This window comes from Blautia sp. TM10-2, from assembly GCF_003480845.1.
GTDB classification, from domain to species: Bacteria; Bacillota; Clostridia; order Lachnospirales; family Lachnospiraceae; genus Fusicatenibacter; species Fusicatenibacter saccharivorans.
The window spans coordinates 1-113,209 of record NZ_QUJZ01000001.1 but is presented as its reverse complement, the minus strand read 5'-3'; the positions used below and the strand labels follow the sequence as shown (position 1 = coordinate 113,209).

General features: G+C 45.7%; 134 protein-coding genes, 2 tRNA genes, 1 other RNA gene, 1 riboswitch and 2 other annotated features (1 of these 140 cut by a window edge). Of the genes, 132 read left to right on the top strand and 5 right to left on the bottom strand.

The annotated features are described in order from the left end of the window. The 15 genes from DXD92_RS00670 to pgeF all read left to right on the top strand — a co-directional run. Positions 1 to 890: the 3' portion of a 1-deoxy-D-xylulose-5-phosphate reductoisomerase gene (locus tag DXD92_RS00670; RefSeq protein ID WP_117760369.1), read on the top strand. Its footprint begins 265 nt before the window's first position; only the last 890 of its 1,155 coding nucleotides appear in the window; the start codon falls outside the window, past its left edge; its stop codon occupies positions 888 to 890. A gap of 6 nt (positions 891 to 896) precedes the next feature. After that, on the top strand, positions 897 to 2,189 hold the full coding sequence (gene rseP / locus DXD92_RS00665) for an RIP metalloprotease RseP (RefSeq protein WP_022461502.1): 1,293 nt from the start codon (positions 897 to 899) through the stop codon (positions 2,187 to 2,189). Between the two features lie 73 nt (positions 2,190 to 2,262). Next, positions 2,263 to 3,516, top strand: a complete 1,254-nt coding sequence (locus DXD92_RS00660) for a peptidoglycan-binding protein (protein WP_117804040.1) — start codon at positions 2,263 to 2,265, stop codon at positions 3,514 to 3,516. A 160-nt stretch (positions 3,517 to 3,676) separates the two neighbouring features. After that, positions 3,677 to 4,021 (top strand): YlxM family DNA-binding protein, encoded by a 345-nt coding sequence (gene ylxM, locus DXD92_RS00655; protein WP_330377042.1) that lies wholly within the window; start codon positions 3,677 to 3,679, stop codon positions 4,019 to 4,021. A 2-nt stretch (positions 4,022 to 4,023) separates the two neighbouring features. Continuing rightward, on the top strand, positions 4,024 to 5,373 hold the full coding sequence (gene ffh, locus DXD92_RS00650) for a signal recognition particle protein (protein ID WP_118639899.1): 1,350 nt from the start codon (positions 4,024 to 4,026) through the stop codon (positions 5,371 to 5,373). 54 nt (positions 5,374 to 5,427) lie between these two features. Next, complete coding sequence (gene rpsP, locus DXD92_RS00645; protein WP_022461506.1) at positions 5,428 to 5,673, top strand: 30S ribosomal protein S16; 246 nt, start codon at positions 5,428 to 5,430, stop codon at positions 5,671 to 5,673. 21 nt (positions 5,674 to 5,694) lie between these two features. After that, complete coding sequence (locus DXD92_RS00640; RefSeq protein WP_022461507.1) at positions 5,695 to 5,925, top strand: KH domain-containing protein; 231 nt, start codon at positions 5,695 to 5,697, stop codon at positions 5,923 to 5,925. Between the two features lie 176 nt (positions 5,926 to 6,101). Continuing rightward, the gene (gene rimM / locus DXD92_RS00635; protein ID WP_022461508.1) at positions 6,102 to 6,608 is read left to right on the top strand and encodes a ribosome maturation factor RimM; all 507 of its coding nucleotides are present in this window, start codon (positions 6,102 to 6,104) and stop codon (positions 6,606 to 6,608) included. Between the two features lie 18 nt (positions 6,609 to 6,626). Beyond that, positions 6,627 to 7,751, top strand: a complete 1,125-nt coding sequence (gene trmD / locus DXD92_RS00630; protein WP_117760368.1) for a tRNA (guanosine(37)-N1)-methyltransferase TrmD — start codon at positions 6,627 to 6,629, stop codon at positions 7,749 to 7,751. Between the two features lie 88 nt (positions 7,752 to 7,839). Then, on the top strand, positions 7,840 to 8,187 hold the full coding sequence (gene rplS, locus DXD92_RS00625) for a 50S ribosomal protein L19 (RefSeq protein WP_022461510.1): 348 nt from the start codon (positions 7,840 to 7,842) through the stop codon (positions 8,185 to 8,187). 81 nt (positions 8,188 to 8,268) lie between these two features. Further along, entirely contained in the window at positions 8,269 to 8,829 is a 561-nt protein-coding gene (lepB, locus tag DXD92_RS00620; protein ID WP_243038274.1) for a signal peptidase I, read from the top strand. 24 nt (positions 8,830 to 8,853) lie between these two features. Next, on the top strand, positions 8,854 to 9,696 hold the full coding sequence (gene ylqF / locus DXD92_RS00615; protein ID WP_055226467.1) for a ribosome biogenesis GTPase YlqF: 843 nt from the start codon (positions 8,854 to 8,856) through the stop codon (positions 9,694 to 9,696). A 36-nt stretch (positions 9,697 to 9,732) separates the two neighbouring features. Beyond that, entirely contained in the window at positions 9,733 to 10,500 is a 768-nt protein-coding gene (locus tag DXD92_RS00610; protein WP_055266587.1) for a ribonuclease HII, read from the top strand. 35 nt (positions 10,501 to 10,535) lie between these two features. After that, a complete protein-coding gene (locus DXD92_RS00605; RefSeq protein WP_022461514.1) occupies positions 10,536 to 10,898 on the top strand; it encodes a YraN family protein in 363 nt (120 codons plus the stop codon). Between the two features lie 13 nt (positions 10,899 to 10,911). Next, on the top strand, positions 10,912 to 11,766 hold the full coding sequence (gene pgeF, locus DXD92_RS00600; RefSeq protein WP_243104812.1) for a peptidoglycan editing factor PgeF: 855 nt from the start codon (positions 10,912 to 10,914) through the stop codon (positions 11,764 to 11,766). 98 nt (positions 11,767 to 11,864) lie between these two features. Here the strand turns inward: pgeF and DXD92_RS00595 are convergent, their stop codons facing one another. Further along, on the bottom strand, positions 11,865 to 13,028 hold the full coding sequence (locus DXD92_RS00595; RefSeq protein WP_055226464.1) for a ribose-phosphate pyrophosphokinase: 1,164 nt from the start codon (positions 13,026 to 13,028) through the stop codon (positions 11,865 to 11,867). A 223-nt stretch (positions 13,029 to 13,251) separates the two neighbouring features. On the opposite strand from DXD92_RS00595, the gene DXD92_RS00590 reads away from it, so the two are divergent. The 8 genes from DXD92_RS00590 to DXD92_RS00555 all read left to right on the top strand — a co-directional run bounded on the left by DXD92_RS00590 (position 13,252) and on the right by DXD92_RS00555 (position 21,832). After that, complete coding sequence (locus tag DXD92_RS00590) at positions 13,252 to 14,646, top strand: DUF512 domain-containing protein (protein ID WP_117509054.1); 1,395 nt, start codon at positions 13,252 to 13,254, stop codon at positions 14,644 to 14,646. After that, positions 14,600 to 15,928 carry a ribosome biogenesis GTPase Der gene (gene der / locus DXD92_RS00585; RefSeq protein WP_022461518.1) on the top strand — a complete coding sequence of 443 codons (1,329 nt, stop codon included), beginning with the start codon at positions 14,600 to 14,602 and terminating at the stop codon, positions 15,926 to 15,928. The genes DXD92_RS00590 and der overlap by 47 nt, the downstream gene beginning before the upstream one ends. Before the next feature lie 6 nt (positions 15,929 to 15,934). Then, positions 15,935 to 16,582: a glycerol-3-phosphate 1-O-acyltransferase PlsY gene (gene plsY / locus DXD92_RS00580; protein ID WP_117509053.1), complete on the top strand. Its 648-nt coding sequence runs from the start codon at positions 15,935 to 15,937 to the stop codon at positions 16,580 to 16,582. Positions 16,583 to 16,585: 3 nt separating this feature from the next. Next, the gene (locus tag DXD92_RS00575) at positions 16,586 to 17,599 is read left to right on the top strand and encodes an NAD(P)H-dependent glycerol-3-phosphate dehydrogenase (protein WP_118639897.1); all 1,014 of its coding nucleotides are present in this window, start codon (positions 16,586 to 16,588) and stop codon (positions 17,597 to 17,599) included. A gap of 188 nt (positions 17,600 to 17,787) precedes the next feature. Continuing rightward, complete coding sequence (locus tag DXD92_RS00570) at positions 17,788 to 19,311, top strand: 4Fe-4S dicluster domain-containing protein (protein ID WP_022461521.1); 1,524 nt, start codon at positions 17,788 to 17,790, stop codon at positions 19,309 to 19,311. Between the two features lie 25 nt (positions 19,312 to 19,336). After that, positions 19,337 to 20,419: an ABC transporter substrate-binding protein gene (locus DXD92_RS00565; protein WP_242998333.1), complete on the top strand. Its 1,083-nt coding sequence runs from the start codon at positions 19,337 to 19,339 to the stop codon at positions 20,417 to 20,419. Beyond that, on the top strand, positions 20,397 to 21,179 hold the full coding sequence (locus tag DXD92_RS00560) for an ABC transporter permease (RefSeq protein WP_118639896.1): 783 nt from the start codon (positions 20,397 to 20,399) through the stop codon (positions 21,177 to 21,179). The genes DXD92_RS00565 and DXD92_RS00560 overlap by 23 nt, the downstream gene beginning before the upstream one ends. Then, positions 21,176 to 21,832, top strand: a complete 657-nt coding sequence (locus DXD92_RS00555) for an ATP-binding cassette domain-containing protein (protein WP_070100780.1) — start codon at positions 21,176 to 21,178, stop codon at positions 21,830 to 21,832. Before DXD92_RS00560 ends, DXD92_RS00555 begins: the two co-directional genes overlap by 4 nt. Positions 21,833 to 21,880: 48 nt before the next feature. On the opposite strand, the gene DXD92_RS00550 is transcribed toward DXD92_RS00555, so the two are convergent. Then, positions 21,881 to 22,702, bottom strand: coding sequence for an aldo/keto reductase (locus tag DXD92_RS00550; RefSeq protein ID WP_117509050.1), 822 nt, complete (start codon positions 22,700 to 22,702; stop codon positions 21,881 to 21,883). Between the two features lie 364 nt (positions 22,703 to 23,066). On the opposite strand from DXD92_RS00550, the gene DXD92_RS00545 reads away from it, so the two are divergent. The 29 genes from DXD92_RS00545 to ilvC all read left to right on the top strand — a co-directional run bounded on the left by DXD92_RS00545 (position 23,067) and on the right by ilvC (position 58,655). Continuing rightward, complete coding sequence (locus tag DXD92_RS00545; RefSeq protein WP_055218122.1) at positions 23,067 to 23,417, top strand: hypothetical protein; 351 nt, start codon at positions 23,067 to 23,069, stop codon at positions 23,415 to 23,417. A 14-nt stretch (positions 23,418 to 23,431) separates the two neighbouring features. Then, positions 23,432 to 23,614, top strand: a complete 183-nt coding sequence (locus tag DXD92_RS00540; RefSeq protein WP_022462432.1) for a CooT family nickel-binding protein — start codon at positions 23,432 to 23,434, stop codon at positions 23,612 to 23,614. A 135-nt stretch (positions 23,615 to 23,749) separates the two neighbouring features. Further along, complete coding sequence (locus DXD92_RS00535; RefSeq protein ID WP_118639895.1) at positions 23,750 to 24,682, top strand: methylenetetrahydrofolate reductase; 933 nt, start codon at positions 23,750 to 23,752, stop codon at positions 24,680 to 24,682. 38 nt (positions 24,683 to 24,720) lie between these two features. Further along, the gene (locus tag DXD92_RS00530) at positions 24,721 to 25,491 is read left to right on the top strand and encodes an ATP-binding protein (protein ID WP_022462430.1); all 771 of its coding nucleotides are present in this window, start codon (positions 24,721 to 24,723) and stop codon (positions 25,489 to 25,491) included. A 126-nt stretch (positions 25,492 to 25,617) separates the two neighbouring features. Beyond that, positions 25,618 to 27,510, top strand: a complete 1,893-nt coding sequence (gene cooS / locus DXD92_RS00525; protein ID WP_055226451.1) for an anaerobic carbon-monoxide dehydrogenase catalytic subunit — start codon at positions 25,618 to 25,620, stop codon at positions 27,508 to 27,510. A gap of 62 nt (positions 27,511 to 27,572) precedes the next feature. Continuing rightward, complete coding sequence (locus DXD92_RS00520; RefSeq protein ID WP_117509047.1) at positions 27,573 to 28,361, top strand: ATP-binding protein; 789 nt, start codon at positions 27,573 to 27,575, stop codon at positions 28,359 to 28,361. A 15-nt stretch (positions 28,362 to 28,376) separates the two neighbouring features. Continuing rightward, positions 28,377 to 30,506: an acetyl-CoA decarbonylase/synthase complex subunit alpha/beta gene (gene acsB, locus DXD92_RS00515; protein ID WP_118639894.1), complete on the top strand. Its 2,130-nt coding sequence runs from the start codon at positions 28,377 to 28,379 to the stop codon at positions 30,504 to 30,506. A 297-nt stretch (positions 30,507 to 30,803) separates the two neighbouring features. Continuing rightward, positions 30,804 to 31,745 carry an acetyl-CoA decarbonylase/synthase complex subunit delta gene (acsD, locus tag DXD92_RS00510; RefSeq protein ID WP_117509163.1) on the top strand — a complete coding sequence of 314 codons (942 nt, stop codon included), beginning with the start codon at positions 30,804 to 30,806 and terminating at the stop codon, positions 31,743 to 31,745. A 37-nt stretch (positions 31,746 to 31,782) separates the two neighbouring features. Further along, the gene (acsC, locus tag DXD92_RS00505) at positions 31,783 to 33,138 is read left to right on the top strand and encodes an acetyl-CoA decarbonylase/synthase complex subunit gamma (protein WP_118639893.1); all 1,356 of its coding nucleotides are present in this window, start codon (positions 31,783 to 31,785) and stop codon (positions 33,136 to 33,138) included. Positions 33,139 to 33,232: 94 nt separating this feature from the next. Next, a complete protein-coding gene (gene acsE, locus DXD92_RS00500; RefSeq protein WP_022462424.1) occupies positions 33,233 to 34,018 on the top strand; it encodes a carbon monoxide dehydrogenase/acetyl-CoA synthase methytransferase subunit in 786 nt (261 codons plus the stop codon). A 139-nt stretch (positions 34,019 to 34,157) separates the two neighbouring features. Then, positions 34,158 to 36,083 (top strand): corrinoid activation/regeneration protein AcsV, encoded by a 1,926-nt coding sequence (gene acsV / locus DXD92_RS00495; RefSeq protein WP_117509044.1) that lies wholly within the window; start codon positions 34,158 to 34,160, stop codon positions 36,081 to 36,083. Positions 36,084 to 36,177: 94 nt separating this feature from the next. Next, the gene (locus DXD92_RS00490) at positions 36,178 to 36,849 is read left to right on the top strand and encodes a DUF3786 domain-containing protein (protein WP_117509043.1); all 672 of its coding nucleotides are present in this window, start codon (positions 36,178 to 36,180) and stop codon (positions 36,847 to 36,849) included. Between the two features lie 61 nt (positions 36,850 to 36,910). Continuing rightward, positions 36,911 to 37,543 carry a cyclodeaminase/cyclohydrolase family protein gene (locus DXD92_RS00485; protein WP_117509042.1) on the top strand — a complete coding sequence of 211 codons (633 nt, stop codon included), beginning with the start codon at positions 36,911 to 36,913 and terminating at the stop codon, positions 37,541 to 37,543. Between the two features lie 87 nt (positions 37,544 to 37,630). Continuing rightward, complete coding sequence (locus tag DXD92_RS00480) at positions 37,631 to 38,482, top strand: bifunctional 5,10-methylenetetrahydrofolate dehydrogenase/5,10-methenyltetrahydrofolate cyclohydrolase (protein WP_117509041.1); 852 nt, start codon at positions 37,631 to 37,633, stop codon at positions 38,480 to 38,482. 171 nt (positions 38,483 to 38,653) lie between these two features. Further along, the gene (gene spoIVA / locus DXD92_RS00475) at positions 38,654 to 40,123 is read left to right on the top strand and encodes a stage IV sporulation protein A (protein WP_022461834.1); all 1,470 of its coding nucleotides are present in this window, start codon (positions 38,654 to 38,656) and stop codon (positions 40,121 to 40,123) included. Positions 40,124 to 40,227: 104 nt separating this feature from the next. Continuing rightward, positions 40,228 to 40,422: non-coding RNA, 6S RNA (gene ssrS / locus DXD92_RS00470), on the top strand. Positions 40,423 to 40,492: 70 nt separating this feature from the next. Beyond that, a complete protein-coding gene (locus DXD92_RS00465; RefSeq protein WP_055218365.1) occupies positions 40,493 to 41,536 on the top strand; it encodes an aldose epimerase family protein in 1,044 nt (347 codons plus the stop codon). Positions 41,537 to 42,111: 575 nt separating this feature from the next. Then, a riboswitch (cobalamin riboswitch) is annotated at positions 42,112 to 42,312 on the bottom strand. Between the two features lie 101 nt (positions 42,313 to 42,413). Next, positions 42,414 to 43,853: a SpoIID/LytB domain-containing protein gene (locus tag DXD92_RS00460; protein ID WP_118639892.1), complete on the top strand. Its 1,440-nt coding sequence runs from the start codon at positions 42,414 to 42,416 to the stop codon at positions 43,851 to 43,853. Positions 43,854 to 43,931: 78 nt separating this feature from the next. After that, positions 43,932 to 44,909, top strand: a complete 978-nt coding sequence (locus DXD92_RS00455; RefSeq protein ID WP_022461831.1) for a LacI family DNA-binding transcriptional regulator — start codon at positions 43,932 to 43,934, stop codon at positions 44,907 to 44,909. 252 nt (positions 44,910 to 45,161) lie between these two features. Then, positions 45,162 to 47,006 (top strand): alpha-amylase family protein, encoded by a 1,845-nt coding sequence (locus DXD92_RS00445; RefSeq protein WP_118639891.1) that lies wholly within the window; start codon positions 45,162 to 45,164, stop codon positions 47,004 to 47,006. A 113-nt stretch (positions 47,007 to 47,119) separates the two neighbouring features. Continuing rightward, the gene (locus DXD92_RS00440) at positions 47,120 to 47,989 is read left to right on the top strand and encodes a YihY/virulence factor BrkB family protein (RefSeq protein WP_055226442.1); all 870 of its coding nucleotides are present in this window, start codon (positions 47,120 to 47,122) and stop codon (positions 47,987 to 47,989) included. 72 nt (positions 47,990 to 48,061) lie between these two features. Next, positions 48,062 to 48,314, top strand: a binding site (T-box leader). Between the two features lie 164 nt (positions 48,315 to 48,478). Continuing rightward, positions 48,479 to 49,525 (top strand): phenylalanine--tRNA ligase subunit alpha, encoded by a 1,047-nt coding sequence (gene pheS / locus DXD92_RS00435; RefSeq protein ID WP_022461828.1) that lies wholly within the window; start codon positions 48,479 to 48,481, stop codon positions 49,523 to 49,525. Positions 49,526 to 49,556: 31 nt separating this feature from the next. Further along, positions 49,557 to 52,001, top strand: a complete 2,445-nt coding sequence (gene pheT / locus DXD92_RS00430; RefSeq protein WP_118639890.1) for a phenylalanine--tRNA ligase subunit beta — start codon at positions 49,557 to 49,559, stop codon at positions 51,999 to 52,001. A gap of 5 nt (positions 52,002 to 52,006) precedes the next feature. After that, entirely contained in the window at positions 52,007 to 52,654 is a 648-nt protein-coding gene (locus DXD92_RS00425; RefSeq protein ID WP_022461826.1) for a histidine phosphatase family protein, read from the top strand. Positions 52,655 to 52,972: 318 nt separating this feature from the next. Further along, positions 52,973 to 53,998 (top strand): aldo/keto reductase, encoded by a 1,026-nt coding sequence (locus DXD92_RS00420; RefSeq protein ID WP_117804049.1) that lies wholly within the window; start codon positions 52,973 to 52,975, stop codon positions 53,996 to 53,998. Beyond that, on the top strand, positions 53,995 to 54,939 hold the full coding sequence (locus DXD92_RS00415; protein ID WP_118639889.1) for an AEC family transporter: 945 nt from the start codon (positions 53,995 to 53,997) through the stop codon (positions 54,937 to 54,939). The genes DXD92_RS00420 and DXD92_RS00415 overlap by 4 nt, the downstream gene beginning before the upstream one ends. A gap of 107 nt (positions 54,940 to 55,046) precedes the next feature. Continuing rightward, entirely contained in the window at positions 55,047 to 56,849 is a 1,803-nt protein-coding gene (locus DXD92_RS00410) for a glycoside hydrolase family 2 protein (protein WP_117804051.1), read from the top strand. 121 nt (positions 56,850 to 56,970) lie between these two features. After that, a complete protein-coding gene (gene ilvN / locus DXD92_RS00405) occupies positions 56,971 to 57,477 on the top strand; it encodes an acetolactate synthase small subunit (RefSeq protein ID WP_022462281.1) in 507 nt (168 codons plus the stop codon). Positions 57,478 to 57,635: 158 nt separating this feature from the next. After that, the gene (gene ilvC, locus DXD92_RS00400; RefSeq protein ID WP_022462282.1) at positions 57,636 to 58,655 is read left to right on the top strand and encodes a ketol-acid reductoisomerase; all 1,020 of its coding nucleotides are present in this window, start codon (positions 57,636 to 57,638) and stop codon (positions 58,653 to 58,655) included. A 157-nt stretch (positions 58,656 to 58,812) separates the two neighbouring features. Here ilvC and DXD92_RS00395 read toward each other — a convergent pair whose 3' ends face one another. Further along, on the bottom strand, positions 58,813 to 59,169 hold the full coding sequence (locus DXD92_RS00395; protein ID WP_022462283.1) for a sporulation initiation factor Spo0A C-terminal domain-containing protein: 357 nt from the start codon (positions 59,167 to 59,169) through the stop codon (positions 58,813 to 58,815). A 265-nt stretch (positions 59,170 to 59,434) separates the two neighbouring features. Between DXD92_RS00395 and DXD92_RS00390 the strand changes: the two genes are divergently transcribed. From DXD92_RS00390 to DXD92_RS00305, 18 genes are all read left to right on the top strand, one after another. Next, positions 59,435 to 59,508: transfer RNA gene (locus DXD92_RS00390), tRNA-Pro, on the top strand. Positions 59,509 to 59,603: 95 nt separating this feature from the next. Further along, positions 59,604 to 60,632 (top strand): LacI family DNA-binding transcriptional regulator, encoded by a 1,029-nt coding sequence (locus tag DXD92_RS00385; protein ID WP_117804052.1) that lies wholly within the window; start codon positions 59,604 to 59,606, stop codon positions 60,630 to 60,632. Between the two features lie 300 nt (positions 60,633 to 60,932). Continuing rightward, positions 60,933 to 61,394, top strand: a complete 462-nt coding sequence (locus tag DXD92_RS00380; RefSeq protein WP_158565809.1) for an extracellular solute-binding protein — start codon at positions 60,933 to 60,935, stop codon at positions 61,392 to 61,394. 125 nt (positions 61,395 to 61,519) lie between these two features. Then, positions 61,520 to 61,783, top strand: a binding site (T-box leader). Positions 61,784 to 61,883: 100 nt separating this feature from the next. Next, on the top strand, positions 61,884 to 63,545 hold the full coding sequence (locus tag DXD92_RS00375) for a 2-isopropylmalate synthase (protein ID WP_022462286.1): 1,662 nt from the start codon (positions 61,884 to 61,886) through the stop codon (positions 63,543 to 63,545). Between the two features lie 15 nt (positions 63,546 to 63,560). Then, a complete protein-coding gene (locus DXD92_RS00370; RefSeq protein WP_117804054.1) occupies positions 63,561 to 64,166 on the top strand; it encodes a hypothetical protein in 606 nt (201 codons plus the stop codon). 209 nt (positions 64,167 to 64,375) lie between these two features. Further along, entirely contained in the window at positions 64,376 to 65,860 is a 1,485-nt protein-coding gene (thrC, locus tag DXD92_RS00365) for a threonine synthase (protein ID WP_055266623.1), read from the top strand. A gap of 81 nt (positions 65,861 to 65,941) precedes the next feature. Next, positions 65,942 to 68,173, top strand: a complete 2,232-nt coding sequence (locus DXD92_RS00360) for a cell wall hydrolase (protein WP_117509029.1) — start codon at positions 65,942 to 65,944, stop codon at positions 68,171 to 68,173. Between the two features lie 35 nt (positions 68,174 to 68,208). Next, entirely contained in the window at positions 68,209 to 69,258 is a 1,050-nt protein-coding gene (gene cobT / locus DXD92_RS00355) for a nicotinate-nucleotide--dimethylbenzimidazole phosphoribosyltransferase (RefSeq protein ID WP_117760346.1), read from the top strand. A gap of 17 nt (positions 69,259 to 69,275) precedes the next feature. Beyond that, positions 69,276 to 69,797, top strand: coding sequence for a bifunctional adenosylcobinamide kinase/adenosylcobinamide-phosphate guanylyltransferase (locus DXD92_RS00350; protein ID WP_118639888.1), 522 nt, complete (start codon positions 69,276 to 69,278; stop codon positions 69,795 to 69,797). Between the two features lies 1 nt (position 69,798). Next, entirely contained in the window at positions 69,799 to 70,575 is a 777-nt protein-coding gene (locus DXD92_RS00345; RefSeq protein ID WP_055226435.1) for an adenosylcobinamide-GDP ribazoletransferase, read from the top strand. After that, positions 70,572 to 70,979, top strand: coding sequence for a bifunctional adenosylcobinamide kinase/adenosylcobinamide-phosphate guanylyltransferase (locus tag DXD92_RS00340; RefSeq protein WP_022462293.1), 408 nt, complete (start codon positions 70,572 to 70,574; stop codon positions 70,977 to 70,979). The genes DXD92_RS00345 and DXD92_RS00340 overlap by 4 nt, the downstream gene beginning before the upstream one ends. Then, the gene (locus DXD92_RS00335) at positions 70,972 to 71,568 is read left to right on the top strand and encodes a histidine phosphatase family protein (RefSeq protein WP_022462294.1); all 597 of its coding nucleotides are present in this window, start codon (positions 70,972 to 70,974) and stop codon (positions 71,566 to 71,568) included. The genes DXD92_RS00340 and DXD92_RS00335 overlap by 8 nt, the downstream gene beginning before the upstream one ends. 6 nt (positions 71,569 to 71,574) lie before the next feature. Beyond that, on the top strand, positions 71,575 to 72,444 hold the full coding sequence (locus DXD92_RS00330) for an amidohydrolase family protein (protein ID WP_243104811.1): 870 nt from the start codon (positions 71,575 to 71,577) through the stop codon (positions 72,442 to 72,444). 116 nt (positions 72,445 to 72,560) lie between these two features. Next, on the top strand, positions 72,561 to 73,130 hold the full coding sequence (locus DXD92_RS00325; protein ID WP_117760345.1) for a signal peptidase I: 570 nt from the start codon (positions 72,561 to 72,563) through the stop codon (positions 73,128 to 73,130). Positions 73,131 to 73,174: 44 nt separating this feature from the next. Beyond that, positions 73,175 to 73,879, top strand: a complete 705-nt coding sequence (locus DXD92_RS00320; protein WP_055266634.1) for a SipW-dependent-type signal peptide-containing protein — start codon at positions 73,175 to 73,177, stop codon at positions 73,877 to 73,879. A gap of 22 nt (positions 73,880 to 73,901) precedes the next feature. Further along, positions 73,902 to 74,435 (top strand): hypothetical protein, encoded by a 534-nt coding sequence (locus tag DXD92_RS00315; protein WP_022462298.1) that lies wholly within the window; start codon positions 73,902 to 73,904, stop codon positions 74,433 to 74,435. Continuing rightward, complete coding sequence (locus tag DXD92_RS00310) at positions 74,432 to 75,604, top strand: hypothetical protein (protein WP_117800985.1); 1,173 nt, start codon at positions 74,432 to 74,434, stop codon at positions 75,602 to 75,604. Before DXD92_RS00315 ends, DXD92_RS00310 begins: the two co-directional genes overlap by 4 nt. Further along, entirely contained in the window at positions 75,601 to 76,638 is a 1,038-nt protein-coding gene (locus tag DXD92_RS00305) for a hypothetical protein (protein WP_118639887.1), read from the top strand. The genes DXD92_RS00310 and DXD92_RS00305 overlap by 4 nt, the downstream gene beginning before the upstream one ends. Positions 76,639 to 76,685: 47 nt before the next feature. On the opposite strand, the gene DXD92_RS00300 is transcribed toward DXD92_RS00305, so the two are convergent. Then, the gene (locus DXD92_RS00300) at positions 76,686 to 78,260 is read right to left on the bottom strand and encodes a recombinase family protein (protein WP_118639886.1); all 1,575 of its coding nucleotides are present in this window, start codon (positions 78,258 to 78,260) and stop codon (positions 76,686 to 76,688) included. Continuing rightward, positions 78,254 to 78,754: a helix-turn-helix domain-containing protein gene (locus tag DXD92_RS00295; protein WP_158581748.1), complete on the bottom strand. Its 501-nt coding sequence runs from the start codon at positions 78,752 to 78,754 to the stop codon at positions 78,254 to 78,256. The genes DXD92_RS00300 and DXD92_RS00295 overlap by 7 nt, the downstream gene beginning before the upstream one ends. Before the next feature lie 182 nt (positions 78,755 to 78,936). On the opposite strand from DXD92_RS00295, the gene DXD92_RS00290 reads away from it, so the two are divergent. From DXD92_RS00290 to DXD92_RS00005, 62 genes are all read left to right on the top strand, one after another. Beyond that, positions 78,937 to 79,137 (top strand): helix-turn-helix domain-containing protein, encoded by a 201-nt coding sequence (locus tag DXD92_RS00290; protein WP_118639884.1) that lies wholly within the window; start codon positions 78,937 to 78,939, stop codon positions 79,135 to 79,137. A gap of 697 nt (positions 79,138 to 79,834) precedes the next feature. Next, the gene (locus DXD92_RS00280) at positions 79,835 to 80,092 is read left to right on the top strand and encodes a hypothetical protein (RefSeq protein ID WP_118639882.1); all 258 of its coding nucleotides are present in this window, start codon (positions 79,835 to 79,837) and stop codon (positions 80,090 to 80,092) included. 120 nt (positions 80,093 to 80,212) lie between these two features. After that, positions 80,213 to 80,437 (top strand): hypothetical protein, encoded by a 225-nt coding sequence (locus DXD92_RS00275; protein WP_118639881.1) that lies wholly within the window; start codon positions 80,213 to 80,215, stop codon positions 80,435 to 80,437. Between the two features lie 38 nt (positions 80,438 to 80,475). Then, positions 80,476 to 80,862: a hypothetical protein gene (locus DXD92_RS00270; RefSeq protein ID WP_118639880.1), complete on the top strand. Its 387-nt coding sequence runs from the start codon at positions 80,476 to 80,478 to the stop codon at positions 80,860 to 80,862. A gap of 94 nt (positions 80,863 to 80,956) precedes the next feature. Next, entirely contained in the window at positions 80,957 to 81,199 is a 243-nt protein-coding gene (locus DXD92_RS00265; RefSeq protein WP_118639879.1) for a hypothetical protein, read from the top strand. A gap of 101 nt (positions 81,200 to 81,300) precedes the next feature. After that, complete coding sequence (locus tag DXD92_RS00260; protein ID WP_118639878.1) at positions 81,301 to 81,483, top strand: hypothetical protein; 183 nt, start codon at positions 81,301 to 81,303, stop codon at positions 81,481 to 81,483. 88 nt (positions 81,484 to 81,571) lie between these two features. Next, positions 81,572 to 81,862, top strand: coding sequence for a hypothetical protein (locus DXD92_RS00255; protein WP_118639877.1), 291 nt, complete (start codon positions 81,572 to 81,574; stop codon positions 81,860 to 81,862). A gap of 530 nt (positions 81,863 to 82,392) precedes the next feature. Further along, positions 82,393 to 82,638 carry a hypothetical protein gene (locus DXD92_RS00245; protein WP_118639875.1) on the top strand — a complete coding sequence of 82 codons (246 nt, stop codon included), beginning with the start codon at positions 82,393 to 82,395 and terminating at the stop codon, positions 82,636 to 82,638. Positions 82,639 to 82,724: 86 nt separating this feature from the next. Next, positions 82,725 to 82,874, top strand: a complete 150-nt coding sequence (locus DXD92_RS18410; RefSeq protein ID WP_158581747.1) for a hypothetical protein — start codon at positions 82,725 to 82,727, stop codon at positions 82,872 to 82,874. A 99-nt stretch (positions 82,875 to 82,973) separates the two neighbouring features. After that, positions 82,974 to 83,201 (top strand): hypothetical protein, encoded by a 228-nt coding sequence (locus tag DXD92_RS00235; protein ID WP_118639873.1) that lies wholly within the window; start codon positions 82,974 to 82,976, stop codon positions 83,199 to 83,201. Positions 83,202 to 83,510: 309 nt separating this feature from the next. Further along, positions 83,511 to 83,762 carry a helix-turn-helix domain-containing protein gene (locus DXD92_RS00230; protein ID WP_199696564.1) on the top strand — a complete coding sequence of 84 codons (252 nt, stop codon included), beginning with the start codon at positions 83,511 to 83,513 and terminating at the stop codon, positions 83,760 to 83,762. Next, a complete protein-coding gene (locus DXD92_RS00225) occupies positions 83,759 to 83,941 on the top strand; it encodes a hypothetical protein (protein ID WP_118639872.1) in 183 nt (60 codons plus the stop codon). The genes DXD92_RS00230 and DXD92_RS00225 overlap by 4 nt, the downstream gene beginning before the upstream one ends. Beyond that, positions 83,922 to 84,698: a DUF6353 family protein gene (locus DXD92_RS00220; RefSeq protein ID WP_118639871.1), complete on the top strand. Its 777-nt coding sequence runs from the start codon at positions 83,922 to 83,924 to the stop codon at positions 84,696 to 84,698. The genes DXD92_RS00225 and DXD92_RS00220 overlap by 20 nt, the downstream gene beginning before the upstream one ends. A gap of 57 nt (positions 84,699 to 84,755) precedes the next feature. Beyond that, positions 84,756 to 84,947 (top strand): hypothetical protein, encoded by a 192-nt coding sequence (locus DXD92_RS00215; protein WP_118639870.1) that lies wholly within the window; start codon positions 84,756 to 84,758, stop codon positions 84,945 to 84,947. 55 nt (positions 84,948 to 85,002) lie between these two features. Next, positions 85,003 to 85,074: transfer RNA gene (locus DXD92_RS18405), tRNA-OTHER, on the top strand. A 101-nt stretch (positions 85,075 to 85,175) separates the two neighbouring features. Further along, positions 85,176 to 85,349 carry a hypothetical protein gene (locus tag DXD92_RS18400; RefSeq protein ID WP_158581746.1) on the top strand — a complete coding sequence of 58 codons (174 nt, stop codon included), beginning with the start codon at positions 85,176 to 85,178 and terminating at the stop codon, positions 85,347 to 85,349. A 62-nt stretch (positions 85,350 to 85,411) separates the two neighbouring features. Continuing rightward, positions 85,412 to 86,236: a DUF6353 family protein gene (locus DXD92_RS00210; protein ID WP_118639869.1), complete on the top strand. Its 825-nt coding sequence runs from the start codon at positions 85,412 to 85,414 to the stop codon at positions 86,234 to 86,236. Between the two features lie 67 nt (positions 86,237 to 86,303). Continuing rightward, positions 86,304 to 86,612, top strand: coding sequence for a hypothetical protein (locus DXD92_RS00205; protein ID WP_118639868.1), 309 nt, complete (start codon positions 86,304 to 86,306; stop codon positions 86,610 to 86,612). A gap of 104 nt (positions 86,613 to 86,716) precedes the next feature. Further along, positions 86,717 to 87,037, top strand: coding sequence for a hypothetical protein (locus DXD92_RS00200; RefSeq protein ID WP_118639867.1), 321 nt, complete (start codon positions 86,717 to 86,719; stop codon positions 87,035 to 87,037). 59 nt (positions 87,038 to 87,096) lie between these two features. Continuing rightward, positions 87,097 to 87,297 (top strand): hypothetical protein, encoded by a 201-nt coding sequence (locus tag DXD92_RS00195; protein WP_118639866.1) that lies wholly within the window; start codon positions 87,097 to 87,099, stop codon positions 87,295 to 87,297. A gap of 13 nt (positions 87,298 to 87,310) precedes the next feature. Further along, positions 87,311 to 87,919 (top strand): hypothetical protein, encoded by a 609-nt coding sequence (locus tag DXD92_RS00190; protein ID WP_118639865.1) that lies wholly within the window; start codon positions 87,311 to 87,313, stop codon positions 87,917 to 87,919. A gap of 9 nt (positions 87,920 to 87,928) precedes the next feature. After that, positions 87,929 to 88,303, top strand: coding sequence for a DUF3310 domain-containing protein (locus DXD92_RS00185; RefSeq protein WP_118639864.1), 375 nt, complete (start codon positions 87,929 to 87,931; stop codon positions 88,301 to 88,303). Between the two features lie 2 nt (positions 88,304 to 88,305). Next, positions 88,306 to 89,244 (top strand): DUF6353 family protein, encoded by a 939-nt coding sequence (locus DXD92_RS00180; protein WP_118639863.1) that lies wholly within the window; start codon positions 88,306 to 88,308, stop codon positions 89,242 to 89,244. 115 nt (positions 89,245 to 89,359) lie between these two features. After that, positions 89,360 to 89,587, top strand: coding sequence for a hypothetical protein (locus tag DXD92_RS00175; RefSeq protein WP_118639862.1), 228 nt, complete (start codon positions 89,360 to 89,362; stop codon positions 89,585 to 89,587). Positions 89,588 to 89,683: 96 nt separating this feature from the next. Next, positions 89,684 to 89,905, top strand: a complete 222-nt coding sequence (locus DXD92_RS00170; RefSeq protein WP_118639861.1) for a histidine kinase — start codon at positions 89,684 to 89,686, stop codon at positions 89,903 to 89,905. Further along, a complete protein-coding gene (locus DXD92_RS00165; RefSeq protein WP_118639860.1) occupies positions 89,902 to 90,156 on the top strand; it encodes a hypothetical protein in 255 nt (84 codons plus the stop codon). Before DXD92_RS00170 ends, DXD92_RS00165 begins: the two co-directional genes overlap by 4 nt. A gap of 17 nt (positions 90,157 to 90,173) precedes the next feature. Then, positions 90,174 to 90,728, top strand: coding sequence for a hypothetical protein (locus tag DXD92_RS00160; RefSeq protein ID WP_118639859.1), 555 nt, complete (start codon positions 90,174 to 90,176; stop codon positions 90,726 to 90,728). A 15-nt stretch (positions 90,729 to 90,743) separates the two neighbouring features. Further along, the gene (locus DXD92_RS00155; RefSeq protein ID WP_118639858.1) at positions 90,744 to 91,298 is read left to right on the top strand and encodes a hypothetical protein; all 555 of its coding nucleotides are present in this window, start codon (positions 90,744 to 90,746) and stop codon (positions 91,296 to 91,298) included. Continuing rightward, positions 91,295 to 91,834 (top strand): hypothetical protein, encoded by a 540-nt coding sequence (locus DXD92_RS00150; protein WP_118639857.1) that lies wholly within the window; start codon positions 91,295 to 91,297, stop codon positions 91,832 to 91,834. Before DXD92_RS00155 ends, DXD92_RS00150 begins: the two co-directional genes overlap by 4 nt. A gap of 11 nt (positions 91,835 to 91,845) precedes the next feature. After that, positions 91,846 to 92,103, top strand: a complete 258-nt coding sequence (locus DXD92_RS00145; RefSeq protein ID WP_118639856.1) for a hypothetical protein — start codon at positions 91,846 to 91,848, stop codon at positions 92,101 to 92,103. Then, positions 92,075 to 96,181 carry a DUF5906 domain-containing protein gene (locus tag DXD92_RS00140; RefSeq protein ID WP_330427555.1) on the top strand — a complete coding sequence of 1,369 codons (4,107 nt, stop codon included), beginning with the start codon at positions 92,075 to 92,077 and terminating at the stop codon, positions 96,179 to 96,181. The genes DXD92_RS00145 and DXD92_RS00140 overlap by 29 nt, the downstream gene beginning before the upstream one ends. Beyond that, complete coding sequence (locus DXD92_RS19590) at positions 96,154 to 96,435, top strand: DNA ligase LigA-related protein (RefSeq protein WP_118639854.1); 282 nt, start codon at positions 96,154 to 96,156, stop codon at positions 96,433 to 96,435. The genes DXD92_RS00140 and DXD92_RS19590 overlap by 28 nt, the downstream gene beginning before the upstream one ends. A 370-nt stretch (positions 96,436 to 96,805) precedes the next feature. Beyond that, positions 96,806 to 97,303, top strand: coding sequence for a hypothetical protein (locus DXD92_RS00130; RefSeq protein ID WP_118639853.1), 498 nt, complete (start codon positions 96,806 to 96,808; stop codon positions 97,301 to 97,303). 16 nt (positions 97,304 to 97,319) lie between these two features. Further along, complete coding sequence (locus DXD92_RS00125; protein ID WP_118639852.1) at positions 97,320 to 97,649, top strand: hypothetical protein; 330 nt, start codon at positions 97,320 to 97,322, stop codon at positions 97,647 to 97,649. A gap of 198 nt (positions 97,650 to 97,847) precedes the next feature. Next, positions 97,848 to 98,150 (top strand): hypothetical protein, encoded by a 303-nt coding sequence (locus tag DXD92_RS00120; RefSeq protein ID WP_118639851.1) that lies wholly within the window; start codon positions 97,848 to 97,850, stop codon positions 98,148 to 98,150. Beyond that, complete coding sequence (locus DXD92_RS00115; protein ID WP_118639850.1) at positions 98,150 to 100,369, top strand: hypothetical protein; 2,220 nt, start codon at positions 98,150 to 98,152, stop codon at positions 100,367 to 100,369. Before DXD92_RS00120 ends, DXD92_RS00115 begins: the two co-directional genes overlap by 1 nt. 308 nt (positions 100,370 to 100,677) lie before the next feature. Beyond that, a complete protein-coding gene (locus DXD92_RS00110) occupies positions 100,678 to 101,874 on the top strand; it encodes an RNA-directed DNA polymerase (RefSeq protein WP_118639849.1) in 1,197 nt (398 codons plus the stop codon). Continuing rightward, the gene (locus DXD92_RS00105) at positions 101,840 to 102,142 is read left to right on the top strand and encodes a hypothetical protein (protein ID WP_118639848.1); all 303 of its coding nucleotides are present in this window, start codon (positions 101,840 to 101,842) and stop codon (positions 102,140 to 102,142) included. The genes DXD92_RS00110 and DXD92_RS00105 overlap by 35 nt, the downstream gene beginning before the upstream one ends. Beyond that, positions 102,135 to 102,248, top strand: a complete 114-nt coding sequence (locus tag DXD92_RS19140) for a CD1375 family protein (RefSeq protein WP_279220629.1) — start codon at positions 102,135 to 102,137, stop codon at positions 102,246 to 102,248. The genes DXD92_RS00105 and DXD92_RS19140 overlap by 8 nt, the downstream gene beginning before the upstream one ends. Before the next feature lie 62 nt (positions 102,249 to 102,310). Further along, positions 102,311 to 102,559: a hypothetical protein gene (locus DXD92_RS00100; RefSeq protein ID WP_118639847.1), complete on the top strand. Its 249-nt coding sequence runs from the start codon at positions 102,311 to 102,313 to the stop codon at positions 102,557 to 102,559. Between the two features lie 97 nt (positions 102,560 to 102,656). Beyond that, positions 102,657 to 103,112, top strand: a complete 456-nt coding sequence (locus tag DXD92_RS00095; protein ID WP_118639846.1) for a DUF7659 family protein — start codon at positions 102,657 to 102,659, stop codon at positions 103,110 to 103,112. 289 nt (positions 103,113 to 103,401) lie between these two features. After that, positions 103,402 to 103,797 carry a hypothetical protein gene (locus tag DXD92_RS00090; RefSeq protein ID WP_147399278.1) on the top strand — a complete coding sequence of 132 codons (396 nt, stop codon included), beginning with the start codon at positions 103,402 to 103,404 and terminating at the stop codon, positions 103,795 to 103,797. Then, a complete protein-coding gene (locus DXD92_RS00085) occupies positions 103,757 to 104,047 on the top strand; it encodes a hypothetical protein (RefSeq protein WP_118639844.1) in 291 nt (96 codons plus the stop codon). Before DXD92_RS00090 ends, DXD92_RS00085 begins: the two co-directional genes overlap by 41 nt. Next, entirely contained in the window at positions 104,044 to 104,673 is a 630-nt protein-coding gene (locus DXD92_RS00080) for a hypothetical protein (RefSeq protein WP_118639843.1), read from the top strand. The genes DXD92_RS00085 and DXD92_RS00080 overlap by 4 nt, the downstream gene beginning before the upstream one ends. Further along, positions 104,660 to 105,115 carry a hypothetical protein gene (locus DXD92_RS00075; RefSeq protein WP_118639842.1) on the top strand — a complete coding sequence of 152 codons (456 nt, stop codon included), beginning with the start codon at positions 104,660 to 104,662 and terminating at the stop codon, positions 105,113 to 105,115. The genes DXD92_RS00080 and DXD92_RS00075 overlap by 14 nt, the downstream gene beginning before the upstream one ends. Then, a complete protein-coding gene (locus DXD92_RS00070; RefSeq protein ID WP_118639841.1) occupies positions 105,112 to 105,342 on the top strand; it encodes a hypothetical protein in 231 nt (76 codons plus the stop codon). Before DXD92_RS00075 ends, DXD92_RS00070 begins: the two co-directional genes overlap by 4 nt. 4 nt (positions 105,343 to 105,346) lie before the next feature. Next, a complete protein-coding gene (gene nrdG, locus DXD92_RS00065) occupies positions 105,347 to 105,838 on the top strand; it encodes an anaerobic ribonucleoside-triphosphate reductase activating protein (RefSeq protein WP_118639840.1) in 492 nt (163 codons plus the stop codon). Between the two features lie 35 nt (positions 105,839 to 105,873). Continuing rightward, positions 105,874 to 106,179 carry a hypothetical protein gene (locus DXD92_RS00060; RefSeq protein WP_118639839.1) on the top strand — a complete coding sequence of 102 codons (306 nt, stop codon included), beginning with the start codon at positions 105,874 to 105,876 and terminating at the stop codon, positions 106,177 to 106,179. Positions 106,180 to 106,242: 63 nt separating this feature from the next. After that, positions 106,243 to 106,365 carry a hypothetical protein gene (locus DXD92_RS19135; protein WP_279220628.1) on the top strand — a complete coding sequence of 41 codons (123 nt, stop codon included), beginning with the start codon at positions 106,243 to 106,245 and terminating at the stop codon, positions 106,363 to 106,365. A 78-nt stretch (positions 106,366 to 106,443) separates the two neighbouring features. Continuing rightward, complete coding sequence (locus tag DXD92_RS00055; protein WP_118639838.1) at positions 106,444 to 106,914, top strand: BRO-N domain-containing protein; 471 nt, start codon at positions 106,444 to 106,446, stop codon at positions 106,912 to 106,914. A gap of 19 nt (positions 106,915 to 106,933) precedes the next feature. Then, complete coding sequence (locus DXD92_RS00050; RefSeq protein WP_243104810.1) at positions 106,934 to 108,232, top strand: hypothetical protein; 1,299 nt, start codon at positions 106,934 to 106,936, stop codon at positions 108,230 to 108,232. Between the two features lie 86 nt (positions 108,233 to 108,318). Next, positions 108,319 to 108,879, top strand: a complete 561-nt coding sequence (locus tag DXD92_RS00045; protein WP_118639837.1) for a hypothetical protein — start codon at positions 108,319 to 108,321, stop codon at positions 108,877 to 108,879. A gap of 386 nt (positions 108,880 to 109,265) precedes the next feature. Next, positions 109,266 to 109,421 carry a hypothetical protein gene (locus tag DXD92_RS18395; RefSeq protein WP_158581745.1) on the top strand — a complete coding sequence of 52 codons (156 nt, stop codon included), beginning with the start codon at positions 109,266 to 109,268 and terminating at the stop codon, positions 109,419 to 109,421. Between the two features lie 199 nt (positions 109,422 to 109,620). Further along, the gene (locus tag DXD92_RS00040) at positions 109,621 to 109,809 is read left to right on the top strand and encodes a hypothetical protein (RefSeq protein WP_118639836.1); all 189 of its coding nucleotides are present in this window, start codon (positions 109,621 to 109,623) and stop codon (positions 109,807 to 109,809) included. 165 nt (positions 109,810 to 109,974) lie between these two features. Beyond that, on the top strand, positions 109,975 to 110,175 hold the full coding sequence (locus tag DXD92_RS18330; protein WP_147399277.1) for a hypothetical protein: 201 nt from the start codon (positions 109,975 to 109,977) through the stop codon (positions 110,173 to 110,175). A 12-nt stretch (positions 110,176 to 110,187) separates the two neighbouring features. Continuing rightward, positions 110,188 to 110,379, top strand: coding sequence for a hypothetical protein (locus DXD92_RS00030; RefSeq protein WP_118639834.1), 192 nt, complete (start codon positions 110,188 to 110,190; stop codon positions 110,377 to 110,379). A 231-nt stretch (positions 110,380 to 110,610) separates the two neighbouring features. Continuing rightward, positions 110,611 to 111,243, top strand: coding sequence for a hypothetical protein (locus DXD92_RS00025; protein WP_199696563.1), 633 nt, complete (start codon positions 110,611 to 110,613; stop codon positions 111,241 to 111,243). A gap of 5 nt (positions 111,244 to 111,248) precedes the next feature. Beyond that, positions 111,249 to 111,527 carry a hypothetical protein gene (locus DXD92_RS00020; protein ID WP_118639833.1) on the top strand — a complete coding sequence of 93 codons (279 nt, stop codon included), beginning with the start codon at positions 111,249 to 111,251 and terminating at the stop codon, positions 111,525 to 111,527. Beyond that, complete coding sequence (locus tag DXD92_RS00015) at positions 111,524 to 111,733, top strand: hypothetical protein (protein WP_118639832.1); 210 nt, start codon at positions 111,524 to 111,526, stop codon at positions 111,731 to 111,733. The genes DXD92_RS00020 and DXD92_RS00015 overlap by 4 nt, the downstream gene beginning before the upstream one ends. A gap of 17 nt (positions 111,734 to 111,750) precedes the next feature. Further along, positions 111,751 to 112,209 carry a hypothetical protein gene (locus DXD92_RS00010; RefSeq protein WP_118639831.1) on the top strand — a complete coding sequence of 153 codons (459 nt, stop codon included), beginning with the start codon at positions 111,751 to 111,753 and terminating at the stop codon, positions 112,207 to 112,209. 176 nt (positions 112,210 to 112,385) lie between these two features. Beyond that, positions 112,386 to 112,532: a hypothetical protein gene (locus tag DXD92_RS18390; protein WP_158581744.1), complete on the top strand. Its 147-nt coding sequence runs from the start codon at positions 112,386 to 112,388 to the stop codon at positions 112,530 to 112,532. 248 nt (positions 112,533 to 112,780) lie between these two features. Continuing rightward, entirely contained in the window at positions 112,781 to 113,188 is a 408-nt protein-coding gene (locus DXD92_RS00005; RefSeq protein ID WP_118639830.1) for a helix-turn-helix domain-containing protein, read from the top strand. Positions 113,189 to 113,209: the final 21 nt, after the last annotated feature.

Below are 113,209 nucleotides of genomic sequence, written 5' to 3'. Positions count from 1 at the left end.
CGGAGAGCGAAATCCTTGTGACAGCGATCGTCGGCATGATCGGCATTCGCCCGACGGTTGCGGCGATGAAGGCAGGAAAAGACATTGCACTGGCAAACAAAGAGACACTGGTAACGGCGGGACACATTATTATGCCGCTGGCAGAGGAATGCGGTGTGCAGATCCTTCCGGTGGACAGTGAGCACTCGGCGATTTTCCAGTGCCTGCACGGGGAAAACAGAAAAGAAATTGAAAAACTTCTGATTACTGCATCCGGCGGTCCGTTCCGCGGAAAAACAAGAGCGGAGCTCGAAAACGTAACGGTAGAGCAGGCGCTCCGTCATCCGAACTGGTCGATGGGGCACAAGATCACGATTGATTCCGCGACACTCGTTAACAAAGGACTGGAAGTCATGGAAGCAAAATGGCTGTTCGGTGTTGATCTCGACCACATCCAGGTTGTGGTACAGCCAAAGAGCATTATCCATTCCATGGTAGAATTTAAAGACGGCGCTGTCATGGCACAGCTTGGCACACCGGATATGAAACTGCCGATCCAGTACGCACTGTATTACCCGGAGCGCCGCTTCCTTGCAGGCGACCGCCTCGACTTTGCGGCGCTGACACAGATCACGTTTGAAGAACCGAATATGGATACCTTCCTCGGCCTTCCGATGGCAATGCAGGCGTCCCGGACGGGCGGCTCCATGCCGACGGTCTTCAATGCGGCAAATGAACGCGCCGTTGCACTGTTCCTCGCGAAGAAGATCCGTTTCCTCGAGATTTACGACGTGATCGCCGGTGCAATGGAAGCACACAAAACGATTGCCGATCCGACGCTGGAGCAGATTCTCGCGGCGGAGCAGGAGACGTATGAATGGATTGCGAACAGATATAAGATGGGAGAATAAGACAGCATGATTGTAAAAATCCTGATAGCCGTACTCATTTTCGGAATCACCGTCATTATCCATGAGCTGGGGCATTTTCTTTTGGCGAAAGCGAATGGTATTACCGTGACGGAATTTTCGATCGGCTTTGGCCCGACGGTGGTAAAGACAGAAAAAGGAGGAACGGTCTATTCCTTAAAACTTCTGCCTTTCGGCGGTGCGTGCCAGATGCTCGGCGAGGACGGTGAAGAGGAGGGGGAAGGAACCTTTAACAGCAAATCCGTGTGGGCAAGAATTTCCGTCGTTGCGGCGGGACCGGTGTTCAACATGATTCTGGCATTTTTCTGCGCAATCTTTGTGATCAGTTACGCGGGAAGTTCCCCGGCGCGCGTCACAGAAGTGGCAGACGGTTCGCCGGAGGCAGAGGCAGGCCTGGAAGCGGGAGATATCATCACTTCCTATGAAGGAAGACATATTTCCATCGGAAAAGAGCTGAACTCTGTGATGACGGTACGGGGTGTGCCGACGGATGAGATTACGCTGGAGGTTAAAAAGGCCGACGGGGAAAAGAAAACGATCACATATGAACCGACGGTGACAACGCGGTATATGATGGGCTTTAACTACGATGACTGTGACCGCGGCATGGAATTCACGTATGTGCAGCAGAATATGCCGCTTGCCGCTGCGGGTGTTGTCGCGGGCGACCTGCTCGTATCGATCAACGGAGCGCCGATCACCTGTGTGGCAGATTTTACTGCTTACCAGACAGAGCATCCTTTCGATGGAAGCGCTGTGACGCTGGAGTATGAGCACAGCGGAAAGACGAAAGAGATTACGGTGACACCGGTTGAAAATACGTATGCGAATGTACAGTTTTCGTATCAGCTCCGGGAGAAACAGTCCCCGATCGGCGTGCTGAAATACAGCGTGCTGGAGATCAAATACTGGGTGCGCACCGTCATTGACAGCGTCAGTATGCTGATCACCGGACAGTATTCTGTGAACGATCTTTCCGGCCCGGTCGGCGTGGTGGATGCGATCGGAACCGCCTATGATGATGTAAAATCGCAGGGCGTTTTGGTTACGGTGATGACGATGCTGAACATGGTGATTCTGCTGTCATCGAACCTTGGCGTCATGAACCTGCTGCCGCTCCCGGCACTCGACGGCGGACGGCTTGTTTTTCTGATCATAGAAGCCATCCGCAGAAAACCAATCCGGCGAGACCTGGAGGGTATGGTTCACTTCGCGGGCCTGGTGCTTCTGATGGCGTTGATGGTCTACGTCATGATCCACGACGTCCAGCGGATCCTGTAAATCGAAAAATGAAAAGCAACAAAGCCTCATATTCTGCATACCATAAAAGGAGTGCAGGATATGGGGCTTTTTTATGAAAAATTTGCGTATGCAGCAGGAAATGACTGACCGCGGGCGGCTGGAAATCCGGGTAAATACAAGAATCCAGGCGCGGCCTGTTTCCGGGGCGCGGGTGACGGTTTCGTATACGGGAGATCCGCAGAATGTGATCGAGGAGCTGATTACCGACGGGGACGGCAGAACGGAGACGCTGGATCTGGCGACGCCGCCGCTCGAGTACAGTCTGGAACCGAATGTGAATCAGCCGTATTCCGAATATACGGTGAAAGTGGAGGCGGAAGGGTATGAACCGGTTGAAGTGACGGGCTCCGAGCTTCTTTCAGGAGAACAGTCCGTCCAGCAGGTGGACCTCAAACTGGCAGAGGGCGCAGCGTTTGCGGATGTGACGATCCCGGACCATACGTTGTTCGGCGAATATCCGGCGAAAATTCCGGAAAGTGAGATCAAGCCGACGAGGGAGAGCGGTGAGATTGTGCTGTCCCGTGTCGTGATCCCGGAGTATATCATCGTCCACGACGGAGCGCCGACCGACAGCACGGCACGCGACTATTATGTGCGGTACCGCGACTACATCAAAAACGTGGCGTGCTCGGAAATCTATGCAACATGGCCGGATGCGGCGATCCGGGCGAATATCCTCGCAATCATGTCATTTACGCTGAACCGTGTCTATACAGAATGGTACCGCAACAAGGGATACGATTTTACGATCACTTCGTCGACGGCCTACGATCACAAATGGATTTACGGCAGGAATATTTTCGACAGCATTTCCCTTGTGGTCGATGAGATTTTTGCTGATTACCTGTCGCGCCCGAATGTGAAACAGCCGATTCTGACGCAGTACTGTGACGGAAACCGTGTGAGCTGCCCGAACTGGATGAGCCAGTGGGGGTCCAAAAACCTGGCGGACCAAGGGTATTCAACGATTCAGATTCTCCGCAATTATTATGGAGACAATATGTATATCAACACGGCGGAGGAGATTTCCGGCATCCCGTCCTCCTGGCCGGGGTATGACCTCACCATCGGCTCGTCCGGGAACAAGGTACTGCAGATACAGGAGCAGCTGAACGTGATTGCGGAGGTGTATTCATCGATTCCGACGGTCTATGAAAATGGCTATTTCGATGAAGAGACGCAGGACGCCGTCGAAGCGTTCCAGCGGCTGTTCGGCCTGCCGGTTTCCGGCATTGTGGATTATCCGACGTGGTACAAAATTCAGTCGATTTATGTGGCTGTGACGAGGATTGCGGAGCTGCAGTAGGTATACAAAAGTCTTTATAAGGGGCGTGTTTTCTGCGAAAAAACGCGGAAAATGCGCCTTTTCTGCGGCTTTTGAAACGGATCAGAAAAATTTTAAAACTGTCAAGAAAAAATACTTGACACCCAGCATCATTTCGTGTATGATAACCAAGGTGATCGCAATGGAAAAAATATTGGAACAGACATTACTGTATGATTTTTACGGCGAACTTCTGACTGAACATCAGCGTCAGGTATATGAGGACGTGGTGCTCAACGATTTTTCCCTGAGCGAGGTTGCGGCAGCGCGGGGCATTTCCCGCCAGGGAGTCCACGATCTGGTCAGACGCTGCAACAAGACACTGGAAGAGTATGAAGAAAAGCTTCATCTGGTACAACGCTTTGTGCAGATCCGGGAGAATGTAAACGAGATCCGAAAGCTGACAGATCCTTCTGGTGATACCCCGAAAGAAGATGTGATGCAGCGGATTGCAGCAATTGCATCGGATATATTAGAGGAGCTTTGAGCATGGCATTTGAAAGTTTAACCGAGAAACTCCAGAATGTTTTCAAAAATCTCAGAAGCAAGGGCCGCCTGACCGAGGCGGATGTAAAGACTGCGCTGAAGGAAGTAAAAATGGCACTTCTCGAGGCGGATGTCAGCTTCAAAGTAGTAAAACAGTTTATCAAATCCGTACAGGAGCAGGCAGTCGGACAGGACGTCATGAACGGACTGAATCCGGGTCAGATGGTCATTAAAATCGTAAATGACGAGCTGGTTAAGCTGATGGGTTCCGAGACAACGGAAATCGCACTGCGCCCGGCGAGCGAAGTTACCATTATTATGATGGCAGGTCTTCAGGGAGCCGGTAAAACAACCACAACCGCAAAGATTGCAGGAAAGTTAAAAGCCAAGGGAAGAAAACCTCTCCTTGCAGCCTGCGACGTATACCGCCCGGCAGCGATCAAACAGCTGCAGGTCAACGGAGAAAAGCAGGGCGTGGAAGTGTTCGCTATGGGAGATAAAAACCGTCCGGTGGATATCGCAAAGGCAGCGCTGGTGCATGCAAAGACAAACGGCTTTAACGTATTGATTCTGGATACCGCAGGCCGTCTGCACATCAATGAAGAGATGATGCAGGAGTTACAGGATATCAAAGCGGCTGTTCCTGTGGATCAGACCCTTTTGGTAGTAGACGCTATGACCGGACAGGACGCAGTCAATGTGGCCGAGATGTTCAGCAATAAAGTCGGCATCGACGGTGTAGTACTTACAAAATTAGATGGTGACACCAGAGGCGGTGCGGCACTTTCAATCCGTGCAGTTTCCGGCAAACCAATTCTCTATGTCGGCATGGGCGAAAAGCTTTCGGATCTGGAGCAGTTTTATCCGGACCGTATGGCGTCCCGTATCCTCGGCATGGGCGATGTGATGAGCCTGATTGAAAAAGCGCAGGCAAACATCGACGAAGAAAAAGCAAAAGCCATGGAACAGAAGATGAAGAAGGCGCAGTTCGACTTCAACGATTATCTGGATTCCATGGAGCAGATGCGCAATATGGGCGGCATCTCCAGCATCCTGAATATGCTTCCGGGCGTCGGCGCGAAAATGAAGGGTCAGGATCTTGAGAGCATGGTGGATGAAAAAGACATGGCAAGAAAGGAAGCTATTGTACTTTCTATGACGCCAAAGGAAAGAGAAAACCCGGATCTCATCAATCCGTCGAGAAAGCAGAGAATTGCAAAAGGCGCCGGTGTTGACATCGCGGAGGTAAACCGTTTCATCAAACAGTTTGAACAGTCAAGAAAAATGATGAAACAGATGACCGGAATGGTCGGTAAGGGTGGTAAAAGAGGAGGATTCAAACTTCCCTTTTAGCATAAAAGAAAAAATATAAATAAATACATGAATTTACAATGGAGGTAAAGAAAAATGGCAGTAAAAATGAGATTAAGAAGAATGGGACAGAAGAAAGCTCCTTTTTATAGAATCGTTGTAGCAGATTCCAGATCCCCAAGAGACGGACGTTTCATCGAGGAGATCGGAACTTACGATCCGAACCGCGAGCCGAGCGCAATCAGCTTCAACGAGGAGGCTGCTAAAAAATGGCTGGCTAACGGCGCACAGCCGACCGAAATCGTTGCCAAACTCTTAAAACAGGCTGGTATCGAGAAATAATTCATACGGGGGTATCTTGTAATGAAAGAACTTATCGAAGTAATTGCAAAATCTCTGGTTGATCATCCATCTGAGGTAGTTGTGACAGAAACCGTCAGCGGTGATGACCTTCTGCTGGAACTCAAAGTAGATCCGTCAGATATGGGAAAAGTCATCGGACGTCAGGGACGCATTGCGAAAGCAATCCGTACGGTTGTAAAAGCAGCTTCCTCAAAGAGCGACAGAAAAGTTGTCGTAGAAATTTTACAGTAAGTAAAAGATAGGAAAAGGAACCGACAGTTGTTGCCGGTTCCTTTCTTTACGCGGGCAACGAGACAAAGTCCGTGCTTGCACGGGACCTTGGCGACTGCCGCGATAACTTGAGAAACTCGCAAAGCGTGTTTCTCAAGTCGCAATACACAGTAGAACTGGTTGGAAAGGGTTTTTGAATGGAAGAATATTTGCAGATTGGCGTAATTACCACAACCCACGGCGTACGCGGTGAGGTAAAGGTATACCCGACGACAGATCCGGAGCGTTTTCTTTCTCTGGACCGCGTTTTTCTCGATACAGGAAAAGAAAAAAAAGAACTCCATGTAACTGGCGTGCGTTTTTTCAAACAGCTTGCCATTGTAAAATTCAAAGGAATTGACAACATCAACGATATCGAACGGTATAAAGGCTGCAGCCTCTATGTGACGAGAGAGGATGCCATTCCGCTGGAAGAGGACGAATACTATATCGCAGACCTGCAGGGAATGCAGATGTACACCGAGGACGGCGAACTGTTCGGCACGCTCCGCGATGTGATGGAGACCGGTGCGAACGACGTCTATATTGTAGATTCGAAAGAGCACGGAGAGGTTCTGATTCCGGCGATCCATGACTGCATTCTGGATGTGGACCTGGATGAGCAGAAGATGACGATTCACCTTCTTCCGGGCCTGATTGACTGATAAAGAGAGTAAAGAACGATGAAATATCATATTCTGACGCTGTTTCCCGAGATGATCGAGCAGGGGCTGCACACCAGCATCCTCGGAAGAGCCATCAACAACGGCTATATTTCCCTCGAGACGACGAATATCCGGGATTTTTCAGCAAATAAATTCAACCGCGTGGACGATTACCCGTACGGCGGCGGTGCGGGCATGGTCATGGAGGCGGAGCCGGTGTTCCGCGCCTACCAGTCGGTAGCCGAAAAGATCGGGAAAAAGCCGCGCACGGTCTATCTGACACCGCAGGGAAAAGTACTGAACCAGACGATGGTGGAAGAGCTGGCGCTTGAGGACGATCTTGTGCTGCTCTGCGGCCACTATGAGGGCATCGATGACCGCGTACTGCAGGAAGTGGTAACGGACTATATCTCGATCGGGGATTATGTTTTAACAGGCGGAGAACTCGGTGCAATGGTGCTGGTGGATGCGGTATCGCGGTTTGTGCCGGGTGTCTTAAGCAACGAGGAATCTTCGCAGTTTGAGTCACTGCAGGACAACCTGCTTGAGTATCCGCATTACACAAGACCGGAGACATGGCACGAGAAAAAAGTTCCGGAGGTGCTTCTTTCCGGTGACCACAAAAAGATCGAAGCATGGCGTCATGAGGCATCCCTGGTGCGGACAGCCGAGCGGCGGCCGGACCTTCTGGAAAATGCATTCCAGATTTCCTGCGCATGCAATGAAAAAGAGGAATCGTCTGCCTGGGCGCACGATCTTTTGGCAGGCATGACACGCTATGGTGTAAGCCTTGATCTCGGACGAAAGAAGATCCGGAAACAGAAAAATCTGTTTGATGACCATGATTTGCTGATTCTGCAGCTTCCGGGAACGCTTGAGGAGGGTATGAAAGCAAAGAGCGAGTATATCCGCAGCTTTGCCGGAAAAGAAACACCGCTGGTGTTTTTGTGCCCGGACGGATTCTCGGAAGAGGAAGAAAAACTCGAAGAGCAGCTGGAAAAAAACGGTTTCCGTCTGGTCGCACGGCTTACCGGCATACCGTCCGCGGACGGCCTGCAGCGGTTTTCTTTCGCGCTTCGCAGTCTGCTGTACAGCGGCGAATGGAAAGTGAAAAAAATACTTGCATCTGCGGATGCATTATAGTATAATATATTTTGTTGTGAGTAAAGAGATGGTCCGCTGTTGCAAAAAGGCATTAAGAACATCCAGGGTAAAAAAAGGAGATAAAGAAATGAACGACATTATTAAGAAAATCGAAGATGCACAGTTAAAAGCAGAAGCACCGGAGTTCCGCGTTGGTGATACCGTTAAAGTTTACGGTAAAATCAAAGAGGGTAACCGCGAGCGTATCCAGGTATTCGAAGGCGTTGTCCTGAAAAGACAGGGCGGCGGAAGCAAAGAGACCTTCACTGTTCGTAAGAGCTCTAACGGCGTAGGCGTTGAGAAAACATGGCCGGTACACTCTCCGAACGTTGAGAAAGTAGAAGTTATCAGACGTGGTAAAGTAAGACGTGCGAAACTGAACTACTTAAGAGACCGTGTTGGTAAAGCAGCGAAAGTGAAAGAGCTGGTAAAATAATAAGTCGTTAAAAGGATGGCCGGAGGAACATGAGCAATTGTGTTTCTCCGGTTTTGTCTTACGGAGAATTACACTATGGGTATGAATACCAGATATGTAAAAGAATATTTCTACAAGAAAAAGATCCGTTCCATGCTTGTATGGAATCTGGAAATCATCGCAGCGATTCTTCTTGCGGCGGCATTTTCCTGGTTTTTCTGCAGAAGTGTCGTGGTGCAGGAGGGCTCGATGGAGCCGACTCTCGTGCCGGGGGAGCGTGTGCTGATGGACTCCGCCTGGTACCGCTTAAGTTCTCCGAAACGCGGGGATATCATCGCGTTCCGGACGAGTGAGGACAAGAAGGCGAGCATCCACATCAAGCGTGTGATTGCGCTGCCGGGCGAGACGGTACAGATCAAAGACGGACAGATCCTCATCAACGGGGAAGTCTATAATGAAAAAGATGAATTTCCGGCCATCACAAACGCGGGACTTGCCTCCGAGCCGATCACGGTCGGGAAGGGACAGTACTTTGTGCTCGGCGACAACCGGAACAACAGCGAGGACAGCCGCCACAACGGCATGGGACTCGTGGATTCGGACCGCATTGTCGGAAAGCTCTGGTTTACGATTTCGCCGTGGAAGAAAATCGGTTTCGTGTAAACGCAGCATAGAAGGAGAAGAAACATGAATTATCAGTGGTACCCGGGTCATATGACGAAGGCCCGCAGACAGATGCAGGAAGACTTAAAGCTCATCGACCTGATGATTGAGCTGGTCGATGCGAGAGTTCCTGCAGCGAGCCGCAACCCGGATATAGATGAACTTGGAAAGAACAAAGCACGGCTGATCCTGCTGAACAAATCGGACCTTGCCGATGAGCGCGGAAACGATGCCTGGATGGAATATTTCAAGGGAAAGGGATATTCTGTTGTGAAGGTCAATTCCCGTTCCGGAGCCGGCATGAAAGCGATCAACAGCGCCGTACAGGAGGCCTGCAAAGAGAAAATCGAGCGCGACCGCAAACGCGGCATCCTGAACCGTCCGGTCCGCGCGATGGTTGTCGGTATTCCAAACGTCGGAAAATCGACATTTATCAATGCGTATGCGGGCAGAGCCTGTGCGAAGACCGGAAACAAACCGGGCGTCACGAAGGGAAAACAATGGATCCGTCTGAGCAAACAGCTGGAGCTTCTGGACACACCTGGTATCCTGTGGCCGAAGTTTGAGGACCAGCAGGTGGGACTGCATCTTGCGATGATCGGTTCCATCAACGATGAGATCCTGAACGTGGAGGAGCTGGCGCTGTCCGTCATCGATTATCTGACGGCAGAATACCCGGGAACGCTGGAGAAACGCTTTGGCTTTGAAGGCATGACGGATCGTGTGGAAATCCTGGGTGAGATTGCGCGTGTGCGCGGCTGCCTGAAAAAGGGAAATGAGCTCGATTACGAAAAAGCAGCACGGCTTCTGATGGATGATTTCCGGAGCGGAAAGCTCGGCAGAATCACGCTGGAAAAACCGGAATAAATGGATTTATCAAAATAAAAAATGCGGAGAACAACGATGACAGAGAAAAAACAATCGATATCCGCCATACGGGAAATTTTTGCGGCAGCTTCGGAGACGGAGCTGCCCGCCCTTTATCTGGAATATGAAGAGGATTCCCGTGCCGGCGTACAAAATCTGATTCAAAAATACCAGAAACAGGAGGAGGCCTTAAAAAAAGAGCGCGAGCGCACGGAACAGATGAAGATCTACGAGCACAAATATGAGGATCTTGGCTGGATCTGCGGCATCGACGAGGTCGGAAGAGGCCCTCTGGCGGGCCCTGTGGTCGCAGGTGCGGTCATTCTGCCGCGCGACAGTAAAATCCTGTATCTGAACGATTCCAAGCAGCTGACGGCCAAAAAACGCGACGAGCTGTACGATGTGATCATGCGCGAGGCAGTGGCCGTCGGCATCGGCTATGCCTCCCCGGCGCGGATCGACGAGATCAATATTTTACAGGCAACGTACGAGGCGATGCGGGAGGCGATCAGCAAGCTTTCCGTGAAGCCGGATGTACTCTTAAACGATGCGGTGAAAATCCCGCAGGTGGACATCCGCCAGGTGCCGATCATCAAGGGAGATGCCAAGAGTGTTTCGATTGCGGCGGCAAGTATTGTTGCGAAGGTGACAAGGGACCGCCTGATGGAAGAGTACGACAAGGTGCTTCCGGGCTACGGTTTTGCATCGAACAAGGGCTACGGTTCGGCAGAGCATATCGCTGCTTTAAAAGAAATCGGCCCGTCACCGATCCACCGGCAGTCGTTTATCGGCCATTTCGTGTAAAGGCACTGCATCAAAAAAAGGAGAGGGTATCGCATTTGAACCAGCGGGAAGTAGGAACGAGACAGGAGAGCCGTGCGGCAGAATATCTGGAAAGCCTGGGATATCACATCCTGGTGCGGAATTTCCGGTGCCGCTTCGGTGAGATCGACCTGATCGCAAAACAGGACGACACATACATTTTTATCGAAGTAAAATACCGCACCGGCCGGACAGCCGGAGACCCGACAAGCGCCGTGGATGGAAAGAAACAGAAGAAAATTTCAAAAACAGCAGATTACTACCGCATGCTCCACCAGATCCCGATGGATGTGCCCTGCCGTTTCGACGTCGTGGCAGAGACACCGGAGGAGATCCGCGTCTATGCGAACGCGTTTTATTATCAGGGGAGCGGCTGGTAGGAAGGGAGTTTTTATGATACCAATTCAATGGAAACAAAACGATAAAAAAACGATGCATGTCAACGAGGCGGAAAACGGCGTGGTCTATCTGACCTGGCCGGCGATTGAGAAAATTGAGGGCATCCGCCATGCATTTTCCACACGGATCGGCGGGGTGAGTAAGGAACATCTTTCCAGCATGAATCTCAGCTTTTCGCGCGGCGACGATCCGGCGAATGTGCGGGAGAATTACAGAAGATTCTGTGAGGCGGCGGGGTTTGAAGTGGAAAACATTGTTACCTCCGATCAGGCACACACAACGAAGGTCCGTTATGTGATGAAAGCAGACTGCGGCAGCGGCGTGACAAGAGACCGCGATTTTCATGATATTGACGGTATGATCACTGACGAGCCGGGCGTCGTACTTGCGACATTCTATGCGGACTGCGTGCCGCTCTACTTTGTCGACCCGGTACACCGTGCAATTGGACTTTCACATTCCGGCTGGCGTGGAACGGTCCACAAGATGGGACAGGCAACGCTCGATGCGATGCACGAACGGTTTGGAACAGAAGCAAAAGATGTGATCGCCGCCGTCGGCCCGTCGATCTGCCAGGACTGCTACGAGGTGAGCGGTGACGTGATCGAAGAGTTCCGGGCAGCATTCCCGGAAACACTGCATGAGAAACTGTTCTACGGAAAACCAGATGGAAAATACCAGTTAAATCTCTGGGAGGCGAATCATCAGATCCTTCTTGCAGCAGGAGTGCCGGAGAAGCAGATTCATCTGCCGAACCTCTGCACCTGCTGCAACCCGGATTTCCTGTATTCCCACCGTGCATCGAAGGGAAAAAGAGGAAACCTCGCGGCATTCCTTTCCCTGGTCTGAAAACAGGATCGAAAACAGAATAGAAAGCATCAAAAAACGGACCTGGAAAAAACAGATCCGTTTTTTTTGCTGTATGCATCCGGCGGACACAAAATCGATTATCTGTGTTTTGCCAGCAGCTTATTGATTTTCTCTGTCGTAGACTGTACTTTTGCAACGGATACGTCGTGGTTAAGCGTATCAATGATGCTTGCCATATATTTGCTCATTTCAGCCGGCTCATACCAAGGGCGGGAAACGAGTTCCGGTGTCCGGTAGGTCAGGTCGGTGGTGATGACCTTGCTGATATAGCCTTTCTCATAGTAAGCGTCGAATTTCTCAAGACCGTCGGTGAAGAGGCCGAATGTGGTGCAGACAAAGACATGTTCCGCGCCGCGTTCTTTGACCTGTTTTGCAACGTCGAGCATACTCTCACCGGAGGAGATCATATCGTCGATGATGACAACATCTTTTCCTGCTACGGAATCACCGAGAAACTCATGTGCCACGATCGGGTTCTTTCCGTTTACGATGGTGGAGTAATCTCTTCTCTTATAGAACATACCCATATCGACGCCGAGCACGTTGGAGAAGTATACGGCACGCGCCATCGCTCCCTCGTCCGGGCTGATGATCATCAGATGATCGTTGTCAATCGTCAGATCCGGAACAGAACGAAGAAGGGCTTTTAAAAACTGGTAGGTTGGCATGAAGTTGTCAAAGCCGCCGAGCGGAATTGCATTCATGACACGAGGATCGTGCGCGTCGAAGGTGATGAAGTTGGAAACGCCCATATTCATCAGCTCCTGCAGAGCAAGTGCGCAGTCGAGAGATTCACGTTTGGTGCGCTTATGCTGTCTTCCTTCATAAATGAAAGGCATGATTACGTTGATCCGGTGTGCTTTTCCCGTTGCAGCAGCGATGATACGTTTCAGATCCTGATAATGGTCATCCGGTGACATGTGGTTCTCGTAGCCGCATACCTTGTAGGTGATGCTGTAGTTGCAGACATCGACCAGAATGTAAAGATCGGCACCACGGACAGATTCGTTGATCTTTCCTTTTGCCTCACCAGAGCCGAAACGCGGGCACTCGCAGTCAATCAGGAAAGAATCCTCGGAATATCCGGAAAAGGGAACTCCGTTGCGGCGCTCGGAGAGCTCTTTACGGAACTGAACCAGATACGCATCGACTTTTTTTGCCATTTCCATGCTGCCCGGCAGAGCGGCGAGCTTTAACGGGGCGACCGGAATGGAATTTTCAAGTAAATCTAAATTAGCCATACAAACCTCCAGTAATCGACATTTTTTACAAACCATTTACTTCCTATTTATATCATCTTGGGAAAGGGCGCGTCAAGCAAAAAACGAAAGAATCCTTGCTTTTTGTGCAGGTTGTTGTTATTATAATGAATGAATGCCCGGAAGGTATGCAAAAAAAGCACGCTTTTTACTGGGCAAAGAGAAGTTATAAAGAAGTAAATGGAAAGGCCAAAACGTAAGATCTGTGAAAAACAAGACGAAACACATTATCAAGACAATAGAACCGGGCAGTATTGCTGAAGAACTGGAACTCGAACCGGGAGATGAACTGCTCCGCGTGAACGGGGAAATCATCGAGGACGTCTTCGATTACCACTTCCAGACCAACGACACGTATCTGGAACTCACGATCCGGAAAAAGGACGGCGAGGAATGGGACCTGGAAATCGAAAAAGAGTATGACGAGGAAATCGGCATCACATTCGAGAACGAGTTCATGGATCAGTACCGTTCCTGCAGCAACAACTGCATTTTCTGCTTCATCGATCAGATGCCGCCGGGAATGCGTCCCACCTTGTATTTTAAGGATGACGATTCGCGTCTGTCCTTCCTGCAGGGAAACTATATTACACTGACCAACATGAGCGACCACGATATCGACCGGATTATCCGCTACCATCTGGCACCGATCAATATTTCGTTCCAGACAACGAACCCGGAGCTCCGCTGCAAAATGCTGCACAACCGTTTTGCGGGCAATATCTTTCCGAAGGTTCAGCGCCTTTACGAGGCGGGAATCGAGATGAATGGACAGATTGTGCTCTGCAAGGGATACAACGACGGCGCAGAGCTGGAGCGCAGTATTTCGGATCTGTCAAAATATCTGCCGCATCTGAAAAGTGTTTCGGTTGTCCCGGTCGGACTTTCGAAGTACCGCGACGGACTGGCGCCTCTGGAACCGTTTACCAGGGAGGATGCAAAAGAAGTTCTTGCCACGATTCACAAATGGCAGAAAAAGCTGTATGAACAGTGGGGACTTCACTTTATCCATGCTGGTGATGAATGGTATCTGCTGGCGGGAGAGCCGATCCCGGAGGAGGAAAATTACGATGGCTATATCCAGCTGGAAAACGGAGTGGGAATGCTCCGGCTTCTGGAGGACGAGGTTGCGGAAGAACTTTCGAAACGAGAAGGGGACGACCGTCACCGCCATGTAACGATTGCGACCGGAAAAGCTGCGGCGCCGTCGTTGGAAAAACACATGCAGAAAATTCGTGAAAAATATCCGAATGTACAGGCGGAGGTTATCACGATTATCAACTATTTCTTTGGAGAATCCATTACCGTATCCGGTCTGATTACCGGAAAGGATCTGATGGAGCAGTTAGAGGGAAGAGATCTTGGCGACTGCCTGCTGCTTCCGTGCAACATGCTCCGTTCGGGAAAAAACGTCTTTCTCGATGATGTGACGGTGGAAGAGGTGGAAGAGCGCCTGAAAACACCGGTACAGATTATCGATGAGCCGGGCAGCGACCTGGTGAAAGCCGTTGTGGAGGAAAACCAGGAGACGATACACAGAAGGAGAACAATGTATGAGCAAGCCGATTGTAGCAATTGTGGGCCGGCCAAACGTGGGTAAATCCACCCTGTTTAATGTATTAGCCGGAGACAATATTTCGATTGTAAAAGACACACCGGGTGTAACCCGTGACCGTATTTATGCCGACGTGGAGTGGCTGAACCACAAATTTACGCTGGTAGACACCGGCGGTATTGAGCCGGAATCCAAAGATATCATTCTCTCCCAGATGAGAGACCAGGCGCAGATCGCCATTGATACCGCAAATGTCATCATCTTCATCACTGACGTCCGTCAGGGCCTTGTAGATGCCGATGCAAAAGTAGCTGATATGCTCAGAAGAAGCCGCAAGCCGGTTGTGCTGGTGGTCAACAAAGTCGACAACTTCGACCGTCAGATGATGGATGTTTATGAATTCTATAACCTCGGCATCGGAGAGCCGCACGCCATTTCCGCATCCGGAAAGCTCGGCATCGGCGATATGCTCGATGAGGTGACAGGATATTTTGATCCGGAGATGGAAAACGAGGAGGAGAGCGAGATTCCGCGCATCGCCATTGTCGGAAAACCGAATGTCGGAAAATCCTCCCTGGTCAACAAACTGCTGGGCTCGAACCGTGTCATCGTATCCGATATCGCCGGAACGACGCGCGATGCGATCGATACCACGATCATGCACAATGGAAATGAATATATTTTCATCGATACCGCAGGTCTTCGAAAGAAAAACAAGATCAAAGAGGAGCTGGAGCGGTACAGCATCATCCGTACAGTATCTGCCGTAGAGCGCGCAGATGTCGTCGTTCTCCTGATCGATGCAACCGAGGGTGTCACCGAGCAGGATGCCAAAATTGCCGGTATCGCCCATGAGCGTGGAAAAGGTATGATCATTGCGGTAAATAAATGGGATGCCTTGGAAAAAGATGACAAGACGATCTACCGCTTTACCGAAAAAGTAAGAAATACATTGGCTTACATGCCGTACGCAGAGCTTCTTTTCATCTCTGCGAAGACAGGACAGCGTCTTCCGAAGCTGTTCGAGACGATCGACATGGTTCTGCAGTACCAGAACCTGCGCGTACAGACCGGTGTCCTGAACGAGATTCTGACCGAGGCAATGGCAATGCAGCAGCCGCCGTCAGACCGTGGAAAACGACTGAAAATCTACTACATGACACAGGTTTCGGTCAAACCGCCGACATTTGTTATTTTCGTCAACGACAAAGAACTGATGCATTTCTCCTACGTTCGATATCTGGAGAATAAAATCAGAGAGTCGTTCGGCTTCCGCGGCACACCGCTGAAATTCATCATCAGAGAACGAAAAGAGAAGGAGCAGTAAAGAGTTATGGTACGGATCATATGCCTTTTGATCGGATACGCATTTGGCCTTTTTCAGACCTCATATATTTATGGAAGGACGAAGGGAATTGATATCCGGGAACACGGCAGCGGAAACGCAGGAACGACCAACGCGCTCCGGACTTTAGGGAAAAAAGCAGGCGCCATCACGCTTGCCGGCGACTGCATCAAATGCATTCTGGCGGTCCTGACGGTACGCCTGATCTTCGGTGCATCGCACCCGGAAATGCTGAAACTGCTGACGGTGTATGCTGCGGCCGGAACGATTCTCGGCCACAACTTCCCGTTTTACTTAGGCTTCCGCGGCGGAAAAGGAATCGCTGCGACCGCGGGTCTGATTATCTCGTTTGACTGGAGAATCACGCTGGTCTGTGCAGCGCTGTTTTTCCTGAATCTTGCAGTAACACACTATGTTTCCCTCGGTTCCATGATGGTTTACGTTGTCTTTTTTGCAATGGCCGTTATCATGGGACAGGCGGGCTGCTTTGCGCTAGAACCGCCGTATCTCTATGAGATGTACGTGGTGATCGCACTTCTTGCCGTGCTTGCCTTCTGGGAGCACCGTGCAAACATCAAGCGTCTCATCGCGGGAACAGAGCGGAAAACGTATTTATCCAAAAAGTCGGAGAAATAAAATATGGCAAAGATTAGCATCATCGGAGCAGGAAGCTGGGGAACTGCCCTCGGCCTCCTGCTCTGCAACAACGGGCATGACGTGACGATCTGCTCGGAAAATGAAAAGGAAATTGAGAGCTTAAAGGAACACAGAGAGCATCTGACGAAGCTTCCGGGCGTAAGACTGCCGGATGAAATGAAGTTCACCTGCGATGTGCGCGGCTCCCTTTCCGGACAGGACATCCTTGTGATGGCAAAAGCATCCCCGTACGTGCGAACCACATGTAAAAAGTATGCGGCGGATATTCCGGACGGCCAGCTCATCGTCAATGTGGCAAAAGGCGTGGAAGCCGATACCCTGATGACGATGTCTCAGATCATCGAGGAGGAAGTGCCGGGAGCGAATGTCGTTGTTCTCTCCGGACCGAGCCACGCAGAGGAAGTCGGCCGCGGCCTGCCGACCACGATCGTTGTCGGCGCGCATGACCGCGAGAGCGCACTGTATGTGCAGAATGTGTTCATGAGTCCGGTCTTCCGCGTTTACACAAGCCCGGACATCACGGGAATTGAACTTGGCGGAGCTCTGAAAAATGTCATCGCACTGGCAGCCGGAACGGCGGATGGTCTTGGCTACGGCGACAATACGAAAGCGGCTCTGATTACCCGCGGGATCGCGGAAATTGCACGGCTCGGCACGGCGATGGGTGCCCATGCGGAAACCTTCTACGGTCTTTCCGGTATCGGCGACCTGATTGTAACGTGTGCTTCCGTTCACAGCCGGAACCGGAAAGCCGGATACCTGATCGGCCAGGGCAGAACGATGCAGCAGGCGATGGATGAGGTTCAGATGATCGTCGAGGGCGTCTATTCCGCAAAAGCGGGTCTTACCCTGTCGAAAAAATTCGGAATCGAAACGCCGATCATTCAGGCAGTCAATCAGGTTCTGTTTGAAAACAAAAACCCGAAACAGGCTGTGGATGAACTGATGCAGCGTATGAAAAAAGACGAACTCGCCCCGGATCTCTGGGAGCGGTAAAAATAAGAAACCTGTCACTTCTGTGAAATGATACAGAGACGGCAGGTTCTTTTTTTGTGCAGACCGAAATTTTTCAGCAAAAATACGGGAAAAAGATGACAATACTTTCGAAATCAAGTATAGTAATAGAAAGCGGAATAATTTTAACTGAAAAGATGCGGAGGAAAATACAGCAGGAGGAAGAAAGAATGAGAGGAGTAGAAACAAGAATTCAGGAAATCCGCCATGCCATTTTTACGGAAGTTGCAAAAATGGCGTATGACGTGGACTCCCCGGTGGAAAAGACGATCGAGGAAATTCCTTACCGTGTAATTCCCGGTGAGGTCGGAAATTTTAGAAATGATGTGTTTCTGGAGCGGGCGATTGTAGGAGAGCGGCTTCGCCTTGCAATGGGACTTCCGTGCAGAAGCGCGGCAGAGCACGCCCCGATCTCGGACAATATCAAACTGGCGGACCAGGCGGAGACGTATTATACACCGCCGCTCATTAATGTCATCAAATTTGCATGCAACGCCTGTCATGAAAAACGGGTTCTGATCACGGAGGGATGTCAGGGGTGTCTTGCACATCCGTGCGTGGAAGTCTGTCCGAAAAAGGCCATTACGCTGGACCGCACCAATGGACGATCCTATATTGATCAGGATAAATGCGTCAAATGTGGTCAATGTGCCAAGGTATGCGGATACCAGGCTATTATCATTCAGGAGCGTCCGTGTGCGAGAGCCTGCGGAATGGATGCCATCGGTTCAGATGAGAACGGAAAAGCGGATATCGATTACGAGAAATGTGTATCCTGCGGCCAGTGTCTCGTCAACTGCCCGTTCGGCGCTATTTCGGACAAATCCCAGATCTTCCAGGTAATCCGTGCGATCCAGTCGGGAGAGCGCGTCTATGCAGCGCTGGCACCGGCGTTTGTCGGCCAGTTCGGACCGAAAGTAACGCCTGGAAAACTGCGTGCGGCGATGAAAAAGCTCGGTTTTGCGGATGTCTTTGAAGTTGCGATCGGAGCGGATCTCTGTGCGGCACAGGAGGCAGAGGATTTTGTGAACGAAGTTCCGGAGAAACTGCCGTTTATGGCGACATCCTGCTGTCCGGCCTGGTCTGTAATGGCGAAGAAACTGTTCCCGGATTACGCAAACTGTATCTCGATGGCACTGACTCCGATGACGCTGACGGCGCGTCTGATCAAGAAACACAATCCGAATGCGAAGGTTGTCTTTGTCGGACCGTGTGCGGCGAAAAAACTGGAGGCCATGCGCCGGTCTGTCCGCAGTGAGGTGGACTTCGTTCTGACGTTTGAAGAGATGTCGGGCATTTTCGATGCGCGCCAGGTAGATGTGAGTGCACTTGAGGAAGATCCGGACGGCGTCAGCGATGCATCGGTGGACGGAAGAAACTTTGCTGTCTCCGGCGGCGTTGCAAAATCTGTGGAAAATGTAATCCGTGAAAAATACCCGGACCGCGAAATCAAGATGGCAAATGCAGAAGGTCTGAAGGAATGCCGGAAACTGCTGACAATGGCGAAGGCCGGAAAGTACAACGGTTATCTTCTCGAAGGCATGGCCTGTCCGGGCGGATGCGTGGCAGGAGCCGGCACGATGCAGTCGATCAAAAAGTCACAGGCGGCAGTCAACAAATATGCGGCGCAGGCAAAACACAAGATTTCCAGCCAGACAGAATATGTAAAAGAACTGGACAAGCTGGTAGACTAAAAAGAACAGCAAGGTGGAGAAAAAAGTGAAAAAGAAAAGAAAGATGGGCTTTGCGGCAGCGATTCTTGCAATGGTACTTTTGTTTGCAGGATGCGGCCAGACAGAGACAAAGACGGAGAGCAGCGGGACAAAAAGCACAGGATCAGAAAGTACAGTATCAGAAAGTACGCAGACAGAGAGCAGCACAGCGGCATCGGAAACAGAAGATGAGACACTGGTCCATGTGCTTGCATTAAAAGGACCGACCAGCATGGGAATGGTAAAAATGATGAGCGATAACGACAGCAAAGAGTCACCTGCGGACACGTTTGAACTTGCCGCTGCCCCGGATGAGGTCAGCGCAAAACTGGTACAGGGAGAGGTGGATATCGCCGCGGTTCCGGCGAACCTTGCAAGCGTACTCTACAACAAGACAAACGGCGGCGTGCAGGTGCTCGCAGTCAATACGCTCGGTGTCCTTTATATCGTCGAGGACGGCGATACCGTACATTCCATTGCGGATCTGAAAGGCAGAACCATTTATGCGGGCGGCAAAGGTGCAACTCCGGAGTATGCTTTGAATTATATCCTCGAAAAGAACGGCCTCGTACCGGGTGAGGACGTAACGATCGAGTGGAAGAGCGAACACGCCGAGTGCGTGGCAGCACTTGCAGAAGATGCCGATGGAATCGCCATGCTGCCGCAGCCGTTTGTAACGACGGCACAGACGAAAAAAGAAACGCTGCGCACCGCACTTGACCTGACCGAAGAATGGAACAAAATCCAGGAGTCCGAAGGAACGGCGAGCACACTGGTGACAGGTGTTACCGTTGTGCGCACTGCCTTTGCCAAGGAGCATCCGGAAGCAGTTGCAGACTTCATGGAAGCTTACCAGGCATCCGTATCCTACGTAACCGAAAACACGGATGAGGCGGCAAAACTGATCGGGGATTATGACATTGTTCCGGAGGCAGTCGCAAAGAAAGCGCTTCCGGCATGCAACATTGTCTGCATCACCGGTGATGAGATGAAAGAGAAGCTTTCCGGTTATCTCGGTGTACTCAAAGACCAGAACCCGGAGGCAGTCGGAGGAGAACTTCCAGGAGATGACTTCTATTATTCCGAATAAAAACAAAAAAGAGAAACAGAGAAAAACGAAGCTCTGGCCGATCGTGTTCTGGCTTATGATCTGGCAGGCGGTAAGCGTTTTTGTCGGGCAGGAGATCCTTCTGGCATCTCCTGCTGCTGTTTTGAAACGCCTTTTTACGCTTGTAACAGAACAGGTCTTCTGGCAGTCCCTGCTGTTTTCCGGAGCACGCATCGGAGCCGGATTCCTTCTTGGTGCGGCGGCGGGAATTGCAGGAGCTGCACTTGCCGGTCGGTTTTCCATTGCAGAAGAACTCCTGACGCCGCTGGTTGCAGCAGTGAAAGCAGTGCCGGTCGTTTCTTTTGTGATTCTGATCCTGATCTGGGTTTCTTCGAAGAATCTTTCGGTTGTGATTTCGTTTCTGATGGTATTTCCGATCCTGTATACAAACACGCGGAACGGCCTACGGGAACTGGACACAGCGCTTTTGGAGATGACAGACGTTTTTCAGGTTCCGCGGCCGGTGCGGCTGCGCTGGGTGATCCTGCCGCAGCTGTACCCATATATCCGGACGGGATGTTCACTTTCCCTCGGCCTTTGCTGGAAGGCCGGAACGGCAGCAGAAGTAATCGGCATTCCGAACCGATCCATCGGAGAGCATCTGTATCAGGCAAAAATATATCTCGACACACCGGGACTCTTTGCCTGGACGGCAGCGATCGTGTACGTCAGCTTCTGTCTCGAAAAAGCTGTTTTAAAAGGAATGGATCTTGCAGAAAAAAGGATGCTGGTGATGAAATGAGAGAAGATACGATTGAAATCTGCCATCTGAAAAAAGCGTATGGAGAACACGTTATTTTTTCGAATCTTACGATGGAACTGAAAAAAGGAGCAGTGACCTGTCTGATGGCTCCTTCCGGGGCTGGAAAGACAACCCTGCTGCGGATTCTGGCAGGCCTGGAGCAGGCGGACGGCGGAAAAATCGGGGGACTGGAAGCCTTAAGAAAAAGTATGGTTTTTCAGGAACCGCGGCTGGCAGAAGAACTGACAGCTGCAGCCAATATCCAGCTCGCGGTAAGGCGCCGCATGTTTGGAAAAGAAAAAAGAAGCTCCCGTCATCTTGTGGAGGAGATGGAGGAACTCGGCCTTTCGGGCTGTGAAAACCAGGCTGTATCGGAACTGTCGGGCGGCATGCGCCAGCGGGTGGCGGTTCTGCGGGCCATGCGCATGGACGCAGATTTCCTCCTTTTGGATGAGCCGTTCCGGGGACTGGATGCGGGGACGAAAAAGAAAACGATGAACTATATCCGCAGAAAAGGAAAAGAAAAAACGATGCTTCTGGTCACGCATGATTTAGAAGAAGCCGAAGCAATGGGGGACTGGATCTGCACCTGCAGCAGACTGGATGGTATCCTCGAAATAAAGAGAAACAGAAAAAGCAGCACAGAAATCTGAAACGGAAAGAAACAGATTTTCTGTGCTGCTTTTGCTGTGAATCCGCAGTTACAGCAGGTCATCCGGTATGGAAGCAGAGCGGAGCTGTTCGTCCATCGTGTCGATGAGCGCCATGTCGGCTTCAGAAAGTTCGAAGTCGAAGACATCCGCGTTGGCAAAAATGCGGTCCGGCTGTGTCGATTTCGGGATGACACTGATGCCCTGCTGGACGAGGTAGCGGAGGCCGATCTGTGCTTCAGTGCGTACATACTTTTCTGCCAGCTGCTGCATAATCTCACGGTTCAGATAAAGACCTCTTGCGAGCGGCGCATACGCTTGAACGGCGATTCCATGTGAACGGCAGAAAGCGATGAGCGGTTTCCGGTTCCAGAGCGGATGGCATTCGATCTGGTTGACGGCCGGGATGACGCCGGAAAATTCAAAGAGGGCGGTAAGGTGCGGCTCCTCGAAGTTGCTGACGCCGATCGATTTTGCACGCCCGGATTCGCGGATTTTTTCGAGTGCGCGCCACGTCTCCGGGTAGCAGCCCGGCACCGGCCAGTGAATCAGGTAAAGATCAACGTAGTCGAGACGGAGACGGTCGAGGCTGCGGTTGAAGGCACCTTCGATATCACCGACCCGCTGCGCGGTATTCCATACCTTTGTGGTAATAAAAAAGTTTTCCCGCGGAATCCCGCTTGCGCGGATCCCGCGGCCGATGCTGTCCTCATTTTTATAGGAGGAGGCGGTATCGATCAGACGGTAGCCGTATTTTGCCGCGGTGACAATTGCTTTTTCTGCCTCTTTTTCTGTCGATTTGTAAGTGCCAAGCCCCAGAAGCGGCATCGCTCTGCCGTCGTTCAATGTAATGGTTGGAATAGAAAGTGCCATAAAAACCCTCCGTATCTTGAATCAAAAAAAAGATTTTGCCGTATTTCTCTCATAATTATGTTTAGTATAACATGAAAATTTAAAGAAATCAGACCAAATATATTAAAAAAGTTTAACACAATCGGGAAATGAAAAAAAATAACAAGCCATGCAAGAAAAAAGAAGGATGCCAGGACGGCCTGTACGGCGAATTGTACAGAAATTTTGTGGAGGCCGTATTGATTTTGTGCATGAAATAGAGTATAATAAATTTGAATTGATATTTATTTATCATTCCCTGTACAATCTGCAGGACGTTTCAGGAAAACAAAAGCGGACGAAACGGACGGCAGAGCAGAAAAACGGGGACAGAGGAGGCCATATTATGCATTTATTATATGACGAGAATGGAAATCCCATTCCGCACGGAGCTCACGACGAGCACCATCATCACCATGACCATCATCACGAGGGAGAAGACTGCGGACATGCCTGCAATGCATGCGGTTCCGAAGAAAAATGCAAGGACGAGAATCTTGCCCTTTTAACCTATATGCTGCAGCACAATGAACATCACGCAGCAGAACTCGACGAGATGGCCGACAAACTGGAAAAAGCCGGAATGGCGGACGCCGCAAAACAGATCAGGGAGGGAGTATCCGATTTCCAGAAAGGCAATATGCGCCTGTCCCTTGCACTGACACTTGTAAAAGAGCATTTGAAAGAAGTTAAGTAGAGGAGGCGTAAGCTATGTGCCTTGCAACGGTATACAAAAATCCGGAAAACACAGTTGTCTGTAAAAATGTGAGCCGCATCGATGTCGATGGAGAATACGTTCTGATCCGTGACATCATGGGTGAGGAGATCAGACTGCAGGGTAAGATCAAAATGGTAGATCTTGCAAACAGCATCGTAGAGCTGGACTGTGAATGATAATTGGTTGACGGAACCAGTTATTCTATAAAAGCGGTTTTAGGCCCCCGGGCTCTGCAAATCGGAACAAACAGAACAAGCGAACCGGGACTTAGAATAGGAATATATTATATTAAAGCGGAGGTAAATTGAATTATGAAACTTTCAGAAGAGATGAAAAACAAGACCCTTCTGTCTTTTGAACTGTTCCCGCCAAAGACAGAGAAGGGACTGCAGAATCTGCCGGGTACCATCGACCACCTGATGAAGTACAACCCGTCTTACATTTCCTGTACATACGGAGCAGGCGGCGGCAACGTCGGAGCAAACCGTGAAGTATGTCAGATGATCAAAAATGCCGGAACTACACCGGTTACCCATTTCACCGTTATCAAAAACACAAAAGAAGGAATCAAAGAGCAGCTGGATCAGTATCTGGTTGATGGCGTAGACCATATGCTGGCACTGCGCGGAGATATTCCGCTTGGTGAGACTACAACCTGTGGTGACTTTGACTATGCTACCGATCTTGTAAAATTCGTACGTGATACCTACGGCGACAAATTTGAAATCGCTGTTGCAGGTTCACCGGAAGGCCACATCTCCTGCAGAAGTCTGGAGTCTGATATCGCAGTTCTGAAACAGAAACAGGACAACGGAGCAGACTACATCATGACACAGCTCTGCTGGGATATGGAGCAGTTCAAATACTGGCTGGATGCAATCCGTAAAGCAGGAATCACCATGCCGGTAGACGTTGGAGTAATGCCGATCCTGGATCAGGCTGCTACTATTAACATGGCACTTTCCAGAAACGGCTGTGTGATGGACAGAGAGCTTTCCAGAATGATCTCCAGACACTGGCTGTTCCCGAACCCATTTGCAGCAAAAGATGCAGAAGGAAAACCGTTCGACGTATTCTACGACAAGAAAGTTGCAGAGTTCAAAGAAGAGGGTATCGAATATACCGTAAAACAGATTGATGCATACCGTGCACTCGGTGTCAACGGAATTCATCTGTATGCACTGAATAAATGGAAAGACGTATCTGAAATCATCGACAGATCCGGCCTTTGCACACTGGTTTAATGAATTAATTACTTGAATTTGGGAGGCATCCGATTTTTATGGCACATGTAATAGCTGTCGCCGGAAAAGGCGGCGTTGGAAAAACAACATTATGCGGCTTGCTGATCCAGTATCTCTGCGAGTCAGGAAAAGGTCCTGTTCTTGCGGTTGATGCGGACGCAAACTCGAACCTGAATGAGGTACTCGGTGTAGAAGTAGAAGCTACCCTTGGAGATATCCGGGAGGAGATTGCCCGTGCAGAGATGGCATCCAAAAACCCGATTCCGGCAGGTATGAGCAAGGCAGATTATGCGGAATTTAAATTTGCAGGCGCTCTGACTGAGGAAGATGATTTTGACCTGCTTGTGATGGGAAGAACACAGGGAAAAGGCTGCTACTGCTTCGTCAATGGACTTCTGCAGAATCAGCTTGCAAAGCTGTATCCGAATTATCCCTTCATGGTTGTGGATAACGAGGCAGGCATGGAGCATATCAGCCGTGGTATACTTCCGGGAATGGATACAGCTATTTTGGTCAGTGACTGCTCAAGAAGAGGAGTACAGGCCGCTGCGAGAATCGCGGAGCTGATCAAAGAATGCGATATGAAGCCGAAGCAGGTAGGACTAATCGTAAACCGTGCGCCGAATGGCGTGTTAAATGAGGGAACCCGTGAGGAGATTGAAAAACAGGGATTAACTCTCCTTGGCGTTGTTCCGCACGATGATCAGGTTTATGAATATGACTGTGACGGAAAACCAACCGTACGTCTGCCGGAAGACTCTCCGGTACGCGCGGCATTAAAGAAAATCGTAGAAAACCTTGATTTATAAAAACAGAGAATCTGCCCTCCGCTTTGTACACGCTGCAGACGGAGGGATATTTCAAAAGTAAAATATCCCCCATGGGAGGATGTTTTTACCATAAAAATATTAAAATACAATCTTGAGGAGGACAAGATGAGCGAATTCAAATTAACAAGCGTAGAAGAATTCGAACAGGCCACGAATGAGCTCCTGGAAAATGGTGCAAAGGTTGGCGCTGACGCATGGCAGTTTCGTGTAAAAAACCAGACCCCGCACTGTAAATTCGGTGAGCAGGGAACCTGCTGCCGTATCTGTACGATGGGACCTTGCCGTATTACACCAAAGGCACCGAGAGGAATCTGCGGATGCGATGTACACGGTATTGTAGGACGTAACTTCCTGCGCTTTACAGCAGGCGGTTCCGCAACACATTCCGATCATGGCCGTGAGATCTGCCACACACTGCATGAGGCTGATCCAAACGGAAACTACAAAGTAAAAGATCCGGAGAAACTGATCCGTATCGCAAAAGAGTGGGGCGTAGAGACAGAAGGAAAAGATATTTACGATCTGGCACATGAGATGTCCGAGCTGGCTCTTTTAGAGTATGGTAAACCGTTCGGAACACAGAGATTCCTGAAACGTGCTCCGCAGCATACACAGGATATCTGGGAGAGAGAAGAAATCGCACCGCGTGCGATTGACCGTGAGGTTGCATGTTCTCTTCATATGACTCATATGGGATGTTCTTCCCTTCCGGAAGCACTCGTTCGCCAGTCCCTTCGTTCCGGACTTTCCGATGGATGGGGCGGCTCCATGATGGGTACCGAGTTCTCTGACGTACTGTTCGGAACTCCAAAGCCGATCGAAACCGAGGCAAACCTTGGTGTTATGAAAGAAGATGAAGTAAATATCATCGTTCATGGCCATGATCCGTCACTTTCCGAGATGATCTGCGAATACGCAGACGATCCGGAGATGATCGCATATGCAAAAGAAATGGGAGCAAAGGGAATCAACGTGGCAGGTGTCTGCTGTACTTCCAATGAAGTAGCAATGCGCCGCGGCGTGCCGATGGCAGGTAACTTCCTGCAGCAGGAAAACGTGGTACTGACCGGTGCCTGCGAGGCCATCGTTGTTGACGTACAGTGTATTTTCCCGGCCCTTGGACCTTTAAGCAAATGTTTCCATACTAAATTCGTTACCACCAGCCCGATTGCGCAGATGCCGGATGCAGAATACATTCGTTTCAACGCAAAAACAGCAGGTGAGAATGCAAAAGCCATCGTAAAAATGGCAATTGAAAACTTTAAAAACCGGAAACCGGAGCTGGTACATATCCCGCATATGAAGCAGAAAGCAACCGTTGGATACTCTTTTGAGTCCATCATCAAGACTCTGGATAAAGTAACCAATTCCCAGGTTGACCAGACCGGAACTCTGATGCCGCTGTGGCAGTGTGTGGCATCCGGCGTTATCCGCGGTGCAGTTGCCATGGTAGGATGCAACAACCCGAAAGTCCGTCCGGACACCGCTCACATCGAGCTGATGAAGAAGCTGATCGCGCACGACGTTATCATCGTTGCTTCCGGATGCTCTGCACAGGCAGCAGCAAGAGCAGGTCTGATGGACAAACGTGCTAAAGATCTCTGCGGTGCAGGTCTGAAACGTGTCTGCGAGCTGGCTGATATCCCGCCGGTACTCCACATGGGATCCTGCGTTGATATCTCCCGTATGATGGTTCTTGTAGCAGAACTTGCTAAAATCGGTAATGTCAATATTTCCCAGCTTCCGGTTGTCGGATGTGCTCCGGAGTGGATGTCTGAGAAAGCAGTTTCCATCGGAAACTATGTTGTAGCAACCGGTATCGATACTTACCTTGGCGTAGAGCCGTATGTATCCGGATCCACTGAGGTAACAGGACTTCTGACCAACGGTGTCCGCGACTGGGTTGAGGCAGCTTACACAGTAGAAAAAGACATCGACAAGCTGGGCGATGCAATGCTCGCACGAATCGAAGAGAAACGTGCCGCACTCGGCGTATAAAAAGGACAGGGCGGTCCCTGACGTAAAAAGAGACCGCCCTTTTTGAAGTGAAAAGGTGTAAAATGAAAATAGCAGTAACTGGAAAGGGTGGCGTAGGAAAAACAACCATCGCAGCGACCCTTGCAAGACTTTATGCAGAAGAAGGCCATCCGGTTCTGGCTGCAGATGTCGATCCGGATGCCAATCTGGGCCTTGCGCTTGGATTTCCGGAAGAAATCCTCGATTCGATCATTCCGATTACCAAAATGAGAAAACTGATCGAAGAGCGCACCGAGGCAAGTGCAGACAACCGGTTTTACAAGATAAATCCGAGAGTAAGTGATATCCCCGATAAATACAGCAAAGAGTACAATGGAGTCAAACTCCTGACGCTTGGCACCGTGGAGACGGCCGGAAGCGGCTGTGTCTGCCCGGAGCATGTGATGCTGCGGAGAATCATCAACAGCCTGGTCCTTCACAGAGGGGATGTTGTCATCCTCGACATGGAAGCAGGCCTTGAGCATCTGGGAAGAGGAACGACGGAGGGCATGGATATGTTCATCGTAGTCATCGAGCCGGGTGCAAGAAGTATTCAGACCTATAAGAATGTCAAACGTCTGGCCGAAGAGCTTGGCGTTCATCAGGTTCATGTCGTGGCAAACAAAGTACGCGACGAAAAAGATGAGGCATTCATACAGGACCGTATCCCCCCGGAGGATCTTCTGGGCATGGTCCACTACAACCCGGAAATTATGGAAGCGGACAGGGAAGGTTCGTCTCCATATGATTACAGCGCGGCTGCAGTAGAAGAGATACGGAAAATAAAAACAAAAATCGATAAGTCAAACATGCCTGGCATGGAAAAAGTGTGATAGGAGGAAAAACACATGACATTATTCGAGAGAGTATTTGGCGGAAATGATGCAGTATACGGTCTTACCGAAGCTGCCGTTGACGCCGCAATCGCAGCAAACGGAGAGGAAAAAGCAGTCAGCTTCCCGGACACTGCTTACGCACTTCCGTGTTACTATGCTGTAACAGGAGTAAAGGTTACCAACTTAAAAGAGATGAAAGAGGCTCTTGGCGTGGTAAAATCTCTGATGACAAGAGAAAATCAGCTGAACGATGTATTTATGTCCGGTGTTGCAACTGCACTCTGCGCAGAGTTCATCGAGGCAATTAAATACATCGACGGTGCAAAACCATATGATGAGCCGTGCTACGGCCATTTAAGCGATGCCATCATCCGTGAGCTTGGTGTGCCGCTTGTAACAGGCGATATCCCGGGCGTAGCTGTTATCCTTGGAAGCGCTCCGACCGCACAGGAAGGCGTGGATCTGGTTAAGAGCTATCAGGCACAGGGTATTCTTGTAACACTGGTTGGCGGAATCATTGATCAGTGTCAGGAATTAGGATACAAGACCGGCGCAAACGTACGTGTCATCCCGCTTGGAAAAGACGTAACATCTGTAATCCACGTTGTATCCGTAGCAATCCGTGCAGCCCTGATCTTCGGTAACGTAACTGCAGGCGATGCAGGCGCACTGATGACCTACACCAAAGACCGTGTACCGGCATTCGTAAATGCTTTTGCTCCTCTGGATGATGTGATCGTTGCATGCGGCGCTGGTGCGATTGCACTTGGTTTCCCGGTTATCACAAACGATGACAAAGACGTTCCGGCTATTCCGAAGAGTCTCATTATCCAGAAGGACGTTTCCAAATTCAACGCAACTTCTCTGGAAGCCCGCGACATCAAGATTAAAATTACAAACATCGATATCCCGGTTGCATTCGCATCTGCATTTGAAGGCGAAATCATCCGCCGCGGTGATATGCAGGTTGAGTTTGACGGTTCCCGTGTAGACTGCTGCGAGCTGGTTCAGACAAAAGATGCTTCCGAAGTAGAAGATCACAAGATCGAGCTGATCGGACCGGACATCGACGAGTTCGAGGTAGGTTCCAAGCACAGCATTGCATACGTTGTTGAGGTTGCCGGAAAGAGCATGCAGCCGGATTTCGAGCCTGTATTTGAGCGTAAATTCCACAGCTACCTGAACTGCATCGAAGGTGTGATGCATACCGGACAGCGTGATATGATCCGTATCCGTGTCAGCAAAGAAGCTTTCAACGCAGGCTTCCGTGCAAAACACTTCGGAGAAGTTCTGTACGCACAGGTGAAGAACGAGTTCGAGGCTGTTGTTGACAAATGTCAGGTTAAGATCTACACCAATCCGGAAGACTGTACCAAGATCCGTCACGAAATTGCAATTCCGGTATTCGACAAACGTGATGAGCGTCTGTCTACCATGACAGATGAATCCGTACCGGTATACTACAGCTGTATCATGTGCCAGGCATTCTCCCCGAGCCATGTATGTGTTGTTACACCAGAGCGTCTCGGACTTTGCGGTGCTGTTTCATGGCTGGATGCAAAAGCTACCAACGAGCTGGATCCGAACGGACCTTGCCAGGTTATCACAAAAGAAAAAGTAATCGATGAGAGAATCGGTGAGTACGAGGATGTTAACGAGGCTGTTCGTAAACTTTCCCAGGGCGCTCTTGATGATGTATCTTTGTACTCCATCATGGAAAAACCAATGACATCCTGCGGATGCTTCGAGTGTATCTGTGGTATCGAGCCGTTCTCCAACGGTGTCTGCATCGCAAACCGTGAGTACGCAGGCATGACTCCTCTGGGAATGACCTTCTCCGAGCTGGCTTCCATGACAGGCGGCGGTGTTCAGACTCCTGGATTCATGGGACACGGCAAACACTTTATCGCTTCCAAGAAATTTATGAAAGCAGAAGGCGGCGTTGCCCGTATCGTATGGATGCCGAAAGAGCTGAAAGAGCAGGTTGCAGAGAAACTGAATGAAACAGCAAAAGAGCTGTACGGTATCGACAACTTTACCGATATGATCGGTGACGAGACCATCGCAGAAGATCCGGAGACACTGGTTGCATTCCTGACCGAGAAAGGTCATCCGGCACTTGGCATGGATCCAATGATGTAATTCGTATTTTACAGGCTTATCCTGTGAAAGAATAAGCAGACCGGCATGGCTTGGGAGGGGATTCCAAAGCGGAGGAGGAAGCCCTTTCCGGCACATGCCGGCAGCTGTAAAGTGATTTTCTGGAAAAAAACGGCTGACGAAGAGAAAACGGATACTTTTTGTCAGAAAATCTTGGAAAATATCCTGGTAAATCTTGCATTCTCCGGGAAAAAACGTTAAAATAATAACAGGTGTGTCCATGAAGCGGAATCATGGAGATATGCCTGTATGGAATTTATTTTTAAGGAGGCTTTTTTTATGCCGTTTAATCGCAAACCACAAAAGTTTAATGCAGCAATTAAATCCGTTGTAATCGGCAGCGGAGACAAAACCGTAACTCTTGGCGGAGAAAACGTATTACCATTCTATGCTTTCGACGGTGAAATCAAAAACGGACCGAAGGTCGGCGTTGAAATCACAGACCTTGGTATGGAAGGAGAACCGGAAAGCGTAAAAGCATACTATGAAGGTGCAGCTACCATGGGCGAGATTGCAAAAAAAGCAGCAGCTATGGAAGGTGCAGATTTCCTCTGCCTTCGTCTGGCAGGCGGAGACCCGAACGGTCTGAACAAATCGGTAGAAGAACTCATTGAGACAGTCAAAGAGGTTGCTGATGCCGTTGACGTGCCGCTTGTTGTAGAAGGATGTAAAAACGTTGAGAAGGATTCCGAACTGCTCACAAAAGTAGCAGAGGTCCTTCAGGGAAGAAACGTTCTTGTTATGTCCGCAAGAGAAGAAGATTACAAGGCAGTTGGTGCAGCCGCAGGTCTGGCATACAGCCAGAAAGTCGGCGCTGAGTCCGCTGTAGATATCAACCTTGCAAAACAGCTGAATGTTGTTATGACCCAGCTTGGTGTCAGCGCGGACAGCATTGTTATGAACGTAGGTTCTGCAGCAGTCGGATACGGATATGAGTACGTAGTATCTACACTGGACCGTATCAAAGCAGCAGCATTATCCCAGGACGATAAAATGCTGCAGATGCCAATTATTACTCCAATCGCTTCTGAGACATGGAATGTAAAAGAGGCAATGGCAACAGAAGAGGAATCTCCGGAATGGGGAAATCAGGAAGTACGAGGAATCTCTATGGAGATTCAGACAGCAGCCGCATCTCTGGCTTCTGGTTCTGATGCAGTTATCCTCAAACATCCACAGTCTGTTGCAACCATTTCCAAAATGATTCAGGAACTGATGTAATCAGTACGTAAGGAAGAGATTAGGAGGATAAAGAATTATGGCATTATCAGGTATTCAGATTTTTAAAATGACCCCAAAGAAAAACTGTAAAGAGTGCGGATGTCCGACCTGTATGGCATTCTCCATGAAGGTTGCACAGGGCGCTATGGATATTTCAGCGTGCCCATATATGTCTGACGACGCTATGGCACAGCTTTCCGAAGCTACCGCACCGCCAATGAAGACCATCAAAGTCGGAACCGGCGACAGTGAGTACACCCTTGGCGGAGAGACGGTTCTCTATCGTCATGAGAAAACATTTGTAAGCAAAACCCGTTATGCAGTATCTCTCTGCAGCTGCATGTCTGACGAAGAGATCGACGCAAAACTGGAAGAAGACAAAAAAGTTGATTACGACCGTATCGGTGAGCGTATGTGCGCAGAGATGCTGTATGTAAACTATGCCGGAAATGGCGTAGACAAATACGTATCTCTTGTAACGAAAGCAGCAGCAACCGGAAAAGTTCTGGTACTTGGCTGTGAGGACGCAGAAGCTGCAAAAGCTGCTCTGGAAGTATGCAAAGCAGGCAAACCGATCCTGAATGGTGCAAATGCATCCAATTATGAAGAGATGAGCAAACTTGCCACAGAGGCAGGCGTTGTTCTCGGCGTAAGTGGCGCAAGCATTGATGAGCTTCACGACACCGTAGAAGCAATCGAGAAACTCGGCAACAAGAACCTTGTTCTTGATACCACAGAAGCGACCATCAAAGAGACCTTTGCTACTACCGTACAGGTAAGACGTGCATCCTTAAAGGATACAGACCGTACCTTTGGTTATCCGTCTATTGTAAATCTGGCAAAAATTGCACAGGGCGACAGATATATGCAGCAGGCACTGCTTTCCCTGTTCACCATGAAATACGGTTCCATTATTGTTCTTGAGGAAATGGGATACGCAGAGGCACTTCCGGTATTCGGACTTCGCCAGAACGTATTTACCGATCCGCAGAAACCGATGAAAGTAGAGCCGGGCATCTACCCGCTGAACGGCGCAGATGAAAATTCGATCTGCCTGACCACAGTAGACTTTGCTCTGACCTATTTCCTGGTATCCGGAGAGCTCGAGAGATCCGGAGTTCCGGTAAACCTTGTAATCAACGACGCCGGCGGACTTTCTGTACTGACATCCTGGGCAGCAGGTAAATTCTCCGGTAACTCTATCTCCAAATTCTTCAAAGAGAATGTAGAAGATAAAGTAAAATCCAGAAAAGTTATCATTCCTGGTAAAGTAGCCGTATTAAAGGGCGACATTGAGTCCAAACTTCCTGGATGGGAAGTAATCGTTGCTCCGCTTGAGGCAGTTCAGCTTGTGAAATTCATGAAAGATCTGCAGGCAAACGGAGAACTGTAATACATAAAAATTCCGGGAGGAACTCCAGACAAGCGGAGTTCCTTCCGTGAAAAAAATAATTATGGGGGATTCCCAAAAGAAAAGGAGAAGAGATATGGCAAAATTTGTAACCATCGGCGAAAGACTTTCCGTTACAGCTCCTACTGTAAACAAAGCATTCGCAGCAAGAGATGAAGAGCCAATTTTAAAGAGAGCAAAACAGCAGCTGGATGCTGGTGCCGTTTACCTTGATGTAAACATCGGACCGGCTGAGAATGATGGAGAAGACATCATGAAATGGGCTGTTGAGCTGCTGCAGAGCAATTTTGACAATGTTCCGCTGGCTCTGGATACATCCAACAAAAAAGCAATTGAGGCTGGTATCTCTGTATACAACCGTTCCAAAGGAAAACCGATCGTAAACTCTGCAGATGCTGCAGGAAGAATCGAGTACGTTGACCTTGCGGCTGCAAACGATGCAATCGTTATTGCACTTTGCAACGGCGAAGGAATTGCAAAAGACAACGACGAGCGTATGATGTACTGCCAGACCCTTCTGGAAAGAGGTATGGAGCATGGTATGGAGCCGACCGATCTGTGGTTTGACCCGCTGTTTCTGGTTGTAAAAGGAATGCAGGACAAACAGATGGAAGTTCTTGAGTGCATCAAGATGTTCAGTGATATGGGACTGAATTCTACCGGCGGACTTTCCAACAACTCCAACGGTATGCCGAAAAACATCCGTCCGATCATGGATTCCGCACTTGTAGCTATGGCTATGATGCAGGGTCTGACCAGCGCCATCGTTAACCCGAATGACCTGAGACTGATGGAGACCATTAAATCCTGTGACGTATTCAAAGGCAACACTCTGTACGCAGATTCTTATCTGGAGCTTTAATCTTTAAATCTCGCAGGTTTTCCCCTGATGGTGCCGTAGCGTTTGCGAAAACCTGAGGCACCATCAGGGGTTTTTCTATCTAAAAGCGGAAAAATAAAAAAACAGCGGAGAATATATACGACTGGGGGATTTACAGATTATGGCAAAAGTAACCTTTCGATTTGAAGAGGGAGAACCGGTAGTCACCTACGCAACCGAGGGTGAGCGCCTTCTTGAAGTAGCGCAGAAGAGCAATGTGCCGATCGATGCACCGTGTTCCGGAAACGCATCGTGCGGTAAATGCCGCGTTCGTCTTGTGAGCGGTGAGCTGGATTCCAAAATAACCCGCCATATTTCTGAGGAAGAATATCAGAATGGCTGGAGACTGGCGTGCGTCAGCACCGTCAAAGGCGATGTTGAAGTGGAAGTGCCGGACATTGCATCCGCTTACCGGAGCCGCATGAAAGTGGCAGACCTTAGTTCACCGAGTGAAATTGCAATTTTTGAAGATACGAAAAAGAAAATTACAGACGCCGGTCTGGAGCTGAAAAACAGCATGCAGGTGATTACAATCTCAATGGAAGAGCCTACTCTGGATGATACGATGCCGGATAACGAGAGAGTAACCTGGGCTGTACAGGCAGCGACGGGGCTTGACCGGGTACGGATTCCGTACTCTGTACTGAAAAAAATGCCGGATGTCCTTCGGGAATCCCATTTTCAGGCACAGTGTGTCGTCCGGGTTACGCCAAATGACGTCTTTTTATACGATATGCTTCCAATGGAAGCAAAAGCAGTTGTCGGCGGTCTCGTTGTCGACATTGGAACAACGACAGTTTCTGCACTGATCGTGGATATGCTGAGCGGAGAAATCCTGGCAAAAGCCTCTTCCGGAAACGGACAGATCCGGTATGGTGCGGATGTTATCAACCGTATCATTGAATCCCAGAAACCGGGAGGCCATGAAAGACTGCAGAATGCAATCATCAAAGAAACCTTAAACCCGATGATCTCCAACATGTGCCGTGCAGCGAAAATCAGCAGTCAGCAGATTTACCGTGCGGCGATTGCCGGAAACACTACCATGGAGCATCTGATGATGGGCATCAATGCAGATCCGCTTCGGATGGAGCCGTATATTCCGGCCTTCTTTAAGACAAACTCACTGTTTGCATCGGATGTCAATCTTGCGATTCATCCGGACGCCCATATCATTCTGGCACCGAACATCGGAAGCTATGTGGGCGGAGATATTACTGCCGGCGCGTTGGTCAGCATGATCTGGAACCGGCCGGAGATGAGTCTTTTTATTGACCTTGGTACCAATGGCGAGCTTGCATTTGGAAACTCTGACTTTATGGTAAGCTGTGCCTGCTCGGCCGGACCGGCCTTTGAGGGCGGCGATATCAGCTGTGGCATGCGTGCGACCGACGGTGCGATTGAAAAATGTACGATTGATCCGGAGACGATGGAACCTTCGTACCATGTTATCGGAGATGAGGGTACGAAACCGATCGGCCTTTGCGGTTCCGGTATCATCGATGTGATTGCGGCGCTGTTCCGCGCGAAGATGGTCAATCCGAAGGGTAAATTTATCCGTGAGGGAAAACGGATCCGCCACGACAAATATGGCATGGGAAGCTATGTCATTGCGTTCGAGGAGGAGGCTGGAAGTGTCCGCGATGTTGAGATTACCGAGGTCGATATCGACAACTTTATCCGCGCCAAGGGCGCGATTTTCTCAGCGATCCGTACGATGCTGAACTATCTGGATATGGATGTTTCCATGATCGAGGAGGTTTACGTAGCGGGCGGTATCGGAAGCGGCATCAACATGAAAAATGCCGTTACCATCGGTATGTTCCCGGATATTCCGCTGGAAAAATTCCATTACATTGGTAACTCTTCCCTGACCGGTGCGTATTCAATGCTTTTATCGACAGCAGCAGAGAAGAAAACGTATGAGGTTGCCCGGAACATGACATATCTGGAACTCTCTACGGTACCAACCTATATGGATGAATTTGTAGCGGCGTGCTTCCTGCCGCACACAGACACGACGATGTTCCCGTCTGTGGAAGCATAAAACGGAAGCAGAACTTTCTGTTACGATTCAAGGTGAAACACATGTGGTTTTGCTTTGAATTGTGGCGAACCTTTTTGAGAGGAATTGGATTTACATGGCAGTAGACTTAAATTACGAAAAAGACAGCAAAGAGCGTATTCCGTATGAGCATTATCTGGAAGTGTATCAGAATGCAGATCCAAGAGAGATTTCCAGCCGGTGCGACGTTCCGTATGATGCGGAAAAACAGGAGTTTACCGTTTCCCTGATGGGTGTTTCCTACCGGATTTCGTGGCCGGAGTACAACGTATTTCATATTGGAGATGATGGAAGCGTTTCGCCGATAATTGGCTGGTATCCACTCGAGAAAAAACCGAATGCAAAAATTTTGGTATTGCGTTATCTGACAGAGGGCGGAGCTGCTCCGTCTACCGGAAAATTTTTGACGTACCGGGAGATTCCGTGGGGAGAAGTTTATTTTAAACAGTTCCAGGGAAGATGCCTGTTCCGTCTTGCGTTTGGCTTTGGCGGAAAGCTGGATGCATTCCGTGAGATCATGGAACGTGTCGGCGCTCAGGCGATTTCATCCGGTGATGTCGGATATGAGCTGGAGTTTATGAAAGGGCTTTTTGTACGACTGATTTTATGGGCAGGAGATGATGAGTTTCCGCCGTCCGCGCAGATCCTCTTTTCGGACAATTTCCCGGCTGCATTTACGCAGGGAGAGGATATGGCGGTTGTGGGAGATGTCACAATTGATATGCTGAAGGCTCTGGCTGCAAAATAGTTATGGTTTGAGGCCATCAGGATGGCTTCTGGATCGAAAAAAATAAGCGGAGGAAAATAACATGGGATTTTCAACAGTACCTTGCAATGAGTTTGTAGACGTGCTCGGTTCCAAAGCACCGGTTCCGGGCGGCGGCGGAGCTTCTGCACTGGTTGGCGCTGTCGGCACAGCGCTTGGCAACATGGTTGGTGCGCTGACAGTAGGTAAAAAGAAATATGCGGATGTCGAAGAGGAAATGAAAGAGCTGATGGCGAAAGCAACCACGCTTCAGGACGAACTGCTTCACCTGATCGAGCGCGATGCAGAAGTGTTCGAACCGCTCTCCAAAGCATACGGCATGCCGCGCGAGACAGAGGAGGAGAAGGCAGAAAAAGCAAGAGTTATGGAAATCGTGCTGAAGGACGCCTGCTCCGTGCCGATGGAAATCATGGAAAAATGCTGTGAAGCGATCGATCTGATCGTGGAATTTGCAGCAAAAGGTTCCGCACTCGCAATCAGCGATGCGGGCGTTGGCGCAGCATTCTGCAAAGCAGCCTTAGAGGGTGCTTCCCTGAATGTATATATCAACACGAAATCTATGAAAAACCGGGAATATGCAGAAGAACTAAATCGAAAATGTGATGAAATGCTTGCGGTCTATACCGTAAAAGCAGACGAGATTTTCCGGAACGTACTGGGAAGACTGAAAGCCTGAAAACAAACGGCCAGAGAAACTTCCCGGCAGCAAGCGGGTTGCAAAAGGAGTTCTCTTTGACCGAAAAGAAAAGCGGAGGATAAAAAAATGGCAAAACAGTTATTAGGAAAAGAAGTAACAGCAGCATTAAATGAGAAGATCAAAGCAAATGTAGCAGAGCTGGAAGCAAAAGGAGTAAAACCGACTCTCGGAATCATCCGTGTCGGAGAGAGAGAGGATGACCTTTCCTACGAAAGAGGAGCAACCAAACGCTGTGAGACCTTAGGCGTTGCATACGAGAAATTCCTTCTCCCGGCAGACGTTACCCAGGAAGAGCTGATGGCTACCATCGATAAAGTAAACAAAGACGATTCCATCCACGGCGTTCTGATTTTCCGTCCGCTTCCGAAACATCTCGATGAGGCAGCAGTCATCAAAGCACTCTCCCCGGAGAAGGACGTAGACGGTATCACAGACGGTTCCATGGTAGGCGTATTCGCCGGAACAAAACAGGGCTTCCCGCCATGTACTCCGCAGGCCTGCATGGAGATCCTCGACCACTACGGCATCGACTGCACCGGTAAAAAAGCCGTTGTCGTAGGCCGCAGCCTCGTTGTAGGAAAACCGGCAGCCATGATGCTGTTAAAGAAAAACGCAACCGTAACCATCTGCCATACCAGAACGAAAGACATGCCGTCTGTAGTTAAAGAGGCAGATATCGTGATCGTAGCAGCAGGCCGTGCAGGTGTTGTAGATGATACTTACCTGTGTGCAGGCCAGACCGTTATTGATGTCGGAATCAACGTAAACGAAGAAGGAAAACTCTGCGGAGACGTTGCATACGCAAAAGCTGAGCCGATCGTTGAGGCAATCACACCGGTTCCAGGCGGCGTAGGATCCGTTACCACATCTGTTCTGGTCGGCCATGTGGTAGAGGCTGCCATGAGAAAAAACAGCTGATCATAGGCTGAAGATAAGAAAGTGACAGAAAAAAGGCACTGTGCGTCCGAAAAAAGGGCGGCGGTGCCTTTTTTGCGTGCGCGGCAGTGCAGTTTTGGTGATAGGAGAGGGGGCCGGCTCATAGAATATAACAGTACATAGCAACAAAGATCAAAAGGGGGACAATAGCGCATGGATGCATATTCAGTATACCGCGATATTCAGAAACGAACGAAGGGCCAGTTCCTGATCGGAGTGGTGGGGCCTGTACGGACGGGAAAGTCCACCCTGATCCGCCGTTTCCTGGAGGTGCTGGCACTGCCGTATCTTTCGGAAAAGGAACAGGCGGAGGTACGGGATGCCCTGCCTTTAAGCGGGGAGGGAAAGACGATCACAACGGTGGAGCCGAAATTTGTGCCGAAAGACGCCGTGGAGCTGCAGCTTGGGGAGGGCGATCCGATCCGGCTGCGACTGATCGACTGCGTCGGCTTTCTGGTGCCGGACGCGGCGGGAAATCTGGAAAATGAGAAGGAGCGGATGGTGAAAACACCGTGGTCCGAGCAGGCGATTCCGTTCCGGGAGGCGGCGGAGATCGGTACGAAGAAGGTGATCGCAGAACATTCCACGATCGGTCTTATGGTGACGTGCGACGGATCGTTCGGCGAGCTGCCGCGGGAGAATTTTCTGCAGGCGGAGGAACGGACCGTTGCGGAGCTCAAAAAGCAGGGAAAGCCCTTCCTGATTCTTGTGAATGCGAAAAAACCGTACCGGGAGGAGACACAGCGGCAGGTAAAGGAGCTTGAAACAAAATTCGGCGTGGCAGCGATGGCGGTGAACTGCGACCAGCTCCGCAAAGAAGATATTCTGCATATGCTCGAAAAGGTGCTGTATGAGTTCCCGCTTCAGCAGATGGAATTTTATATTCCAAAATGGGTGGAGCTTCTTGCCGATGACCATCCGCTGAAGGCAGAGCTGCTGCAGAAGATCCGTGAGATGTGCAGGGAAAAGACGCGCCTGAAGGATGCAGTGGGCGGAAAAACAGCGATTGCCAGTCAGTATGTCAGCCAGACACTGCTGCAGTCGATGGATCTTGCGAGCGGTACGGTGAAGGTGCGGATTGAGGTGAAAGAGCAGTATTATTATGAAATGCTGAGTGTACTTGCCGGCGTGGAGATCAAAGGCGAGTATGATCTGGTGCAGACGATCCGCGAGCTGTCGGCACAGCGGGAAGAGTACCGCAAGGTAGAGGACGCGATTCATGCGGTGCGCGGATGCGGCTACGGCGTCGTGATTCCGGGGAGGGAGGAGATTCAGCTGGAGGAGCCAGCCGTGATCCATCAGGGAAACAAATACGGCGTGAAAATTAAATCGGTGAGCCCGTCGATTCATATGATCAAGGCCAACATCGAGACGGAGATTGCGCCGATCGTCGGAAGTGAGCAGCAGGCGGAGGATCTGATCGCCTATATCAAAGAGAGCGCAAAGAGCCCGGAGGGAATCTGGAATACCAACATTTTCGGCAAATCCGTCGAGCAGCTCGTTGACGACGGCATCCGCAGCAAAATCGCCCAGATCACCGAGGATGGCCAGGCAAAACTCCAGGATTCCATGCAGAAAATTGTCAACGACAGCCGGGGCGGAATGGTGTGTATTATCATTTAATACAAAAGCTGTTCGAATATTTTTGAGTAATTGTGCAATAATACTTGAAAAGCGAACCAAAATAGCGTATAATCCGAATTGTGAAAAGAAAAGAAGAAAAATGTAACTTCCTGGAATGTTCGATGATCTCATTATTTTGAACCTACATTTACTTTAAACGGGAGGCTTATTATTGTCATGTGGATGTCAGGCCACCCTGGAAACAGACGTCAGTGGAAGGCAGAAATGGTGACTGCGGCTACCCACCTAGCTTGCGTTGCTAGGAGTCAAAGTATGGGAAACGGCATTCCGGGGTTACAAAAGAGAAAAAAGAGAATCATGAAAATGGTTCTCTTTTATACGTTACATACAACCAAAAGGAGAAGGAACATGAAAAAACAGGGTTTTGGAACAACAAAAGACGGAAAAGAAGCATTGCTCTACACGCTCTCCAATAAAAACGGAATGGAAATCAGTGTAACCGATTACGGCGCACATCTGGTATCGGTTCTCGTTCCGGATAAGGATGGAAAGAAGAGAGACGTTGTCCTTGGATTTGACTCCGTAACCGGCTATGAGACCGACGGAAGCCATTTTGGAGCCACCATCGGAAGAAACGGAAACCGTATCGCGGGAGCAGCATTTGAACTGCACGGAAAAACATACCAGCTGGCAAAAAATGAGAACAACAACAACCTGCACAGCGGCCCGGACGGATACGATTACCGCCTCTGGAACGTAGAAGAGGCGGATGACAGCGCCGTTACCTTCGTTCTGATGAGCCCGGACGGAGACCAGGGATTCCCGGGAAACTTTGAAGTGTCCGTTACGTATACCCTGACCGATGAGAACGCCGTAGAAATCCACTATGAGGGAAGCTGCGATCAGGATACCGTTGTCAACATGACAAACCACAGCTACTTCAACCTGGCAGGCCACGATGCCGGATCTATTGAGAACCAGACACTTGTCTTAAAAGCGGAGCAGTTCAGCCCGGTGATCGATTCTGCATCCATCCCGACCGGCGAGCATGCACCGGTACAGGGAACCCCGATGGATTTCACCAGCGAGAAAGCAATCGGAGCAGAGATCGAAGCAGATTTCGAACAGCTCAAACTGACCGGCGGCTACGACCACAACTTTATCCTGGACAAGGCTGTCGAGGGAAGCATTGAGCTGATGGCAGTCGCATCCTGCAAAGAGAGCGGCATCACCATGGAAGCCTTCACGGATCTGCCATGCGTTCAGTTCTACGCCGGAAATTTCATTGCTCCGGTTACCGGAAAGAATGGGGTATTCTATGACAAACGCAACGGCTTCTGCCTGGAATCTCAGTATGTGCCGAATGCCATCAACCAGGAGGGTGAGGAGAAACCGATCCTCGAGGCAGGCGATACTTACGACACCACAACCGTATACAAATTCATTTTCTAAGATCCTATTTTATAGCAATCCTCGAAAATAATGCAAAAAATTCAGCACCGCAGAGCATGAATTACTGCGTCACAGATTTTCGTCGTACCTCGGTACGCCTTCAAATCTGTTCCTTGCAATTCGCGCTCTGCAGCACTGCCTTTTTTGCATTATTTTCGGGTCTTGCTATAGAAACAGCATAAAAAAGCTCCCTTCCTGCAGCGTCCTGTGAAAACAGGAGCGCAGGCGGGGAGCCTTTTTATGGGAAAATATGCAGAAAACGAATTCTGAAAAAACAGAAAAAGAAAAGACCCTGTTTTCGAATCCAACAGAATCTTACCAGTTATGTCATATTCTTTTCAGAGGTGGGTAACCGCTTCGCCATCTGAATCAACCTGCAAGCGGAATAGCAGACACCTTTAAGCGGAGGATGGCGCCTGACTAAGAACAGGCGAAACCAGAATCTGAAACGGTTTACCCGGCCGTTTAATGCAATGCATAAATCTCGCTCGAAGGTTTCTAAAAATCTAATCGAAAATTTTCAGACATTCCATATCCCATAATAGTCTTTGAATGGAAGCTTTCATCGGAAGCATCAACCCTATGCATACAGAGCAGGTTTCCTGACTTACAGATCATCGTTCCACATTCCTTCTCATATGTTGCGGACATACAATGGATTTGTTATGCTTCACTCCCTGATTACAGTGACCGGATCGCCCAGGAATCTCACCTGAATTCCCTCTCTCACCAAAAGACGGATCTTCTTTTGATGCACTCTGGATGTTGATATGAAATTTATACACAACCGTACTATATACCATAGGGCGGTATTTGTCAAGGAAAAATCGCAAAAAGAAAAGGAATCGGACAAAAAGCCGTGTGCATAGAATGAGATATGAAGAGAAAAAATGATAAATTGGAATTGATACTGTTAGGAGTGGGGATTCTCCTGTTGCTGTTATTGTTTGTTGTGAAGCGCCGTCTGGATGCGCCGGAAGAGACAGCGACAGCAGAAAGCAGGACGGAGACGATGGAAGGCAAAAAGCAGGAGGAGACGATACAGAACATGGAACAGGAAAACGCGGCTTTTCTGAACAGTAAAAAGGAAGAACAAAAAGAAACAACGGCAGCCGGACCGGTACAGATTCGTGTCCTTCTGACGGACTGCGGAAAGCTGGGATACGCACAGAAACAGGTGTCCCTGCGTGGAAACGCAAGCCTTTCCATGAACGACGGCGCATACATAGCTTCCCCGCAGGAGACGATCTGTGTGACGGAACAGGAATGCGGGGAAGTTGTGCATGTGGTGCCGGCCGATGAGACGGCGGGAACGGCGGTTTCCCTGACGGGAAAGCCGGAAGACGAGACGGTTTATCCGGGAAGTTTTGTCATCTATAAAAGCGAAGAGGGACTTCTCGTTGTAAATGAACTTGATCTGGAAATGTATCTTCGGTATGTCGTGCCGAGTGAGATGCCGTCCTCCTACGAAAAGGAGGCATTAAAAGCACAGGCGGTCTGTGCGAGAACGTATGCGTGTGCCAGGATTCGTGAAAAAACGTGGGAGAACTACCACGCGGATGTAGACGACAGCGTGGAAAGCCAGGTCTACCACAATATGGAAGCGCAGCCGGAGACAGACGCTGCGGTGGCGGAGACAGAAGGAAAAATCATCACCTGCGGCGGGGAACCAATTCAGGCGTATTTTTTCTCAACCTCCTGCGGGAAGACGAGTACGGATGAAGTGTGGAATACGGCGGAGACGGCAGAATATCTGAAGAGCGTGACGGTAGGCGGGGAGAAGCAGGAACCGGAGACGGAGGAGGCATTTGCATCGTTTATCACCAAAAGGGACAGCACAAGTCTGGAAGTGGAGGACGGCTGGTACCGCTGGCAGGTGACGATTCCGGCGGATGTGCTGTCAGAACGGGCAGCGGATCAGAAAATCGGGGAGATCACGGGGATTGAGGTGCGGCGGCGGTCAGAGGGAGGTGCGGCAGAAACCGTCCGTATCGAGGGGAAAAAAGGATCCATGGAAATCGAGGGAGAGTATCAGATCCGAAAGTTCCTCTCGGCGAAAGGCTGGCCGATTCAGAAAAATGACGGAACTGTAAGCTGTGAGATGGAGCTGCTTCCGAGTGCCTGCTTTATCGTGGTTCCGGAAAAAGAAGGGGAAACGGCTGTCTCCTTTACATTTTACGGCGGCGGCTACGGCCACGGCGTCGGCATGTCACAGAACGGTGCGAAACATCTGGCAGAGCAGGGAAAATCGTATGAGGAGATTCTCCGCTATTTTTACCAGAACATCGAAATCGGCGACTGCCGTTCCCTTTTTTAAAAAAATCACCGAAAACAGATTTTTTGTGCTATAATGGGCGAAAGTGAAAAACAGTTAGAAAATGACGAGGAGAGAAACATGGCGACAATCAAGGACATAGCGGCACGCGCCGGCGTTACGGCGACGACGGTTTCCCGCGTGATCAACAACCGCGGATACATCAGTGAAGAGACAAGAAAAAAAGTAACGCAGGCGATGCAGGAGATGAATTACCAGCCGAATGAGCTGGCGCGTTCCCTGGCAAAAGCGCATTCCAATACGATCGGGGTTATCGTTCCGCACATCTCGCACCCGTTTTTCAGTAAAATGATCAGTGCACTCGAGAGCGCGGCGGCAAAGCGGGGCTACAAGATTCTGCTCTGCAACTCGAAAGATCAGCCGGAGAAAGAAACCGAATATCTCGATATGTTCATCTCCAACCGTGTAACCGGCGTTGTGATGGCAAGCCGCGATGTGCAGATTGAAAAGTTTCATGATCTGAAAATTCCGATCGTCAATTTCGAGCGAGAGGAAAATACGGAGGCCATTACAATCCAGTGTGACAACGAGCAGGGAGGAGCGCTTGCAGCATCGCATCTTGCGGACTGCGGCTGCTGCCATCTGCTTCATTTCGGCGGAATCGTCGGAAGAGATATGCCGGCGGACCGGCGTGCGGATGGATTCCTGCGCGTCTGCCGGGAGCGGGGGATTGAAGGGGAAGTTCTTTTGAGTGACCGCTTAAGCTACGGCTCCATGCACTATGAATCCTATATTGAAAAGGGCCTTCTGGAGCACCCGGAGACGGACGGCATTTTTGCAAGCAGTGACCTGATTGCCGCACAGGTACTCCAGCGCCTTTACGCCATGGGAAAACGGGTGCCGGAGGATATTAAAGTTGTCGGGTTTGATGACACTGTGATCGCCGGGATTACCACGCCTTCCATCACGACGATCCATCAGCCGATTGAGGAAATGTCGGAGCTTTCCATTGCGTATATCGACCGGAGAAGAAAGGGAGAGATGGTGCCGAATGTGACGACCATGCCGGTGAGCCTTGTGGTGCGCGATTCGGCGTGAAACAAAAACGAAAAGAAAACTCTGCGGAAAAAAGAAACCGCGGAGTTTTTTTCTGCCCTGCGGTAAACGATAGACAGAAAAATAGCAAAAAAGACAAAGAAGAAGCCGGAAATTTGTTGAAAAATATGGTATGTAAACGGTTGACATATAATTCACACAACGGTATACTGCAAGAGAAGAAACGTAACACAGAATTACCGTTACCGGAATGATGTGACAAAATAAAGAATAAGATAAAGGAGAATAAACAACATGACAGTGGAATATCAGAGAAGACTCGAAAAACACTACGACGAGCTGAAATGGCTCTACTGTGAGCTGTATCCAAACGGCCAGGGACGCTTTGAGGAACTCTGTGCAGCCATGGAGCAGTGGTACAAAGAGCGGAATAAAAAATGGAAAGCGCTGGATCGGAAAAGAGAAAAACAGAAAGACTGGTACAAGAGCCAGAAAATGCTCGGTATGATGCTGTACATCGACGCATTCGCAGATAACATCAGCGGCCTTGAGAAAAAACTGGATTATTTAAAAGAGTGCAACGTCAACTACCTGCATCTGATGCCGTTCCTTGCAACGCCGAAGGGAAAAAGCGACGGCGGCTATGCGGTTGCCGATTACCGCACGGTACAGCCGTCCCTTGGAACGATGGAAGATCTGGCTGCCCTCTCTGAAAAATGCCATGACCAGAGCATGAGCCTTTGTATGGATTTCGTTATGAACCACACTTCCGAGGATCATGAATGGGCAAAACGTGCACTTGCCGGTGAAAAAGAGTACCAGGACCGTTACTTTTTCTTCGACAACTACGATATTCCGTCCGAATATGAAAAGACCTGTCCGCAGGTATTCCCGACAACGGCACCGGGCAACTTTACCTGGAGAGAGGACTGCCATAAATTTGTCATGACGACGTTCTATCCATACCAGTGGGATCTGAACTATGCGAACCCGGTTGTCTTTAACGAGATGGTAAACAATATGCTCTATCTCGTCAACCAGGGAATCGATATCGTCCGCATTGATGCCGTTCCATACATCTGGAAACAGCTCGGCACCACCTGCCGTAACCTGCCGCAGGTACATACCATTGTCCGCATGATGCGTATGATCACCGAGATCGTCTGCCCGGGCGTTCTGCTGCTCGGCGAGGTTGTCATGGAGCCGGAAAAGGTTGTTCCGTACTTCGGAACACTCGAGAAACCGGAATGCCATATGCTGTACAACGTAACGACGATGGCATCCACCTGGCACACGGTTGCAACGGCGGATACCCGCCTGCTGAAACATCAGATGGATATTGTGACGAGACTGCCGAAGGACTATGTCTTCCTGAACTATCTGAGATGCCACGATGATATCGGCTGGGGCCTCGATTACGAATGGCTGAAACAGTTTGGCATCGCCGAGGCACCGCATAAGAAATATCTGAATGACTATTTCCGCGGTTATGTGGAGGGAAGCGACGCAAGAGGAGAGCTCTATAACGACGATCCGGTGCTGCAGGATGCGCGTCTCTGCGGAACAACCGCTTCCCTGTGTGGACTTGAGGCGGCAGGCTTTGAGCAGAATGAGGCGAAGACCGAACAGGCGATCCAGAGAATTGAGATGCTGAACGCATACCTTTTCATCCAGTCTGGTATTCCGGTTATCTACAGCGGCGATGAGATCGGCCAGGTCAACGATTATTCCTACAAAGAGAGTGAAGATTCTGACCGCGCAGCCGACAGCCGTTATCTGCACCGCGGCCACTTCCGCTGGGATCTGGAGCCCCAGAAGGAGAAAAAAGGAACGGTTCAGAATCAGATTTTTGCTTCGATGAAAAAGATGGAGGAGCTGAAATTCAAATACCGTCCGTTTGAGGGTGAGGCGGATGTCTGGACCGAGGAAACGTATGATACGGCGCTTCTCTGTGTCTGCAGAAAATCCGGCAATGAGATGGTAACGGGTCTCTTTAACTTCAGCAATGAAGACCGCACGGCCTGGATCGATATGGGTGAGTTCACCTGGAAGGATCTGTTTACCGGCGAGAAACGTGTTCTGCGCGGCGTTCCGGTTCCGGCACGCGGTTACGCATGGTATTACCGGAAATGGAATTAAATCCCTTGCGAAGGAAAGAAAAGTATGATATGCTTTGTAGGCTATCCTGAAGTACGATATATGTGCAAGAATGGGATAGATTCACGAAAACAAAGAAAAGGCGGTTTTGCCAGATGATAAAAACAATCCGCGGTTTTATGAAGCGCCTGAATGAGGACCATGTCGGTGCTTATGCAGCGCAGAGTGCGTATTTCATTCTTCTTTCCTTTATTCCGTTTGTTCTTCTGGTTGTTACGCTTGTAAAATATACGCCGCTGACGCGCGACGATGTTTACAGCGTTCTGATCAATATGCTGCCCACGGAGTTTCAGAGCTACGTGGGCGGTATTGTAAATGAGATCTTTTATCAGTCCGTTGCTTATATGCCGATTACGATCATCACAACGCTGTGGTCGGCGGGAAAGGGCATTGCGGCGCTGACAAATGGGCTGAACAGCATTTATCACGTAACAGAGACACGTAATTACATCATCAACCGGCTGCGGGGCATGGCATATACCTTGATATTTGTCGTTGCATTCCTCACCAGTCTGGTGCTTCTGGTCTTCGGAACCCGCATTCAGAATAAGCTGACGGAACATCTGCCGATGGTGGCGCGTGTGACATCCTCTATCATGGGAATGCGTACCCTGATCACGACAGGCGTGCTGGCTCTTCTGTTTCTTGTACTGTATAAATGTATTCCAAACCGGAAGGCGAGCTTTAAGAGCCAGTGCCCGGGCGCACTGATCTCATCCCTTGCCTGGTCTATTTTTTCCCTTGCATTTTCCATGTACCTCGACATCGCGCTTGCGGCGTCCAATATGTACGGCAGTCTGACGATGATCGTGTTTATCATGATCTGGATGTATTTCTGCATGTGGATCCTTCTGATCGGCGCGGAGATCAACGCGTATTTTGAGGATAAACTGCGGAAACTGCAGAACGCGGCGATCGAGCATTTTATGGAAAATAAAGAGACGAATAAAGAAGCGGGAAAATAATGGCTTGACATCCGGGGGTCAAGACGGTACAATAAATATTGTTTATGAAAGTTTTATAAATAATCTAACAGGAAAAATGCTGTGAAGATGTTCAGAGAAATATTTTTTCCGCCAGAGAGAGGGAGTCATCGGCTGCAAGCTCCTTCAGGTTCAGGAATATTTCAAATTTCGCATTGGAGCAGATGTCCGGAACGTATAGCAGAATACTGGAAATGCAAGTAGGGACAGACGTTTGGTGTACGTTACAGCACCGGTTATGAGTGTCTGCAGGAAGTATCTGCAGAAATCAGGGTGGTACCGCGAAATTTCAGATCTCGTCCCTTTGTGGGGCGGGGTCTTTTTTTGTGAGCAACGAGCCAGACAGCCATGCTTGCATGGATATTTGGCGACTGCCACGAAAATCAGATGCTCCGCTGTTTGCAGCGGGGTATCTGACTGTTTTTCACATTTACCATCAAACAAGCAAGAAAAAGAAAGTAGGAGAGTCAAATGCAGGAAAAAAGTGTATTAACCGGCCATCTGTCTGAATTAAAACAGAAGATTGAAAATGGACTGGAAGAGCTGAAAAGCTCCAAAGAACTGTATGAATTTAAGAGCGAGTATCTGGAAGGAAAGAAAAGTAAGATCAGCGGGCTGATGAAAGAAATGAAAAACATTGCCCCGGAAGAGCGCGCAAACTACGGTAAATCCGTCAATGAGTTAAAAGAGTGGGCGCTTGGCCGCTTCCAGAAAGTGGAAGAGGAGATGAAAGAGCGCGAGCTGCAGAAGAAATATGAGTCCGAGAAAATCGACCTGACCCTTCCGGCAGAAGAGACAGCGATCGGAAACCTTCATCCGGTTACCTTGATCCGCAAACAGCTCATCGACATCTTTGCAGGCATGGGCTTTGAGGTATACGAGGGAAGAGAAATCGAGACCGATTACTACAACTTTACTGCACTGAATACACCACAGGATCACCCGGCAAGAGATATGCAGGATACCTTCTATCTCTCCCCGGAATTCCTGCTTCGTACCCAGACATCGGCAGGCCAGATTCATGTCATGGAAAACAAAAAGCCGCCGATCAAGATCCTTTCCCCGGGACGTGTTTTTCGGTCTGATGACGACGCAACCCATTCTCCGATGTTCCATCAGATGGAGGGACTCGTTGTCGACAAAAACATCACCCTCTGCGACCTGAAAGGAATGCTCGACGTACTCGTACAGAAGATCTACGGCGAGGGAACGACAACACGTCTTCGTCCATCTTACTTCCCGTTCACGGAGCCGTCCGTTGAGGTAGACTGCAGCTGCTTCGCCTGCGGCGGAAAAGGATGCAGCCTCTGCAAGGGAACCGGCTGGATCGAGGTCCTTGGAGCAGGTATCGTAAACAAACGCGTGCTGGAGAACTGCGGCATTGATTCAGAAGAGTACAGCGGCTTCGCTTTTGGCATCGGCCTGGAGCGTATCGCCATGCTGAAATACGGAATCAACAACATCAAACTGTTATTCGGTTCCGATCTGCGGGTTTTAAATCAGATTAACGAGAAATAAAGACGAAACAGTTTGAATTTGGAGGTTTAATATGTTAGTACCGTTAAGTTGGCTGAAAGAATATGTAGATATCGATGTTACCCCGGAAGAACTGGAGAAAAAACTGTTCGACGGCGGTTTTGAAGTAGAAGAGCGTTATCAGGTGGGAAAAGACATCAGCAATGTTGTTGTCGGTCTGGTGGAGGGCTGCGAGCCGATCCCGGAGACCAATCTTCATGTGTGCCAGGTAAATGCAGGAGAACACGGCACCATGCAGATCTGCTGCGGCGCAGACAACGTGCACACCGGCGGAAAATTCCCGGTTGCCCTTCCTGGCGCTTCTGTTTATGCAACAGCAAAGGATCATAAGACCATCGAGGGTGTTATGACCATCAAAAAAGGAAAATTAAGAGGATATGAGTCCTGCGGAATGCTCTGCTCCGGCGTGGAGCTCGGCCTTACCGAGGATCTGTACCCGGGCGCAGGCTACAACGGACTGCTTGTTCTGCCGAAAGATGCCGAGCTTGGCGCAGATGTCAAAGAGCTGACAGGTCTTGACGACTGGATCTTTGATATCTCCCTGACTGCAAACAGACCGGACTGCCAGAGTATCCTCGGTATCGCAAGAGAAGTATCGGCGATGCTGGAAAAACCTTTAAAAATGCCGGCAACCGATTACACCGAGACGGATGTGGAAAAAGAAGGCTTCTCTGTCCGCGTGGAAGCTCCGGAACTCTGCCCGCGTTACAGCGCTCATTACGTATATGACGTAAAAATCGGAGAGTCCCCGGCATGGATGAAACGCCGTCTGGCACTCGTCGGCATGTCCGCGATCTCCAACGTGGTTGATATCACAAACTACGTCTTAAAAGAGATCGGCCAGCCGATGCATGCTTTTGACTGCTCTTATCTGGAAGGCAATGAAATCTGTGTCAGAAGAGCAAAAGAAAATGAAAAGATTGTGACCCTCGATGAGCAGGAATATACAATGAATGAGAACAACCTCGTGATCTGCGACGGCGTAAAACCGGTTGCACTTGCCGGTGTCATGGGAGGCTTAAACTCCGAGATCCGCGACACGACAGAGGCTGTTATGTTTGAGTCCGCAAAATTCGCACGCGACAACGTCAGAAAGACAGCCCGTGCGCTTGGAAAAGCGACGGATGCCAGTGCAAGATATGAGAAAGGCGTGGACGAGTATTCAACCGTACTTGGTATGAAACGTGCGCTGCATCTGATGGAAGAGCTTGGCTGCGGTAAAGTTTCCCGTACCCATTTCGATGTGAACACCGGAAACTCCATCGATCCGACTCCGATGACCGTCAGTGTCAGCAAAGTAAACGGCGTACTCGGTATCGAAGTTCCGGAAGCAGAGATTCTCCGCATTATGAAAAACCTGAACTTTGCACCGGAAATCAACGGCGATGAGCTGACCATCCAGGTTCCGGCTTACCGTGAGGATATGCTGCCGGAGGGAGAGAACGATGTCGAGCGCTATCCGGACGTGGCAGAGGAAGTCATCCGTATGTACGGCTACGATCACGTAACCGATACCTTCCTTTCCGCTGCACAGGTAACGATGGGCGGCTACAATGAAGAGCAGAAAGGCGAGCTGGCACTGAAGAATACCTTATGCACCATGGGTATCTACGAGTGCATGCATTACTCCTTCTTCTCCCCTGCAGATCTGGATCTTTTGAAACTGCCGGCAGATGCAAAAGAGAGAAATGCCATCGAGATCATCAACCCGATCAACCAGGATCTGTCCCTGATGCGTACCACACTGGCAGCTTCCATGCTGAATGCCATTTCCAGAAATGAGAAACAGGGCACCCTTGAAGGAAGACTGTTCGAGGTAGCAAGCATCTACATTCCGGAGTCCCTGCCGCTGACATCCTACCCGGATGAGAGAAAAGTTCTCTGCGTCGGAACCTTCGGAAACAACGAGAGCTTCTTCACTATGAAGGGCATCGCCAACACCATCGCCGAGAGCATGGACATTGAGTTCACCTACGAGCCGGTTCAGAAATCCTTCCTGCATCCGTATCAGGCAGTGAAAGTACTCTGCGAGGGTACAGAAATCGGATACTTCGGAAAAGCAGCATACGATATCCAGAACGAGCTGAGCATGCGTACTTCCGCTTACATCATGGAGCTTGACTTAAAAGAGCTCTCCAGATGGTACGGCAAAAAACGCACCTTCCAGCCGATCTCCAAATTCCAGGAGGAGAAACGTGACCTGGCATTTGTCATGGACAAAAACATCAGCTGCGGCGATGTAGAGAACTGCATCCGCGAGGCAAACAAATACGTAAAAGAGATCCGTCTGTTCGATGTTTACGAGGGCGGCCAGATTCCGGAAGGCAAGAAGAGCATGGCGTTCACCGTCACCTTTGCACCGAAGGAAGAAGCATTTGACTTCGAAAAAGTACAGAAATTTGTCGAGAAGATCTGCAAGAAACTGCAGAATGAGTTCAACATCGAACTGAGAGGCTGATTTTTATGAAACTTTATATCATACGCCACGGTGAAACTGCGTGGAACGTAGAAGGCAGACTGCAGGGCCAGACGGACACCGAGCTGAATGAGAACGGTGTCCGTCTGGCGAAAGTGACGGCGGAAGGACTGAAAAATATCCCGTTTGACCTTGGAATTTCCAGTCCACTGCGCCGCGCAAAGCACACGGCAGAGCTCGTCCTTGCGGGCAGAAATGTGCCGCTTACGACCGACGACCGCCTGATGGAGCTTTCCTTTGGCTCCTGGGAAGGGCTTGGATGCCGGGCAAACAATTTTGAGATTCCGTCTGAACACTTCGACGATTTTTACAGAGATCCGTTCCACTTCTGCCCGGCGGGAGACGGAGAGACGATCCAGGAAGTCTGCGACCGGGCAGAAGCGTTCTATCATGAGCTGACTGCAAAACCGGAGCTCCAGGACAAGACGATCCTGATCGCCACCCACGGCTGCTGCATGCGTGCGCTGCTGCGCAATGTCTATGAAGACAAGAACGACTTCTGGCACGGCGGCGTGCCGTACAACTGTGCGGTCAGCATCATCGAAGTACAGAACGGTGTTTCCACGCTGCTTGCGGATAATAAAATCTATTATGATCCGTCGGACTGCGTAAACTTTTATAAAGAAGTAAAATAAAAAATGATATTCAGAGGCAGACATAAAAGGAAAGTATTTCCCTTTGTGCCTGCCTCTTTAAATCGCGTTTGCCGTCTGACAGAAAGTGTGATACTATAGAAATAACGGATTTTAACACCAGTAGACAAGAAGTCCCCCGTTTCTGAAGCGGTGGGATGAATTGCTAAAAGAAACATAACGGCATTGGCGGGCGGAGAGAAATCGGTATCCTCCACAGACATGAGGCAAGTCACAGTCGAACTATTTTCGACATGTCAGACTCCGTGAAATACCGACTGTGAGTTGAAACAATGAAAGCGAAAAAGGAGGAACATAAGTATGTCCATGGTAACACTGGGAAGTACAGGAATCTGTGTAAACAAGAACGGCTTCGGCGCGCTGCCGGTACAGCGTGTCACGAAAGAAGACGCTGTTTATCTGCTGCGCAAAGCGTATGACGGAGGCATCCGCTTTTTTGATACCGCGCGTGCATACAGCGACAGCGAGGAAAAATTAGGCGCAGCGTTTGAGAAAATGCGTGAGAAGGTCTTTATCTCTACGAAGACGATGGCAAAGGATGTGGAGGGGTTCTGGAAGGATCTGGAGACAAGCCTTTCCCTTTTGAAGACGGATTACATCGATATCTATCAGTTCCACAATCCGTCCTTCTGTCCTAAGCCGGGAGATGGAACCGGCCTGTATGAGGCGATGCTGGAAGCAAAAGCACAGGGAAAAATCCGCCACATCGGTATCACGAACCACCGCATGAGCGTGGCAGAGGAGATCATCGAGTCCGGTCTTTACGAGACGCTGCAGTTCCCGTTCTGCTATCTGGCAACGGACCGTGAGAAAGCACTGGTACAGGGATGCAAAGAGAAAAATATCGGCTTTATCGCAATGAAAGCGCTCTCGGGCGGGCTGATCACAAACTCCGCGGCTGCATATGCTTTTGAAGATCAGTACGACAACGTGCTTCCGATCTGGGGCGTCCAGAGAGAAAAAGAGCTGGACGAGTTTTTAAGCTACATTGCCTGTCCGCCTGCCATGACGGATGAAATCAAGACGATCATCGAGAAAGACCAGAAAGAGCTCTCCGGCAACTTCTGCCGCGGCTGCGGTTACTGTATGCCATGTCCGGCAGGCATTGAGATTAACACCTGCGCGCGCATGAGCCTGCTTCTGCGCCGTTCCCCGTCCGCCAACCAGCTCACCGAGCGCGGCCAGGCGATGATGAAGAAAATCGAAGGTTGTCTCCACTGCGGCGCCTGCATGAAGAAATGTCCCTACGGTCTGAATACGCCGAAGCTTCTCGAAGAGAACTACGAAGATTATAAAAATGTACTGGCAGGAAAAACACTGGTATGAGTAATCTGATCTTCAGCCTGAACGCGACGATGCCGATCTTCCTGACAATGATTTTGGGACTTTTCTTTCGAAAGGTTGGTATTCTGGACGAATCGTTCACAGGCAAAATGAACAAATTTGTGTTTAAAATCGCACTCCCGGTGCTGCTGTTCCAGGACCTGTCGGATTCTGATTTCTCCGCTGTGTGGGATATCAAATTCGTTCTGTTCTGCTTCTTTGCAACACTGCTCTCAATTCTTGCGGTATGGGGACTTTCCCATCTCTTAAAAGAGAGAAGTGCAAGAGGCGAATTTATCCAGGCGGCGTACCGGAGCAGTGCGGCGATCCTTGGTATTGCCTTTATCCAGAATATCTACGGAAATTCCGGCATGGCGCCGCTGATGATCATCAGCAGTGTGCCGCTGTATAATATCATGGCGGTTGTCGTTCTTGCGGTATTCGGTCCGGAACGGGAGGAGATCACGGCAGATTTTGTGAAAAAGACGGCGAAAAATATCGTGACAAACCCGATTATCCTCGGGATCGTTGCAGGACTTCTCTGGTCGGTGCTTCGCATTCCAAAGCCGGTGATTCTGCAGAAAACGGTGCAGAATATTGCGGTACTTGCAACGCCGCTCGGCCTGATTGCGATGGGTGCGTCGTTTGAGGCAAAGAGCGCGGCAAAGAATATCCGGCCGTCGATTGCTGCAGCTGCGATTAAGCTGGTCGGTCTTGCAGCTGTCTTTCTGCCGATCGCCGTGATACTTGGCTTCCGTCAGGAAAAATTGGTGGCAATCCTTGTGATGCTGGGTTCCGCAACGACGGTGAGCAGTTTTATCATGGCGAAAAATATGGGTCATGAGGGAAGTCTGACGGCAAACACCGTTATGCTCACAACGTGCGGCAGTGCCTTTACGCTGACGTTCTGGCTGTATCTGATGAAAACGCTGGCGTTTATCTAACCGGATTGCGAATATCCGCTTTGATTTTCAGTACACCAAAAGCGTGTCCGGGATTTTGTCCGGGCACGCTTTTATCAATCATAAAAATCAGAAAAAGAGGGAAAAGAATGGACTTCAAAAATGCGGTCAAAGCATTACAGATTGGAAAAAAGGAAGGAAAAAAATTCCGCCTTTCTACGGAATTTGGGAAAAATCCGGAAGAAGAGCTCCCGTTTCCGGAATATCCGCGTCCGCAGATGCGCCGGGAAAACTGGACAAATCTGAACGGATGGTGGGAGTATGCGTTCACGGAAACGCAGAAAATGCCAAAACAGCGGGACGGAAAAATTCTCGTTCCGTTTTCCCCGGAGTGCGATGCGTCCGGCGTGAAGCGGCAGCTGCTTCCAAAAGAATATCTGTGGTACTTCCGCACGATTCAGCTTCCCAAAATTCCTGCCGGAAAACGGCTGCTGCTGCAGTTCGGCGCCGTGGATCAGGATGCGGTAATTTACTGCAACGGAAAGCGTGCCGGAGGCCATCTCGGCGGGTATCTTTCTTTTTCAGTGGATCTTACGCCGTATCTCAAAACGGGAGAGAACGAGCTTGCCGTCAAGGTGCGCGATGAGACGGACACGGACTGGAAGGGCCGCGGAAAGCAGAGCCTTACCCCGGGCGGCATGTTTTACACCGCGCAGAGCGGCATCTGGCAGAGCGTCTGGATGGAATGGGTGCCGGAGACGTATCTGGAACGCATCGTGATCACGCCGGAATATGATACGGCGAGCGTAAAAGTACGGGTTTTCCTCAACGGACCGGATGCGGGACTGACGAAAAAAATTACGGTGCGGGAGAGCGAAGCGCCGGATGCGAAGGTGATCTGCGTCCGGGAGACGAGAGAAAACGAGGCGGAGCTGATTCTCGGTAATTTTGCAGGCTGGAGCCCGGAACATCCGCATCTCTATGGGGTTTCCATTGAAGCGGGAGAAGACCGCATCGAGAGTTATTTCGGCATGCGCAAATTCGGCATTGGAAAAGATGAGAAAGGAATCACGCGTCTTCTCTTAAACGGAAAGCCGTATTTCCAGAACGGTGTCCTCGACCAGGGTTATTGGCCGGAAAGCTTCTACACGCCGCCGTCCGATGAGGCGATGGTTTATGACATTAAGACGGCCAAACGCCTCGGTTTCAATATGATCCGGAAACACCTGAAAGTTGAGTGCGCAAGATGGTATTCCCACTGCGACCATATCGGTATGCTGGTGTGGCAGGATATGATCAACGGCGGCGGCCGGTCGATTCAGACGTTCCTTTTGTACCTTCCGACCGTACTGCCGTTTGTGACAACGGAATTCAGGGATAACTGTTATCCGCTCTTTTCGCGGACCTCAAAAACGGGAAGAGAGTGGTGGAAGCGGGAGTGCCGCGAGACGGTTCATCAGCTTTACAATGCACCGTGCGTGTCGCTCTGGGTTCTGTTCAACGAGGGATGGGGACAGTTTGATGCCAGGGAGATGACAGAAATGGTGCGCGCTCTCGATCCGACGCGGCAGATCGACCACGCGAGCGGCTGGTACGATCAGGGAGCGGGGGACATCAAGAGCCTTCACAATTACTTTCGTCCGTTAAAAGTAAAACCGGAGGAGCGCGCGTTTGCTTTTTCTGAATACGGCGGCTATACGTATCCGGTACAGGAGCATCTCTACTCCGAAAAATCGTTCGGCTACCGCACGTACCAGAACCAGACACAGTACCAGAAAGCGATGAATGCACTGGCAGAAAAGATAAGAGAACTCACAGAACAGGGACTTGCCGCAGCAGTCTACACACAGCTTACCGATGTCGAGGAGGAGTCGAACGGCATCCTTACGTATGACCGGAAGGTATGCAAATGGGAACCACAGGAGGCAAAAGATTTTTGCTCAAAAGAATAATTTGGTAAAATTTTTGTTGACAAAGTGAGGATAAGTTGCTAATATATTGGATAAGGCGTTGGAAGTTGTAAGAAATTGCTGAAAATCCGCGGCGCCTGCGGATGGAGGAAAGTTGGTGTTTATGGAACAGAAAAGAACATTATCCCTGCTGGTGGATAATACGCCGGGACTTTTAAGCAGAGTAGCTGGTCTTTTCAGCCGACGCGGATACAATATCGAGACGATCACCGCCGGTGTGACAGCAGACCCGCGATACACAAGAATGACTGTTGTTCTGTACTGCAGTGATGAAATGATTCTGGAGCAGATCAAAAAACAGCTGGCAAAACTTGTCGATGTGCGGGATATCAAAGAGCTGAAGCCGGACGAGAGTGTCAGACGAGAGCTGATGCTGGTCAAAATCCGTGTGAATGAAAATGAACGCCGCAATGTCATCGCCATCTCCGATGTCTTCCGTGGAAGAATCGTGGATGTGGGACAGGAAAGCCTGATTGTAGAGCTGACCGGAAACCAGTCAAAGCTCGAAGGGTTCCTGAATCTGGTACAGGGATACGAAATCCTGGAACTGGCCAGAACAGGAGTGACAGGACTCTCCAGAGGAGCCCACGATGTGCGTTACCTCGATTAACGCAGATCACATTACATACGTTTGCTAGAGGAATGAAATTTTTGTATAGAAAAGTTCATTTCCCTGACAAACAGCAAAAGGCAGAAATGCTTTTCGCTGTATAAATTGACCGACCTGCCGCCGGTCAAGACATTCTATATATTATGGAGGAAAATAAAATGGCAGCAAGACTTTTTTATCAGGAAGATTGTAATCTCTCTTTACTGGAAGGCAAAAAAATCGCAATTATCGGCTACGGAAGCCAGGGACATGCTCATGCACTGAACCTGAAAGATTCCGGCTGTGATGTTATTATTGGACTTTATGAAGGCAGCAAATCCTGGGCAAAAGCAGAGGCACAGGGATTCAAAGTATACACCGCTGCTGAGGCTGCAAAACAGGCTGATATCATCATGATCCTGATCAACGATGAGAAACAGGCTGCAATGTACAAAAAAGATATCGAGCCAAACCTGGAAGAGGGCAACATGCTGATGTTCGCTCATGGTTTCGCTATCCACTTCGGACAGATCGTACCTCCGAAGAACGTAGATGTAGCTATGATCGCTCCGAAAGCACCTGGCCACACAGTAAGAAGCGAGTATCAGGCTGGCAAAGGAACTCCTTGCCTGGTTGCTGTTGAGCAGGATTACACCGGAAAAGCTCTGGACAGAGCACTGGCTTACGGCCTTGGAATCGGCGGAGCAAGAGCTGGTCTTCTGGAGACAACCTTCAGAACTGAGACCGAAACAGACCTGTTCGGTGAGCAGGCAGTTCTCTGCGGCGGTGTATGCGCCCTGATGCAGGCTGGATTTGAGACTCTGTGCGAGGCTGGATACGACCCAAGAAACGCATACTTCGAGTGCATCCATGAGATGAAACTGATCGTAGACCTGATCTATCAGTCGGGATTCTCCGGAATGAGATACTCCATCTCCAACACAGCCGAGTACGGCGATTACATCACCGGACCGAAGATCATCACAGAAGAAACCAAGAAGACCATGAAGAAGATCCTTTCCGATATCCAGGATGGTACTTTCGCAAAAGACTTCCTTCTGGATATGTCCCCAGCAGGCGGACAGGCTCACTTCCGTGCAATGAGAAGAAAAGCTGCAGAGCATCCGTCAGAGAAAGTCGGAGAAGAAGTCAGAAAACTGTACAGCTGGAGCAACGAGGACAAACTGATCAACAACTAATCGGTTTGCTGTCAAATGATCCATATCGGGAGGCTGCCTTTGCGGGCAGTCTCCTTTTTTCGTTCTATCGTTTTATCATAGAAAAAACACTTCCGCGCCATGCATATCCCCCAATATGATAGGGCGCGGAAGTGTTATCTTTTCTGTATTCGTTTTTTTATGCCTCCTGACGACAGGCAGGAAAAGCACGGTAGTATTTGATATAAGAACTTAAAATATCAAAAAATTCGGAATTGGTCGGTTTTGTCAGAACCGGATGCACAGAAAGCGAAAAGAGCAGATCACGGTTTCCGCGGGTCCAGCAGACGGAAATAGCGGTGCGGATGTCTCGTTCGACGCAGGAGGACGATACCTGAAACGTTTGCGCGATCTTTGGGTACAGCGTTTTGCTGACCCGAAGGAGATAATCTTCGTCTTCCATGCATAAAGCGATACCATAGGCGAGATAGCGAAATCCGCGGTATTTTGCACCAATTCCTAAAGAGTGTAGTAGAAAGTAAATTTCAGTTTCCATTACGATGTCTCCTTTTATTCAGTTTTTACATAGTCTTTGCAGACGGGCATGCCAGAGGTGAAAGTTTGTATGGCATACGATTTTCCCCTTTCACTTATGATACGTGGAAAACGTCGAAAAATTACATATTCAGAAAGAAAAAGTGACAATATAGTAAAATAAAAGAGAATATGACACGAAATAAAGAAATGAATGTAATGAAACGGGAGAGGGAAAAATAACATTGATTTTTCAGAAGTTCGCTGGTATAATGAAAACATGATTACGGGGTATGGCGTAGCTTGGTAGCGCGCACGGCTGGGGGCCGTGAGGTCGCAGGTTCAAATCCTGTTGCCCCGATCGGTAAGAGTGTCGTTTTACGGCACTTTTTTTCTTACGGACAAAGACGTGTGCGGAAGAAAAATGAATTGCGCAGAAAAAACAGGGAGGAAGTTATGGGGAAAGTAACGATACAGAGTATGGCAAAGGAGCTGGGACTGTCCCGGAATACGGTTGCCATGGCATTAAAGGATGATCCGAAGGTAGCTCCGGTGACGCGGGAGAGAGTTCTTCGGATGGCGAAAAGAAATGGCTATCTGGGCGAAAATGTATATGTGGAAGAAGTTCGGGCACCGCAGGAGAAGCATTACAATATTATGGTTCTGCGTACGCGGGATGCCGCTGTTTATTGGGACCGTGTCGTGAGCGGCATCTCCGAGGAGGCGAGCCTCAATAACTGTCAGACGCGCGTTGCGGTCGTGACGGAGCGGGAGGAGGAGAACGGCATTCTGCCGCTCGGCCTGAATGAAAATATCGATGCGATCTTCTGCATTAAAATGCTGCCGCCGGAATATATGCAGAAACTGGTAAATCTGGGTTACCGCATCTTTCAGCTCGACCATTACTGCGGCATCGAACAGCGGCCGATGGGCGATATCGTGCGTGTGGACGGTGTGCAGCCGGTGAGTCTTCTGACGTCCCATCTGATCGGGCAGGGCATGACGCGGATCGGTTTCCTAAGTGAGCACAGCAGCACGTATGAGTCGATGCATGACCGGTATGTCGGTTTCCTTGCAGCGATGGAACAGGCGGGCATTCCGCTCGATGAGGAGCTTGTGCGCCCCAATATGGAGAGCGATCATTTTTATTACCCGGAAAATTTTGACAAGATTGTGGCGAGCTACGATACACTGCCGGAAGCGATTGTCTGCGGCAACGATATGATCGCCAAAAGATTGACAGAATCCTTCCGGAAAATCGGCGTGCGCGTGCCGGAGGATGTGGCACTGACCGGATTTGATGATGATGAGGACCGGATGCTGTATCCGTTCTTCTCAACCGTTCATGTCGATACGAAGTGGCTTGGCCGCCGTATGGTGCATGAATTTTTATGGCGGGAGGAGCACCCGGAAGCGCCGAAAGAACGGATTCTCGTTTCGGGGGAGGTTGTGGTGCGCCGTTCCTCGTGCAAGCGCCAGGGATAGAAAGAAATAGAAAAAACAGGAAAAAGTGAACAAAGAAAGAAAGCCAGGGACGCCCCGGCGGACGAGAAGAAAAACCGTCTGCCGGGGCGTTTCCGGCTCCCTTTTTGCGATGATTCAAATTCGTGCATAAATGCCATGTAGAAAAACACTAATTAATAATGCAAAATGGTGCATTTAAGGAAAGCTAAACTGAACAAAAATGACAAAAACGCAAGAATAAAAACCTCGTTAATATCACACATTAAAAAATAATAGTGCAAAATAATGCATTATATCGCCGGAAGGAAGGGAGAGAGCGAAATGCAGGAATGGACGGAGGACCGCTGCAACCTGGATATCGATATCATCGCACTGCCGGGCTGGTCGGATGCAACATCCAAAATTTCCCTTCTGATGGGCGATGAGACACAGCGACCGGACATCATCTGGTGGTGGAACATGGAAGCTGACTATACGAAATGGGTAGACGCAGGCCTTCTGATGGATGTTTCTCCGTATATGAAGAAATACACCAACATGGTTGACTACTACAACAGCGTAGATCCTGGCGTTATGTTCTATGCATCCGGAGACAACGGAATTTACCGTATCCCGGGCGACGTTGCAGAGCCGGCATGTGAGACTCTGTGGATCCGGAAAGACTGGCTGGACAACTTAGGACTGGCTGTTCCGACTACACTGGATGAGCTGGATGAGCTCAAGAAAATCCACGGAAAACAGGTAGAGGATTACCAGAAATACCTGGAAGAGTACAACAAATAAAACAACGAAATCATGTGTTAGAGCACCCGCCGGAGCCTCCTTTCCGGCGGGTGTATTTTTACGGAATCCTGCGTTTTGCGCTTGACAGAGATGGAGAAAAATGGTAACATAAGAGCCAAGTTAGGAAAAAGGCAAAGAAGAGGAATACTACATGGAGCTTCCGAATCCAGAAAGCTGTTGGGTGATGCGAAACAGCAGACGAATTCCGTGGAACTGACCTCAGAGCCGCTGCTCCCAAATTTAGAATAAAAAGAGTAGGTGCAGACGGAAACCCACCGTTAGAAGGGCAGGATATGCAGATGTTTCATCCGTATCCGCAGAGTGTACAGAGAAAATCTCTGTAAAACAGGAGTGGTACCGCGTAAGATATCAAGTCTTTCGTCTCTTGTGTCAGAAGCCGACACAGAAGATGAGAGATTTTTTTATGCTTTCATCCCGAATTTATGTCGGCAGAATAAATTGTATTTCACTTTCTGGGAGGAAAAAATCATGATGAATGTAAAGAAGTATCAGAAACAGTATTATATGCCGCCGGTTCCGTGCATGGACTGGGCAGAAAAAGACAGCATTGACAAAGCACCGGTATGGTGCAGCGTTGACCTTCGTGACGGAAACCAGGCACTTGTAATTCCGATGAGCCTGGAGCAGAAGGTAGAATTCTTCAAACTCCTCGTCGAGGTTGGTTTCAAAGAGATCGAGGTCGGCTTCCCGGCAGCATCTGAGACCGAGTACGAATTCCTTCGCACCCTGATCGAGCAGGATCTGATCCCGGATGACGTAACCGTTCAGGTTCTGACCCAGGCGAGAGAGCATATCATCCGCAAGACCTTCGAGGCATTAAAGGGCTGCAAGAATGCCATCGTTCACGTTTACAATTCCACTTCCTATGCACAGCGTCAGCAGGTCTTCAAAAAATCGAAAGAAGACATCCTGAAAATCGCCGTTGAGGGAGCAAAGCTCTTAAAAGAGCTGACAGAAGAGGCCGGCGAGAAATACCGCTTCGAGTACAGCCCGGAGAGCTTTACCGGAACCGAGCCGGAATATGCGCTTGAGGTGTGCAACGCCGTTCTCGACGTATGGCAGCCGACTGCAGACCGCAAAGCCATCATCAACCTGCCGAGCACCGTGGAGCTTTCCATGCCGCACGTTTATGCAAGCCAGGTGGAATACATGAGCAAAAACCTGAAATACCGCGATAATGTCGTTCTTTCCCTTCATCCGCACAATGACCGCGGCTGCGGCGTTTCCGATGCAGAGATGGGTATCCTTGCCGGAGCAGACCGTATCGAGGGAACGCTGTTCGGAAACGGCGAGAGAACCGGAAACGTGGATATTATCACGGTCGGCATGAACATGTACATGCAGGGCGTCGATCCGGAGCTTGACTTCTCCGATATGCCGAAACTCTGCCATGCATTTGAATCCTTCACCGGTATGAGCATCAACCCGAGAAGCCCGTACTGCGGATCTCTCGTATTTGCAGCCTTCTCCGGTTCCCATCAGGATGCGATCGCAAAAGGCATGCACTGGATCGAGGAGAAAGCACCGGATACCTGGACCGTTCCGTATCTGCCGATCGATCCGACCGATATCGGAAGAAACTACGATGCAGACGTCATCCGCATCAACAGCCAGTCTGGAAAGGGCGGTGTCGGCTATATTCTGGAGACGAAATACGGCCTGAATCTGCCGGCGAAGATGCGCGAGGCTATGAGCTATACCGCAAAATCCGTTTCCGATCATCTGCATAAAGAGCTGCGTCCGGATGAGATCTTTGAACTCTTTAAAGATACCTTCGAGAACGTAACGACACCGTACAACATCAACGGCGTTCACTTTAAACAGCTCGATGAGGGCAGAATTGAAGCACAGGTTACCTCCAATTACGAGGGCGGTGAGTATGCAACTGTATATGCAGAAGGAAACGGCCGTCTGAATGCTGTCAGCAACGCGCTGAAACAGCAGTACAATCTGCAGTATGATCTGGTCAGCTATACGGAGCACGCGCTGGAGCAGAGCTCAAGTGCACAGGCAATTGCCTACGTCGGCATCAAAAAGCCGGACGGAATCCTTTCCTGGGGCGCAGGCGTAGATCCGGATATCATCCGCGCTTCCATCGACGCGCTGGTAACTGCAATCAACAACCGATAAGAAAAGAGAGAGCATATGCTGTTTAAAAACAAAATTGAATACACCAAAGGAATGTTTGTGGAGATTTACGGCACCGAGATAAAAAAAGTACGTCTGGTACTGCGGATCATTACAGGGATTGCTGTTGTGGCTGCGATCGCTTTTATGATCTACGGTGCAGCAGCGCGGGGATTTATCATGCCGGGAGACTTCTTCAATCTTGGAATCTCCATTCTGATGGCACTTCTGTGTACGTTTCTGCCGAATCTGATGGCACGTTCACAGATGAAAAAATGCAAAAAGAGAGGACTCCTTGGAGAACGTACCCTTCGTTTTACTGAGCAGGTGCTCACAATGACATACGAAAAAGAGGGCAGAAGCACTGATATTCCGCTCGAAGAGCTGACAAAGGTGACGGAGTTTGACAACTTTATCCGCATCACCATCGGAGGCAGAAGCACCTTTCTCGATAAGAAACGCTTTGAAATCGGAGACGCGGCAGCGTTTGTGACCTGGGCGGAAGATAGAATCGCAGAGAATGCGGAAAAAGAGGAAGAGGCACTCGCACTCGAGGAGACAGAAAGGGAAGCTCCGGCTTTAGAAGACGGCGAAGCAAAAACGGAGGAGTCCGACGAAAATTAAATCATACATTCTGACAAAAAATATTTTGGCAGAATGGTGGAAAATGGCTGTGCATTTTTGTGCACAGTCATTTTTTGTATATTTTTGTTGTTTTTTCATACTTCATCCATTATAATAAAAGGAAGCGTACAGGTAAAACTAATCTGAAACGTATCCGGCCAGGAGTCAGAGAGGCTCTGCCGGGAGTCAAAGTGAAGGAGAGAAAGAGCATGGAAGTATTATACAAAAGTACCAGAGGCAATGGAGAAACCGTAACTGCATCCCGGGCAATCTTAAAGGGTCTGTCCGACGACGGCGGATTATTTGTACCGACCTCCATTCCAGCACTGGATGTTCCCATGGAAAAACTTGCGGCTATGAGCTATCAGGAAGTAGCATACGAGGTAATGAGCCGTTTTCTTACCGACTTTACAGAAGATGAACTGAAAAACTGTATTGCAAACGCATACGATGCGAAATTTGACACAGAGGAAATTGCACCGCTGACAAAAGCAGACGGTGTTTACTATCTGGAGCTGTTCCACGGCGCAACGATCGCGTTCAAGGACATGGCACTTTCCATTCTGCCGCATCTGATGACGACCGCCGCAAAGAAAAACGGCGTGAAAAATGAGATCGTCATCTTAACTGCTACATCGGGAGATACCGGAAAAGCAGCAATGGCAGGCTTTGCAGATGTGCCGGGTACCAGAATTATTGTATTTTACCCGAAGAACGGCGTAAGCCCGATTCAGGAAAAACAGATGGTAACACAGAAGGGCAAGAACACCCACGTTGTAGCCATCCACGGAAACTTCGACGACGCACAGACCGGCGTGAAGAAAATGTTTAACGACAAAGAGCTTGGAAAAGAGCTGGCAGATAAAGGTTTCCAGTTCAGCTCTGCAAACTCGATCAACATCGGAAGACTCGTTCCGCAGGTCGTCTACTACGTATATGCTTACGCAAACCTGGTGAAAAACGGAGAGATTGCAGACGGAGAAAAGATCAATGTAACCGTTCCGACCGGAAACTTCGGAAATATTCTCGCTGCATTCTATGCAAAACAGATGGGACTGCCGATCGCAAAACTGATCTGCGCTTCCAATGAGAACAAAGTTCTGTTTGACTTCTTCCGCACCGGCGTTTACGACAGAAACAGAGACTTTATTCTGACAACATCACCGTCCATGGATATCCTGATCTCGAGCAATCTGGAGCGTCTGATCTACCGCATCGCCGGAAACAGCGAAGCAGCAGACCGCGAGCTGATGCAGGATCTTGCAAAGGACGGAAAATATGAGATCACCGATGCGATGAAAAAAGAGCTGGCAGACTTCTACGGCAATTATGCATCCGAACAGGAGACAGCAGACGCGATTGCAAAACTGTACAGCGATACCGGATATGTGATTGATACCCATACCGCGGTTGCAGCGGCTGTATACGGAAAATACCGCGAGGAAACCTATGACGAAACCAAGACCGTCATCGCATCTACCGCAAGCCCGTATAAATTTACAAGCAGCGTTCTTGCAGCGATTGCACCGGAGTATGACACCCTTCCAGTACTGGAGCAGGTAGACAAGCTGTCTGCACTTGCCAATACCGAGATTCCGCGTGCGATCGAAGAAATCCGTACTGCACCGGTGCTTCATACGACAGAGTGTGATGTAGATCAGATGCCGGAGACTGTTCGGGCGTTTTTGAAATAAGATAAAGCAGGAGCAGAATTTTAAAACAGGCAGAGCACACAGCAGGCTTTGCCTGTTTTTGCAGGGAGAGAAGAATAAATAATGAAAAATAAAGTAATCAGGGGAGTACTGGCGGCAACCTGCGTGACAACCGCTGTCAGTGCTGCGAACGTATTTGGAGCAGGCACAGAGCAGAGTCTGGTAAATGAGGCTTCTGCTGTTACACAGGAAGAAACAGAAGAAACATCGGAGGCGGAAACCACAGACGAAAATACGCCGGAGATGACAGAAACGGAGACGCCGGATTCGACAGCGGAAAATGCCGCCTCGGATCTTCCGGCGGCAGAAGTACAGAGCGGAAATCCCGAAGAGACGGCGGTATCCGTGCAGGCTGGAAGCTATTACCCATGGGTGAATGAGAACGGGATCTGGTATTTTAAGGATCCGGATGGTACCATTGTCAAAGGAGCCTGGAGAGAGTACGACAAGAACCGTTACTACCTGAATAATGACGGAAAAATGGCGGTCGGCTGGAAAAAACTTGATGGAGCCTGGTATTATTTCCAAAGCTGGGGCGGTGTTTACCGGGATGCCTTTTACACCGTGAAAAATGTACCGTATTATTCTGATGCGGACGGAAAAATGGCGACCGGCTGGAAACTGATCGATGATGTGTATTATTATTTTGATGATCAGGGCGCGATGTACCGGAATCGTTTTTTTGAGTATGACAAGAATACGTATTATGTTGATGCGGATGGAAAAATGGCATCCGGGTTCGAACAGATTGACGGGATCTGGTATTACTTCCGAAGCTGGGGCGGCATGGCACAAAACACCTTTCTGACGCATAAAAATAATATTTATCATGTTGATACGGATGGAAAGATGACGACCGGCTGGCTGCTGCAGGATGGAACCTGGTATTATTTCCGAAGCTGGGGCGGCATGTACCGCAGCACCTTTTTCAAAGCACCGACAGGAAGTGCACTTTACTATGCCGATGAGAACGGAAAGATGGCTGTCGGAAAAAAACAGATCGACGGTGACTGGTACTATTTCAAGGACTGGGGCGGCATGTATCAGAATGCATTCATCAAAAACGGAACGAGTGTCTGCCATGCGGCTGCAGATGGAAAACTGACCGTCGGCTGGCTGCAGCAGGGCAGTACATATTACTATTTTGATGAAACCGGAGAGCAGTATTTTGACCGCTTTTTTGAATATGACAACAATACATATCGTGTGAATGCAGATGGAAAGATGGTAACCGGCTGGCAGAAAATCAATGGTACGTATTATTATTTCCGGGGCTGGGGCGGCATGTACCGTAGTACCTTTTTCCAGCTTGGCGGTGAAACGTATTATGCCGATGCGGATGGAAAGATGGTGACGGGCTGGCTTTCGAAAGAGAACCAGTGGTATTACTTCCGGGAAAATGGTGCGATGTACCGCAATACCTTCTTTACGCATTTAAACAACAGTTACTATGCCGATGCCAACGGCGTGATGGTGACGGGAGAGCGGACTATTAACGGCGCTTCCTATTACTTTAAAGACTGGGGAGGCATGGCAAAGAACCAGTGGCTCAATGCACAGAAACGGATGGTAAGCGGTGATCCGCAGACGGGCTGGTATTACTTTGGAAGCGACGGAAAGATGGTAAAATCGTATTACGCTCTGCTGAAAAAGAACAGCAGCAACTGGTACTACAGCTTTGACGAAAACGGAGTGTGCATTCTCGGCTCGAGCCAGTATGTGCGTGCAAAGGACAGCGTAAGCGGAAAATATTATACGATGGAGCATCAGTATTACACGGATCCGTCTGTGAGTGACCGTGATTTCTTTGCGGCTATCTGCAGTGCGGAGGCGGGTGTCCAGAGAAAAACAGGTATGACGGCAGTTGCGATGGTCATCCGGAACCGGATGGCGGCACAGAATATTTCGCTCCGCACCGCGATTTATAAACAGCAGCAGTTTGAACCGGCGCGGAACGGAAGTCTGACAAACTATCTGACGGGAATTGCGGAGCAGAGCAGTTCGATTATCAATCAGCTGAAAAATAATGGAGCCTACGGTGCAGTGGATGAATCCCAGTCGATCATGGATGCATATCTGAAGAACGGCACAAAGCGTGTGATCCCGGGCTTTGGCGATACGAGAGATGATTTTGATTATCTATATTTCATGACTCCGAAAGCATTTAAAAATCTGAATATGGATAAAGAAAAATGTGTGACATATACATACACCTATAAATGGACAACTTCCAGCGGAACAGCGCGGGAAGATTCCCATATTTTCTTTGTGAACTGGGTGAAAAAACAGAGCTGATCGGACGTCATATCGAAAGAAGGGGCGAACAAAAGATGACATTACAGGAAACAATCGAACAGATCCATCCGCTTTCGAAAGAGGCGATGGATCGTGCCAAGGCTCACTGGGACGGCATTGCAAAGCCGCTCCACAGCCTCGGAAAGCTGGAGGACGTGCTCATCCAGATTGCCGGAATCACCGGAAAAGAGGAGATTTCGATTGAAAAAAGAGCACTTCTGACGTTCTGTGCGGACAATGGCGTTGTGGAAGAAAACGTGACGCAGAGCGGTCAGGAAGTGACAGCGACAGTTGCGGAAAATTTTCTGCAGGAGAAGGCGACAGCAGCCATTCTCTGCCGCAGTGCGCATGCGGATCTGTTTCCGATTGATATCGGAATGGCGCGCGATACGAAGGTTCCGCGGTATAAAGTTGCGTATGGAACAAAAAATATGGCAAAAGGTCCGGCGATGACAAGGGAAGAGGCCGTTCGTGCGCTTGAAACAGGAATCGCCGTGGCGGAAGAAAAAATTGCGGCGGGCTATCAGCTGATGGCAACCGGTGAGATGGGCATTGGAAATACGACGACGAGCAGTGCAATGGCAGCCGTTTTCCTGAATCAGCCGGTTCCGGAACTGACGGGACGGGGCGCCGGGCTTTCGAGTGAAGGTCTTGCGCGGAAAATTGCAGCGATTGAAAAAGCAATTGCCATCAATCAGCCGGATCCGTCCGATCCCATCGATGTGCTGGCAAAGGTCGGCGGTTTTGACATTGCCGGCATGGCGGGTGTCTTTCTTGCAGGGGCTGCACATGGCGTTCCGGTTGTGATGGACGGCTTTATTTCCTGTGTGGCAGCGCTTCTTGCTGCACGGATTGCACCGTTTGCAAAGGACTATATGATCGCTTCGCACGTATCGAAGGAGCCGGCGGCGCATCTGCTGCTTGCAGAGCTTGGAAAAGAAGCCTTCCTGCACTGCGATATGTGTCTGGGCGAGGGAACGGGCGCCATCATGCTTTTCCCGATTCTGGATCAGGCAAATGCCGTATACCGCGGCATGGCGACATTTGACGAGGCACAGATCGAAACGTATGTGCCGCTGACTTAAAAAAGGCAGGTGAAACGATGATACATCTGGTTACAGGCGGCAGCGGCAGCGGAAAATCGGCGTATGCGGAGCAGTGTATTCTGGATTTTGGCGGAACACGGAGGGTTTATATCGCAACGATGCAGCCGTTCGGTGCGGAAGGGCAGGCGCGTATTGCACGCCACCGGAAGATGCGCGCGGCAAAGAAGTTTTCGACGATTGAGTGTTATACGAATTTAAAAGAAGTGGAGCTGGAACCGGGAAGCGATGTGCTGCTCGAATGTATGTCGAATCTCACGGCAAATGAAATATTTGATCCATCCGGGGCGGGAAAAGCGCGGACGGAGGAGGAAATTCTTGCGGGCGTTTCCCGTCTGGCCAATCAGGCGCGGAATCTGGTTCTGGTGACGAATGAAATTTTTTCGGACGGATACCGATATGAGGAGGAGACGATGGAATACCAGCAGATCCTGGGAAACATTAATGTACGTCTGGCAGAGATGGCGGACTGTGTGACCGAGGTTGTGTATGGGATTCCCGTCAGAATAAAAAAAGAATAAGATGAAAACGATATGGAATAATTTTAAAGTGGCGTTTGCCATGTACTCGAAAATCCCGATGCCGCCGGCAGACTGGGAAAAAGAGAACATGAAATATGCGTTGTGTTTCTTTCCGTGGGTCGGACTGGCTGTCGGTGCAGTTTCGGCGGTGCTTTTCTGGCTGCTGCAGCAGATTGGCGCGGGAAGCATGCTGCGGGCTGCAGTGCTGACGGCAGTTCCGGTTCTGGTGACGGGCGGCATTCACCTCGACGGCTATCTGGATACGATGGATGCGTTAAGTTCCTGGAGAGAAAAACAGCGCCGACTGGAAATCTTAAAAGACCCGCACGCCGGAGCATTTGCGATTATTATGGGATGTCTGTATTTTGTACTGTACGCGGGCGCAGCCGGAGAACTTGTCTGGAAGATTTTTCCGGCGTATGCATTTGGCTTCGCAGTTTCGAGATCGTTCAGCGGTCTTTCGATCGCGTTTTTTCCAAATGCCAATCCGAAAGGAACAGCGGCAGCGTTTGGCATGAGCGCAGAGAAAAAAAGAACGGCGGCGGTGCTTGTTGTGACGATTTTTGCCGTGACGGCGCTCTCAGCTTCGTTCTGCGTCTGGGCGGCACTGGATGTACTGGTTGTATCGGCACTGGTATTCTGTTATTATAAATGGAAAAGCAGTAAGTATTTTGGAGGAATTACAGGAGATCTCGCAGGCTATTTCCTTTCGCTCTGTGAGCTGGCACAGCTCCTGTCTCTTGTGGTACTTTCTCTTGGAATGGAGAACTGGAAATGAAATTAGTAATTGGAGGGGCTTTTCAGGGAAAGCTTGACTTTGCAAAGAAGATGACCGGAAAAGAAACAGGATGGGCCGATGGGGCAGCAGTTTCGAAAGAGGAGCTGTCGGCATGTTCCGGCGTATATGATTTTCAGGAACTGGTCCGCAGATGGCTCCTTCTGGAAGAGGAGACCGGGACTGCACCGGAAGCAGAACTGGAAGAACTGCTGCAGAAAAATCCGGAAATCTGCATTGTTACGAATGAACTCGGTTACGGAGTGGTTCCGATCGAACCCTTCGACCGGAAATGGCGGGAAAAGACGGGGCGCATCTGTACGGAGCTGGCAGCAAAGGCTGATTCGGTAACCCGTGTGGTGTGCGGAATCGGAATCCTGCTGAAAGGTGAGGAAAAACATGATTAAAATTGCAATGATCCGCCATGGAAAAACCTATGGCAATACATTAGGACGGTATATCGGCGTGACGGATGAACCACTGTGTGAGGAAGGGAAAAAAGAGCTGGAACAGCGGACGATGGATACCGTTGAGCTTCTGTTCGTCAGCCCGCTGAAACGGTGTCTGGAAACGGCAGACATTCTGTATCCGTATGCCAAACAGGTCAAAATCCCGGAATTTGCAGAGTGCAATTTTGGTGAGTTTGAGAACAAAAATTATCAGGAATTAAAAGATAATCCGAAATACCAGGAGTGGATTGATTCCATGGCGACGCTTGCCTTTCCGGGCGGTGAGAGCCCGCAGCAGTTCAAGGACCGCTGCATCGCCGGCTTTGACAAGATGGTGGATACGTGTATCCGCCGCCATTACCGTAACGTGGCGATGGTGGTGCACGGAGGCACGATCATGAGTATCCTTGAGCAGTACGGCGTGCCACAGAAGAGTTACTATGACTGGCGAGTAGAAAACGGCTGTGGATATCATCTGTATCTCTCGGAGCAGAACTGGAAAATGGGCCGCAGAGAAGCTGTGGTGGAATCGGAGATAAGGCGGTAAACAAAAATGGTGACAGCAGAATGCCATGCCCATATTTTTATGGACGGTGTGGATTACAAAAAGGCGGCGGCAGCGCATGAAAACGGCCCGCGGGAGGATCTGATCCGGGAACATCTGGCGGCGTATCAGAAGGCAGGGATTTCCTATGTGCGTGACGGCGGAGATCCGTACGGGGCGGGTGTTCTTGCACGGAGCCTTGCGCCGGAGTACGGGATCACATACCGCACACCGGTTTTTGCGATTCACAGGGCGGGCCGTTATGGAAAAATTGTCGGACGCGCATTTTCAGACGGGAAAGAGTATTGCGCGCTTGTGCGTGAAGTACGCCGTGCGGGCGGAGATTTTATCAAGATCATGACGACGGGAATCCTGGATTTCGCGACAAAGGGGCATGTGACCAGTGAGCCGCTTTCCAGGGAAGAGGTTTTTGCAATGACAGCTGCGGCGCATGATGCGGGGCTTTCTGTGATGGCGCATGTGAACGGCGCACAGGCTGTGATGGATGCGGCAGAGGCAGGCGTGGACTCGGTTGAGCACGGGAACTTTCAGAATGAAGAGAGCATCTGCTGTATGGCAGAGCATGCAACAATCTGGGTGCCGACAATTGTGACGGTTTCGAATCTTCTGGAGAACGGCAGATATCCGGCTGAAACGCTGGCGTGGATTTTTGAGACGCAGAAAAAAGGTCTGCAGCTCGCATTTGAAAAGGACGTTGTGCTTGCGGCGGGAAGTGATGCCGGCGCATACGGCGTACTTCACGGAAAAGGAATCCGGGAAGAAGAGCGTGTAATGCGAAAAATCCTTGGGGCAGAAAATGGGCAGGAGCTGGAAAAGCGGCTTGCGTTTGGAGAAAAAAAGATCCGGGAAAAGTTCTGAAAATTTTCTGCGTTTCAGGCTTTAGAAAAAATTTAGAATTAAACGGGCAGACAATGCTTGCGCTTTCGCCCGGACTATGGTAAGTTTAAATCACTTTTACAAGAACTTTAGAGAAAATGAAACAGGGATATTCTGAGACAGAGGGTAAATGCTATCCTCTGTTTTTTGCGTGCAAAAATGACAGTCTGGATGTCCGCATCGACGGAAGGGAGCAAATGAAAGCAAAAGGAAAACTGGGGCTGCAGGGCTTTCTTTCCTTCCTTTTTCTGGCGGCGGGATGGTATCTGATGCAGTATTTCTGCGCCTATGTCGTACTGTCCGGGTCCATGGAACCGGAGATCCCGACGGGATCTGTTGTGGTTGTGGATGGACGGAAGAAGGAATGGAATCCGGGGGATGTGATTACCTACCGGAGAGGAAATATGGTGGTGACACACCGGATCGTGGAAAAGAGCGAGGAAGGATACTGTACTAAGGGGGATGCCAACGCGGAGGAAGATGCAGGCATCGTTTTGGAAAAACAGGTGATCGGGAATGTGATCGTAGCTCTTCCCTGGCTTGGCTTTGGTATCGTCTGGCTCCGGCAGAGAGGAACACTCTTTTTTCTGGCCGTGGGAGCGGTGATGCTTTTTACAATCCGGCAGCTTTGGCACGGTAGAAAAATCATGCAGGAAAACAAGTTATAAAAAGAATTAGCAAAATTATTTAGGAAAACAGGAGGAATTGATCTATGAAAAAACAGCGGAAAATCGTATTCTGGGCAGCATCACTGCTTCTGACAGGAGCCCTGGCAGCGGGCGGAACACTGGCGTATCTGACGGATAAGGATTCTGTGACGAACCAGTTTGTTGTGGGAAAAGTAGATATCGAAGGAAATGAACCATCGTACGCACCGGATCCGGACGGAAAGACCAATCATATTGTGCCGACCCAGGTGATTCCGAAGGACCCGCGTATCAAAAATAAAGGTAAAAATGATTCTTACGTCTATATGGATGTTTCCATACCAATCGCAAAAGTGATCGTTGCAGATACATCCGGAAACCGTTTAAACGGCGGGGCAGCCGTCGATACGGAACTGTTTTCGATGAATCAGCTTTCGAAAAAATGGGTGCTGATGTACAAGAAAAAACAGAACAATTCGATGGTATATACATATCTCTACAATGAAGTGCTTGCAGCTGGCAAAACGACGGATCCTTTATTTACGAGCGTGACAGCAGCTAATATCGTGGAAGGGCAGCTGGATGAAAAAGAGGTCGATATTCCGATCAATTATTATGCAATCCAGGCGCTGAATACCGGTGAGGGAAGTACGGCTGCCGAGCGGGCAGCAAAGGCCTGGGAGAAGTATGTAAATCAGAATAATGGGCAGAAGGGGCAGGTAACGGCACCGCAGTCGGAGCCGGAACAGACAGAAGCACCTGGAATTTAAGCAGTTTTCTGGGGGACAAAAGATGAAGAAAAAGACGAAACGGCTGTTTTTCCTTGCGGGTGCGGCCGGGTGTACGATGGCGGCAGCCATTTGGCTGCTGCCGGGAACTTCGGCGTATTTTACAGATCACGAGAGTGTCTGGAATCGTATGGTGTTCGGACATAATACAAGTACTATCGATGAAGAATTTCCGACACCGACGCCCGTACCGCCAGGGAAAAGTGTGGTAAAGAGAGTAAAAATCAGAAATGAAGGTTCCGTTGCCTGCTATATTCGTGCGGCACTTATATTCAGTGAACCAATTGAAGCGATTGAGGGACTTGATACGGAAAACTGGGTAAAAGGAGAAGATGACTACTATTATTACAAAAAACCGGTTTCAGAAGGCGAAAGCACGACGGAATTGTTTACCGGAATCCGCGTTGCAAAAGAAATGGAACAGAAAGAACTTGAGGTTTCGGTCTATGAGGAATCGGTGCAGATCCAGAAGGGGAATATGGTATTTCACGGCTATCGGGAGGCATGGGATGCTTATGAGAGAGGTGGTCAGACATGAAAGGAAAACGCGTCAGGATCGGATGTGCGGCGGCAAGTCTTCTGATGGGAATCAGCGGAACGTATGCATATTACCGGAGCAGTGTTGAGACCATTAACAAAATAGCTGTCGGAGATGTAAATATTGGAATCTGGGAATATGAGGAAGACGGGGATGGAGAAAAGAAGTATGAGGGACCGGAAAACGGCATTGTACTGCCTTCCCAGGTGATTTCAAAAATTCCGCGGATCACCAATTATGCTGAACCATGCTATGTCCGGGTAAAGCCTGTGTTTGATGAGGAAGAAACGCAGGATTACCGTCTGGGGGAAGAGGACCTTGGGGGAATCGAGGACGTCTGGCTGAAAGCAGGAGAGTATTATTATTATCCAAAAGTGCTGGGAAAGCAGGAATCTGTCGATTTTTTCCGTACAATCACCATTCCATCTGCGTGGACCAGTGAGGCGGAGGGACAGGTGCTGTCCGTTGAAATCCAGGCGGAGGCCGTACAGGCAGCGAATGTGACGCCGGATTTTACGGCAGAAGCTCCGTGGGGAGAAGAACTGGAAATTGAACAGTGTGTCCACGAGGCGGATAATACCGTTTCGGAGGTTTCGCAGCAGAGCTTCCTCACCGTTTCGTACGAAGGAGCAGCGCGGAATCTGATCTTGGCACCCGACAATTTCTTTCGGAACTTTCCAGTGCTGATGCCGGGAGATGAATGGGAAGATACGTTCACACTGGTGAACACGACAGCAAGCCGTGCAGAATTTTTTCTGCGGACGGAACTTCCGGAAGAACTCAGTGAAACAGAAAAAGAACTGCTTTCCAAGGTGAAACTGGAAATACGAGAGGGAGACAGCGTGATTTATGAAGGTGATTTAGAGAGTGAGGGACTATGGGCAGCAAAAAGTCTTGGAATATGCAGTCCAGATGAACGGAAAGAAATCTGTTTTTCAATCCGTGTGCCGTCAGAACTTGGAGATGAATGGGCACTTCGGAAAAGCGGGGTAAAATGGATTTTTTCTGTCGAAGGAGAAGATCTGCCGCAGGAAGAAGGCCCCTCTATCTGGCACAGCGCGCCAAAAACAGGTCTGCGCGATCCGTCAGCAGCGGTCCCCATTGGAATTGCCGTGACAGGAGCCTTCCTGTTTCTTACCGCGGGCCGGTCTGAAAGGAGGAAAGAATGAAAAGAGCAAAGAAAAGCTTCTGGTTTATCGCAGGAATTCTGCTGTTGTTGGGATTTTGTTTTCGGGAAGATGTTCTGGCTTCGAGTCTTACGAGTCTTCCTTCTCTTTCGAAAGCCGGAATCGGAGAAGTTGTATCATCGGACTCTGTTATTGACGGCCGATATGATTTTACCCCGCTGATCGGAAGTGAGACAAAAATCCGTTTTGGAAGTACAGATGGAAGTACCTGGGACAATCTGTTCTGCAAAAACGGAGAGAGCCATTCGAAATGCTGTTCCACATGGTGGCCGGCGGCCGATGTAAAGGGATGGAGTAATCTCCGTTCCTTCACGCCGCTGGAGTCGAAAAAAGGAAAAATGTATGCGGAATATACGAATGTTGGAGAGTGCCACGGGGAAAATGTAACGATGCGGATCTGGCTGGAAGACTGGCAGAACACGGTTGTACCATCAGGGTATGAGGACGTGGATGCGGTAGTCGTGGCGATTGACCACAATAAGCCGGTCATTGATATTAAAGGTCTGCTCTGGATCAAGGTACGGTTTGCTTATTACGACAGTAAAGGAAATCCGCTGAATGTGAAAGGATATTTTACACTTTCAGATCTGGACTTTAAGCAGGGCTTTTATCTGGCTGATGAGACAGAACATATCTATCTGACGAAGGAGGCAGATGCCAGAATCGTCTACGATGCCAGAACAGAAGCGATCTGGTCGGCAAGACGCGGCTCTGAGCCGGACGGTGGAACAACTCCGGAAAATTCGGAAGGCTGGGTTACAGTTACCTTTGAAGGAAATTCCCAGACGATGATTTTCTATGATGGAGGCACTAACGACGCGGTAACTGGTCCCGGCGGCGGAGTGAAAGCACCGAAAAAATGGCCGGATAATTTTGTAAACGATACTTCCAGTACGTACAACAACTGGCATGGAGCATCCCGGGAAACGGGAATAACTGTTGTGCCGTGGAATACTTCGGAATTTGGTTACACAGCGAACGTTCCCTGTCATCTGTCGAAAGGAAGATACTTATGATGGATATGTATGTGTTAAAGAATACCTACTATATGTGGTAGTAGGTATCAGAGAAGCTCTATATCTAGTATAAATTCACCTGGACGTTCGCGACTATATTCTATCGTAGAGATGATCTCTTTCAAATAATCATTTTTAATTTTAGCACTGACTGTATCATCTCGTAGACTTTCCACTGCATTAGATAGTAAAATGATCTTTTCTTTATAGTCGATTTTTTCAGGTATTGATTTTTCAAGATCACGTATTTGTCTTTGTATGTTTTCTAATGATTCATTATTAATTACTTTTCTTTCGATGAATTCATTATCATTTAATATTCCGTTTTCCCATGAATCAAATAGTTTTGTTATTTTTTGCTTTAGTTTCGTTTCCTCTCTTTTTAATGTTTGAATCTGCATTTGAATATTCGTATCATCGTGCTGAAAATCGTTATTGATTTCGATTTTAAAATCTTCAATATATAATTCAAGGGCACGAATTAAAGTATCAATGACATCTGTATACATGACGGAACTTAATTTGCAATAAGGAGAGCCGTCATGGTTATACCTTGGCGAAACGTTGTATTTTCTGCTATCATATGTCCTGAGATTCATAACTCTTCCACATTTTTTGCACCTAAGGAGACCGGCTAAAGGGTTTACTAATTTGTAGTCGTATTTTGTTCTAGTTTCCGTAAGCCTTGAATTTACTTTAGCAAATGTCTCCTCGTCTGTTAGTGCGTATTTTTTATGCTTGCCATCGTATTCCATATAGTGATTTTTATTTAATGTCGTTAATCTGGTTTCGATCTTGCCATCAACCATTGTTTTTATGGTTGTTCGATTATTCCACCGCACTTTTCCAATATATACAGGATTTTCAAGTATTCGTTTTACACTAACTCTTGACCAATAATAGTCGCCATTATATGTTGGAACCCCCATATCTTTTAAACGCCTTGCAATGGTCAGAAGAGGGACGTTGTCAGCAGCTAAGTCAAAAATTAGTTTTACAATTGGAGCTTCATCCTTATTTGGGATGAGTGTTCTTCCAGTTTTTGTTTTGACTATATTATAACCATATGGCCTATGCGATGCCATATAGTTTCCTTCAACAATGGCTTGCATTCGTCCTCGTTCAAGGCGCTTTTTTATCATTTTGTATTCTCTGCGAGACATGAAGAGTTCAAATTCCATATATTCTTCATCTTCTTGCGAATGGACTATGTCATACGTTTTTGTAGGGGTCACAACAAGCAGTCCTTTATTATAGTTTGAATATTTCAAGCAGTCCATTATTGTCTGGGCGTCGCCTTGATTTCCCCTAGACAATCGAGTAACTTCGACGACAAGTATTCCTCGATATTTTCCATCATAGCAATCCTGTATCAGCTTTTGAATTTCAGGTCTTGCCTCAATCGTTTCTCCGGAAATAATTTCTTCATATATTTTTGAAACGTATAGTCCTTTTCGTGCCGCGAGATCGGTAAGAATCTTCTTATGCCTTGCAAGGGTTTCACCATCACCTATTTTTTCAGCTTCAAGGTCTGCTCTGGATTTTCTAAGATATATGGCATATTTATCAATGTCAGAGTCAATATCGGAGTCGAGATTCGTTTCAGAATTATATTTTAACATGTACTGTCATCTCCTTTATTTTTTCTCAGATATAACATAAATCTGGCGTATTCAGCGATTTTATTGTACTCAGAATCGTTGAATACTGTATCGCCAAACTCTTCACTCCACTGCTTGAATGGAGAATAATTTATCATTTTTTCCATGGTGTTCCTAGAAATACACCGTTCTCCGCTTTCATATTTTTTTAAGTCATCGACTGATATGCCTATTTCTTCAGAATATTCTTCCAGACCCATATGGCTTTTAAGACGTAACATTTTTGCAATATCGCCGACATTTACAGCATCTTCGTCGTTCCACCCAAGCAAATATTCAGGCGTAGTCTGCAAAGCGTCTGCAAGAGGCCTTAATATATCTAACGGTAATGTATTAATTCCTCCCTTCTCATACCGATAGATTGTGGCCTTGTTTTTCCCTAAGATGTTTGCCAATTCTTCCATTGACATATTGAGATTTTGTCTCAAAATTCTTATACGTTCTCCTATATTCATATCGATCTCCTTTCTATTGATGAACTCAACTATATAATACAATAAAAGTTGCATACATGCAACATATTTCTAACCTAGATTTAAAAATATTGCATAAATGCATATAAACTCTTGACAAAATACGTAACGAATGTTAATGTTTGAGTATGCATATATGCAACAAATAAAGGAGGAAAGTAGTCATGAATGCAACAAAGTTAAAAGAAAGAATACGTGAAAAGGGATTATCAGTGTCGAAAACAGCAAGTCTTATTGGTATTAGTAAATCATCGCTCTACGATAAAATCAACGGAATATGCCCGATGACTATTGGCGATGCAGAAAAAATAAAGGAAATTTTGGAACTAACCAATTCCGAAGCATCTGACATCTTTCTGAGTTAGGGTTTCCACATGAAGGAGTATAAATACAACGATGCGATTATACGAATTAAAGGGGACGTTGATCGCGAAAGAATAAGGGAAGCAACGATAAAATTTATGAAGAAAGTTGAGATAGAAAAGAGAAAGAAAACGAAGGGGAAAATTCAAAATGGGGACAGTAATAAGAGCTGAGTTGTCAGAAAACAACAAATACTGGATAAGTAAGCACCGATATTACGAGTTAAAACATTTTTGCCTTCAGTATCCTATATGGAAAAAAGCGTATGCTGCCATAAACGATAGTCCTGGATCGGCATCTATCATTGAAATGAGTCCATGCACGAATCTTGCATCTGATCGGACCGGTCGGAATGCGGTATTGAAAGCTTATTATGCTGAGCGAATAGAGTTAATAGAGCGGACTGCATACCGGACAGACCATGTACTTGGATCATACATATTACGTGCCGTGACGGAAGAATTATCATATACATATCTGCATTCAAAATTGGAAATGCCGTGTGGGAGAGATATGTATTATGACAGATATCGCAAATTTTTCTGGCTACTAAGTAATGCCAGGGATTGATATCGCGATAAATACATTGCCTTTTATAGAGATAGTAAAGAGGGTTCTATTTGGACTCTCTTTTTTTTATCGCGAATTATACATTGCATATTATGAAAAAAATAAAATCGAGAACAAAGGAGAATATTCATGGAGACAAATTTTAATGCAATGATGACAGCGGCAACAGATAAATATACTCAGCTTATCGATATTGCGTATAAACTGAAGAGTGGCGTAGGAGAAGAAGAAGACTACACGAAACTCATTAATATTATACACAGCAATTATATGGATGAGGCTGATTTGATATTTAATCTGTGCAATGAGAATCATGCAGTTGAGGAATTGAAACCAAATAAAGAAATTCAGATTCCGATATTTATGGCCAAAAAACGGGGGGCTTAACAAAGCCTTCCTTTTTCTTTTTACGGACATGGGTTACATTGAATGATTGTATATTCGTAGGGTGAAAATTTCCCGGGTGGGATTTTTCATAAAACAAAGTGACGAAAGGAGGGAAATCACATGACTGGAGGTTTTATTGCATTTGGAATCGGCGTTTGTATCGGATGTATTATGACATTCATTATTGAAAGGAATTACAAGACCGGATATGGTGCCTTTAAAATTGAACAGATGGATGATCCAGACTATAAGGATTTCTACAAGATCTGTATCAGTGTGAGCAAGAGTCCGAAACTTCTTGATAAAAATAAGATCATTTTGCTAAAAGACAATTCGCCAAAATAACAAAGCCTATAATGAAAAAATCTAAGGAGGATGTAAGTATGAATGAAATCAAAGAGTTACTTAATGGCGAGATTGGTGACGAAATGGAAGTATTGAAAGATATGAAACTCGGAACTGATGAGTACAAAATTGCGGTTGATGGTGTTACTAAGCTTTATGACCGGGCTATTGAGATCAAGAAGATCGAGGCTGAACAGGAATTAAAACGACAGCAGCATGAGGCTGACCAGAAGTTTAAGGAAGAACAGCAACGAGATGAAAGAAATGATCGAAGGATAAAGAATGGTTTAACATTGGCCGCTTTGGTGGTTACTACAGGAACGGCAGTCTGGGGGACAATCAAATCAATCAAGTTTGAAGAAACCGGAACCATCACAACCATTATGGGCCGTGGATGGATCAATAAACTGATTCCGAAAAAGTAGATTCAAAATGGAGGGGTTAAGAAAAACTTAGCCTCTTCTTTTTCTTCGCGAAGATTACGTATCCCTTTATAGAAAAACGAAGGAGGTACGTATTATGTATACGAAGAAAGTTACAATTACAAAAGAAAACAGATTTGGAGATCGTTACACAATCGAGGATGAAAGATTGGTTTACGAAACTGAGGAGGAGCGAATGGAGGCAGCGATATATAATCGCAGTCATTCCGACAGTTATACCGAACATTATCGTAAACAAAAGTCAACAATCGCAGATGTAAAGATGGAACAAATTATGGATTCGATCAATGAATACTTTGATATGCTCGATATGAACTAAGAGTTTAGAAGAAGTAGATCTCACATGGGATCTCTTCTTTTCGCGTAAAATACATACCTCTTTATAGAAATACAGCAATAAAATCAAAGGAGGATTTAAGCATGGCAATATTTATTACGAGACAAAAAAAAATGGATGACAGTTACAGGAAAGTCGAAGCTATGTACCGTAAAGGTCTTAGTACGGACGAAATTGCGAAAGCTGTCAATCTTGATCGAATGGATGTATTAGATATCGAACAGAAAATTTATCATTTAGATGTTAGAGCTAGAAAATTCAACTAAGGTAAAAGCCTGGGTGAAATATTCCTGGGCTTTTCTTTTTCGCGACGAATTCTTATCCTTATATGAAAATTATAAGGAGGATATGAATATGGAGATTAAGGAATTTTATAAGAAGTACAATCTGAATAAGTACACGTTTGCCCAGTTGTCCGGTGTTGGAACGGAGTCACTAATCAAATTTGAGGAAGGCGAGCAGATTCGTCAGGATACGATTGAACGGATCGAGCAAGCTATGCTGATAATTGAGATGGGTGATTACGTTAGACCAAGATATGACAATTATAGAGGTAGACATAGTGTATCATATAAGGATGAATTTCAAAGGAAAGTACATATTTATATGCAATCTGTGAAGAAAATTATCGCAATAGGGCTCTAACAAGGGCTCTTTTGTCATTTTTTTTATTATTATTTTATATTAATACGCGAGAAAAAATTAAAATAGACTTTAAGAAATTAAAATAGAGTTTAATTTTTACTTTAAAAGGAGTATGAATAATGCGATATTTTTATGAAAAACCGACGATATATGTACCAATGTATGGAGAAACATATTCCTGTAACCATCCGGTATACGATAAGTGCACATTATTCAAAATGGATTCGAAGGGTTTGGCGGTTATACAGCAACGGTATGATCCAGTTACAAAGAAAACTTGGTGGACAGAAATAGACCCATGGCTGGTGAATACGGTATACCTCCATCCAGGATTCAAAAAGTTTTTTGACGAGAGATCTGGGGAACCATCAGATAATCTATATCCGACAGTAAGTATTCGCCAACTCATGTGGGCATTAAAGATCAAGCCGATTAAAAAAGAACGATGGGAGACATGCTTTGATCGTAGAGAGATTTAGCGAAATTTACATGGGGTATTATGAAAGAATATTTTAAGGAGGAATTTATTTATGTGTAAATTTTGCAAACCGGATGAATTTGGAGATGGAATAGAAATTACTAAACCGATTAAGTCGAAAGAAGTAAGAATAGGATCAGTGTTCAACGCTATGACGTTAGAAGCTTGGATACTAGATGGTGATGAACATAAACCAAAATTACGATTAAGCTTGAATGATCAAGAAGGCAATGATTTAGTGCATATGAACATTACGCTCAGATATTGTCCAAAATGCGGAAGAAAACTTATAAATTGATATTTGATCAAAGGGTCTTGGAAAAACTGAGACTCTTTTTCTTTCGCGAAAATTACATATTCCTTTATGAGAAAGGAGGTATTTATATGTCACCAATAGTAATAAAATATGCAAAATTTATAACAACTATTATCAGCGCTGGGCTGACACTCGCAGTGAAAGGTAATACGGAGAAAATTATGATGAATATGGTTGCAAAAAAAGTGGCAGAAGAATTAGCTAAACGACATTTGTGAAAAAAAAAAATAAGAGGTCTTTGAATTTAGGCCTCTTATTTTGCCAGTCTCGCGAAAAATACGCTCCCTTTTATAGAATAAAGATTAAAGGAGACAAACATGGATGAGATGAAAATAAAACTATCTACAAAAATGATGAGAAGTATTTTAGGAAGAATAATTTCTAAGGCGATATATAAAAATATGGGTATTAAACCTGATATCAATATTAAAGAGATTGAACTAGAAATGAAAAATGGAAAAATATATTTTCATATTAATGTAGATGGAAACATTGATGACTCGGCAATATTAAAGGTAACAAAATTAATTGATTCTGAAAATTGAGCTGTAACATTGGCTCAATTTTTTTTTTGAAAGGAATCCCAAAATGATCAGATTTAAAAGAGCCGTAACTATATGCATTCCAAAGAAGAAGAGTAATTTTCTTAGAAAACTCATATCTTCAAAGATGAAACCTTTAAACCCTATACATATTTGCAATAATGGGACAACTGAGTATATGGGTTTTCAGACAAGATATACTTTAAATGAGATTAGCAACATCCTCAGATCAAATATCCCATATTCGGATACCATCGTTGTTGGCGGTTTAATTATTGTGATGTGCCGATAATTGCAGGGAGAAAATTCAAAATGAATAATGTGAATATTTCAGATTTCTCAATAAATATGAAGGCAACTGGTAAAAACATCGTACATCTAATGAATGAAGCTGGAATCACAGTGCGTATGCTTCAGAGGTTTTTCGACTTTGAAAATCCCAATGCTATATATAAGTGGCGTCATGGTGAGTCGTTGCCAACAGTAGATAATTTAGTTGCTCTGGCATTTATTCTGCATGTAAGAATAGATGATATCATCATTCTGGAATGGAGGCACAGTTGAAACATAATATTGGAGACATTATAGCAGTCACAGTAAGAATAGCGGACATTTATGAAGATGGAGGCTATGTATGCGTAAACCTAGGAGAAACAGATGTTAATGAGACAGATCCGATGGTCTTTTACGAAGAAGATATAGTTAAGAAAGGAGAAATGCTATATGAAGAAACTAAAAATTAAGAGAAGCATCCCTATCATTCTTGCTGGAATTGGGACTGTCGGAGTTATTGCGACAACGGTTATGACAGCGAAAGCGACAATTAAGGCGACTGAGCTAATTGAAAAGGCAGAGGCTGAGAAGGATGAAAAATTGACAACTATCGAAACAATAAAAACTATCGCCCCAGTATGTATTCCAACGATTGCTGTAGGCGTAGCTACAATTGGATGCGTTATCGGTTCAGCAATCCTTTCGAGAAAACAGCAGGCAGCTTTGATTGGAGCATATAACTTTTTAGATCAGTCATATAAAAGCTACCGAAGAAAGTTAATCGAGATGTATGGAAAAGATACACATGATAAGATCGTAGAAGCAATCGCTGCTGAAAAAGCACAGCCCACATATATTCATGCCAATACGTTACTTAGTGATTGCACACAATATTTGGAAGAAGATTATTCGGAACCGCGTCTATTCTACGATACGTATTGTGGAAGGTATTTCGAGGCTCCACTCGAACAGGTTTTGATGGCGGAATATCATTTGAATCGAAATTATGTATTACGTGGTTATGCGGTCCTAAATGAGTTTTATGATTTCTTGGGACTTGAGAATACAGACTACGGTGCTGATCTCGGATGGATAGCGGACGGTGATGATGGGATATTTTGGATTGATTTTAATCATAGAAAAGTTGTCATGGATGATGGACTGGAATGTTATATTATCGAGTGCATGTATGAGCCAGGGATCGAATGGCAGGATTATTATCTGTGATAGTTCGCTAAAATTACATTGCCTTTAATGAAAAATATTCAATTGGAGGATTCTAAAATGAAACGTAAAAACATTGATACTATGAGAGAAGTAAGACTTTGGATTGGACAAATCGTTGTTCCGGCAATTACAGTTGTCGGATCAGCACTGGCTATCCCGGAAGTACGATCAGCAGTAGCGGCAAAAGCAAATGATTGGAAGCAATCCATTGAACAAAAAATTAAACGAAAGGAGAATGAGGCTCAATAACGGGCCTCTTATCTTTTCGAAATAGATTCGCGAAAAATACATAGCCTTTAATGGAAGAAATAGATAGTTTAATGGTAGAACACCAGATTATTCTGGAGGTATGGGTTCAAATCCTGTAATATTTCTTCTTTTCTTTTCAATACGCAGGTGACAATATTTGATGATATTTTTGTATTGTCGCGACAGAAACACATCCTTTAATGAAATGATGAAAGGAGAACTGAAAAAATGAAAATCAATAATTTAATTAAATCACCCCTCTTTAAGAAGTCTATCAGAATTGTGATGGCAATCGGCGCAGGTATTGCGGCGACAGCAGATGCAATTGAGGAACAGAAAAGAGATGAGGAATTTGAAGAATTGAAACAAACAGTTTCGGAACTTCAGAATCAGGACAAATAGGGAACCCCACGAGGGTTCTCTTTTGTTTTTGATATATTAAAAATTATTCAAAGGAGAACATCATGAAAACATTTAAAAAGCCAGGATTAATCAAAATGGCTAAAAAAGAAGTAGTGAAGCACAGTCCAGAAATTCTCACAGGAATCGGCATTGCCGGAATGATTACGACAACAATCCTTGCTGTAAAAGCAACTCCAAAGGTATTGGATCTCATCGAAGAAGAGAAAAAGGCAAGACTTCATGAAGCCACAGTAGAAGAAGCGCGCAAATGGAGCGAAGAAGGCGGGATCAAAATCAGTCCTATTGAGTATGTAAAGCTCGGATGGAAACCATATCTTCCTGCGGCAGTAACCGGAGTATGCTCTGTGGCTTGTCTTATTGGAGCTAATTCTGTACATATGAGACGAAATGCAGCACTTGCAACCGCATACCAGCTCTCTACAACAGCATTGTCTGAGTATAAAGAAAAAGTCGTTGAGACGATTGGAGAAAAGAAAGAGAAAACAATCAGAGATAGCATTGCCAAAGATAAGATTGAAGAAATTCCACCAAGTAAAACAGAAGTCATTGTCACCGATACGGGAACGTCTCTGTTCTTCGATCCGTTATCGGCGAGATATTTTAAGTCAGATATCAATACTGTAAAGAAAGCTGTAAATGATCTCAATTGGAAAATGGGATATGGCAGTGAAACGTACGCGTCACTCAGTCAGTTATATGATGAGCTTGGATTGAGGCATACGACAATCAGTGACGATATAGGATGGAATATTTCGGATGGAAACATTGAGCTGGATATCAGCGCGCAGGTAACGGAAAAAGGCGAACCGTGCCTAGTACTTGATTTTCTAAAAGCGCCAACATATGATTTCGATCGATATTTCTAATAGATCTATATCACGCGTCAGAAACAAAGACCCTTATAGAAATAATTTTTTATAAAGGAGAATAATTATGGTAAAAAGAGCAAAAGAAATTATGGAAACAGAAGCAAGTATCAGAGAAGTTTACGAGAAAATCCATGATGATTTTATCAAATGTCTTACCCGAGAAAATATTACTGATGACGAGAAGGAAGCTATTTTAAAAAACTTAGATGAACTTGAATGCAGTCGAAGTGATTGGGATAGGTCTAATTTGGAATCTTGGTATAAGATCGGAGAAGCAGTTGGTAAAAATAAAGGGATAATTTTAGGAGCAATCTGCTATGCTTCAGGTTTTGCATTTGGAAAAATTATTATGAAAATTATATCTAAAAAATAAGTTTCTAGTTGAAGGCTCGTGAACACGGGCTTTCAATTTTCTAATACGCGAAATTTACAACGGCTTTAATGAGAAAACATTATAAATCTAAGGAGGATTTAATCATGAACGAAGAAAAAGAAGTAATGGAGACAATCGAGAACGAAGATCCGAGACCGGTAGAGTCTGAGGATAATATCTATGAAGAGGTTGAAGGCGGATCTGGAAAAGTTATCGGACTGGCAATAGCAGGAGTTGCTACAGTTGCAGCGGTAGGCGTTGGGCTGTATAAGAAACTTAAGGCTAAGAATTCCGATAAACCGAAAAGAAAACGTCACAAACTTGCATGGGTTGAAGTGCCAGACGAAGAGGTTGATGAAGAATCAATCGTGGCAGATGTCGAAGCTGAAGAAGTTGATGACACAGAAACAAATGAAGAAGAGTAATGCGAATCGAGGGAGGTACCTGAACAAGGTATTTCCCTTTTCTTTTTGGGAGGATGCCTATGGATGAATATCATACATATAGCTACTGTGGGCCAGTTGTGCATTTTGGAAAATGTGTAGCCTCAAAATGGAAAGGTGAAACGGTTGCCCGATCTGAAAGAAAGGCACGAAGCAATCTTACATATCAGGTGAAAAAGCAGATGAATCTGATTGCTGGCACGAATATTTCATTGCCTGGATCAATCAAAATGGTAGATTAATGAGGAGGTTTGAATGAAAGACTATCAGCCGAATTCACATAGAAGCAAAGAAGAAGCTTCTAAAGAAAAGAAAATTGAAAAGGTCGTTAACGGTAAAGTAAAGACCAGGAAAAACGAAGGACGTAAGTTAGCAAATATGTTCATTTCAGAAGATGCCGGAAACATCAAGTCTTATGTTGTTCTGGATGTTTTAGTTCCGGCGATCAAGAAAGCTATCGCAGACATTGTTACCGGTGGAATTGATATGCTTTTCTATGACGGAGGAAAGGGAAACAGCCGAAACAGAAGCGGTAGCAAAGTGTCCTATCGAAGTTATTACGATGACCGAAGAGATTACAGAGACGATCGTGATGATCGAGATAGATATAATTCCGGAAGAAGATTCGATTATGATGATATCATTTTTGAGACCAGAGTCGATGCCGAAAGAGTCCGTGAGCAGATGAACGACGCCATCAAGAGATACGGATTTGTCACAATTGCAGACATGTACGACATGGCGGATCTTCAAGCGCCGTGGACAAGCGCCAATTACGGATGGACAAATATTCGCACTGCCGAGACGGTAAGGGTGTATGACGGATACATTATCAAACTGCCAAAAGCAATGCCGATCGATTAGGAGGATAAAATGAAAAATTTTGATTGCAATAATTGCGCTAACAATAAAACGCCATACGTATGCTGTGATTGCGTGTCGGCAATAGCGGATGATGGATCAGAAATAACACGCCCATCTCAATGGGAATCAAAATATGATAATGTAAACAGACCTGAACATTATCAAACTAAAAACGGTCTTGAGACGATCGATGCTATCGAAGCGTTCACTGAGGATCTTACAGGAATCGAAGCAGTATGTACTGGAAATGTCATCAAATACATATCACGTTGGAAAAAGAAGAATGGCATCGAGGATCTTAAAAAAGCGGAATGGTACCTGCAGCGATTGATCCGTCATGAAGAGATTGAAGAATCTAAAAACAAAACAAAGGAGAATAAGTAATCATGAAAAAAGCAGAAATTATGAATACATTGACTCGCAAATTCTATAGAGTAGGATTCAAATTCAAGAAACACAGTCCTGAAATTCTTGTTGGAGCAGGTGTTGTGGGCGTTGTGGCAAGTGCTGTAATGGCGTGCAAAGCAACTACAAAACTGGACGATGTTCTGGCAGAGACGAAAGATACAGTTGACAAAATTCATGATGTAACGGAACATCCAGAGAAAATTCCCGAAGGAAAAGAATATACCGTTGAAGACAGCAAAAAAGATCTTACAATTGTATATACACAGGCAGGAGTGAAATTGGTAAAACTTTATGGCCCGGCTGTTGTCCTTGGAACAGTGTCTATTGCTGCTATCATTGGTGGTCATCATATTCTCCGCAAACGAAATATTGCACTGGCAGCGGCGTATACAGCAGTTGATAAAGGCTTTAAAGAATATCGTGGCAGAGTTCTGGAGCGTTTTGGAGAAGAGGTTGATAGAGAGCTGAGATATAATATCAAGGCAAAAGAAATCGAGAAAACAGTAACAGATGCAAATGGTAAAGAAACAGTTGTAAAAGAAACAGTTGATGTAGCTGATCCAAACTTAACGAGTGATTATGCTCGTTTCTTCGATGATGGATGTACAGGTTGGACAAAAGATCCAGAATTTAACTTAATGTTCCTGAAAGATCAGCAGCGTTATGCAAATGACCTCTTCAAATCAAAAGGGCATCTGTTCCTTAATGAAGTGTACGATATGCTCGGAATTCCACGTACACAAGCCGGACAGGTTGTGGGATGGATTTATGATGAAAAGAATCCTATTGGTGATAATTTTATTGACTTCGGAATTTATGATATTGCCGATGAAAGAAAACGTTCTTTCGTAAATGGATATGAGAGAACAATCCTCCTTGATTTCAACGTTGATGGCAACATTCTTGAGATGATTTGAAGAGTAGGTCTTGGGACAGGAGATTATTATAAAGATATGTATGATAGCCCTTGGCTATAACAGGCCGAGGGTTATTTTACTGTCAGAAAGGAACGATATAGTTGGCAAATAAGAAATGACAGGAAGAGATTTAATCATTTATATTCTTGAGAACCATCTCGAAGATGTGGAAATCGAAACAAAACCATTTTTAGTGCCATTGGATAAAGCTGCTGTAGAACTTGGATGCGGGTTAGCTGGTGTCAAAGCATTATTGAGCATCGGAAAAATAAAAGGAATCAGGCTTAATGGCAAATATTATATTTTTTCAACAGAAATCGAAAGGGCAAAACGAAATGCATAATAAATTAGCTGCGACATTATTGACTTTGGCTGGTATTTGCTTTGTAAGTGGCATGGCTTTACTTTTAAGTTAATACATAAGAAGGAGTTGGTGCGTGTGGAAAAATTTGAAAAAATTTTATCGGTGTTAGATCGCTCGTTAGGTACTCGGAAAAAGCGTCATATCGCTGGCGGTATATTAATGAGCATATCACTGATGTTTGGGGGATTTGCATTGACAGTTATTACGTTAAATATTGGCAAAGATAAAATTGCCGATATTAATAACACAATACCGGAGAGCAAGAATAAACGCATCGAGGATGAAAATAAGAAATGAGAGAGACCTTAGTAGAACATTTACTCACACACCAAAGATATACAAATTTAGCTGTTAAGCTTGAGACAAATGAAAAGCTTTGGAAAGATATTTGTTCATTCGCCCTTCGCTATGACAAAGTAATATATGAAAATTGCAATGAACCGAGAATCAAAACACTTCTTGAATTTTGCAGAAATAACAAGTATGGAGAGGTGTTAATTACAAATATTGACGATGAGTTTGATCTCAATCTTGAAGAGTTTTTCTAAGGAAAGGAAAAGAAGAAATGAAAGATAACAATTTCGAATTTATTTTTGGACTCGGCGGATTCGTCGTTGGATTAATCGGACTTGGATATGCATATGGATCAAGAAAAAGGTTGAATGGTATATGTGATAAACTTGATTCAACAATTGATAACGTCTCGAAAACAATTGATGTCGATGTTCCAGACTATATCGTTCAGGAAGCCATCGACAAGGCGGTAGAGAGAAGAGTGCAGCAGGAAACAACCAATGCGGTTCGTAAAATTTCAAAGAAAATTGAAGACGATATTGATTTAAAGGTCCGCACGGAGATTGACGTGAGATCTTCCACAATTCGGCAGGAAGTCAAGAATAAAATTGCGGAAGAAGTAGCAAAGATTTCTGCAGATGATATTGCTGACGAAATCCGAGAAGAGGCAAAGGAGAAAGTTGCTGAGAAATTCGACGATGAGCTGGACGATATTCTTTCTGAATTTAACAACAATTTGGACCATGTTTCCAAAATTTACAGCTCAATCGCCGATAAAATGGCGGGTATTGGAAGCAATAAAGATTTCAAAATCAGTCTCGGATAAGTAAAGGAGAACCACATGTATAAAGATATTTTAATCAAAGGACTCATATTCGTTATCGGCACAGTAGCCGGATCTGCAGTAACCTATAAGTTTGTAAAAGACAAATATGAAAAAATTACGAACGAGGAAATTGCTGCAATGCGTGAGCACTTCGAAGAAAAATACAATCAGCCAACATGTAATGAGGCAAGTAATTATGAGCCGACAGATGCGGATGCTGAAAAGCTCAAAGATATTCTTTTAAACAATGGATACGAGAGCAAATCTGAAAAAGAAGAAAATAAGGAGGGCGAAGATATGTACGTACCGGAAGTAATTGCTCCGGAAGAATCTTGGGAACAGGATTATCCGACGATTACTCTCACATATTATGAGGGAGATGGGGTTCTTACCGATGATCACGATAAGATTATCACAAATGCGGATGAGCTAGTCGGCCAGAATTTTGCGCAGCATTTCGGTGAATATGAAGAAGACTCAGTATATATCCGGAATAGTAAGCTGAAAGTACACTATGAAATTCTGCGTGATTATGGAGCATATTCCGATAGAATGTGTGCAAGCGAATGATTGCTGAAGAAGTAAAGAAAGAGTATTTCGAATGGATATATTCGATAGTATGCCATAAACGATATGCACCAGAAAATACGTATGATAAACTGCTGAATTGCTTGAACGAAATACCGTTCAAATGTAAAGACGCTAGGGATAAAAACCGCATGGAAGATGGCTTTAATCTTCGACGTCAATTTACATTTTATAACGATCTTGATGAGAGTGCTGCGGATCTTATTGAAGGTCCGTGCACCGTATTAGAAATGATGTTTGCGTTGGCGATTCGCTGCGAGGATATAATGGATGATCCAACTATCGGAAATAGAACGTCACAATGGTTCTGGCAGATGGTCACGAATTTAGGACTTGGATCAATGAGCGACCGCCTATTCAATGAAGAGTATGTAAAAGAAACAATAAACAAATTTATGAACCGAGAGTTTGAACCAGATGGTAAAGGGAGCCTTTTTCGAATCAGAAATTGTCAACAAGATTTGCGAGAGGTGGAGATTTGGATGGCCATGCTCTGGTATTTAGATTCATTAGTATAGGAGTAATCAAAATGGCACATGACGATATATACAAGCTGTTTACCGAAGCGGTTGGTTCCAAAGTTTCTGCTGACGTGGAAGAATGGTTTCCAAATGGGAAAAACAGTATAAGATTTCGACTTTACGGAGGTGATTCTGTCTTCACGGTTTCTGAAGAGTCTCCGAGAATATGGCAGATAGAAAGTTTGGACTCATATATTGCAAAAATGAAAGGAGGTCATATGATGAATGTTGGACTTCATGAAAGTAGCGACAAGGACACTGAGTAAATCAGGCATAACCGAAGTCTTTCCTAAATTCATAATGAAAAAATCGAATGATCTTATGGTTCGAGGAAAAGATTTTTATGCAATTTGGGATAATGAACAGCAAATGTGGAGTACAGATGAAGATGATGTCATTCGTCTCGTTGATGCGGAGATAGAAAAATTTATCACTCAAAATTGTGATCGATTTGACACAACGCTGATTGGTAAATATATGTGGGATTCTGATAGTGGCTCTATCGATAAGTTCCATAAGTATTGTCAAAAACAGATGCGAGATAATTATACCATGCTTGATGAAGAATTGATATTTTCCAATACTAAGCCTGGAAGAGAGAACTTTGCAAGTAAAAGACTGAGCTATCCATTGGAAGAAGGAAATTACGATGCATGGGATAGGATTATTGGAACACTATACTCCGATGATGAACGTCATAAAATCGAATGGTGTATCGGATCTATTGTGTCAGGTGATTCCAGAAAGCTTCAAAAGTTTATGGTTTTATATGGAGCTGCCGGAACAGGTAAATCAACAATTCTTAATATTGTGCAGCAATTGTTTGAAGGGTATTATTCCACATTTGACGCAAAGGCGCTTGGATCTGCGAATAATGCTTTTGCGCTTGAGCCATTCAAAACAAACCCGCTCGTTGCAATTCAGCATGACGGCGATTTATCGCGAATTGAAGATAATACAAGACTTAATTCGCTGGTTTCACATGAAAGGATGAGTGTGAATGAGAAATTTAAAGGCTTGTATGAGACGAGTTTCAAATGCTTCTTATTCATGGGAACAAACAGGCCAGTAAAGATTACTGATGGAAAGTCTGGTTTATTAAGGCGACTCATTGATGTACATCCGACTGGTAATAAAATCCCTGGGGATGAATACAAAGATTTGATGGCTCAGATTCCGTTTGAACTTGGCGGAATTGCATATCATTGCTTACAGGTCTATGAAGATGATCCTGCCTATTACGACGAGTATATTCCAAAATCCATGCTCGGTGCGTCTAACGATTTCTATAACTTTGTATGCGATTCTTACAGCGTATTCAAAAATCAAAATGGAACAACATTAAAGTCGGCATGGGAAATGTATAAGACATACTGTGATGATGCCAAAGTTTCATTTCCGTTTTCGAAGAGAAATTTCAAAGAGGAACTCAAAAACTACTTCTGGGATTACGACGATCGTATCGATGCAGAAGACGGATCACGACTGTTAAACTATTACAGTCAGTTCCGAACAGATATTTTCGAGAATGAAATCGGAGGAAGTAAAAAAAAAGAAAAAAATAAAGACAAAGTGACATGGATTGATCTAAAAGAACAGCCATCTATTTTCGATGAACTCTGTAAAGATTGTCCAGCTCAGTATGCGACAGTAAATGAAACTCCTGGAAAACCATGGGATAGTATTACTACTAAACTTTCAGATCTTGATACAAGTAAGCTCCATTATGTGAAACTTCCTGAAAATCATATCGTTATTGATTTCGATATTAAGGACGACAGTGGAAATAAATCGTTAGAAAAGAATCTGGAAGCCGCAAGCAAATGGCCACCTACATATGCGGAGGTAAGTAAGGGAGGTCAAGGGCTCCATCTACACTATATTTACAACGGAGACCCGACGGAACTGTCTAGGATATACGACGAAGATATTGAAATAAAAGTATTTACCGGCAAAAGCTCTTTGCGGAGAAAACTGATTAAATGTGTGAATCATGTACTCTCCGTATTGAGTTCAGGGTTGCCGTTGAAAGGGGTAAAGAAATTGGTAAATATCGAAGGAATTCAAAATGAAAAGCATCTCCGATCCATCATTAAAAAACACTTGAATAAAGAGATTATGCATAATACAAAGCCAAGTATTGATATGATTAAAAAGTGTTTGGATGAAGCCTATGCGAGCGGGATCGGATATGACTTAAGCGATATGAAAGGACCGGTTATTGCACTGGCTGCCAGCAGTACGAATCAGGCGGAAACCTGTATGAAAATTGTTGGCGATATGAAATTTAAGAGCGAAGATGTGAATGAGACAGTTAACGAAAGTGATTCGGACTGTCTTGTTTTTTATGACATCGAGATCTTCCCAAATCTGTTTCTGGTTTGTTATAAAATGGCAGGAGAAGACAAACCGGTTGTGGCTATGGTTAATCCAAAATCATCTGACATTGAAAATCTTGTAAGATTTAAGCTGGTTGACTTCAATGGTCGGAAGTATGATAGGCATTTGCTGTATGCAAGGATGATGGGATATACAGTTGAGGAGCTCTATGATCTTTCCCAGCGGATTATCAATGCTCCAAAAGGAAGCAGAGATAGCGGGTTATTTAGCGAAGCCTATAAACTCGGTTATACGGATGTATATGATTTTGCGGCAAAGAAGCAGTCTCTTAAGAAATGGGAGATTGAACTAGGTATCGGGCATAAAGAGCTTGGATTGCCATGGGATAAACCAGTTCCAGAAGAACTCTGGTCTGAAGTAATAAAATACTGCAAATGGGATGTTACCGCGACCGAGAAGGTGTTCGATCATCTGCAGGGTGACTTTACTGCCAGAAAGATTCTTGCAAACTTGGCAGGCGGAACAGTTAATGATACAACGAACTCGCTGACAACAAAGATTATTTTTGGAAATGAGCGCCATCCGAGCCTTGTGTATACAGATTTAGCGACAGGCGAACAGTATGGACTCGCAGAAGATGAGATTCATAAAGTTAAGCCATTAAATGCATTTCCTGGATATGAATTTGTCCAATTCGGAGAAGATCGAAAGCCTCATAACATGTATCGAGGGATTGATCTTGGATTTGGAGGCTATATTCGCTCGAATGCTGGAATCTATATTAATGTTGCGCTTCTTGATATTCAGTCGCTACATCCGAACTCGGCAGTTGCTATGAATTACTTTGGAGTTTATACTCAGCACTTCAAAGATATTCTGGATGCCCGTGTGGCAATTAAGCAAGGTGATTTTGAGACTGCGAGACATATGCTCGGAGGAAGACTTGCACCATTCCTTGACGATGAAGGGCAGGCGGCTGATCTGGCACAGGCACTTAAGAACGCGATCAATTCAGTATATGGTCTTACCTCGGCTAAATTTGATAATCCATTCAGAGATAGTCGAAATAAGAATAACATCGTTGCATTGCGTGGGGCATTATTCATGAAGACGCTGCAGGATGAAGTTGAGAAACGTGGATTCAAAATCGTTGCGATCAAGACAGACTCCATCAAAATCGCGAATGCTACTAAAGAAATTGTTGCCTTCTGTATCGAATTCGCAAAGAAATATTCTTACACATTCGAATTTGAAGCATTCTACGATCGTATTTGCCAGATTAACGACGCAGATTATATTGCTCGTTATAAAGATCCTGAATATTGTCAGAATACATTCGGATTTGTACCTAAAGATAATAAGAAGCATCCAATGGAATGGACAGCCACAGGAAAACAGTTTGCTGTTCCGTATGTGTTTAAGACATTGTTCAGTAAAGAGCCGATTAAATTCGAAGACCTGTGCGAAACATTTTCTGTTAAATCTGCTTTATATTTGGATATGAACGAGAAACTTCCAGACGTATCCGAATATGAGAAAGAGTTTGAAAAGTTGGAGTCTAAGTATAAAAAGGGTCAGCTTTCAGACACAACTTTTGAATCTGAATGCGCACGGCTGAACGATAAGATTGCAGAAGGTCATGACTATCGCTTTGTCGGTAAAGTGGGTCAGTTTACGCCAATCAAGGCCGGAGAAGGTGGTGGCGTGTTGGTACGTAAGCAGGGAGAAAAATATTATGCCGCTGCAAACTCGACCGGTTATAGATGGGTTGAGTCCGATATGATAAAAGACCCTGAAAACCATGATAAGATTGATCTTTCATTCTACCGAAATATGGTAGATAAAATGCTGGCAGAAATTAATCAGTATGGAGACGCCGAATGGTTTGCATCCGACGATCCATATATCGATGAGAGCAATTCTGGAATGGAAGATTTTATGAATATTCCGGCGGATGTGGAAGGAGATGAAATGCCATTCGGTTATCAGTCAAGGACCGCATAGATTTTCTGCAGAGATTTATAATACTTCATTCTTATATTTATTATGAGCTTAATAACAGTTATATTTCCGATAAAGAATATGATGCAAAAGCAAAAGAACTCACGAGATATAAGAATGAGTATCCGAATCTTTGGAAAGCAAGCATGTATTATAAGCAGTTCGGAGATGAGTATAATGGATCTACTGGTTTTACTTTGTATCACGATCTTGATGAGCATCAAAAAGATATTATACGAAGTCTTGTGCCTGGCTGACTCGCGGTGAATACAAAGCCTGTTATGAATACTTATTAATACATATTTGAAAGGAGCAACTATTGCAACTTTTATCGCTGGGGCAACGGTTGGAAGAAAATTTGGCTTATTAGAAGTCGGAATCGGTTTGCAGCGTGTTTGCGATAACAATCCAGAGATTGAAAAACTTATTAATGAATCAATCAAAAAGCTTTCTGAAAAATAAGATAGGTATAGGTTTAAGAGTCTTGACTAGACACAGTCAGGGCTCTTATTTCTTTCTATATAAAACACCTGAAAGGAGATTGCCGATGACATAAGAAAATCATTTATATTTTCACTTATTTTAACAACATGTTTATAGAACAAATTTTTAAAGGAGATTAAAACAATGAAACTTACATTTGCACCGAGAGGCGTATTACAGATTGACGATGCCATGATTATCTTTAAGAATTTTAAAGGAGAGGGTGGCAGATACAATGCAGAGGGAAACCGAAATTTCGCCATTCTTATTCAGGATCAGGAGATAGCAAATGCCCTTATCGAAGATACAAATAAGTATGGAATCGGCTGGAATGTGCATATTAAAGCGCCTAGAGAAGAAGGCGATGATCCGTTTATGTATTTGCCTGTAAAAGTCAAATTTAACGGAAGGGGGCCGGTAGTGTATCTTAAGTCTGGATCGAATAGAGTAAAACTTACTGAAGAAACTATCGCCTGCCTTGATGATATCGACATTGCGAGTGTTGATCTTGATATCCGTCCATACGATAACGAGGTTAACAAAAACCCACATAGAACAGCGTATCTTCAGTCAATGTGTGTTATCCAGGACATTGATAGATTCTCAGCGAGATTTGCGGCTGAAGAACATCCGGAAGATTAATGGGAGGAAAGCGAAAATGGGAGTTAATCATGGAAATGGGGTCCCAGGGAAAAATACAGCAGGATCTCTCGGGGATATTTATATAAATGATACAACCGGCGAGTATTACAAATGCAATCTTGCGATCAAAATCAGTGGTTCCGAAGGATTCGAGTATGAGTGGAAGAAGATGAAATCGCCATTTTCTTGCCCTGCTGGTGAAGAAGGCACTGATGGGACACCTTATATAAAACAGGACAGTAATAGAGCAAATGACGGCACGACCTACACATATCCAAAACGTGAAGAGCAGTCGGTGCGAAGAAACTATACGCAGTACAGCAAGAAAAATAAAGGAGGAAAGTAATGTTAGCTTATATTTGCTTAATTTGGATCGGAAGTCGATTAAATGCTCCGACTTGGTATGATATATTGATTTGTATTTCCATTTTATTCAAAGTATTTACGAGCGGTATGGAATTTATGAAAGCTACTGACAAATAGTATGGATCTTTGTCCGGTGCTGAACCATAGTGTTTGGTGCCGGATATTTTTTGGAGGAAAAATGGTAAATATAATCGAATTAAATGTTTCTGGAGAACAGCTTGGCCCAAACAGCATGGAATGTAACCGAGATACCCTTGATATTTTGTTTCATTTTTCTGACGAATGGGACAAGATGATAAAAGTTGCTGGTTTTTCCAGAGGAGATATCGAATTTGAACCACAGGCATTAACACATGGGAAAAAATGCACAATTCCAAGAGAAGCGTTGGAAGGAAACTTTTTCCGAGTATTTGTTGTCGGAAAAAATTCAGAGACGATGCTTAAAACAAACGAAATCATTGTAACCGTACGGAGGGAATAATGACAGAAGCAGAAAAATTATTAGCAACATTGGATGTAAATGATCCGAAACTTTTACCTATCCCATCAAAAGATGATGGGTATATTATCATTGGAGAAGACAGAATTATAACTGTGCCAGATGCTTTGAAACGAATCGCAGTGCAGTATGATATTGATGTAGAAGCCGTAATGTTCGAATGCCCTAGATACTTTAACGGTATCGATCTTACAAAACTCGATTTATATGTAAATTACATTAGAGCTGACGGAGGACCGAGTAGTTATCATATCGAGGATGTCACTATTAATCCTGAAAATGATAAACAGATCCATTTCACTTGGCTGGTCGGTGGATATTTGACAGAGGTTGCAGGAAACCTTCAGTTTATTGTATCTGGATCAAAGACGGATGAATCTGGAAATGTAGTAAATAAATGGAATACTGAAATTAATAGCGATTTATATATACCAAAAAGCATAGAATCAGCCGAGCACGTTGCCGCATTATATCCGGACATCGTAACGCAGCTTCTTACAAGACTTGAAAATACTGCGGTGTATACACCATCTGTAAGCGCAGACGGAGTAATTAGTTGGACAAATGATAATGAAAAAGAGAATCCGGAACCAGTGAATATTAAAGGTCCGAAAGGCGATAAAGGAGATAAGGGTGATACAGGAGCTACCGGACCGAAAGGCGATAAAGGAGATATGAGTTTTACGGCCTCTCTCGCGATGCATTTTAATCTTTGTCGAACAGGTAAAGTGTATACCGTTAAATTTCCGTTATGGGAAACTTCACAAACATCTTCCGGAGAAAAGCTCGATGATAACGAAGGCCTTATACGCTTGATGTCAACCGCAGCGGAACATCGAACAGACGACTATGAAAATATTCCGCTGTTTAAAACTTATGATTGCAATGCATATGTTACTGCCGACGGCGAAAGAGTTGTCTCTGCGATCAAGGGCCAGGACGGATTCAAAGACACCGGTAAAAATGATGTATTTGTTCTTGGTATGTCCTATTACGAGAAACACTGGTTAGAGGATGGATACTGGTATTATTCCAGGACAGATCTTCCGAAGGATGGATATGTTCTCGCAGAAGAATGCAGAAAGAAAGATGGTTCCGATCAAGGCTATGCCGTATATGGAAAATACGTATGCGGATTAATTGATGGAATTTTATATTCTTCAAAAGGGCTTATCCCTGCGAGATATTGCGCAGGTCGAACAGACGGGCAGTCAAGAGCGATCTGTTATAACAATAACATCGGATATTTCAAACAAAAGGGTACCGGATACACTGGCGGAATGTCATGTGATTATAAGTATATGTATACATCATTTTGGCTTACATTCGCAACGATCAATTCTCAGTCAGTTGCTGCCGGAGTTACAAACCACAATTTCCAGTATCGAACAGATATTGCGGAAGAAAATACAAATCGTATTATTGTTACAAATTCACAGGCTGGAAATATAAGTATTGGGACTTATGTCAGCATCGGGGATAATAAGTCAACAAGTGTTGTCGATCGAGTTAATTGGTCTATGCATAATCTCGCAGAGGATGTGCGCGTTATCGGAAAAGAGGCATATGATGACACCCATACAGCAATTATTCTCGACACCACATTTACTACGACTGCAACGACCTGGATATCATCGTTCCATTGGAGAAGTGGATTTAGCGATGAAGTTAAAGGAAGAAACGGTTGCCCTTGCCAGACTGTCGGAGAACTTACAAATGGAAGATTCCCAATCGTGCTCCAGGGAATCGAATTCGCAGTTGGCGGATATGAAGTTATGGCAAATGCTGTAATGAATATTATTGATAGTGCCGGAACACGAGAAGTATACGTCACAAACGATGCCTCACTTCTTACGACAAATATCACTACTATCAAGGAGAAATACAAAAAACTTGCGGAAAACATTCAGCCGACAAAACTTAACCAGTGGAATTATATCACCCATATGCAGGCAGATCTCGATATCGGCATGATTACGGTAGCAAAAGCCGGCGGAGCAAATTCTGGAACTGCGTCTGGATTCGCCGATGGATTGTACGTCGACGGAGCTTCCAGTGGACAAAAAGAGTTTCTCTTGTTTGCTTTTCTCAGGGATGGTGCTACTGCGGGTCTTTTCTGCCTGTATGCGTACAATGGCCTGGGTTCTGCGAGCTGGAATATCCTGTCTCGCCTGTCTTTGAACGGAGTAGGGGTGAATTGAGAAGCGCAGCGTAACAAGAGGGGATAACTCCCCTAGGCAATTTTTAAGGTTTCACACTCGAAGTTACGGGTATTCTCTTGTTTGCTAATCTCAGGAATGGTGCTACTGCAGGTCTTTTCTGCCTGAATGCGAACAATGGCCTGGGTAATACGAACTGGAATATCCTGTCTCGCCAAATTTCTGAAAACAAATTATGAGTGTGTTTCGCACCTAAGCAGGGCATCCGAACGGATCTTTAATATTGTATAAAAAGCCGGCAAGTAGGAATAATCGCGAAAGCTGGTACACAACAGAAAGACGATAATAAAATGAAACGTTATCTCAAAAATTATATTTTAACAGTAGACAAAGTAGAGGAGGCTATATACGATTGTCTTAGACGCAAATGGAAACGCACCGACGTGTCCTACTTCTTAGCCGCATACTACGAATGTGATGGTAAAAACATCCATGAGAGAGCAAAAATATGCAAGGAATATGCCAAGTCGAAAGAGACGAGATATAAACTATATGAAGCTATATCGAAAGCTGCTTATTCGATGTACCAGGAGATTGAAAACAGAAATATTGTTCTTAGACCGATCAGCTACCAGATGCGGTATGATCGAACCTCCGAAAAAATAAGGGAAATCGGCATATCCACAATTAAGCAACAGGTCTATGACTATTTGGTCGTAAATGCATGTAAAAAGATGTTTATGGCTAAAATAGGATATTTTCAGTGTGCATCAATACCCAAACGTGGGCAGATTTTCGGTAAGAAAAAAATAGAGCGATGGATCAGAAAAGATTACAAAAATAGTAGATACTATTATAAGTGTGATATCAAAAAATATTATCCTAGTGTCAATATTAAGAATTTGGAAAAGTTTCTTCACAGAGATATCAAATGTGATGATATTCTTTATGTTATCCATTTCTTACTTGGGACATACAAGGGCGGCCTATGCATTGGATCATATTTATCACAATATTTAGCAAATTACTATATATCCTACGCCTATCATCATATTACAGAAAATTCGTTTTCAATCCGCAGGAGGAAAAATGGCGATATTGTTAGAGTAAACAATGTGACACATGTTTTGTTTTATATGGATGACATCATTATATTTAGTGGGAGCGTAAAACGGCTGGAAAGAGCAGTTAAAGATTTTAAGAGATATATAACCGATGTATTATTTCTGACGATAAAAGAGAACGATGGTGTATTCCGAACAAGGACGACTAAAGTTGATATGATGGGATACTGTGTTTCAATCAAAAACACGATTATCCGACCACGTATCTTTAAGAAAATTCGTAGGTTATTTTTGCGAGTAAATGGAAGAACTGAAAATTTATCGCTGCATATTTCTCGTAGAATCTTGTCTCATTATGGTTGGCTTAAACATAGCGACCTATATCCGTTCTGTAAACGTTTTAAAATAAAGACAATCGTTGGCCGAGCAAAGAAGGTGGTTAGCTATTATGACAAACGCGGCATTCTCGGAGAAACCGGATAAATATGGATACTTTAAACTTGCTGACGGGTCTGTTGATATTTTCATCAGAATTTTCGATCACGAAGAAACGAATGATGATGGAGAGGTCTCTTATATCTGCAAAGTAAATGAGTTCAGAACAAAGCAGAATCTCATTACCGAGGAGATGGTTGTGGCAAATCCTGAAAAATATCTTGACTATACACCGCCTGGAGCTATCACAGAAATGGATAGACTCGAAGCGGTTGAGTCGGCATTACTTGAATTGATGGGGGTTGAGCATGATTAAATTTTTGGCAATACAGATCTCTCTCGGAGTTATCACTCTTGATGATATTCCGGAGAGACTGAAAGAAAAAGTCACAGAATATCTGCAGACACATGACATGATCTGATGACGCGATTTCTACATCTCCTTTTATGAAATGAAAACAACATATAAGAAGGAGGACTTGGTATGAACAAAAATTTCAAAGAATTAAGGAAAGCAGCATTTGCAGTCGGATTCGGATTTACTATTGGAAAGGCCATGGCTGATTGGGTAGTCATATTTGTTACACCACTTATGATGGCTCCAATTGAAATGGCTGCCGATAACGGAAGCGAAACGGCACGACGAATACTTGATGCTGGCGGGATTAAGTGTGAGAAAGAAAGTTCATCAGCAAACAAGGATCAAGTTAAAATGGGTTTTCAGTGTAAATAAGCAAATTGGGCTCTAAGATCACTTAGGGTCCTTTTCATTTTCCTATGGGTATCTAATCGTTAATCATGACAATTGGGTTAAATAAGGAGTGTGCATTATGAATACTAATTCAAAGAGAAAAGAATATGTAGAAATGCAGAGAAGGCATCAGGAAGAAATAAATAATTTTCCAATCTCTTTTGCTTTTAGCAAAGATCAAGTCTATGGTGCGCTTAAGAAAATTGGGGCAAGTAGTCTTAAAGAATGTGTAACCGTATTCGGAACTGGCGATATTGTTAAGAAAAAAGATAAAACTGATCTGGTAAACATGCTGATCGGATTTACTGAAGAGCTTCATGAAAAAATGAAAAATGACAAAGAATTTGCTGAAGCCGCCTTTGAGTACGAAATGGACAACCATGAATATGCTATCAACTTGGATGGAGACGAAGATGTTTTAGATTCCTTAGTATTAACCAGAGAAGAGCTCAAAGAATTTGGACTTGAAGAAGCTTATCAGAATGCTCGTAGGAAACATATGAAACGTGCTGGAGAGGAATGGGGAATCATCTAAATCGCGAAAAATACGCTTCCTTTTATAGAAAAATAAAGGAGGATGCATTTATGAAAATTATTAGATCTATCATGAATCTGATCGTAGTTTTCGTACTTGGGCTCGAAGTCGGAAGTTTTGGGGTATGGTATTTGACCATGTCTGTATTATCACCGCGTCGGGACTAAAAGAACGATAGACCTATGATCATCATGAATATGCTAAACGATGCATAATAGTATCAGATATTAAATCGACAAGAGGCTTGATAGAAATGTTAGGCCTCTTCGTTTTTCGAAAGGAGAGATCTGTGAAAATAGTATATATCGATGATTTTAGCAAAGATTTGAGTGATAAAAAAGTTATATTTTATATCGGATGTGTTGATTATGAAATGTTATATGAAAAATTGTCTAAAGATGGAGTAATTGGAAAGTATGAAAAAGGGATCTATTTTCAAGATATTTTGGACAACAACCTCATGTTCATCCAATCAGGGAAAATCAGCGATGTCGATATGAATTATGCCGGATTAGATAACAGTTTTTCAACACTAATGGAAGACGGATATATGATTGTGGCGCTATATTATAATCCGATTAAGCAAGTATACTTTATTCCACTTCACGATTACGACTTTTCTTTGGAAGGAGACGATATGTGTTATGAAAATTCCAGCAATAAATTGGATTCCATTCGACCGTAGTAATCCGCCAACAGATTTACATGATACTGATCATCTGATATTTTTACGAGAAGATAATTGGAGCAACGGTAAAACATGGGAATACCATGTGGATGTCGCAAGTCCGTATGGCAATTATATCGATGATTTCTGGAATACCACAAATGATTGGATCGAAGGCAACAATATCGTCCAAGTATTAGCTTATGCTGAATTACCATATGGGTTAAAAGAAGAAGACTTGATTGAGAGATTGGAGGAGGCAACATGAAGAAAATTCCAACATTATTTGAGAGAGTTTATGAAGGACATAAAGTGGTCGGCATTAAAAACATCATCGCACCAGGCTGTGAACAAGTATTAATTAGAGGAATACCGACCATAAAATACGATGGCAGTTGTTGTGCAATTATTGATGGAAAATTCTATAAGAGATATGATTGTAAAAAAGGAAAAACACCACCAGATGGAGCCATAGCTTGCTGCGATCCAGATCCGATTACTGGACACTGGCCTCATTGGGTCAGGGTAAATGAAAATGATTCATCTGATAAATGGTTTATTAAAGCATATAATGCTAATTGGTGGTCTATCATAGACGATACACCGGATGACGGAACATATGAAGCTATAGGCTATCATTTTCAAGGAAATCCATACGGACTTTTTAATGATATTTTAGTAGCACATGGAAAAAGTATTATCGATAATTTGTATCTATCGTCAGATATCGATGAATCATTTTGCAATATAAGAAAATATTTAAGAGATCATCCGATCGAGGGCATTGTCTTCTGGATGGATGGAGAACCTGCTTGCAAAATCAAAAGAACGGACTTTGGATTTGAATGGCCTATTCGATCAATAGAATGGAGAAATTGGCATGAATATATTTGACGAATGGACAGAAGTTTCTGATGGGATTTACAGATCTAAAGAATATGAAAATAGTGTATATGAACTTTTGATCTTAAATTGGAAAAAATCGACCGATATTTTGAGCGCGAATTGTGCTTTATATTTCAGAAGCATTGACCCATGGAAAGACCCAAATAGTCATGTATGCAGGACTTGTATCGAACATTCGGCGCCATTAGCCGCTTGCCTTGAACTTGTCAAAGAGCATTCAGAAGCATGTAAACGTTTAAAGAATTTTGTTATCCATAGAGACAATACGTCTGAAAAACCGACACAATGCTCAATTTGTGCTAACTGCGGAATGGAAGAGGTTCACTATGACGATGATGACTACGATGAGCCGTTCTGTGAATTAGGCAAATCCATTTTTGACTACTATGGATATTTTGACCAGCATTGTAAGGAGTTTAAACTGAAATGAGATTTAACCTGATTAAACGAAAGCATAAGCATCAGTGGAGGATAACGCAAGTTTCAAATGTCATTCAGCATGATGACTTTGGCTACCCATTGCGATTGTGCATTGAAAAGTGTGATATTTGCGAACAATCAAAACAGGTATGGTTGGACGTGGGTGAAGAAGCTCTGAAAGAATTGGAGACTGGTGAATCTGTGCTGTGCGAATGGCGGAAGATATGCGAGGAGTAATAAAGTGCGGTATCACAATATAACAAAAGACGATATGCTCAATGGAGATGGATTGCGTGTAGTGTTATGGGTATCAGGCTGTTCACATCACTGCCCTGGATGCCAAAATCCAATTACATGGGATCGCAGTGATGGATTGATATTTGACGGAAACGCGTTAAATGAGATCGACGATCAGCTTGGGAAGAAGTATATATCTGGAATAACGCTTAGTGGTGGAGATCCATTATTTGAAGGGAACCGACGAGATATATTGGTTTTGTGTAAATATATCAGAGAGCTGTTCCCTAATAAGAATATATGGCTTTATACCGGTTACACTTACGAAGAGGTATCGGATCTTGAAATCATGGATTATATTGATATTTTAGTCGATGGACCATATGTTGAAAAGCTTCGCGATACCTCTTTGAAATGGCGTGGCAGTTCGAACCAGAGAGTTATTGACATAAAAGAAACCCATAAAATTGGACGAGTAGTTTTGTGGTGTGATTGAATTGACCAGATACGAGAGGAGAATAATAAAGTATTATGGGACGTGCTGAGAGAAGAAAAATCGAGAGAACAGAGCGTATTGAAAATCGTAAAAATAAGCTCCTGGTAACCAGAAAAGATTTGAAAGATATGAGAATGTCAGTGTCACGGGATAATGTCAAAGTTCTTATGGCCTGCTTCGCCCTTGCCGAGCATAGGTTATATGGATACGGAAGAAAGCGTTGTATCAGAACACTCAATTACGTGGACGAGATGATGGGCGACATTCTTGACGGTACAAGCTCCTTTGATGACTATGTTAACGAATTGCGAGATGATGTAGGAGTCGTCATCAAATACTGATTCGCGTAAAATACACAGCTTATTATGAAACAAAATTATGTTGCATAACGAAAGGAGAATATTATGGATTTTAAGAAAGGCGACAAATCATTATTTGTTCCAACAATGGCAATCCTTGCTGGAGTATTGGTGATTGAGAACATTGCTAAAGCAATCTGTGAAACGGTCGAAAAAGTGCATAAGTAGTTTCAAAAGAGGAGGCTCTGACTTTAGTGGTCAGGCTTCTTCTTTTTGTTTTATCAAATCATTTGAAGGAGAAAAACTATGACGACAAGAGTAGAAACATGGCAGGGACACAATATTAGATTCGTTCTGAAAAATAATGAATGGTGGGCAATTCTCAGTGATGTTTGTAAAGCGCTTGGAATTGATCCAATGGCTGCATTTATGAAACTCGATGAAACCACTATCGATCAGGTAGAGAATCTAATTCCAAGCGTTGATAAGTATTTAGACATTGTAAATGAAGTCGGAATTTACGAACTGATGTTTCTGAGCAATCTCTCTGATGCGAATAGAATGCGTTTCTGGACAGGAACGGTTCTTAAAAGATTGCGTAATCGGATCGGGCTTTCAGAGTACGAAGTAATGCGGATGATGGATGGCGATATTCAGGAAGAAATCGACAATCTTCTCGATGATATTTTCTACGACGAAGAGACAGGAAAAACCATGATAAGTGTCACAGTAGCCGGAGGTGACGTCGAACAGGTCCCAATCGAAGATATCTTGTAAAGGAGAAACAGGGCAAAATTTGAGCGTACAATATCGACAGAAAACAGAAACAAATTTTTTGTATCCGTATCAGTTGGATGCAGTCAATCAATTAAAAAATGGTTGCATACTATGTGGAGCGGTCGGATCTGGAAAATCTCGAACCGCTCTTTTTTGGTATTTCAAAGAGAACGGAGGCTGGATTGATAAAGATGGATATTCTCCGATGAGAAGTCCGAAAGATTTATATATCATAACGACTGCGAAAAAGAGGGATTCAAAAGAATGGCTTGGCGAATTAGTTCCATTTTTGTTATATCCAGGCGATGACGGTAAAACAAGATTTGGGAACAAGATTGTCGTAGATTCATGGAATAATATCGGCAAATACGTAGATGCTGAAGATTCATATTTTTTGTTGGATGAGCAGCGTCTCGTTTCATATGGAGCATGGACCAAATCATTTTTGACGATAGCTAAGTCAAATAAATGGATTTTGCTCAGTGGAACACCAGGCGATTCATATGTCGAGTATTTACCAGTATTTTTGGGAAATGGATTCTTTAAAAATAAGACAGAGTTCAATCGGGAGCACGTAATATTTTCGAGATATACGAAGTATCCCAAAATTGATCGTTATGTAAATACAACAAGACTGGACCGGCTTAGAGATAGAATACTTGTGAATATGGATTATACGCATGATATTGTCAAACATAACGAGGATATTTATTGTAGTTATGATATTCAGCAGTATAAGTTTGTTATACGAAATCGGAAAAATATCTACAAAGAGAATGAGCCAATCCAAAATGCTGGAGAAATGTGTAACGTGCTTAGACGAATTGTAAATAGCGATGAGACACGCCAGATCAAACTTCTTGAGATTCTCGAGAGTCATCCACGAGCAATTATATTTTACAATTACGATTACGAAAGAGAAATACTATTGAACCTTGGGTATGAATATGGGACAGAAATAGCCGAGTGGAATGGACATGCTCATCAGCCAGTACCGGAAGGAAATAAGTGGGTTTATATTTGCCAGTATAATTCTGCAAGCGAAGGGTGGAATTGTATACGAACAAATTGCGTTATCTTTTATAGTCAAAATTATTCGTATAAAATGATGACACAGGCTGCCGGGCGCGTTGATAGACTAAACACGCCTTATGATGAACTTTATTACTATTATCTTAAATCAAGATCCGGTATTGATTTAGCAGTATCGAGAGCTTTGGCAGATAAGAAAAAATTTAATGAAGGGAGATTTGTTGGATGGAACAAATCACAGGTATCTTATAATGTGGCAAAGAAAGAAAATAGGCAAGCTGCATAAAGAATATTATGTAAGTGATTCTTATGGAAATACTGATAAGGTCATGGTTCGGAAAATTAATAAACTTATTAGAAAGGTAAATAATAATGTCTGATTTATATGTATATCTAATTCGTTCAAGAAATAAAGATAATAAAGATATTCCTAATTTTAAAGAACGTACACAGACTATCTTAGAATACAAAGAAAACGAAGATAAAGTAGTAGAAGAATTTCGCAGATTTGCAGTGGATGGAGTCCCAGGCGAACAGACAAGATTGTATCGGTCTGTAAATTCTAGGAATGAAGAGAAGATAAGAGAAAAACTTGTCATTAGATTGCTTAGAGATAAACCAAGTGTGACAAAGCTGAATCGTACATTAGCTTCTGTTGCGCAGCAAGTAGAGAATCGGGATGAGAGCAAGTGGTTGTTTGATTTTGATGTGGATGATGAAATTATTGTAAAAAATTTTGTAGATGATATTTTTGTTCAGACAGATGTGGATTATCCAATAGAAAAAATTGAACGTCATAAAACTCCGCATGGTTATGCAATTGTGGTTCCATATGGTTTTGACACAAGGAAACTTATGGAGAAGTGGAAAGATTATGATATTACATTGAAGAGAGATGAATTGTTATTTTTGGATATAATCACAAAGGAGTGAAGCGAGTTGACGTTTGGAAAAAAGAATACATGATTATTGTCTACGATCAGCAAAGTCGCATGGATATGTTTTATCGAAGCGATATATTTCAAATCCACGTCTTTCATATCTTAAAAGATATGAAAATGCATATTATAACCTTGCTCTTTTGGATATAACATATCGTATCATTGATGATGGCGAAACAGCACTGATATATCATTTGGAAGGATCGAAAAATCCGATAACTATTAGAACAAGTGTTTGGATTTGTATGATATTACCGTGTGCTGTGCCATATGACGATCCACGCTTAGGAACAAATCAGATTATTTCATTTGATCAATCGTTCGCGTAAAAAACATAGGCCTTTATGAGAAAGATTCATATTTTAAGGAGGTATTAAAATGAAAGATGGATTTAAAAAAGGATTTGGTTTCACGATGGGAGCTTATGCTGCAGTATTTGTAGTATTTATGGCAGTAAGATCCATCGCGAATATTGATCTGAAAGACAAAAACACTTCTGAAAAAGAAGAATCTAAAACGGAGGAGGAGTCCTAAGGGGCTTCTTCTTTTTGTTTTGAGAAAGGAGATGTCATGGAAGAGGATACATATAAAGAAGTTTATTTTGACCAGTATTGTAAGAAATGCAAATATGAAGATACATTAGAATCAGATGATCCGTGTTTTGATTGTCTTGATAATGTGGTCAATTTATATTCGCACAGACCAGTGAACTTTAAAGAAAGAGAGAAATGAAATGGACAAAAATATTAATAAATGCGTATTGGTTAGTTTCGTGAGCGATACTGATAATGGAGACGTGGCAACTCTTATCGTCGGTGAGCAGAAAAAGCAGGGGCAAATCAATATTTTAAATGCGATACAGGGTCCGGAAGCAACTGAGTTATTCGAAAAGTTAATAGTTCCGAAAGGAGTGCGGAAATGATACTTCGACTATTATTCAAATACTTCGGTCTTTTTATTTTTTGTCTTGGACTTTCCATGGTCACCGGAGGCGTTAATGGGATATATTGTATGATTTTTATAGGCTTGACGCTATTTATTGAGTTTGGAAGAGAAGACAGCATTATAGTAGAATGGGAGGATGAAGATGATCGAGATTCTCGAAGCCGGAACAAAGAAAAAAGTGAGATGTAACAACTGCGGTGCTTTGTTGAGTTATGAAAAATCAGATGTTAAAAATGAAACAGTTAAAACTATGATGCCATTGGGAGATGGGCGTAAATTGATAAAAGACTATATTATATGCCCGCAGTGTAAAGAGAATATCTATCTAACAAGTTTAAGATAATGGAGGATGAAGATGATTAAAATTATCGAGGCAGGGAAAATAAGAGAGGCCAGATGTAAAAGTTGCGGTGCCCTACTGCAGTACGACATATCGGATATTCGTGAAGGATCTGTTGGCTGGGAGTATCATGGAACTGGTCCAATACGCAAAATTATAAGAAGGTATATTGTTTGCCCACAATGCAAATGTTTGGTATTCGTATGAATTAAGCAGTTAGGAGAAAGCAATGATTAAAATGATTAAAATTATCGGAACTGTCAGAACAAGGACCGTGGTATGCTATCATTGCCACGTACTTCTGAGCTATGAGGTATCAGATATTTGCAAAAAATCTACGGTGTATTTATCTGATGCTCCAGTAGGCACCATCATGGGTGATTACATCATATGCCCGCAGTGTAAAACGTCTATTTATATTTGAGAAAGGGAATCAATATGCAGAATTTAATTGAAAATGCGGTGGTATACGGACTAGAGAACAGCGTCAGAGTATCGAAATATCCTATGCAGATTGATATTTCGAAGTGCACTGATGAGATAACAAACAAAACAAGAAGTCTTGCCGGAGCGCCGAGAGGATCAGGACATGACAATTTTCTAAAAGGAATTGTGGTCCAATTCGACTTGACATTCACGGTAAAGGCATGGACAGAAGCAGAGCGATATCATTGGTTTGATATTGTTTCAAGCCAGTCAACAATGCATCGCATCAGTAAAATGAATGTTGACGATTGTTGTTGCTCGTATGTAACAGAAAAGACAAAGAAGTATGTGAAAGAACTTCAGCAGAACTATTTGGACGATCAAACACCAGAGAATTATTTGCGGCTGCTATACAATGCCCCAACCGGCATCATGCTTACTGCCGGAATAAGTACAAACTATCTTCAGCTTAAGACGATCTATGGACAGAGACGCAATCACGTACTGCCAGAATGGCGATGGTTCTGTTCTTGGATTAAAAGCTTGCCATACTCCTGGATGATTACCGGAAAGGATTATGACGGCGATGAAGATTACAGGACATGGCCTCGTGGAAGATCTGGAAGATATACATGGGAGGATTGATATTTATGAGAACATATATGTCATTGCCGTCCGGAACATATAATATTACTCTTACAAAAGATGAATTTGAAACTCTCGTCAAGTCGAGTCACATTAATTGTAATATTGGTAATACTCCATGCAAAACGGGGCGTACTGTCTGGAACGAGGATCGGAAAGATTTTGAAACACTGGATAAAAAGGAGGTTTATAATAATTTACAATTCAATTTTTGTGAACCAGTAGCAGATGTGCCAATAGGCGATTATCCAGTACAGTTTCTAACAATTAGTGTGGAGGATTGATATTTATTAGAACATATCAGTTTAATTATGACCGAAAAATTGATGGCTATGGTGAAATTCAGTTTTGTGCCGAGAACTATCGTGAGGCTAAACGGTTGTTCGAAGACTGGGCAGCGGAGAATGGATATTCAATTCGTGAATACAAAATGACCGTTGTCTATAACAAAGAAGATGCCGATGAATATGAAAATATTTACGCGCTATAAGAAAGGAGAATGAACTGATGATTTTTGTAATAATATTACCGATAATTATCGGGTTCGGATTTTCGATTTATATGCATAGACAAGATGATCTGGATTCGCTGACATTTACAGGGGTGGTTCTGTTTGGCATTGCATTTATAATTGCGGCAGTCTGCAGTATCGGTCTTGCCTGGAATGTAACATCTGGAAATCATATTCCAGAAATGATCTCGATGTATGAAGAGGAAAACAACCAAATTGAGAGCCAGATTGGTGAATTAGTGAATAAGTATATGGAATACGAGGGAAGTACGTTTAAGGATCTCAAAAATGAAGATTCGGTAGCGCTTGTTTCACTATATCCAGAGTTGAAATCAGATGCGTTGGTTGAGAAACAGATCGAGGTATACATCGAAAATAATAAGAAGATAAAAAATTTGAAGAAGAAGCAGATCGAACTATTGACATATAAGTGGTGGCTTTACTTTGGAAAGTAGGTAATAAAGACATGGATGTGTTATGGATTATTCTGATTGTCGTAGAACTGTGTATGGGGACAAGAACGTATATCAAGGCAGAAGATAAGTTAGATAAAATACTTGCCTTTGAAATGCTGATTTTCGCGCAAGGAATGACTATATCTATGAAACTTAAATAAGGAGGGCTAAGCTATATGACTGAAGATGAAAAAGATATTTTTACAGAACAGGTAAAAACGATTCTGTCTGGCTATATAGACAGAAAAGATACAATCAATTACCTTGCAGTGAAAATCAGACAGCTGCACGAAGAAGAGATGAAGAATTCCTGTAATTTATAATTTGAAGAAAAAGAGGTGATTCCATTGCCCCTATTATGTTGTCATGATTGCAAATCCAGACACATTGGGTGTCACATAGATTGTGAAAAATATATTAGAGAAAAGAGAGAGTATGATGTATTGCAATCCAGTATACGAAAAGAAAAAAGCTATGACGGGTATATTGCTGGCCGAAAATTGGAAATAAAACAGGAATATATTAAAAAGTATGGAAAAATATATAAATAAATATGTTAGTGGAGGGATAAATGGATGAGATAGTCTATAGATCGAGCAATAGCTATTTTGCAGATCAATTAAGGCATATCATGGATAAAGAAAATTTATCTATTCGTGATGTGGCTAAAAAATGTGGAATGACAGAAACAAGTATCAGCAGATATTTGTCGGAAGACAGGGCACCGAATGTTAGAGATGCGAACTGGATATTTGAGAGTCTTGGATATAACACATTCATTGTAAAAAAAGAATCAAAAAGAAAAGAAAACCTTCGTAAAAATGGGTCTGGATGCAATGATTATGTTGCATATAAAGCGATAAAGAAGGCAGACTCTGATCGAAATAAAATAAGTTGGCTCATTGACACATTCTATAGAATAGCAAATTATGCCGGTTTTTCAATAGAAGAAAGACTAACTATTAAAAGTCAAGTCTAAAATGAAGATTTTGTGAATGAA

Coding starts and splice junctions, on each gene's coding strand:
- rseP (WP_022461502.1), top strand. CDS start 897: ATGATTGTAAAAATCCTGATAGCCGTACTCATTTTCGGAATCACCGTC.
- DXD92_RS00660 (WP_117804040.1), top strand. CDS start 2,263: ATGAAAAATTTGCGTATGCAGCAGGAAATGACTGACCGCGGGCGGCTG.
- ylxM (WP_330377042.1), top strand. CDS start 3,677: ATGGAAAAAATATTGGAACAGACATTACTGTATGATTTTTACGGCGAA.
- ffh (WP_118639899.1), top strand. CDS start 4,024: ATGGCATTTGAAAGTTTAACCGAGAAACTCCAGAATGTTTTCAAAAAT.
- rpsP (WP_022461506.1), top strand. CDS start 5,428: ATGGCAGTAAAAATGAGATTAAGAAGAATGGGACAGAAGAAAGCTCCT.
- DXD92_RS00640 (WP_022461507.1), top strand. CDS start 5,695: ATGAAAGAACTTATCGAAGTAATTGCAAAATCTCTGGTTGATCATCCA.
- rimM (WP_022461508.1), top strand. CDS start 6,102: ATGGAAGAATATTTGCAGATTGGCGTAATTACCACAACCCACGGCGTA.
- trmD (WP_117760368.1), top strand. CDS start 6,627: ATGAAATATCATATTCTGACGCTGTTTCCCGAGATGATCGAGCAGGGG.
- rplS (WP_022461510.1), top strand. CDS start 7,840: ATGAACGACATTATTAAGAAAATCGAAGATGCACAGTTAAAAGCAGAA.
- lepB (WP_243038274.1), top strand. CDS start 8,269: ATGAATACCAGATATGTAAAAGAATATTTCTACAAGAAAAAGATCCGT.
- ylqF (WP_055226467.1), top strand. CDS start 8,854: ATGAATTATCAGTGGTACCCGGGTCATATGACGAAGGCCCGCAGACAG.
- DXD92_RS00610 (WP_055266587.1), top strand. CDS start 9,733: ATGACAGAGAAAAAACAATCGATATCCGCCATACGGGAAATTTTTGCG.
- pgeF (WP_243104812.1), top strand. CDS start 10,912: ATGATACCAATTCAATGGAAACAAAACGATAAAAAAACGATGCATGTC.
- DXD92_RS00595 (WP_055226464.1), bottom strand. CDS start 13,028: ATGGCTAATTTAGATTTACTTGAAAATTCCATTCCGGTCGCCCCGTTA.
- der (WP_022461518.1), top strand. CDS start 14,600: ATGAGCAAGCCGATTGTAGCAATTGTGGGCCGGCCAAACGTGGGTAAA.
- plsY (WP_117509053.1), top strand. CDS start 15,935: ATGGTACGGATCATATGCCTTTTGATCGGATACGCATTTGGCCTTTTT.
- DXD92_RS00575 (WP_118639897.1), top strand. CDS start 16,586: ATGGCAAAGATTAGCATCATCGGAGCAGGAAGCTGGGGAACTGCCCTC.
- DXD92_RS00570 (WP_022461521.1), top strand. CDS start 17,788: ATGAGAGGAGTAGAAACAAGAATTCAGGAAATCCGCCATGCCATTTTT.
- DXD92_RS00560 (WP_118639896.1), top strand. CDS start 20,397: ATGACTTCTATTATTCCGAATAAAAACAAAAAAGAGAAACAGAGAAAA.
- DXD92_RS00555 (WP_070100780.1), top strand. CDS start 21,176: ATGAGAGAAGATACGATTGAAATCTGCCATCTGAAAAAAGCGTATGGA.
- DXD92_RS00550 (WP_117509050.1), bottom strand. CDS start 22,702: ATGGCACTTTCTATTCCAACCATTACATTGAACGACGGCAGAGCGATG.
- DXD92_RS00545 (WP_055218122.1), top strand. CDS start 23,067: ATGCATTTATTATATGACGAGAATGGAAATCCCATTCCGCACGGAGCT.
- DXD92_RS00540 (WP_022462432.1), top strand. CDS start 23,432: ATGTGCCTTGCAACGGTATACAAAAATCCGGAAAACACAGTTGTCTGT.
- DXD92_RS00535 (WP_118639895.1), top strand. CDS start 23,750: ATGAAACTTTCAGAAGAGATGAAAAACAAGACCCTTCTGTCTTTTGAA.
- DXD92_RS00530 (WP_022462430.1), top strand. CDS start 24,721: ATGGCACATGTAATAGCTGTCGCCGGAAAAGGCGGCGTTGGAAAAACA.
- cooS (WP_055226451.1), top strand. CDS start 25,618: ATGAGCGAATTCAAATTAACAAGCGTAGAAGAATTCGAACAGGCCACG.
- DXD92_RS00520 (WP_117509047.1), top strand. CDS start 27,573: ATGAAAATAGCAGTAACTGGAAAGGGTGGCGTAGGAAAAACAACCATC.
- acsB (WP_118639894.1), top strand. CDS start 28,377: ATGACATTATTCGAGAGAGTATTTGGCGGAAATGATGCAGTATACGGT.
- acsD (WP_117509163.1), top strand. CDS start 30,804: ATGCCGTTTAATCGCAAACCACAAAAGTTTAATGCAGCAATTAAATCC.
- acsC (WP_118639893.1), top strand. CDS start 31,783: ATGGCATTATCAGGTATTCAGATTTTTAAAATGACCCCAAAGAAAAAC.
- acsE (WP_022462424.1), top strand. CDS start 33,233: ATGGCAAAATTTGTAACCATCGGCGAAAGACTTTCCGTTACAGCTCCT.
- acsV (WP_117509044.1), top strand. CDS start 34,158: ATGGCAAAAGTAACCTTTCGATTTGAAGAGGGAGAACCGGTAGTCACC.
- DXD92_RS00490 (WP_117509043.1), top strand. CDS start 36,178: ATGGCAGTAGACTTAAATTACGAAAAAGACAGCAAAGAGCGTATTCCG.
- DXD92_RS00485 (WP_117509042.1), top strand. CDS start 36,911: ATGGGATTTTCAACAGTACCTTGCAATGAGTTTGTAGACGTGCTCGGT.
- DXD92_RS00480 (WP_117509041.1), top strand. CDS start 37,631: ATGGCAAAACAGTTATTAGGAAAAGAAGTAACAGCAGCATTAAATGAG.
- spoIVA (WP_022461834.1), top strand. CDS start 38,654: ATGGATGCATATTCAGTATACCGCGATATTCAGAAACGAACGAAGGGC.
- DXD92_RS00465 (WP_055218365.1), top strand. CDS start 40,493: ATGAAAAAACAGGGTTTTGGAACAACAAAAGACGGAAAAGAAGCATTG.
- DXD92_RS00460 (WP_118639892.1), top strand. CDS start 42,414: ATGAAGAGAAAAAATGATAAATTGGAATTGATACTGTTAGGAGTGGGG.
- DXD92_RS00455 (WP_022461831.1), top strand. CDS start 43,932: ATGGCGACAATCAAGGACATAGCGGCACGCGCCGGCGTTACGGCGACG.
- DXD92_RS00445 (WP_118639891.1), top strand. CDS start 45,162: ATGACAGTGGAATATCAGAGAAGACTCGAAAAACACTACGACGAGCTG.
- DXD92_RS00440 (WP_055226442.1), top strand. CDS start 47,120: ATGATAAAAACAATCCGCGGTTTTATGAAGCGCCTGAATGAGGACCAT.
- pheS (WP_022461828.1), top strand. CDS start 48,479: ATGCAGGAAAAAAGTGTATTAACCGGCCATCTGTCTGAATTAAAACAG.
- pheT (WP_118639890.1), top strand. CDS start 49,557: ATGTTAGTACCGTTAAGTTGGCTGAAAGAATATGTAGATATCGATGTT.
- DXD92_RS00425 (WP_022461826.1), top strand. CDS start 52,007: ATGAAACTTTATATCATACGCCACGGTGAAACTGCGTGGAACGTAGAA.
- DXD92_RS00420 (WP_117804049.1), top strand. CDS start 52,973: ATGTCCATGGTAACACTGGGAAGTACAGGAATCTGTGTAAACAAGAAC.
- DXD92_RS00415 (WP_118639889.1), top strand. CDS start 53,995: ATGAGTAATCTGATCTTCAGCCTGAACGCGACGATGCCGATCTTCCTG.
- DXD92_RS00410 (WP_117804051.1), top strand. CDS start 55,047: ATGGACTTCAAAAATGCGGTCAAAGCATTACAGATTGGAAAAAAGGAA.
- ilvN (WP_022462281.1), top strand. CDS start 56,971: ATGGAACAGAAAAGAACATTATCCCTGCTGGTGGATAATACGCCGGGA.
- ilvC (WP_022462282.1), top strand. CDS start 57,636: ATGGCAGCAAGACTTTTTTATCAGGAAGATTGTAATCTCTCTTTACTG.
- DXD92_RS00395 (WP_022462283.1), bottom strand. CDS start 59,169: ATGGAAACTGAAATTTACTTTCTACTACACTCTTTAGGAATTGGTGCA.
- DXD92_RS00385 (WP_117804052.1), top strand. CDS start 59,604: ATGGGGAAAGTAACGATACAGAGTATGGCAAAGGAGCTGGGACTGTCC.
- DXD92_RS00380 (WP_158565809.1), top strand. CDS start 60,933: ATGCAGGAATGGACGGAGGACCGCTGCAACCTGGATATCGATATCATC.
- DXD92_RS00375 (WP_022462286.1), top strand. CDS start 61,884: ATGATGAATGTAAAGAAGTATCAGAAACAGTATTATATGCCGCCGGTT.
- DXD92_RS00370 (WP_117804054.1), top strand. CDS start 63,561: ATGCTGTTTAAAAACAAAATTGAATACACCAAAGGAATGTTTGTGGAG.
- thrC (WP_055266623.1), top strand. CDS start 64,376: ATGGAAGTATTATACAAAAGTACCAGAGGCAATGGAGAAACCGTAACT.
- DXD92_RS00360 (WP_117509029.1), top strand. CDS start 65,942: ATGAAAAATAAAGTAATCAGGGGAGTACTGGCGGCAACCTGCGTGACA.
- cobT (WP_117760346.1), top strand. CDS start 68,209: ATGACATTACAGGAAACAATCGAACAGATCCATCCGCTTTCGAAAGAG.
- DXD92_RS00350 (WP_118639888.1), top strand. CDS start 69,276: ATGATACATCTGGTTACAGGCGGCAGCGGCAGCGGAAAATCGGCGTAT.
- DXD92_RS00345 (WP_055226435.1), top strand. CDS start 69,799: ATGAAAACGATATGGAATAATTTTAAAGTGGCGTTTGCCATGTACTCG.
- DXD92_RS00340 (WP_022462293.1), top strand. CDS start 70,572: ATGAAATTAGTAATTGGAGGGGCTTTTCAGGGAAAGCTTGACTTTGCA.
- DXD92_RS00335 (WP_022462294.1), top strand. CDS start 70,972: ATGATTAAAATTGCAATGATCCGCCATGGAAAAACCTATGGCAATACA.
- DXD92_RS00330 (WP_243104811.1), top strand. CDS start 71,575: ATGGTGACAGCAGAATGCCATGCCCATATTTTTATGGACGGTGTGGAT.
- DXD92_RS00325 (WP_117760345.1), top strand. CDS start 72,561: ATGAAACAGGGATATTCTGAGACAGAGGGTAAATGCTATCCTCTGTTT.
- DXD92_RS00320 (WP_055266634.1), top strand. CDS start 73,175: ATGAAAAAACAGCGGAAAATCGTATTCTGGGCAGCATCACTGCTTCTG.
- DXD92_RS00315 (WP_022462298.1), top strand. CDS start 73,902: ATGAAGAAAAAGACGAAACGGCTGTTTTTCCTTGCGGGTGCGGCCGGG.
- DXD92_RS00310 (WP_117800985.1), top strand. CDS start 74,432: ATGAAAGGAAAACGCGTCAGGATCGGATGTGCGGCGGCAAGTCTTCTG.
- DXD92_RS00305 (WP_118639887.1), top strand. CDS start 75,601: ATGAAAAGAGCAAAGAAAAGCTTCTGGTTTATCGCAGGAATTCTGCTG.
- DXD92_RS00300 (WP_118639886.1), bottom strand. CDS start 78,260: ATGTTAAAATATAATTCTGAAACGAATCTCGACTCCGATATTGACTCT.
- DXD92_RS00295 (WP_158581748.1), bottom strand. CDS start 78,754: ATGAATATAGGAGAACGTATAAGAATTTTGAGACAAAATCTCAATATG.
- DXD92_RS00290 (WP_118639884.1), top strand. CDS start 78,937: ATGAATGCAACAAAGTTAAAAGAAAGAATACGTGAAAAGGGATTATCA.
- DXD92_RS00280 (WP_118639882.1), top strand. CDS start 79,835: ATGGAGACAAATTTTAATGCAATGATGACAGCGGCAACAGATAAATAT.
- DXD92_RS00275 (WP_118639881.1), top strand. CDS start 80,213: ATGACTGGAGGTTTTATTGCATTTGGAATCGGCGTTTGTATCGGATGT.
- DXD92_RS00270 (WP_118639880.1), top strand. CDS start 80,476: ATGAATGAAATCAAAGAGTTACTTAATGGCGAGATTGGTGACGAAATG.
- DXD92_RS00265 (WP_118639879.1), top strand. CDS start 80,957: ATGTATACGAAGAAAGTTACAATTACAAAAGAAAACAGATTTGGAGAT.
- DXD92_RS00260 (WP_118639878.1), top strand. CDS start 81,301: ATGGCAATATTTATTACGAGACAAAAAAAAATGGATGACAGTTACAGG.
- DXD92_RS00255 (WP_118639877.1), top strand. CDS start 81,572: ATGGAGATTAAGGAATTTTATAAGAAGTACAATCTGAATAAGTACACG.
- DXD92_RS00245 (WP_118639875.1), top strand. CDS start 82,393: ATGTGTAAATTTTGCAAACCGGATGAATTTGGAGATGGAATAGAAATT.
- DXD92_RS18410 (WP_158581747.1), top strand. CDS start 82,725: ATGTCACCAATAGTAATAAAATATGCAAAATTTATAACAACTATTATC.
- DXD92_RS00235 (WP_118639873.1), top strand. CDS start 82,974: ATGGATGAGATGAAAATAAAACTATCTACAAAAATGATGAGAAGTATT.
- DXD92_RS00230 (WP_199696564.1), top strand. CDS start 83,511: ATGAATAATGTGAATATTTCAGATTTCTCAATAAATATGAAGGCAACT.
- DXD92_RS00220 (WP_118639871.1), top strand. CDS start 83,922: ATGAAGAAACTAAAAATTAAGAGAAGCATCCCTATCATTCTTGCTGGA.
- DXD92_RS00215 (WP_118639870.1), top strand. CDS start 84,756: ATGAAACGTAAAAACATTGATACTATGAGAGAAGTAAGACTTTGGATT.
- DXD92_RS18400 (WP_158581746.1), top strand. CDS start 85,176: ATGAAAATCAATAATTTAATTAAATCACCCCTCTTTAAGAAGTCTATC.
- DXD92_RS00210 (WP_118639869.1), top strand. CDS start 85,412: ATGAAAACATTTAAAAAGCCAGGATTAATCAAAATGGCTAAAAAAGAA.
- DXD92_RS00205 (WP_118639868.1), top strand. CDS start 86,304: ATGGTAAAAAGAGCAAAAGAAATTATGGAAACAGAAGCAAGTATCAGA.
- DXD92_RS00200 (WP_118639867.1), top strand. CDS start 86,717: ATGAACGAAGAAAAAGAAGTAATGGAGACAATCGAGAACGAAGATCCG.
- DXD92_RS00195 (WP_118639866.1), top strand. CDS start 87,097: ATGGATGAATATCATACATATAGCTACTGTGGGCCAGTTGTGCATTTT.
- DXD92_RS00190 (WP_118639865.1), top strand. CDS start 87,311: ATGAAAGACTATCAGCCGAATTCACATAGAAGCAAAGAAGAAGCTTCT.
- DXD92_RS00185 (WP_118639864.1), top strand. CDS start 87,929: ATGAAAAATTTTGATTGCAATAATTGCGCTAACAATAAAACGCCATAC.
- DXD92_RS00180 (WP_118639863.1), top strand. CDS start 88,306: ATGAAAAAAGCAGAAATTATGAATACATTGACTCGCAAATTCTATAGA.
- DXD92_RS00175 (WP_118639862.1), top strand. CDS start 89,360: ATGACAGGAAGAGATTTAATCATTTATATTCTTGAGAACCATCTCGAA.
- DXD92_RS00165 (WP_118639860.1), top strand. CDS start 89,902: ATGAGAGAGACCTTAGTAGAACATTTACTCACACACCAAAGATATACA.
- DXD92_RS00160 (WP_118639859.1), top strand. CDS start 90,174: ATGAAAGATAACAATTTCGAATTTATTTTTGGACTCGGCGGATTCGTC.
- DXD92_RS00155 (WP_118639858.1), top strand. CDS start 90,744: ATGTATAAAGATATTTTAATCAAAGGACTCATATTCGTTATCGGCACA.
- DXD92_RS00150 (WP_118639857.1), top strand. CDS start 91,295: ATGATTGCTGAAGAAGTAAAGAAAGAGTATTTCGAATGGATATATTCG.
- DXD92_RS00145 (WP_118639856.1), top strand. CDS start 91,846: ATGGCACATGACGATATATACAAGCTGTTTACCGAAGCGGTTGGTTCC.
- DXD92_RS00140 (WP_330427555.1), top strand. CDS start 92,075: ATGAAAGTAGCGACAAGGACACTGAGTAAATCAGGCATAACCGAAGTC.
- DXD92_RS00130 (WP_118639853.1), top strand. CDS start 96,806: ATGAAACTTACATTTGCACCGAGAGGCGTATTACAGATTGACGATGCC.
- DXD92_RS00125 (WP_118639852.1), top strand. CDS start 97,320: ATGGGAGTTAATCATGGAAATGGGGTCCCAGGGAAAAATACAGCAGGA.
- DXD92_RS00120 (WP_118639851.1), top strand. CDS start 97,848: ATGGTAAATATAATCGAATTAAATGTTTCTGGAGAACAGCTTGGCCCA.
- DXD92_RS00115 (WP_118639850.1), top strand. CDS start 98,150: ATGACAGAAGCAGAAAAATTATTAGCAACATTGGATGTAAATGATCCG.
- DXD92_RS00110 (WP_118639849.1), top strand. CDS start 100,678: ATGAAACGTTATCTCAAAAATTATATTTTAACAGTAGACAAAGTAGAG.
- DXD92_RS00105 (WP_118639848.1), top strand. CDS start 101,840: ATGACAAACGCGGCATTCTCGGAGAAACCGGATAAATATGGATACTTT.
- DXD92_RS19140 (WP_279220629.1), top strand. CDS start 102,135: ATGATTAAATTTTTGGCAATACAGATCTCTCTCGGAGTTATCACTCTT.
- DXD92_RS00100 (WP_118639847.1), top strand. CDS start 102,311: ATGAACAAAAATTTCAAAGAATTAAGGAAAGCAGCATTTGCAGTCGGA.
- DXD92_RS00095 (WP_118639846.1), top strand. CDS start 102,657: ATGAATACTAATTCAAAGAGAAAAGAATATGTAGAAATGCAGAGAAGG.
- DXD92_RS00085 (WP_118639844.1), top strand. CDS start 103,757: ATGAAAATTCCAGCAATAAATTGGATTCCATTCGACCGTAGTAATCCG.
- DXD92_RS00080 (WP_118639843.1), top strand. CDS start 104,044: ATGAAGAAAATTCCAACATTATTTGAGAGAGTTTATGAAGGACATAAA.
- DXD92_RS00075 (WP_118639842.1), top strand. CDS start 104,660: ATGAATATATTTGACGAATGGACAGAAGTTTCTGATGGGATTTACAGA.
- DXD92_RS00070 (WP_118639841.1), top strand. CDS start 105,112: ATGAGATTTAACCTGATTAAACGAAAGCATAAGCATCAGTGGAGGATA.
- DXD92_RS00060 (WP_118639839.1), top strand. CDS start 105,874: ATGGGACGTGCTGAGAGAAGAAAAATCGAGAGAACAGAGCGTATTGAA.
- DXD92_RS19135 (WP_279220628.1), top strand. CDS start 106,243: ATGGATTTTAAGAAAGGCGACAAATCATTATTTGTTCCAACAATGGCA.
- DXD92_RS00055 (WP_118639838.1), top strand. CDS start 106,444: ATGACGACAAGAGTAGAAACATGGCAGGGACACAATATTAGATTCGTT.
- DXD92_RS00045 (WP_118639837.1), top strand. CDS start 108,319: ATGTCTGATTTATATGTATATCTAATTCGTTCAAGAAATAAAGATAAT.
- DXD92_RS18395 (WP_158581745.1), top strand. CDS start 109,266: ATGAAAGATGGATTTAAAAAAGGATTTGGTTTCACGATGGGAGCTTAT.
- DXD92_RS00040 (WP_118639836.1), top strand. CDS start 109,621: ATGGACAAAAATATTAATAAATGCGTATTGGTTAGTTTCGTGAGCGAT.
- DXD92_RS18330 (WP_147399277.1), top strand. CDS start 109,975: ATGATCGAGATTCTCGAAGCCGGAACAAAGAAAAAAGTGAGATGTAAC.
- DXD92_RS00030 (WP_118639834.1), top strand. CDS start 110,188: ATGATTAAAATTATCGAGGCAGGGAAAATAAGAGAGGCCAGATGTAAA.
- DXD92_RS00025 (WP_199696563.1), top strand. CDS start 110,611: ATGCAGAATTTAATTGAAAATGCGGTGGTATACGGACTAGAGAACAGC.
- DXD92_RS00020 (WP_118639833.1), top strand. CDS start 111,249: ATGAGAACATATATGTCATTGCCGTCCGGAACATATAATATTACTCTT.
- DXD92_RS00010 (WP_118639831.1), top strand. CDS start 111,751: ATGATTTTTGTAATAATATTACCGATAATTATCGGGTTCGGATTTTCG.
- DXD92_RS18390 (WP_158581744.1), top strand. CDS start 112,386: ATGACTGAAGATGAAAAAGATATTTTTACAGAACAGGTAAAAACGATT.
- DXD92_RS00005 (WP_118639830.1), top strand. CDS start 112,781: ATGGATGAGATAGTCTATAGATCGAGCAATAGCTATTTTGCAGATCAA.